Source organism: Bradyrhizobium sp. RD5-C2 (assembly GCF_019972155.1).
Classification (GTDB): domain Bacteria; phylum Pseudomonadota; class Alphaproteobacteria; order Rhizobiales; family Xanthobacteraceae; genus Bradyrhizobium.
Genome location: NZ_BOVL01000022.1, coordinates 343,331 through 457,011, shown reverse-complemented (window position 1 = coordinate 457,011; position 113,681 = coordinate 343,331). Strand labels below are relative to the sequence as shown.

At 64.9% G+C, this 113,681-nt stretch carries 100 protein-coding genes (2 of these 100 running past the window's edge); 54 read left to right on the top strand and 46 right to left on the bottom strand.

Features of this window, described 5'->3' with window-relative positions; translation table 11 throughout:
* Nucleotides 1-305: the 5' portion of an OmpA family protein gene (locus BraRD5C2_RS30870; RefSeq protein ID WP_223974947.1), read on the bottom strand. 1,090 nt of this gene lie to the left of the window's left edge; the window shows 305 of its 1,395 coding nt (coding positions 1-305); it begins with the start codon at nt 303-305; its stop codon lies beyond the left edge, outside the window.
* Between the two features lie 181 nt (nt 306-486).
* On the opposite strand from BraRD5C2_RS30870, the gene BraRD5C2_RS30865 reads away from it, so the two are divergent.
* Nucleotides 487-1,545: a polysaccharide deacetylase family protein gene (locus BraRD5C2_RS30865; RefSeq protein WP_223974945.1), complete on the top strand. Its 1,059-nt coding sequence runs from the start codon at nt 487-489 to the stop codon at nt 1,543-1,545.
* Between the two features lie 12 nt (nt 1,546-1,557).
* Here BraRD5C2_RS30865 and BraRD5C2_RS30860 read toward each other — a convergent pair whose 3' ends face one another.
* The 3 genes from BraRD5C2_RS30860 to BraRD5C2_RS30850 are packed head-to-tail and all read right to left on the bottom strand — an operon-like array spanning nt 1,558 to nt 2,729.
* Nucleotides 1,558-2,283 (bottom strand): sulfite exporter TauE/SafE family protein, encoded by a 726-nt coding sequence (locus BraRD5C2_RS30860; RefSeq protein WP_223974944.1) that lies wholly within the window; start codon nt 2,281-2,283, stop codon nt 1,558-1,560.
* A gap of 49 nt (nt 2,284-2,332) precedes the next feature.
* Nucleotides 2,333-2,524: a hypothetical protein gene (locus BraRD5C2_RS30855; RefSeq protein WP_223974943.1), complete on the bottom strand. Its 192-nt coding sequence runs from the start codon at nt 2,522-2,524 to the stop codon at nt 2,333-2,335.
* The gene (locus tag BraRD5C2_RS30850; protein ID WP_223974942.1) at nt 2,511-2,729 is read right to left on the bottom strand and encodes a hypothetical protein; all 219 of its coding nucleotides are present in this window, start codon (nt 2,727-2,729) and stop codon (nt 2,511-2,513) included. The genes BraRD5C2_RS30855 and BraRD5C2_RS30850 overlap by 14 nt, the downstream gene beginning before the upstream one ends.
* A gap of 237 nt (nt 2,730-2,966) precedes the next feature.
* Between BraRD5C2_RS30850 and BraRD5C2_RS30845 the strand changes: the two genes are divergently transcribed.
* Nucleotides 2,967-3,767, top strand: a complete 801-nt coding sequence (locus BraRD5C2_RS30845; RefSeq protein ID WP_223974941.1) for an SDR family NAD(P)-dependent oxidoreductase — start codon at nt 2,967-2,969, stop codon at nt 3,765-3,767.
* 151 nt (nt 3,768-3,918) lie between these two features.
* Here the strand turns inward: BraRD5C2_RS30845 and BraRD5C2_RS30840 are convergent, their stop codons facing one another.
* The 5 genes from BraRD5C2_RS30840 to BraRD5C2_RS30820 form a co-directional block, all read right to left on the bottom strand.
* Entirely contained in the window at nt 3,919-4,758 is an 840-nt protein-coding gene (locus BraRD5C2_RS30840) for an alpha/beta fold hydrolase (protein WP_223974940.1), read from the bottom strand.
* A 229-nt stretch (nt 4,759-4,987) separates the two neighbouring features.
* Entirely contained in the window at nt 4,988-6,424 is a 1,437-nt protein-coding gene (gene boxB, locus BraRD5C2_RS30835; RefSeq protein WP_223974999.1) for a benzoyl-CoA 2,3-epoxidase subunit BoxB, read from the bottom strand.
* A gap of 21 nt (nt 6,425-6,445) precedes the next feature.
* Entirely contained in the window at nt 6,446-8,134 is a 1,689-nt protein-coding gene (boxC, locus tag BraRD5C2_RS30830; RefSeq protein ID WP_223974939.1) for a 2,3-epoxybenzoyl-CoA dihydrolase, read from the bottom strand.
* Nucleotides 8,135-8,299: 165 nt separating this feature from the next.
* Complete coding sequence (locus tag BraRD5C2_RS30825) at nt 8,300-9,109, bottom strand: alpha/beta fold hydrolase (protein ID WP_223974938.1); 810 nt, start codon at nt 9,107-9,109, stop codon at nt 8,300-8,302.
* A gap of 152 nt (nt 9,110-9,261) precedes the next feature.
* Entirely contained in the window at nt 9,262-10,800 is a 1,539-nt protein-coding gene (locus tag BraRD5C2_RS30820; protein WP_223974936.1) for a benzoate-CoA ligase family protein, read from the bottom strand.
* A 159-nt stretch (nt 10,801-10,959) separates the two neighbouring features.
* Between BraRD5C2_RS30820 and BraRD5C2_RS30815 the strand changes: the two genes are divergently transcribed.
* Nucleotides 10,960-11,877: a helix-turn-helix transcriptional regulator gene (locus tag BraRD5C2_RS30815; RefSeq protein ID WP_308444454.1), complete on the top strand. Its 918-nt coding sequence runs from the start codon at nt 10,960-10,962 to the stop codon at nt 11,875-11,877.
* Between the two features lie 6 nt (nt 11,878-11,883).
* Here BraRD5C2_RS30815 and BraRD5C2_RS30810 read toward each other — a convergent pair whose 3' ends face one another.
* Nucleotides 11,884-12,669: an IclR family transcriptional regulator domain-containing protein gene (locus tag BraRD5C2_RS30810; protein WP_223974934.1), complete on the bottom strand. Its 786-nt coding sequence runs from the start codon at nt 12,667-12,669 to the stop codon at nt 11,884-11,886.
* A 114-nt stretch (nt 12,670-12,783) separates the two neighbouring features.
* Between BraRD5C2_RS30810 and BraRD5C2_RS30805 the strand changes: the two genes are divergently transcribed.
* Complete coding sequence (locus BraRD5C2_RS30805) at nt 12,784-14,142, top strand: aromatic ring-hydroxylating dioxygenase subunit alpha (protein ID WP_223974932.1); 1,359 nt, start codon at nt 12,784-12,786, stop codon at nt 14,140-14,142.
* Between the two features lie 115 nt (nt 14,143-14,257).
* A complete protein-coding gene (locus tag BraRD5C2_RS30800) occupies nt 14,258-15,694 on the top strand; it encodes a glutamine synthetase family protein (protein WP_223974931.1) in 1,437 nt (478 codons plus the stop codon).
* Between the two features lie 153 nt (nt 15,695-15,847).
* Here the strand turns inward: BraRD5C2_RS30800 and BraRD5C2_RS30795 are convergent, their stop codons facing one another.
* The 5 genes from BraRD5C2_RS30795 to BraRD5C2_RS30775 all read right to left on the bottom strand — a co-directional run bounded on the left by BraRD5C2_RS30795 (nt 15,848) and on the right by BraRD5C2_RS30775 (nt 20,663).
* Nucleotides 15,848-16,576: an ABC transporter ATP-binding protein gene (locus BraRD5C2_RS30795; RefSeq protein ID WP_223974930.1), complete on the bottom strand. Its 729-nt coding sequence runs from the start codon at nt 16,574-16,576 to the stop codon at nt 15,848-15,850.
* The gene (locus BraRD5C2_RS30790) at nt 16,569-17,336 is read right to left on the bottom strand and encodes an ABC transporter ATP-binding protein (RefSeq protein ID WP_223974997.1); all 768 of its coding nucleotides are present in this window, start codon (nt 17,334-17,336) and stop codon (nt 16,569-16,571) included. Before BraRD5C2_RS30790 ends, BraRD5C2_RS30795 begins: the two co-directional genes overlap by 8 nt.
* Nucleotides 17,337-17,340: 4 nt before the next feature.
* Complete coding sequence (locus BraRD5C2_RS30785; protein ID WP_223974929.1) at nt 17,341-18,288, bottom strand: branched-chain amino acid ABC transporter permease; 948 nt, start codon at nt 18,286-18,288, stop codon at nt 17,341-17,343.
* Nucleotides 18,285-19,202 carry a branched-chain amino acid ABC transporter permease gene (locus BraRD5C2_RS30780; RefSeq protein WP_223974928.1) on the bottom strand — a complete coding sequence of 306 codons (918 nt, stop codon included), beginning with the start codon at nt 19,200-19,202 and terminating at the stop codon, nt 18,285-18,287. The genes BraRD5C2_RS30785 and BraRD5C2_RS30780 overlap by 4 nt, the downstream gene beginning before the upstream one ends.
* A 288-nt stretch (nt 19,203-19,490) precedes the next feature.
* Nucleotides 19,491-20,663, bottom strand: a complete 1,173-nt coding sequence (locus BraRD5C2_RS30775) for an ABC transporter substrate-binding protein (RefSeq protein ID WP_223974927.1) — start codon at nt 20,661-20,663, stop codon at nt 19,491-19,493.
* Nucleotides 20,664-21,056: 393 nt separating this feature from the next.
* On the opposite strand from BraRD5C2_RS30775, the gene BraRD5C2_RS30770 reads away from it, so the two are divergent.
* A complete protein-coding gene (locus tag BraRD5C2_RS30770; protein ID WP_223974926.1) occupies nt 21,057-21,602 on the top strand; it encodes a hypothetical protein in 546 nt (181 codons plus the stop codon).
* Nucleotides 21,603-21,796: 194 nt separating this feature from the next.
* On the opposite strand, the gene BraRD5C2_RS30765 is transcribed toward BraRD5C2_RS30770, so the two are convergent.
* Together BraRD5C2_RS30765 and BraRD5C2_RS30760 are read right to left on the bottom strand one after the other, a co-directional pair.
* Nucleotides 21,797-22,687 (bottom strand): sigma-70 family RNA polymerase sigma factor, encoded by an 891-nt coding sequence (locus tag BraRD5C2_RS30765; RefSeq protein ID WP_223974925.1) that lies wholly within the window; start codon nt 22,685-22,687, stop codon nt 21,797-21,799.
* Nucleotides 22,688-22,737: 50 nt separating this feature from the next.
* Nucleotides 22,738-23,046 carry a hypothetical protein gene (locus tag BraRD5C2_RS30760; protein ID WP_223974922.1) on the bottom strand — a complete coding sequence of 103 codons (309 nt, stop codon included), beginning with the start codon at nt 23,044-23,046 and terminating at the stop codon, nt 22,738-22,740.
* A 182-nt stretch (nt 23,047-23,228) separates the two neighbouring features.
* Here BraRD5C2_RS30760 and BraRD5C2_RS30755 point away from each other — a divergent pair, with 182 nt between their 5' ends.
* The 3 genes from BraRD5C2_RS30755 (at nt 23,229) to BraRD5C2_RS30745 (ending at nt 27,944) form a co-directional block, all read left to right on the top strand.
* The gene (locus BraRD5C2_RS30755) at nt 23,229-24,635 is read left to right on the top strand and encodes an MFS transporter (RefSeq protein WP_223974920.1); all 1,407 of its coding nucleotides are present in this window, start codon (nt 23,229-23,231) and stop codon (nt 24,633-24,635) included.
* Between the two features lie 115 nt (nt 24,636-24,750).
* Nucleotides 24,751-26,025: an NAD(P)/FAD-dependent oxidoreductase gene (locus BraRD5C2_RS30750; RefSeq protein ID WP_223974918.1), complete on the top strand. Its 1,275-nt coding sequence runs from the start codon at nt 24,751-24,753 to the stop codon at nt 26,023-26,025.
* Nucleotides 26,026-26,330: 305 nt separating this feature from the next.
* Complete coding sequence (locus BraRD5C2_RS30745) at nt 26,331-27,944, top strand: tannase/feruloyl esterase family alpha/beta hydrolase (RefSeq protein WP_223974995.1); 1,614 nt, start codon at nt 26,331-26,333, stop codon at nt 27,942-27,944.
* Between the two features lie 18 nt (nt 27,945-27,962).
* Here BraRD5C2_RS30745 and BraRD5C2_RS30740 read toward each other — a convergent pair whose 3' ends face one another.
* Nucleotides 27,963-28,913 carry an AraC-like ligand-binding domain-containing protein gene (locus tag BraRD5C2_RS30740; protein ID WP_223974917.1) on the bottom strand — a complete coding sequence of 317 codons (951 nt, stop codon included), beginning with the start codon at nt 28,911-28,913 and terminating at the stop codon, nt 27,963-27,965.
* 147 nt (nt 28,914-29,060) lie between these two features.
* On the opposite strand from BraRD5C2_RS30740, the gene BraRD5C2_RS30735 reads away from it, so the two are divergent.
* Nucleotides 29,061-29,720 carry an isochorismatase family protein gene (locus BraRD5C2_RS30735; protein ID WP_223974916.1) on the top strand — a complete coding sequence of 220 codons (660 nt, stop codon included), beginning with the start codon at nt 29,061-29,063 and terminating at the stop codon, nt 29,718-29,720.
* 317 nt (nt 29,721-30,037) lie between these two features.
* On the opposite strand, the gene BraRD5C2_RS30730 is transcribed toward BraRD5C2_RS30735, so the two are convergent.
* Both BraRD5C2_RS30730 and BraRD5C2_RS30725 read right to left on the bottom strand, forming a co-directional pair.
* Nucleotides 30,038-31,264 (bottom strand): ABC transporter substrate-binding protein, encoded by a 1,227-nt coding sequence (locus BraRD5C2_RS30730; protein ID WP_223974915.1) that lies wholly within the window; start codon nt 31,262-31,264, stop codon nt 30,038-30,040.
* 53 nt (nt 31,265-31,317) lie between these two features.
* Nucleotides 31,318-32,520 carry a cytochrome P450 gene (locus BraRD5C2_RS30725; RefSeq protein WP_223974914.1) on the bottom strand — a complete coding sequence of 401 codons (1,203 nt, stop codon included), beginning with the start codon at nt 32,518-32,520 and terminating at the stop codon, nt 31,318-31,320.
* Between the two features lie 82 nt (nt 32,521-32,602).
* Here BraRD5C2_RS30725 and BraRD5C2_RS30720 point away from each other — a divergent pair, with 82 nt between their 5' ends.
* Nucleotides 32,603-33,127, top strand: a complete 525-nt coding sequence (locus BraRD5C2_RS30720) for a MarR family winged helix-turn-helix transcriptional regulator (RefSeq protein WP_223974993.1) — start codon at nt 32,603-32,605, stop codon at nt 33,125-33,127.
* Between the two features lie 427 nt (nt 33,128-33,554).
* Here BraRD5C2_RS30720 and BraRD5C2_RS30715 read toward each other — a convergent pair whose 3' ends face one another.
* Nucleotides 33,555-35,420, bottom strand: coding sequence for a feruloyl-CoA synthase (locus BraRD5C2_RS30715; RefSeq protein WP_223974913.1), 1,866 nt, complete (start codon nt 35,418-35,420; stop codon nt 33,555-33,557).
* A 155-nt stretch (nt 35,421-35,575) separates the two neighbouring features.
* On the opposite strand from BraRD5C2_RS30715, the gene BraRD5C2_RS30710 reads away from it, so the two are divergent.
* Both BraRD5C2_RS30710 and atzF read left to right on the top strand, forming a co-directional pair.
* Entirely contained in the window at nt 35,576-36,103 is a 528-nt protein-coding gene (locus BraRD5C2_RS30710; protein ID WP_223974912.1) for a MarR family winged helix-turn-helix transcriptional regulator, read from the top strand.
* 237 nt (nt 36,104-36,340) lie between these two features.
* Nucleotides 36,341-38,128 carry an allophanate hydrolase gene (gene atzF, locus BraRD5C2_RS30705; RefSeq protein WP_463671637.1) on the top strand — a complete coding sequence of 596 codons (1,788 nt, stop codon included), beginning with the start codon at nt 36,341-36,343 and terminating at the stop codon, nt 38,126-38,128.
* Nucleotides 38,129-38,162: 34 nt separating this feature from the next.
* Here atzF and BraRD5C2_RS30700 read toward each other — a convergent pair whose 3' ends face one another.
* From BraRD5C2_RS30700 to ugpB, 10 genes are all read right to left on the bottom strand, one after another.
* On the bottom strand, nt 38,163-38,900 hold the full coding sequence (locus BraRD5C2_RS30700) for a GntR family transcriptional regulator (RefSeq protein ID WP_223974908.1): 738 nt from the start codon (nt 38,898-38,900) through the stop codon (nt 38,163-38,165).
* A gap of 29 nt (nt 38,901-38,929) precedes the next feature.
* The gene (gene hpxZ, locus BraRD5C2_RS30695; protein WP_223974906.1) at nt 38,930-39,322 is read right to left on the bottom strand and encodes an oxalurate catabolism protein HpxZ; all 393 of its coding nucleotides are present in this window, start codon (nt 39,320-39,322) and stop codon (nt 38,930-38,932) included.
* A 1-nt stretch (nt 39,323) separates the two neighbouring features.
* A complete protein-coding gene (locus tag BraRD5C2_RS30690; RefSeq protein WP_223974905.1) occupies nt 39,324-40,721 on the bottom strand; it encodes an AtzE family amidohydrolase in 1,398 nt (465 codons plus the stop codon).
* Between the two features lie 7 nt (nt 40,722-40,728).
* On the bottom strand, nt 40,729-40,908 hold the full coding sequence (locus tag BraRD5C2_RS30685) for a DUF4089 domain-containing protein (RefSeq protein ID WP_223974904.1): 180 nt from the start codon (nt 40,906-40,908) through the stop codon (nt 40,729-40,731).
* A gap of 20 nt (nt 40,909-40,928) precedes the next feature.
* Nucleotides 40,929-42,740, bottom strand: coding sequence for a dipeptide ABC transporter ATP-binding protein (locus tag BraRD5C2_RS30680; RefSeq protein WP_223974903.1), 1,812 nt, complete (start codon nt 42,738-42,740; stop codon nt 40,929-40,931).
* 97 nt (nt 42,741-42,837) lie between these two features.
* Nucleotides 42,838-43,737 carry an ABC transporter permease gene (locus BraRD5C2_RS30675; protein ID WP_223974902.1) on the bottom strand — a complete coding sequence of 300 codons (900 nt, stop codon included), beginning with the start codon at nt 43,735-43,737 and terminating at the stop codon, nt 42,838-42,840.
* Between the two features lie 4 nt (nt 43,738-43,741).
* Nucleotides 43,742-44,755: an ABC transporter permease gene (locus tag BraRD5C2_RS30670; RefSeq protein WP_223974901.1), complete on the bottom strand. Its 1,014-nt coding sequence runs from the start codon at nt 44,753-44,755 to the stop codon at nt 43,742-43,744.
* 300 nt (nt 44,756-45,055) lie between these two features.
* Nucleotides 45,056-46,678, bottom strand: coding sequence for an ABC transporter substrate-binding protein (locus BraRD5C2_RS30665; RefSeq protein ID WP_223974900.1), 1,623 nt, complete (start codon nt 46,676-46,678; stop codon nt 45,056-45,058).
* 231 nt (nt 46,679-46,909) lie between these two features.
* A complete protein-coding gene (locus BraRD5C2_RS30660) occupies nt 46,910-47,860 on the bottom strand; it encodes an aminoglycoside phosphotransferase family protein (RefSeq protein ID WP_223974898.1) in 951 nt (316 codons plus the stop codon).
* Nucleotides 47,861-48,024: 164 nt separating this feature from the next.
* Entirely contained in the window at nt 48,025-49,344 is a 1,320-nt protein-coding gene (gene ugpB / locus BraRD5C2_RS30655; protein WP_223974897.1) for a sn-glycerol-3-phosphate ABC transporter substrate-binding protein UgpB, read from the bottom strand.
* Nucleotides 49,345-49,526: 182 nt separating this feature from the next.
* On the opposite strand from ugpB, the gene BraRD5C2_RS30650 reads away from it, so the two are divergent.
* From BraRD5C2_RS30650 to BraRD5C2_RS30625, 6 genes are all read left to right on the top strand, one after another.
* Nucleotides 49,527-50,516 (top strand): TRAP transporter substrate-binding protein, encoded by a 990-nt coding sequence (locus BraRD5C2_RS30650; protein ID WP_223974896.1) that lies wholly within the window; start codon nt 49,527-49,529, stop codon nt 50,514-50,516.
* Between the two features lie 97 nt (nt 50,517-50,613).
* On the top strand, nt 50,614-52,605 hold the full coding sequence (locus tag BraRD5C2_RS30645) for a sensor histidine kinase (RefSeq protein ID WP_223974991.1): 1,992 nt from the start codon (nt 50,614-50,616) through the stop codon (nt 52,603-52,605).
* Nucleotides 52,575-54,323, top strand: coding sequence for an ATP-binding response regulator (locus BraRD5C2_RS30640; protein ID WP_223974895.1), 1,749 nt, complete (start codon nt 52,575-52,577; stop codon nt 54,321-54,323). Before BraRD5C2_RS30645 ends, BraRD5C2_RS30640 begins: the two co-directional genes overlap by 31 nt.
* A complete protein-coding gene (locus BraRD5C2_RS30635) occupies nt 54,320-55,057 on the top strand; it encodes a response regulator (RefSeq protein WP_050425909.1) in 738 nt (245 codons plus the stop codon). The genes BraRD5C2_RS30640 and BraRD5C2_RS30635 overlap by 4 nt, the downstream gene beginning before the upstream one ends.
* A 269-nt stretch (nt 55,058-55,326) precedes the next feature.
* The gene (polA, locus tag BraRD5C2_RS30630; RefSeq protein WP_223974894.1) at nt 55,327-58,365 is read left to right on the top strand and encodes a DNA polymerase I; all 3,039 of its coding nucleotides are present in this window, start codon (nt 55,327-55,329) and stop codon (nt 58,363-58,365) included.
* A gap of 210 nt (nt 58,366-58,575) precedes the next feature.
* Nucleotides 58,576-59,211 carry a LysE family translocator gene (locus BraRD5C2_RS30625; RefSeq protein ID WP_223974893.1) on the top strand — a complete coding sequence of 212 codons (636 nt, stop codon included), beginning with the start codon at nt 58,576-58,578 and terminating at the stop codon, nt 59,209-59,211.
* A 122-nt stretch (nt 59,212-59,333) separates the two neighbouring features.
* Here the strand turns inward: BraRD5C2_RS30625 and BraRD5C2_RS30620 are convergent, their stop codons facing one another.
* A complete protein-coding gene (locus BraRD5C2_RS30620; RefSeq protein ID WP_223974892.1) occupies nt 59,334-59,960 on the bottom strand; it encodes a glutathione S-transferase family protein in 627 nt (208 codons plus the stop codon).
* A gap of 202 nt (nt 59,961-60,162) precedes the next feature.
* On the opposite strand from BraRD5C2_RS30620, the gene pyrE reads away from it, so the two are divergent.
* Both pyrE and BraRD5C2_RS30610 read left to right on the top strand, forming a co-directional pair.
* Nucleotides 60,163-60,726, top strand: a complete 564-nt coding sequence (gene pyrE / locus BraRD5C2_RS30615) for an orotate phosphoribosyltransferase (protein ID WP_092122894.1) — start codon at nt 60,163-60,165, stop codon at nt 60,724-60,726.
* Between the two features lie 149 nt (nt 60,727-60,875).
* Nucleotides 60,876-61,673, top strand: a complete 798-nt coding sequence (locus BraRD5C2_RS30610; RefSeq protein ID WP_223974891.1) for a DUF2865 domain-containing protein — start codon at nt 60,876-60,878, stop codon at nt 61,671-61,673.
* Nucleotides 61,674-61,778: 105 nt separating this feature from the next.
* Here the strand turns inward: BraRD5C2_RS30610 and BraRD5C2_RS30605 are convergent, their stop codons facing one another.
* Nucleotides 61,779-62,210 (bottom strand): hypothetical protein, encoded by a 432-nt coding sequence (locus BraRD5C2_RS30605; RefSeq protein ID WP_223974889.1) that lies wholly within the window; start codon nt 62,208-62,210, stop codon nt 61,779-61,781.
* Nucleotides 62,211-62,405: 195 nt separating this feature from the next.
* Here BraRD5C2_RS30605 and BraRD5C2_RS30600 point away from each other — a divergent pair, with 195 nt between their 5' ends.
* A complete protein-coding gene (locus tag BraRD5C2_RS30600) occupies nt 62,406-62,699 on the top strand; it encodes a GIY-YIG nuclease family protein (protein WP_223974887.1) in 294 nt (97 codons plus the stop codon).
* A gap of 275 nt (nt 62,700-62,974) precedes the next feature.
* On the opposite strand, the gene BraRD5C2_RS30595 is transcribed toward BraRD5C2_RS30600, so the two are convergent.
* Nucleotides 62,975-63,208, bottom strand: a complete 234-nt coding sequence (locus tag BraRD5C2_RS30595) for a hypothetical protein (protein WP_223974885.1) — start codon at nt 63,206-63,208, stop codon at nt 62,975-62,977.
* A gap of 244 nt (nt 63,209-63,452) precedes the next feature.
* Here BraRD5C2_RS30595 and BraRD5C2_RS30590 point away from each other — a divergent pair, with 244 nt between their 5' ends.
* The 3 genes from BraRD5C2_RS30590 (at nt 63,453) to rocF (ending at nt 67,993) form a co-directional block, all read left to right on the top strand.
* Nucleotides 63,453-65,963: a glycogen/starch/alpha-glucan phosphorylase gene (locus BraRD5C2_RS30590; RefSeq protein WP_223974883.1), complete on the top strand. Its 2,511-nt coding sequence runs from the start codon at nt 63,453-63,455 to the stop codon at nt 65,961-65,963.
* Between the two features lie 125 nt (nt 65,964-66,088).
* The gene (locus tag BraRD5C2_RS30585; protein WP_223974881.1) at nt 66,089-66,907 is read left to right on the top strand and encodes an acyl-CoA thioesterase; all 819 of its coding nucleotides are present in this window, start codon (nt 66,089-66,091) and stop codon (nt 66,905-66,907) included.
* 108 nt (nt 66,908-67,015) lie between these two features.
* Nucleotides 67,016-67,993 carry an arginase gene (gene rocF / locus BraRD5C2_RS30580; protein ID WP_223974879.1) on the top strand — a complete coding sequence of 326 codons (978 nt, stop codon included), beginning with the start codon at nt 67,016-67,018 and terminating at the stop codon, nt 67,991-67,993.
* 234 nt (nt 67,994-68,227) lie between these two features.
* Here rocF and BraRD5C2_RS30575 read toward each other — a convergent pair whose 3' ends face one another.
* The 4 genes from BraRD5C2_RS30575 to BraRD5C2_RS30560 all read right to left on the bottom strand — a co-directional run bounded on the left by BraRD5C2_RS30575 (nt 68,228) and on the right by BraRD5C2_RS30560 (nt 71,467).
* Nucleotides 68,228-69,844, bottom strand: coding sequence for a phosphoenolpyruvate carboxykinase (locus BraRD5C2_RS30575; RefSeq protein WP_223974877.1), 1,617 nt, complete (start codon nt 69,842-69,844; stop codon nt 68,228-68,230).
* Nucleotides 69,845-70,024: 180 nt separating this feature from the next.
* Nucleotides 70,025-70,381, bottom strand: coding sequence for a hypothetical protein (locus BraRD5C2_RS30570; protein ID WP_223974876.1), 357 nt, complete (start codon nt 70,379-70,381; stop codon nt 70,025-70,027).
* A gap of 1 nt (nt 70,382) precedes the next feature.
* Nucleotides 70,383-70,541: a hypothetical protein gene (locus tag BraRD5C2_RS30565; protein ID WP_223974875.1), complete on the bottom strand. Its 159-nt coding sequence runs from the start codon at nt 70,539-70,541 to the stop codon at nt 70,383-70,385.
* 191 nt (nt 70,542-70,732) lie between these two features.
* Nucleotides 70,733-71,467 (bottom strand): HugZ family pyridoxamine 5'-phosphate oxidase, encoded by a 735-nt coding sequence (locus tag BraRD5C2_RS30560; protein ID WP_223974874.1) that lies wholly within the window; start codon nt 71,465-71,467, stop codon nt 70,733-70,735.
* Between the two features lie 238 nt (nt 71,468-71,705).
* Here BraRD5C2_RS30560 and BraRD5C2_RS30555 point away from each other — a divergent pair, with 238 nt between their 5' ends.
* The 5 genes from BraRD5C2_RS30555 (at nt 71,706) to BraRD5C2_RS30535 (ending at nt 75,702) form a co-directional block, all read left to right on the top strand.
* Nucleotides 71,706-72,407, top strand: coding sequence for a response regulator transcription factor (locus BraRD5C2_RS30555; protein ID WP_016843287.1), 702 nt, complete (start codon nt 71,706-71,708; stop codon nt 72,405-72,407).
* Between the two features lie 110 nt (nt 72,408-72,517).
* Nucleotides 72,518-74,326: a sensor histidine kinase gene (locus BraRD5C2_RS30550; RefSeq protein WP_223974873.1), complete on the top strand. Its 1,809-nt coding sequence runs from the start codon at nt 72,518-72,520 to the stop codon at nt 74,324-74,326.
* A complete protein-coding gene (locus BraRD5C2_RS30545) occupies nt 74,323-74,763 on the top strand; it encodes an HPr kinase/phosphorylase (RefSeq protein ID WP_223974872.1) in 441 nt (146 codons plus the stop codon). The genes BraRD5C2_RS30550 and BraRD5C2_RS30545 overlap by 4 nt, the downstream gene beginning before the upstream one ends.
* A 214-nt stretch (nt 74,764-74,977) precedes the next feature.
* On the top strand, nt 74,978-75,379 hold the full coding sequence (locus tag BraRD5C2_RS30540) for a PTS sugar transporter subunit IIA (RefSeq protein ID WP_021076632.1): 402 nt from the start codon (nt 74,978-74,980) through the stop codon (nt 75,377-75,379).
* On the top strand, nt 75,376-75,702 hold the full coding sequence (locus tag BraRD5C2_RS30535; RefSeq protein WP_223974871.1) for an HPr family phosphocarrier protein: 327 nt from the start codon (nt 75,376-75,378) through the stop codon (nt 75,700-75,702). Before BraRD5C2_RS30540 ends, BraRD5C2_RS30535 begins: the two co-directional genes overlap by 4 nt.
* Nucleotides 75,703-75,867: 165 nt before the next feature.
* Here BraRD5C2_RS30535 and BraRD5C2_RS30530 read toward each other — a convergent pair whose 3' ends face one another.
* Complete coding sequence (locus BraRD5C2_RS30530; protein WP_223974869.1) at nt 75,868-77,481, bottom strand: glycosyltransferase family 39 protein; 1,614 nt, start codon at nt 77,479-77,481, stop codon at nt 75,868-75,870.
* 174 nt (nt 77,482-77,655) lie between these two features.
* Entirely contained in the window at nt 77,656-78,501 is an 846-nt protein-coding gene (locus BraRD5C2_RS30525; protein ID WP_223974867.1) for a M15 family metallopeptidase, read from the bottom strand.
* A 190-nt stretch (nt 78,502-78,691) separates the two neighbouring features.
* Here BraRD5C2_RS30525 and lepA point away from each other — a divergent pair, with 190 nt between their 5' ends.
* The 4 genes from lepA (at nt 78,692) to BraRD5C2_RS30505 (ending at nt 83,625) form a co-directional block, all read left to right on the top strand.
* A complete protein-coding gene (gene lepA, locus BraRD5C2_RS30520) occupies nt 78,692-80,503 on the top strand; it encodes a translation elongation factor 4 (protein ID WP_223974865.1) in 1,812 nt (603 codons plus the stop codon).
* 100 nt (nt 80,504-80,603) lie between these two features.
* Nucleotides 80,604-80,939: a hypothetical protein gene (locus BraRD5C2_RS30515; protein ID WP_223974863.1), complete on the top strand. Its 336-nt coding sequence runs from the start codon at nt 80,604-80,606 to the stop codon at nt 80,937-80,939.
* A 149-nt stretch (nt 80,940-81,088) separates the two neighbouring features.
* On the top strand, nt 81,089-82,315 hold the full coding sequence (locus BraRD5C2_RS30510; protein WP_223974861.1) for an MFS transporter: 1,227 nt from the start codon (nt 81,089-81,091) through the stop codon (nt 82,313-82,315).
* Nucleotides 82,316-82,452: 137 nt separating this feature from the next.
* Complete coding sequence (locus tag BraRD5C2_RS30505) at nt 82,453-83,625, top strand: acyl-CoA dehydrogenase family protein (RefSeq protein WP_223974859.1); 1,173 nt, start codon at nt 82,453-82,455, stop codon at nt 83,623-83,625.
* A gap of 56 nt (nt 83,626-83,681) precedes the next feature.
* Here BraRD5C2_RS30505 and BraRD5C2_RS30500 read toward each other — a convergent pair whose 3' ends face one another.
* A complete protein-coding gene (locus tag BraRD5C2_RS30500; RefSeq protein WP_223974857.1) occupies nt 83,682-84,206 on the bottom strand; it encodes a DUF2867 domain-containing protein in 525 nt (174 codons plus the stop codon).
* Between the two features lie 393 nt (nt 84,207-84,599).
* Between BraRD5C2_RS30500 and BraRD5C2_RS30495 the strand changes: the two genes are divergently transcribed.
* The 6 genes from BraRD5C2_RS30495 to BraRD5C2_RS30470 all read left to right on the top strand — a co-directional run bounded on the left by BraRD5C2_RS30495 (nt 84,600) and on the right by BraRD5C2_RS30470 (nt 89,668).
* Complete coding sequence (locus BraRD5C2_RS30495) at nt 84,600-86,567, top strand: methyl-accepting chemotaxis protein (protein WP_223974855.1); 1,968 nt, start codon at nt 84,600-84,602, stop codon at nt 86,565-86,567.
* A 70-nt stretch (nt 86,568-86,637) separates the two neighbouring features.
* Nucleotides 86,638-87,093 (top strand): DUF1801 domain-containing protein, encoded by a 456-nt coding sequence (locus BraRD5C2_RS30490; protein ID WP_223974853.1) that lies wholly within the window; start codon nt 86,638-86,640, stop codon nt 87,091-87,093.
* Between the two features lie 359 nt (nt 87,094-87,452).
* Nucleotides 87,453-87,833, top strand: a complete 381-nt coding sequence (locus tag BraRD5C2_RS30485) for a hypothetical protein (RefSeq protein WP_223974851.1) — start codon at nt 87,453-87,455, stop codon at nt 87,831-87,833.
* A 277-nt stretch (nt 87,834-88,110) separates the two neighbouring features.
* Nucleotides 88,111-88,767 carry a DUF2865 domain-containing protein gene (locus BraRD5C2_RS30480; protein ID WP_223974849.1) on the top strand — a complete coding sequence of 219 codons (657 nt, stop codon included), beginning with the start codon at nt 88,111-88,113 and terminating at the stop codon, nt 88,765-88,767.
* 297 nt (nt 88,768-89,064) lie between these two features.
* Entirely contained in the window at nt 89,065-89,349 is a 285-nt protein-coding gene (locus BraRD5C2_RS30475) for an HdeA/HdeB family chaperone (protein WP_223974847.1), read from the top strand.
* Nucleotides 89,350-89,374: 25 nt separating this feature from the next.
* Nucleotides 89,375-89,668, top strand: a complete 294-nt coding sequence (locus tag BraRD5C2_RS30470; protein WP_223974846.1) for an HdeA/HdeB family chaperone — start codon at nt 89,375-89,377, stop codon at nt 89,666-89,668.
* Nucleotides 89,669-90,011: 343 nt separating this feature from the next.
* On the opposite strand, the gene BraRD5C2_RS30465 is transcribed toward BraRD5C2_RS30470, so the two are convergent.
* Nucleotides 90,012-92,201 carry a putative bifunctional diguanylate cyclase/phosphodiesterase gene (locus tag BraRD5C2_RS30465; RefSeq protein ID WP_223974989.1) on the bottom strand — a complete coding sequence of 730 codons (2,190 nt, stop codon included), beginning with the start codon at nt 92,199-92,201 and terminating at the stop codon, nt 90,012-90,014.
* 352 nt (nt 92,202-92,553) lie between these two features.
* Complete coding sequence (locus tag BraRD5C2_RS30460) at nt 92,554-93,033, bottom strand: GNAT family N-acetyltransferase (RefSeq protein WP_223974845.1); 480 nt, start codon at nt 93,031-93,033, stop codon at nt 92,554-92,556.
* Between the two features lie 196 nt (nt 93,034-93,229).
* Here BraRD5C2_RS30460 and mepA point away from each other — a divergent pair, with 196 nt between their 5' ends.
* From mepA to BraRD5C2_RS30430, 6 genes are all read left to right on the top strand, one after another.
* The gene (mepA, locus tag BraRD5C2_RS30455) at nt 93,230-94,177 is read left to right on the top strand and encodes a penicillin-insensitive murein endopeptidase (RefSeq protein ID WP_223974844.1); all 948 of its coding nucleotides are present in this window, start codon (nt 93,230-93,232) and stop codon (nt 94,175-94,177) included.
* A gap of 203 nt (nt 94,178-94,380) precedes the next feature.
* The gene (locus tag BraRD5C2_RS30450; RefSeq protein ID WP_223974843.1) at nt 94,381-94,890 is read left to right on the top strand and encodes a hypothetical protein; all 510 of its coding nucleotides are present in this window, start codon (nt 94,381-94,383) and stop codon (nt 94,888-94,890) included.
* A gap of 206 nt (nt 94,891-95,096) precedes the next feature.
* Nucleotides 95,097-95,882: a molybdate ABC transporter substrate-binding protein gene (gene modA / locus BraRD5C2_RS30445; protein WP_223974987.1), complete on the top strand. Its 786-nt coding sequence runs from the start codon at nt 95,097-95,099 to the stop codon at nt 95,880-95,882.
* Nucleotides 95,883-95,884: 2 nt separating this feature from the next.
* Entirely contained in the window at nt 95,885-96,580 is a 696-nt protein-coding gene (modB, locus tag BraRD5C2_RS30440; protein WP_223974842.1) for a molybdate ABC transporter permease subunit, read from the top strand.
* Between the two features lie 2 nt (nt 96,581-96,582).
* A complete protein-coding gene (modC, locus tag BraRD5C2_RS30435; RefSeq protein WP_223974841.1) occupies nt 96,583-97,254 on the top strand; it encodes a molybdenum ABC transporter ATP-binding protein in 672 nt (223 codons plus the stop codon).
* A 93-nt stretch (nt 97,255-97,347) separates the two neighbouring features.
* The gene (locus BraRD5C2_RS30430) at nt 97,348-98,481 is read left to right on the top strand and encodes a hypothetical protein (RefSeq protein WP_223974839.1); all 1,134 of its coding nucleotides are present in this window, start codon (nt 97,348-97,350) and stop codon (nt 98,479-98,481) included.
* A 167-nt stretch (nt 98,482-98,648) separates the two neighbouring features.
* On the opposite strand, the gene BraRD5C2_RS30425 is transcribed toward BraRD5C2_RS30430, so the two are convergent.
* The gene (locus BraRD5C2_RS30425) at nt 98,649-100,442 is read right to left on the bottom strand and encodes a potassium/proton antiporter (RefSeq protein WP_223974838.1); all 1,794 of its coding nucleotides are present in this window, start codon (nt 100,440-100,442) and stop codon (nt 98,649-98,651) included.
* Between the two features lie 343 nt (nt 100,443-100,785).
* On the opposite strand from BraRD5C2_RS30425, the gene BraRD5C2_RS30420 reads away from it, so the two are divergent.
* Nucleotides 100,786-102,102 carry a mechanosensitive ion channel family protein gene (locus BraRD5C2_RS30420; protein ID WP_223974837.1) on the top strand — a complete coding sequence of 439 codons (1,317 nt, stop codon included), beginning with the start codon at nt 100,786-100,788 and terminating at the stop codon, nt 102,100-102,102.
* Between the two features lie 168 nt (nt 102,103-102,270).
* Nucleotides 102,271-103,095 carry a type I methionyl aminopeptidase gene (gene map, locus BraRD5C2_RS30415; RefSeq protein WP_092122802.1) on the top strand — a complete coding sequence of 275 codons (825 nt, stop codon included), beginning with the start codon at nt 102,271-102,273 and terminating at the stop codon, nt 103,093-103,095.
* A 15-nt stretch (nt 103,096-103,110) separates the two neighbouring features.
* Here the strand turns inward: map and BraRD5C2_RS30410 are convergent, their stop codons facing one another.
* Nucleotides 103,111-103,830 carry a DNA-3-methyladenine glycosylase I gene (locus BraRD5C2_RS30410; RefSeq protein WP_223974836.1) on the bottom strand — a complete coding sequence of 240 codons (720 nt, stop codon included), beginning with the start codon at nt 103,828-103,830 and terminating at the stop codon, nt 103,111-103,113.
* A 119-nt stretch (nt 103,831-103,949) separates the two neighbouring features.
* Here BraRD5C2_RS30410 and radC point away from each other — a divergent pair, with 119 nt between their 5' ends.
* From radC to glgX, 3 genes are all read left to right on the top strand, one after another.
* Complete coding sequence (radC, locus tag BraRD5C2_RS30405; protein ID WP_223974835.1) at nt 103,950-104,663, top strand: RadC family protein; 714 nt, start codon at nt 103,950-103,952, stop codon at nt 104,661-104,663.
* Between the two features lie 65 nt (nt 104,664-104,728).
* Nucleotides 104,729-106,090 carry a prenyltransferase gene (locus BraRD5C2_RS30400; RefSeq protein WP_223974834.1) on the top strand — a complete coding sequence of 454 codons (1,362 nt, stop codon included), beginning with the start codon at nt 104,729-104,731 and terminating at the stop codon, nt 106,088-106,090.
* Between the two features lie 365 nt (nt 106,091-106,455).
* Nucleotides 106,456-108,570, top strand: a complete 2,115-nt coding sequence (gene glgX, locus BraRD5C2_RS30395; protein ID WP_223974833.1) for a glycogen debranching protein GlgX — start codon at nt 106,456-106,458, stop codon at nt 108,568-108,570.
* 186 nt (nt 108,571-108,756) lie between these two features.
* Here glgX and BraRD5C2_RS30390 read toward each other — a convergent pair whose 3' ends face one another.
* Nucleotides 108,757-109,644 carry a LysR family transcriptional regulator gene (locus tag BraRD5C2_RS30390; protein ID WP_223974832.1) on the bottom strand — a complete coding sequence of 296 codons (888 nt, stop codon included), beginning with the start codon at nt 109,642-109,644 and terminating at the stop codon, nt 108,757-108,759.
* A gap of 109 nt (nt 109,645-109,753) precedes the next feature.
* Here BraRD5C2_RS30390 and BraRD5C2_RS30385 point away from each other — a divergent pair, with 109 nt between their 5' ends.
* The 3 genes from BraRD5C2_RS30385 to BraRD5C2_RS30375 all read left to right on the top strand — a co-directional run.
* Nucleotides 109,754-110,782, top strand: coding sequence for a DUF1254 domain-containing protein (locus BraRD5C2_RS30385; protein WP_223974830.1), 1,029 nt, complete (start codon nt 109,754-109,756; stop codon nt 110,780-110,782).
* Nucleotides 110,783-110,897: 115 nt separating this feature from the next.
* Nucleotides 110,898-112,763, top strand: a complete 1,866-nt coding sequence (locus BraRD5C2_RS30380) for a sigma-54-dependent Fis family transcriptional regulator (protein WP_223974829.1) — start codon at nt 110,898-110,900, stop codon at nt 112,761-112,763.
* Nucleotides 112,764-112,844: 81 nt separating this feature from the next.
* Nucleotides 112,845-113,681: the 5' portion of a tetratricopeptide repeat protein gene (locus BraRD5C2_RS30375; protein ID WP_223974828.1), read on the top strand. The gene runs 747 nt beyond the window's last position; 837 of the gene's 1,584 nt are visible here — the first part of the coding sequence; it begins with the start codon at nt 112,845-112,847; its stop codon lies beyond the right edge, outside the window.

Sequence of the window (113,681 nt, the reverse complement as noted above, 5' to 3'; positions counted from 1 at the left end):
GGCTTGGCTTCGGCAACGAGCCGGGTCTCGTCGTTGACCAGCCGCACGCCCGGCACGGCCTCGACCGACGCCACCGCGCTGAGACGGCCGTCCTCGGAGAAGGCATTGGCCGCAAAGGTCACGTCACGGCCATCGACGCTGATGCGGCGCTTGTCGAGCACGGTGTCCTTGAGTGCGGCATTAGAGCGCGCAGCAAGGTCGGCTTCGACCGTTCCCGTTGAGGTCCAGGCCGCGATGCCCCACAGGACGACCAGTGGAATCACCCCCGGCCACCACTTGCTACTCCACTTGAAAAGTCCGTGCATTCAGCGTCCTGCGGGTCTGGAACCAGAGAGAAAACAAACCCTTGGCTGCCTGTCAAACCCCAAATCAAAGGCCGAATCAAAGACCATGGCGGGGGTGCCATATTGGATCGGGATAACAGTTTCTTCAGTGGTGTTTCGCTAAGTTTCCGGCGGAATGCAAATCGGCCAGCCCGTGCCCCCCATGAAACAACTCCGCAACACCGTGATCCGTGCCGGGATGGAGGCGTTGTATTTCTCGGGTGCGCATATCCTGCTGCGGCCGATCTTCGCCGGCGTCGGCGCCATCTTCATGCTGCACCACGTCCGCCCGCGCCGCGCCGACGCGTTCCAGCCCAACCATCATCTCGAGGTCACGCCCGACTTCCTGCGCGCGATGCTGACGCATCTGCGCGCGCTCGACGTCGACGTCGTCAGCATGGACGAGGCGCATCGCCGCCTCACCGAACGGAATTTCGCGCGTCGCTTCGCCTGCTTCACCTGCGACGACGGCTACCGCGACAACCGTGACTTCGCGCTGCCTGTGATGCGCGAGTTCAGCGCGCCGTTCACGGTGTTCGTCGCGAGCGATTTCGCCGAGGGCTGCGGCAAATTGTGGTGGATCGCGCTGGAGCGGATCATCGCGGCGGCATCGGCCATCGAGGTGCCGATCGCCGGCGTCATGACGCGGATCGACACCGCGACGCCGCAAGCCAAGCGCACGGCCTTCGGCCGCATGCACGACTGGCTGCGTTCACTGCCGGGCGAGACGGAGATGCAGGCGGAGATTTCCGCGCTGTGCGTCCGCCACGGCGTCGACGAGGCCGGCATCGCGCGCGAGCTCTGCATGTCCTGGGACGAGTTGCGCGGCTTCGCCGACGATCCGCTGGTCACCATCGGCGCGCACACCATCACCCATTGCAATCTCGCCAAGCAGAGCGAGACCGTCGCATCGTTCGAGCTCGCTACCAGCCGGGCACGGATCGAGGATGCGCTGCAGCGGCAGGTCGCGCATCTCGCCTATCCCTATGGCGACCGGATCGCCGCCGGGCAGCGCGAATTCGCGCTCGCCCGGTCGATCGGCTTTCGGACAGCGGTGACGACGCGGCCGGGCATGCTGTTTCCCGAAAGCGCCGAGCATCTGACCGCATTGCAGCGGGTCTCGCTGAACGGCAATTACCAGGACGCGCGGCTCTTGCCGGTGCTGACCTCAGGCGCCGCCACCGCGGTGTGGAACGGTTTTCGCCGCATCGACGCGGCGTAATCAAGCAACGTCCTAAACCACCAGCAGCAGTCCCGACACCAGCAACAGGCCGAGGATCACCCGCCTGAAGTTGGCCTCGTCGATGTTGCGAAAGGCAAAGATGCCGAGCCACGAACCGGCAAGCAGCGCCGGAGCGCCAAGCACGACGTCATAGGCGACCTTCATCGAGAGGTCGCGATGCAGCAGCATCATCACGAGCGCCGAAATCTGCATCGCGGCGATGAAGGGTTGCACGAGGCCGCGCTGTTGCTGCTTCGGCACGCCATGCATATCGCACCAGATGGTCGGCAGCGCGCCCGGCATCGCCGTCAGCCCGCCGATCAGGCCGCCGCCAAATCCGACAAGCGCGTTGCGCCCCTCCGGCAACCGGCCGTAGCCGATCGCAGGCCTGAACAGCATGTAGCCGGCATAGAATGCGACCAAGAGTCCGAAGCCTTCACGAAAGGTCCGGCTGTCTGTGTTGTGCAATAGCCAAAGCGCGAGCGGCACGCCGAGCAGCCCACCGGCGATCAGGGACAGGCTCTGCTTCCACTGGATGTTGTGCCGAAGCGCCCACAGATTGGCTGCCTGCACACCGACGCTGCATGCCATCATCAGCGGCACCGCCTCGGTCGGCGACATCGCATGCAGCAGGATCGCGCCGGCGATTGCGGAAAAGGCAAAGCCGGCGAGACCGGACACGAAGGCGCCGCAAAACACCGCAGCGCTGAGCACAAGAAATGACGTGACGTCGGCCACAGCGTGGACCTCCGTTGATGACGGCGATGATGGATGGATCGGGAAGGCGCTAGTCGGTGTGAACCGCCCTCGCCTCTTGCGGCGCGGCCGCATCGGCCGTGGCCGCTGGCATCAGCAACGTCGCAGTCAGGAAGTGCAGCACAAGAAATCCGATTGCGATGGCAACAAGCAGCGTGATCTCGCTGACCTCCGGAAGCCGGATGACCGATTTGCGCGTCGACGACCGTTCAGTAACGGACATTGCGGCCGCCCTCCAAATTGGTGCAATGCCGGTCGGCGCGGTCGATCAGATGCTGATATTGCTTGAGAACGCGTCGCGCCTGAACCCGCCGCGAATAGTGAATTGCGCCGACGATCGCTGCGAACAGTCCTTTCCGCCTGCGGCGAAATTGAATGGGGGTGACAGGCATCACACCGGCCACCGGCAATGAAATGTGCTTCATCATTGGAACTCCTTGATCTGGAATTCCACCCCGCGCGCATGATGCGGCAAAACCGGCTGACCAGTTTGTGCACTGCATCACATCTCAAGAAAGCTTGATCGATTCGAAGCCCGCCCTTCGCGGGTAAACTGATCAGAACATCGCCGGAGGTCGAGCAGGCTGCGCGTTCGCCGGCGGCGGCGGTTCCTTGACTAGCTCCATCAACCCGGCCAGAACGCTAGGCATAGCTAAGGAGGCAACATGTTCAAGGATCTGTTCTCACTGAAGGGCCGCGTCGCACTGGTGACCGGAGGATCGCGCGGCATCGGCAAGATGATCGCGGCCGGCTTCCTCGCGCAGGGCGCTGCGAAGGTCTATATAACCGCACGCAAGGCCGGTCCCTGCGAGGCCACCGCCCAGGAACTCACCGCCGCGTATGACGGCGAATGCATCGCGCTGCCGATCGACATCTCGACCGTCGAGGGCTGCGAGAAGCTCGCGGGCGAGATCATCAAGCGCGAGCCGAAGCTCGATATCCTGGTCAACAATGCCGGCGCGGCATGGGGCGCGGACTTCGACGAATTCCCGGAGAGCGGCTGGGACAAGGTGATGAACCTCAACGTCAAGTCGATCTTCTTCCTGACCAAGGCGCTGGCCAAGCCGCTGCGCGCCGCGGCGACGCAGGACAAACCGGGCAAGGTGATCAACATCGCCTCGATCGACGGCATCTTCGTCAATCCAATGGAGACCTATTCCTATGCCGCCAGCAAGGCCGCGGTGATCCATCTGACGCGACGGATGGCGACGCGCCTGGTCAAGGACAACATCAACGTGACCGCGATCGCACCCGGCGCCTTCAAGTCGGACATGAACCGCGCCGCGCGCGACCACGCCGACGAAGTTGCACAGCGCGTTCCGTCGCGGCGCGTGGGCAGCGACGAGGACATGGCGGGCACCGCGATCTATCTCGCCTCGCGCGCCGGCGACTATGTCGTGGGCAACACCATCGCGGTCGATGGCGGCGTGGTCTACGCGACCGCGGGGCTGGAGATCGCGGGGTAGCACGGTATCGCGACGATCGGCCGTGGGCGCCATTCTACCGCTGTCATGCCCCGGCTAGACCGGGGCATCCAGTACGCGGCGGCCTCTCAATCCTGCTCTGCTGCCTCTGGAATACTGGATCACCCGCTTTCGCGGGTGATGACAGGTCAGCTCAAAGACTCGATGCAAACGCGTCGACGAGCCGGTCGAACGCGTCGGCCCTTTCCCACTGCGTGGCGTGGCCGGCACCGTCGACCACCTGAACCTGGCCGCGCCATAGCGTCGGCGCGGGCAGCCGTTGCAGATAACCGAGATCGACCATCTGCTCCTCGCTGCCATGCACGATCGCCAGCGGAATCCTGAGGCCGCGCACGATCTCGACCTCGTCGGCGAAGCGGCCGGCCTGCACGCTGGCGCCGAGGTAGCCGCGCGCATTGCCATCGGTGCGGCGGAAATCGGCATCGACGAACGCGGGCAACGGCGCATAATCCGGCGCGAAGACCGTTTTCAGCCAGGCCGCGATCTCGGCGTCGCTGGGCGCCGGCGTGAACGTTGTGGCCGACAGCCCCTTGAACCCGGAGAACCCGTCCGGCGTCTTGGCGATCGGCGGCGTACCGAAAATCATCAGCCCGGCCGCCATCGGCAAAGACGGGGCTGCGTTGAGCACGGCGTGTCCACCGAGGCTCCAGCCCACCACCACCGCGTCCTTCAGGCCGAGCTCCTTTGCGGCCGCGGCAATGCAGCCGGCATAGCCTGCACCCGAATAACCGTGTTCCGGATCGGGCGCAGGCGACGAGCCGCCATGACCGGGAAGATCGATCGAGACCAGGCGGTACTTGGCGCCAAGCGGCCCCTGGAGTTGCTTCTGCCAGATCTGCGATGACGACGAATTGCCATGGATCAGCAAGATGTCGCGGCCGGTACCCGCGCTCTCGAAGCCCGCGATCGTCTGCTCACCGAATTGGAGCTTGAGCGGACGCAGGGTCGGCCCCTGAAAAATCTCTTCACTCATGATGACCCCGCCGTATTCCTGATCCGCGACAACCAGCTCAAGCGGTCATTGCAGTTCATGTTGAAGCTGCGTGATTTCCGCGCGAAGGCGTCTCGCTTGTCAAGCCGGGAAGCTCCAAGGCTTCATCGCGCACGCGAACGCACGTCTCAAAAGAAAAGGGGCAAGCCAGGACCTTCTCGGCTTACCCCTTTTCGGCCCCTCCGGGAGGAGAGGAACTACCAGCTGAAACTCAGCTCTCGATTCTCACATATTCGAAGTCGCCGGGCTTGTTGTCGATGCCGACCTTGGGCGCCGAAATCCACGAGGCGAACTCGCCGGGTTCAGTCACAGGCTTCATCAGCGAGGCGATGAAGTCGCCATCCGCAGTCGACGGCAGCCAGTCGTTCTTGCGCTTGGCCCAGGTGGCATCGTCGATCAAGAGGCCATCGGGCGTCGCGTGGATGTCCTTGAACTCGCCGATCTGGCGGTGGAAGGCGGTGTTCGGCACTGTGAGCTTGTAGTCGATGCCTGCGGTGGAGATCACCTTGTTCCAGCGCAGCATGCCCTTGACGCAATCCTGCGTGTAGTCGTCGCGCAGCCGCATGTTGAGCGCGGTCAGCGCCGGCTCGTCGACCATCTTGATCTGGCCGTCCACCATCTTCATGACCGGATAGGTCGAGCTCTTGAGCTGGTGATCGTCCTCGATCGTGGTTTCCTTGTAGCGGCCCTTGATGCCGGCGTTGAAAGCGTTGGCCGCATTGGTCGAGACTTCGGAGCCGAACAGATCGAGCGACAGCGAATAGTGCAGGTTCAGCTTCTTCTGGATGGTCGGAAGATCGATGACGCCGAGCGCGCGAATTTTTGCGATGTCGTTCGGATCGGTGATGCCGGCTTCCGTCATCGCATCGCAGGTGCGCTGCACGACGCGGGTGATGCCGGTCTCCCCGACGAACATGTGATGGGCTTCCTCAGTCAGCATGAAGCGGCAGGTGCGCGACAGCGGATCGAAGCCCGACTGCGCCAGCGAGTGCAGCTGCATCTTGCCGTCGCGGTCGGTGAAGTAGGTGAACATGAAGAACGACAGCCAGTCCGGCGTCGCCTCGTTGAAGGCCCCGAGCATGCGTGGGCTATCCGCATCGCCCGAGCGGCGGCGCAACAAATCGTCGGCCTCCTCGCGGCCGTCGCGGCCGAAATACTTCTGCAAGAGGTAGACCATCGCCCAGAGATGGCGGCCTTCCTCGACATTGACCTGGAACAGGTTGCGCATGTCGTAAAGCGAGGGCGCGGTCTTGCCGAGATGACGCTGCTGCTCGACCGAGGCCGGCTCGGTGTCGCCCTGGATCACGATCAGGCGGCGCAGCATCGCGCGATGCTCGCCGGGGACTTCCTGCCAGGCCGGCTTGCCGTAGTCTTCGCCGAACGGGATGACGCGGTTCTCTTCCTGCGGCGCAAGCAGGATGCCCCAGCGATATTCGGGCATCCGCACGTAGTCGAACTTGGCCCAGCCGCGCGGATCGACCGAGTAGGCGGTGCGCAGATAGACTAGCGACTCCTGGAAGCCGTCCGGCCCCATGTCCTTCCACCAGTCCATGTAGCCGGGGTGCCAGCCCTCCAGCGCCTTGAGCACCTGGCGGTCTTCGGCGAGATTCACGTTGTTTGGAATCTTGGTCGAGTAATCGACGTTCATGATGTTCATGGCCGTGCTCCCTTAAACTCGTGTCATGTCGAATTGCGCCTTCTGGCCGGTGCCGTAACGGCGCAGCGCGCCGTCCTCGCCGACCGCATTGGGCCGCTGGAAGATCCAGTTCTGCCACGCCGTGAGGCGCGAGAAGATCTTCGATTCCATCGTCTCCGGACCGACGAAGCGCAGATTGGCTTCCATGCCGGTGAGGCCATCGGGAGAGAACGAGGTACGCTCCTCGAAGAACACGCGGACCTCGTCGTCCCAGTCGATGTCGTCGAGCGCGAAGGTCACGAGGCCGAGCTCCTCGGCCTCTTCCGCGTCGAGCGCCTTGCCGATCGAGCCTTGTGCGCGCTCAATATCCATTGGGTCGGCCTGGAAGCGCGATTGCAACCGGGTCAGGCCATGGCTCATCGGATACGGCCCGAAATTCATCGCCGTCAGCTCGATCGCCGGCGGCGGGCGGTTGTCGCCCTGCTTCTGGCCGATCAGCATGTAGGAGCGGTCGGCGGCGAACACGAGCTCGGCCAGGGTGCCGACGAAGCAGGAGCCGGGCTCGACCAGCGTCACCAGCGTGCGCGAGGTGACGTCGATGCGCTTGAGCACGCGCTTCCAGTAGTGCCTGACCTCGTTGACCAGCCAGTGCGCCTTGTTGGTTTCCAGGAACGCGTCGTAGGACACGACATTGGCGCGGTCGCCATGGCTCTTGAACACCAGCATCGCGGTCTCGAGCTCGTTGATGCGCAGATGCAGGATCGCATCGTCGAGCTCGCGGGCGACCTGCAGCGGCCAGAACGAAGCACCCTGCGCGATCATGCCGTCGATATCGACGGGCGCGGCAGCTTCCGGCGCCTTGATCGAGATGGTGGCGATGCGCGCGGCGCGATCGATATCGACGCTGACAAAGCCATAGCGGATCGCGCTGTCGTCGATGGTGCGCGTGAGCGGCGCCAGCGCGATGCCACGGCCCTCGCCGTTGCGCTTCGACCTGGCGGCGAATTCCTTGACGCGCTCGGCAAGCTTGCCCTCGAGCTTGGAGTTCGGCGCGATCTCGTCGACCAGCCGCCACTGCACCGCGCGCTTGCCCTTGATGCCTTCCTCGATGGTGCAGAAGAAGTCGGCGTGGTCGCGGCGCACCTTGCGCTTGTCGACCACACGCGTGAGGCCGCCGGTTCCCGGCAGCACCGCGAGCAGCGGCACTTCCGGCAGCGCGACGGCGGCCGCGCCGTCGTCGGCCATCATGATGTGATCGGTCGCGAGCGCCAGCTCATAGCCGCCGCCGGCCGCGGTACCGTTGACGACCGTGATGAAGCTCTGGCCGGAATTCTCGCTGGAATCCTCCAGCCCGTTGCGGGTCTCGTTGGTGAATTTGCAGAAGTTGACCTTGTGGGCGTGGGTCGAGCCCGCCAGCATCCGGATGTTGGCACCGGCGCAGAACACGCGGTTCTTGCCCGAGCGCATCACCACGACCTTCACCTCGGGATGCTCGAAGCGCAGCCGCTGCACGGCGTCCGCGAGTTCGATGTCGACGCCGAGGTCGTACGAATTGAGCTTGAGCTGATAGCCCTCGAACAGGCCAGCGTTCTCGTCGACGTCCATGGTCAGCGTCGCGACGTCGCCCGCGACATCGAGCTTCCAGTGCCGGTAGCGCGACGGGTTGGTCTGGAAGTCGATGTACTTCGCCCCGCCTGCAAGGACGCGATCGTCACCAGCCATGGGCCACCCTTATCTGTTGTTCGTTTGAAGGTTCGTCGTCGAGGTCTTCATGCACAATAATGCATGTTTTTAGTTTCGTCTAGTTCAAAACGCCAAAACATGCATTTTGTTTCATGTTTGGGAAATTCGCCCGCTAGGCCAATGGCCTGGCACCGGCACCAAAAGTCAGGCCGCCAGTGCCGGATCGTCGCGCAGCGCCGCTTTGGCGAATTCGGTGACCGCGTCCAGCGTCACCGCGGGTGCCTCGCGGTGCGGCGAGTGGCCGGCGCCGCCGATCGCGGCGACGTCGACCGGGCAGTAGCATTCGTCCTGGGCGATCTCGACCTGGCGCATCGTGCCGTATTGATCATCCGCGCCCTGCACGATCAGCACCGGCACGCGGACATAGGCGAGATATTCGGAGATATCCCAGTCGCGGAATGCCGGATCGAGCCAGGCGTCGTTCCAGCCGCGGAAGGTGTTGTCGACATCCTTGTGCCAGCGCGCCAGCTTCTCTTTCAGATTGGTGGTCTCATACGCCGTCTTGATCTCGGCGATCGACTGCACCGAAATGTCCTCGACGACGAAGTGCGGCGCGAGCAACGCGAGGCCGTGCAGGCGATGATCCTGATGCGCGCCGGCATAGATCGCCGCGATCGACGCGCCGTCGGAATGGCCGACCAAGAGGCCGCGGCGGAAGCCGATCCGATCGAGCAGCTTCGGCAGCACGTCGAGCGCTTCGCGATGCATGTAGTCGACCGGACGCGGCAGCTTCGCCGGCGACGATGCGCCATAGCCCGCGCGCGAATAGGCAAACACGCCGGCGCCGGTCGCCGCCTGCAGCTTGTCGGGAAAGTCACCCCACAGCCCGACGCAGCCGAGACCTTCATGCAGCATCACGAGGGTCGGCGCGGTCTCGGGTGACGGACCGATCATGCGGTATTCGAGCTCGGCGCCGTCGATGGTGAGGAAGCCTGTGGGGTTCAAGTTCGTCATGATGGGCCTTCCTCATCGTCGTCCCGGCGAAGGCCGGGACCCATAACCACAGGCGTCAGTTGTTGCGCAAAAGCCGTTGAACAGCGTCTTTCAAAAACGAAGGCCGCGGCGTATGGGTCCCGGCGTTCGCCGGGACGACGCAAGTGGAAACGCTAGTGCGCGCCGTCGCCGTCCCGCAACTTGAACCGCTGGATCTTGCCGGTTGCCGTCTTCGGCAGATTGTCGACCACATCGATCCAGCGCGGATATTTCCACGGCCCGATCTTCTGCTTGACGTGTTCCTTCAGCGCTTCATGCAAACCATCGGCCGAACTCTCGGGCCGCAGCACCACATAGGCCTTCGGCTTCAGCAGCCCTTCCGGATCGGCTTCCGGCACCACGGCGGCTTCCAGCACCGCGGGATGGGTGATCAGCGCGCTCTCGACCTCGAACGGCGAGACCCAGATGCCCGAAACCTTGAACATGTCGTCGGCGCGGCCGCAGAAGGTGTAACGGCCCTCGGCATCGCGCGTGTATTTGTCGCCGGTGCGGGTCCACGCGCCCTCGAAAGTGGCGCGGCTCTTGGCGCGCTGGTTCCAGTAGCTCTCGCCGGCCGAGGGCGCATCGACCAGCAGTTCGCCGACCTCGCCATCGGCGACATCGGCCCCGAGCTCGTTGACCAGCCGCACCTTGTAGCCGGGCACCGGACGCCCCGAGGAGCCGTATTTGATGTCGCCGGGCGCATTCGACAGGAAGATGTGCAAGAGCTCGGTCGAGCCGACGCCGTCGAGGATGTCGACGCCGAACCGCGCGCGCCACGCGTTGCCGACCGATTCCGGCAACGCCTCGCCGGCCGAGGTACAGACCCGCAGGCGATTGCCCGCGGTTTGCGCCTTCGTAGCCTCGTCGTTCAGCATCGCCGCGAACAGGGTCGGCACGCCGAAGAAGATGCTAGGATGATATTTGTTCATCAGCGCGAACATCACCGCCGGCGTCGGACGCTCCGAATTCAGGATGGTCGTTGCGCCGACCGACATCGGGAAGGTCAGCGCATTGCCGAGCCCATAGGCGAAGAACAGCTTTGCCGCCGACAGGCCGACATCGTCCTCGCGGATGCCAAGCACCTGCCGGGCATAGGTCTCTGCGGTCGCCGCGAGATTGGAATGCAGATGGCGCACGCCCTTCGGCATGCCGGTCGAGCCCGACGAATAGAGCCAGAACGCCGGCTCGTCGGCATGCGTCGGCGCCGTCGCGAACACGTCGCCCTCGCGCGAGATCTCATCCGACAGCTTCTTGTGGCCGTGCGCGTCCTTGCCGGAGACCACGACATGCTCGAGGTCTGGCATGCGCGCGATGATGTCCTTCACCACCGGCAGCAGCGCCTCGGACACGAACAGCACGCGCGCGCGGCAGTCGCCGAGGATGTAGGCGTATTGCTCCGATGTCAGCAGCGTGTTGAGCGGCACCGGCACCACGCCGGCGCGGATCGCCCCAAGAAACACGATCGGGAAATCGACCGTATCCAACATGATCATGGCGACCCGCTCTTCGCGGCGGACACCGAGCCGGCGCAGCATATTGCCGACGCGCCGGGTCTGCTGCTGCAACTCGCCATAGGTGATTTGCGAGACCGTATCGTCGAACACGACCTTGGCGCCGCGGCCCTCATCGACATTGCGGTCGAGCAGCCAGGTGACTGCATTGTAGGTCATGGCCCGCTCCTCAGGCACAGGCGCGCCGCGCCTGTCCTCTCCCGTCAAGATTTAAGAATTATAATTCATACAAAGCCACCACATTGGCTTGCTGTCAATCCTCATCGGCATTATGTTTCCTAGACCATTGGACCTGATTCAGTCAGGACCGCGCGTCGCATGGGGATCATGACCGAAGCCAACGATCCGGAAACCGACTTCCTCGAACAGCTCGGCCAGCGTGTGCGCACCATGCGCGCGCTCCGCGGCATGTCGCGCAAGGTGCTCGCCAAGGTCTCCGGCATTTCCGAACGCTACATCGCCCAGCTCGAAAGCGGCAAAGGCAATGTCTCGATCGTGCTGCTGCGCCGTGTCGCAGGCGCGATGGGCGCGCATCTCGAGGACCTGATCCCCTCGAGCGAACCCATTCCGGACTGGGCCGTGATCCGCGATCTGCTGCGCAAGGCGTCGCCGAGCCAGATCGCGCAGGCCAAGGACATGCTCGCCGGCAGCAGCCCGCTGGCGCCGCGCGGCGCCTCGTTCTCCGGCATCGCGCTGATCGGCCTGCGCGGCGCCGGCAAGACCACGCTGGGGCGGATGCTGGCGAAGAAGATCGGCTGGAGCTTCGTCGAGCTCAACAAGGAGATCGAGGCACAGAACGGCCTGTCGGTTGCCGAGATCATCGCGCTGTACGGCCAGGAAGGCTTTCGCCGCATGGAGCAGGCGGCGCTGACGCAGTTGCTGGCGCGCAAGGAATTGATGGTGCTGGCGACCGGCGGCGGCATCGTCTCCGAGGCGCTGACGTTCGACCTGATCCTGTCGTCGTTCTACACGATCTGGCTGAAGGCCGAGCCGGAAGAGCACATGGCCCGCGTCCGCCGCCAGGGCGATCTGCGCCCGATGGCCGACGATCGCTCGGCGATGGCCGAATTGCGCAATATTCTGGTCAGCCGCGAACCGCTCTACGCTCGCGCATCCGCGGTGGTCGACACCGCCGGGCTCTCGGTCGATGCCGCGGCCGCGCGATTGATCGATTCGGTGCGGCCGGTGCTACAGAACGAGGCGCGGAGCTTCGGCTTGCGCAGCGTGGCGCTTTAACGGCCTTTACAACAACCTGCTCTTCACATCATCCGCACCGTCGCGCAGCAGCGGCAGGAAGCGGTCGATCAATTCCTTGGCCGGCACGCGATCGACGTGCGCGCCCATGTTGATGGCGGCGACGATGGTGCCGTCATAGCGATGCACCGGCACCGAGATCGAGCGGAAATGCGGCTCGGCCTCGCGGTCGACCAGCGAGTAGCCCTGCGCGCGATCGGCGACGATGATGGCGAGCAGTTTCTTCGGATCGGTCGTGGTCTGCGGCGTCACGGGATCGCGGCGCATTGCCTTCAGGCGTGCCGCGAGCTCGGCATCGCCGAGTCGGCCGAGCATCGCGCGGCCCACTGACGTGCAGAACGCCGGCAGCCGGTAGCCGATATCGAGACCGGCGGAGAACACCCGCGTCGGGCTCGAGCGCGCGACGAACACCACGTCGTCGCCATCGAGCAGCGCGAGCGAGGCGATCTCCTGTGCAGCGGTCGCGATGCGATCGAGCACCGGCTGCAGCACCGTCACCACCTGGTTGGATTGCAGGAAGGAGCCCGCGAGCGTCAGCACATGCGGCGTCAGCGTGAACAGCTTGCCGTCGGTTGCGACGAAGCCGCCATGCGCTAGCGTGAACAGGATGCGGCGCGCGGTGGCGCGCGGCAGGTCGGCGGCGCGCGCCAGGTCGCTCAAGGTCGCAGGACCCGAGACGGTGCCGAACACCTGCAACAGGCGCAGGCCGCGATCGAGCGCCTCGACGAAGTCGGTGGCGCGCTCGTCCTGATCGGTCCGCTTCAGCTTGGGCATGGAGGCTCGCGGATTTGAACGGTTCAAAAATTGCGCTTGCGGTTGGAATGAGACATGGCATAATTCGCACATTCGTTCAATAGGCGAACAAATCCAAATTCGGGAGACGCCGCCATGATGAGCCAGGAAGCGAACGATCTGATCACCCGCACCGGGCGCAAGCACCCTTGCGGAAAGCTGATGCGGATGTACTGGCAGCCGGCGGCGCTGGTGGATGAACTGGAAGGGCCGCGCCCGGTTCGGCCAGTGCGGCTGCTTGGTGAAAACCTGGTGCTGTTCCGCGGTGAGGACGGCAGCTACGGCCTAATCGATCGCCACTGCGCGCACCGCGGCGCCGACCTCGCCTTCGGCCGGCTCGAGAATGGCGGGCTGCGCTGCGCCTTCCACGGCTGGCTGTTCGACAGATCAGGCCAGTGCATCGAGACGCCGGCCGAACCTGTTGGATCGCAACTGTGCAAGGGTATCAAGCAGCGCTCCTATCCCGTGGTGGAGAAGAGCGGCATCCTGTGGGCCTATCTCGGCGAAGGCGCCCCGCCGGCATTTCCGGAGCTCGACTGCTTCGTCGCGCCTGACAGCCATACCTTCGCGTTCAAGGGACACATGAACTGCAACTGGCTGCAGGCGCTCGAGGTCGGCATCGATCCGGCGCACGCCTCCTTTCTGCATCGCTTCTTCGAGGACGAAGACACCTCGGCGGCCTACGGCAAGCAGTTCCGCGGCGCCTCCGCCGGCAGCGACATGCCGATGACCAAGATCCTGCGCGAATATGACCGCCCGATCATCAATGTCGAGCACACCGAATACGGCCTGCGCCTGATCGCGCTGCGCGAGCTCGACGAGGAGCGCACGCATGTGCGCGTCACCAACCAGCTGTTCCCACACGGCTTCGTCATCCCGATGTCGACCGAGATGACGATCACGCAGTGGCACGTGCCGGTCGATGACGAGAACTGCTACTGGTACGCGATTTTCACCAGCTACGCGGCGCCGGTCGACAAGCAGAAGATGCGCGACCAGCGGCTCGAGCTCTATACGCTGCCCGACTACAAGTCGCGCAAGAACCGCAGCAACGATTACGGCTTCGATCCGCACGAGCAGGCGACCGAGACCTATACCGGCATGGGCACCGACATCAACGTCCACGACCAATGGGCGGTGGAATCGATGGGGGCGATCCAGGATCGCACCAACGAGCATCTCGGCCAAAGCGACAAGGCGATCGTGCAGTACCGCCGCCTACTGCGGCAGGAGATCGAAAAGGTTTCCGGCGGCGAGAAACCGATGCTGTTCCTCGACGAAGCCTCCGCGCGTAGCATCCAGGGTCCGGCGACGATGGACGGCATCGGACCGACGCTGGGTTGGGAGCTCTACTGGATGGAGGTCGACGTCAAGCGCCGCCGCGGCGCGCCGTGGGCCGCGCCCGTGCCGCGCGAGATCGCCGGCAAGGTGCATCACCTGACGGCGGCGGAGTAGCTATGTCCTTCCGTCATTGCGAGCGAAGCGAAGCAATCCATCGCGCCGCTTGTCGAGATGTGGATTGCTTCGTCGCTTTGCTCCTCGCAATGACGGCTGAGAGAGGAGCAACGCGGTGAGCTTCGTCGAGCGTCACGGCCTGTGGTCGGATGAGCAGAAGGAGGCCGCGACCCGCCTCCGCCGCATCGTCGAGGAGAAGAACCTCGAAGTCATCCGCCTCTCGTTCCCCGACCAGCACGGTATCCTGCGCGGCAAGACCTTGATCGCAAGCGAAGCGGTGCGCTCGCTGGAGGGCGGCTGCTCTATCACCACGACGATGCTCGCCAAGGACACCTCGCACAAGACGGTGTTTCCGGTGTTCACCGCAGGCGGCGGCTTCGGCATGAAGGAGATGGAGGGCGCGGCCGACGTGGTGATGGTCGCTGACCCCACCACGTTCCGCGTGCTGCCCTGGGCGGAGAACACCGGCTGGCTGCTCTGCGACCTCTATTTCAGCGACGGACGACCGGTGCCGTTCGCGACCCGCAACCTCTATCGCAAGGTGCTCGATCAGCTCGGAAGCCGCGGCTACGATTTCGTCGCCGGCCTCGAGGTCGAATTCCATCTGTTCAAACTCGACGACGCCCACATGGCGCCGGAGGATGCCGGCCAGCCCGGCCGGCCGCCGTCGGTCAGCCTGCTGTCGCACGGCTATCAGTACCTCACCGAGCAGCGCTACGATCAGATGGAGCCGGCGCTCGAGATCATCCGTCGCGACATCATCGCGCTCGATTTGCCTTTGCGCACGGTCGAGGTCGAGTTCGGCCCGAGCCAATGCGAATTCACCTTCGCGCCGACCGTGGGGCTTGCACCCGCCGACATCATGGTGCTGTTTCGTTCGGCCGTGAAGCAGATCGCGCGCCGCCACGGCTATCACGCCACCTTCATGTGCCGACCGAAGCTGCCGAACGTGTTCGCCTCGGGCTGGCACCTGCATCAGTCGCTGGTGTCACGCGCGGGCGGCGAGAACGTCTTCATGGCCAAGGAGACCGGCGAGCCGCTGAGCCCGCTCGGCCGCGCCTGGCTGGCCGGCCTGATCGAGCACGCACGCGCCTCGACCGTGTTCACGACGCCGACCATCAACGGCTACAAGCGCTACCGCTCCTATTCGCTGGCGCCCGACCGGGCGATCTGGGGCCGCGACAACCGCGGCGTGATGATCCGCGTGCTCGGTGGCACGAATGATCCGGCAACGCGGCTGGAGAACCGGATCGGCGAGCCCGCCGCCAATCCCTATCTCTACATGGCCTCGCAAATTCTTTCCGGCCTCGACGGCGTCGACCGCAAGCTCGATCCCGGCCCATCCGCCGACACGCCCTACGAGACCAAGGCCGCGCTGTTGCCGAAATCGCTGCGCGAAGCCGTGTTCGCGCTTCAAGACGATCCGTTCTTCCGTCAGGCGCTGGGACCTGAGTTCGTCGACTATTACGTCTTCATCAAGAACGCAGAGATCGAGCGCTTCCAGGCCGAGGTGTCGGACTGGGAGCAGCGCGAATATTTCGAGATGTTTTGACCTCACCGCGGCACAACCACCTGACCCGTCACCCTGAGGAGCGCGAAGCGTCTCGAAGGGTCGACGGCCACCAGCCGGGCCGTGCATCCTTCGAGACGCGCGAAGACGCGCTCCTCAGGATGACGGGGATGGAGTGAGCGCACCTGCTCCGCCTCAAATCCCCAGATACTTGTGCTGCAGATCGGGCTCCGCGATCAGCTGCTCGCTCGTCCCGCTCCACACCGTCTTGCCGCGCTCGATGATGTAGTGGCGGTCGGCGATGCGGGTGAGGTTGCCGACGTTCTTGTCGATCACCAGCACCGACTGCCCGCGTCCCTTCAGCATCGACAGGCAGCTCCAGATCTCGTCGCGGATCAAAGGCGCCAGGCCTTCGGTCGCCTCATCGAGGATCAGGAGCTTCGGGTTGGTCATCAGCGCGCGGCCGATCGCCAGCATCTGCTGCTCGCCGCCGGACAGCGTGACGCCCATATTGCTGGTTCGTTCGGCCAGCCGCGGGAACAGCGCATGGATTTTTTCCAGCGTCCACGGATCGGAGGCATTCAGCCTATTGCCTGATGCCGCGACGAGATTTTCGCGCACCGTCAAGTTCGGAAAGATCTGGCGTCCTTCCGGCACGAGGCCGATGCCGAGCTTGGCGATCCTGTAGGACGGCAGGCCGCGCACCGCCTCGCCGGCGAAGCGGATCGCGCCCGACCGCGCCGGCGTCAGGCCCATGATCGAGCGGATGGTCGTGGTCTTGCCCATGCCGTTGCGGCCCATCAGCGCGACCATCTCGCCCGACTTGATCTTGAGCGACAGGCCGAACAGCACCTGGCTCAACCCGTAGCAGGTCTCGATTGCGTCAACTTCGAGTAAGGTATCGGCGGTGTTTGCTTCAGCCATGATGCGTCACCGCATGCTGCTCGCCGAGATAGGCGCGCTTGACCTCTTCGTCCTTGCGGATCGCATCCGGCACGCCGCAGGCGATGACGCGGCCATAGACCAAGACCGTGATGCGGTCGGCGAGCGCGAACACCGCTTCCATGTCGTGCTCGACCAGCACGATGGTGACTTCCTTACGCAGCTCCTTCAGCAACGCGACCATCCGCGCCGACTCCGTGACACCGAGCCCGGCCATCGGCTCGTCGAGCAGCAGAAGCTGCGGCTTGGTGGCGAGCGCGACCGCGAGCTCGAGTTCGCGCTGCTCGCCATGGCTCAATTGCGACACCACGATATCGGCGCGCTTGCCGAGGCCGACGCGTTCCAGCGCCGCGCGGGCGGTGTCGCGCAGCTGCCGCTCCTTGCGCGCATTGCCCCAGAAGCGGAACGAATGGCCGTCATGCGCCTGCGCGGCGAGCGCGACATTGTCGATCGCGGAAAAATCCTTCAGCAGCGAGGTGATCTGGAACGAGCGCGCCAGCCCGAGCCTGGAGCGCTTGTAGGACGGCAGGCTCGTGACGTCGCGGCCGGCGAAGTAAATGGTGCCGGAATTGGGCATAACCTGCCCGGTGAGCTGGCTGATCAGCGTGGTCTTGCCGGCGCCGTTGGGCCCGATGATGGCGTGCAACTCGCCCGGAATGACCTCCATCGAGAGGTTGTCGGTCGCGGTGATGCCGCCATAGCGGCGCACCAGATTGTCGACGCGGAGCAAGGGATTTGGCAAGGGATCAACCACGACTCATCCTCCCGAGCAGGCCCATGATGCCGCCGCGCGCGAACAGCACGATCAACAGCAGCACCGGTCCCAGGATCAGTCCCGAATATTCGGTGAACTGCGACAGCAGTTCCTCGAGCAGGAGATAGACGATCGCTCCGACGACAGGGCCGAACAGCGAGCCCATGCCGCCGAGGATCACCATCACCATCAGGTCGCCGGAGCGGGTCCAGTACATCACGGCGGGGCTGACGAAGTCGGTGTTGTTGGCAAGCAGCGCGCCGGCCAGGCCGCAGATCGTGCCCGCGATGACGAAACAGACCAGGCGATAGCGGTTGGCGTGGAAGCCGATCGCCTGCATGCGCTGCTCGTTGGAGCGGACACCCTGCACCACGAGGCCGAAGCGCGAATTGACGATGCGCCAGATCAGATAGAGGCCGCCGAACAGGCAGCCGAGGCAGAGATAATAGAACTGCGTGCGGTCGGACAGATTGATCAGGCCGGCGAAATCGCTGCGCTTGTAGACGGTGAGCCCGTCGTCGCCGCCGTAGCGCGACAAAGCGGAGGCGACGTAATAGGCCATCTGCGCAAAGGCCAGCGTGATCATGATGAAATAGACGCCACGGGTGCGCAGTGAGAGCGCGCCGATCAACAGCGCGAACAGTGCCGAGACCGCAAGCGCCACCGGCCACTGGATGAAGCCGGAACCGATGCCCTCGGCAGCGAGAATGCCGACCGCATAGCCGCCGATGCCGAGATAGGCGGCATGGCCAAAACTCATCATGCCGCCATAGCCCATGATCAGGTTGAGGCTCGCAGCCGCCAGCGCATAGATCGCGATGCGGGTGAACAACGTCAGGATGAAGATATTGCCAGTGACGGCCGAATAGACCGGCAGCAGGACCAAGGCGGCGCACAGCAGCGCCGCGACCGCATTGGAGGCGTTGAGCTTGGGCGTCATCGTTTGGCCGCCGGGAACAGCCCCTCGGGCCGCAGCACAAGGATGATCGCCATCAGGAGATAGATCAGCATCGAGGACAGCGCCGGCGCCGCGGTCGAGGCCGCCGCCCCGCTCAGCACCTTGCGCAGCAGGTCGGGCAGGAAGGCGCGGCCCATCGTGTCGATGATGCCGACGAAGACCGCCGCCATGAAGGCGCCGCGGATCGAGCCGATGCCGCCGATCACGATGATGACGAAGGCGAGGATCAGGATGTTCTCGCCCATGCCGATCTGCACGGTGAGGATCGGCGCCTGCATCAGCCCGGCGAGACCGGCGAGCGCGGCCCCCAGGCCGAACACCAGCGTGAACAGCAGCTTGATGTTGATGCCGAGCGCCCCGATCATCTCGCGGTTCGAGGCGCCGGCGCGGATCAGCATGCCGACGCGGGTGCGCATCACGACGAGATAGAGCATCGCGGCAACCGCCAGCGCGACCAGGATGATCATCAGCCGGTAAGCCGGATAGTACACGCCGGGAATGATCTGCACCGGCACGGTGAGCCAGGCCGGCAGCGGCAGCGCGAGGCCGGCCGGGCCCCAGATCAGCCGGACGGCGTCGTTGAAGAACAGGATCAGGCCGAACGTCGCCAGCACCTGGTCGAGATGGTCGCGGCCGTAGAGATGCCGGAGCGCGACATATTCGAGCACTATGCCGAGCAAGAGCGTCGCGCCCAGCGCCAGCAGCGCACCGAGCACGAAGCTTCCGGTCCAGGCCACGAAGGTCGCCGCGAAATAGGCGCCCATCATGTAGAGCGAGCCGTGCGCCAGATTGACGAAATCCATGATGCCGAACACCAGCGTCAGTCCGGCTGCCAGCAGGAACAGCAGCAGGCCGAATTGCAGGCCGTTCAGCAGTTGTTCGACGACGAGATACATCGTGAGGCTACATCATCCCTAAAAAAACAGCGGCAGTGCATGCCCACCGCCGCATTGCTCGCTGCGTGTTCTCCCTCGCCCCGCTCTTGCGGGGAGAGGGTTGGGGTGAGGGGCTGCCTCCGCAGACCGGACCTGTGGAGAGTCCCCCTCACCCAATCGCTTCGCGCATAGCCGAAGCTGCGCTTCGGCGTCGTTCGTCAAGAACGGCCGCCGGAGGCGGCCTATGCTCTCCCCGCAAGAGCGGGGCGAGGTGAAGAAAGCAAGCCGCGCGCCAAAAGGCGCCCGACCTCACTTCATCGAACACTTGTCGTGAAACTTGTCCTGGTCGTCCTTGACGATGGTCGCGACCGTCTTCAGCGAGAGCTGGCCGTCGGCGTCCTTGACCACGTCCTGCAGATAGAAATTCTGGATCGGGATGTGGTTGTTGCCATACTTGAACGGGCCGCGCAGCGACTTGAAGTTGGCCTTCTCCATCTCCGCCTTCATCGCGTCCTTCTTGGTGAGGTCGCCCTTCACCGCGACGACCGCGCTGTTGATCAGCTGGGCGGCGTCATAGGCCTGAGCGCCGTAATAGGTCGGGCGCAGGCCGGGATACTTCTTGCGATAGTCCTCGACGAACTTCTTGTTCTCGGCGTTCGGCAGGTCGTTGACCCATTCCTGTGCGCCGGGAATGCCGATCGCGTTGTCCTTCTGCAGCGGCAGCGACAATTCGTCGACGGTGAAGGCGGTATAGAGCGGGATCTGCGCCTTGATGCCGGCCTGGGCGTACTGGTTCAGGAACTGGACGCCGGCGGCGCCGGGATAGAACACGAAGATCGACTCGGCCTTGGAGTTGCGCGCCTTGGTCAGCTCGGCGGAGAAGTCGAGCTGGCTCGGCCACACCGTGTATTCCTCGCCGACTACCTCACCCTTGAAGGTGCTCTTCACGCCCGCGAGCATGTCCTTGCCGGCGGCGTAGTTCGGGCCGATCAGGAACACCGACTTGACGCCCTTCTGGTTCATGTAGAGGCCCATCGCGGCAGGCGTCTGGTCGTTCTGCCACGAGGTCGAGAACACGTAAGGCGAGCACAGATCGCCGGCGAGCTGCGACGGACCGGCATTGGCCGAGATCAGGAAGGTTTTCGAATCGACCGCGGTCTTCAGCGACGCCAGCAGCACGTTCGACCAGATGTAGCCGACGATGAAGTCGACCTTGTCGGACTGCACCAGCTTCTCGGTCTTCTGCTTGCCCACATCGGGCTTCTGCTGGTCGTCCTCGTAGATCACCTCGACCGGCTTGCCGTCGATCTTGCGGCCGAGATGGTCGAGCGCGAGCTCGAACGAATTGCGCATGTCGTTGCCGATCACGGCGGTCGGACCGCTGAAGGTCGAGACAAAGCCGATCTTGACGCTGTCAGCCGCCGTCGCAGGCTGCGCGAGCGCCAGAGCCATGGCGCCTGCCAGCCAGAATGCCTTTTTCATATTCACTCCCCTCCTCAACCAAAGATCCCGCCAGGCATCACGAGGCCCCGGGGGTCACGCTTTGCGCGCGCCGTTCTGTGACGTGTTTTGTGCGCGATATCGCAAGTGTGCAGCAAGCATGAACCGACGGCACCCAATTAGAACCTTCGGCGCATACCCCCGCACCTTGCATCATAATTCGTCCAAATCGACCATTGCAAGAAATATAATGCCGGTTGCGTAGGCAACGATTGTCGCAGGGCCCGGCGCAATGCCAGCGACCGGCGCCCGCCCACAGCCGCAGGCTCTAACGATCCGGTAAAGCACCCGGAAACCACGGGCCGGCAAGGGCTCGCGGGCTTCATGGTCTTGAAAGCATCACCGGGCGAGGCTGGGCCCAAAGGGGTGCGTCACATGCTGAATTACATCTTCGGCTTCAATGCCCGGATGGGCCGGTTGGCCTTTTTCTTCTGCACCCTCGTCGTGGGCCTTGGCTTTCTGATGCTGGTCTACGGGATCACGGGCAATGTGCCGCGCGGCAGGACGGACGTGCTGCTGGCGCAGGCGTCGAACAGCCCCGCGCTGATCTTTTCCTTCTACGGCATGCTCGTCGTCTGCTTCATGCTGCAGTCGATGCGGGTGCGTGACATCGGATGGGATCCGGTCTGCGTGATGGCGGCATGGATCGCCCTCATGGTGCTCGACAGGGCCATTGCCGGACGATTTCCCGAATACGCACTGACCTATCAGCACACCGCAACGGTGGTCGGCACGGCCGTCAATGGCGTGATGAACCTGGTCCTGACGTTCTGGCCGGGCAACGGTCATGTCGATGAAGCGTCGCCCCTGCCGCGCGAGAGCGGCGGCGATGGCATGTTTGAAAGAAGCGGCGCACCGGCCGCGGCCGGCAGCCGGGTCGCGCGCATCGCCAAAGGCGAGTTCGGCGGCAAGACGCGGTAGCGGCCTCTCTCCACCGTCGTCCCGGCGCAGGCCGGGACCCATAACCACAGGCTTGAGTTGTCGAAGCAGGCTGTGGCCCCAGCATCGCAAACCAATGACCATTCGTGGTTATGGGTCCCGGATCGCGCTTCGCTTGTCCGGGACGACACCGAGCTTGTGGCATGGCATCGAGCCACAGCGTAAGCAGCAATCAGTCACCCCTGATCCACCGCCCATTCGGCGCCGTCGATCGCATAGGGCGCGTGGCGGAAGTCCCGGATCGTCGCGACCTTGTCGGCCGACCAGTCGAGCAGCATGAACGATCGCGGCGGCCCACTCTGCGCATTCGGATCGAACACCAGGATCGCGGGACGTCCCTCGACCTGTCCGGTCACCAGGCGCCAGTCGTCGATCTTCGCATAATTGCCGAAGTAGCGTGACACCTCGGCCTTGCCGTTCAGCCGCGTCTTGTTGACGAGCTCGAGCCTGATGTCATCGGCGATCATGGCGCGGATGGCATCGAAGTCGTGAGCGTTGAAGCGGCCGACATAGACGTTCAGCCGGCTGCGATCAGCCGGCGACAGGCCGGGCCGCGGCGCATCGTCCGGCTCGCGCGCGAACGCACGCAGTTGCGTACGTCCGCGGTACAGCGCGGCCTTCACCGCGGGCAGGCTGAAATCCATGATGCCGCAGACCTCCTGCAACGAGCAGCCGAGCACATCCATCAGGATCACGCTGGAGCGCTGCGCCACCGGCAGCCGCATGAAGGTGCGCAGGCTGCTTGCAGCGATCTCGCGGCGGCTGACGTCGTCAAGCTCTCCGGCCATCATATCCACCTCCTCCGGCGCGTGCAGCGCGTCCTGTCGGTTGCGCCGCCTGAGGAAATCGAGCGCGGTGTTGTGCGCGATCCGGAACAGCCAGGCTTCCGGATGCTGGATCGGGGCTGCGGACGCGACGGCTTCCATCGCCTTGATCAAGGCGTCTTGCAGCACATCCTCGCCGTCGATGACCGATCCGACCATGCGGGCGCAGTAGCGATGCAGCCTCGGCCGCATCGCCGCCAGCAGCGCGTCGACATCGGCCGGCGCCTGGGGTGGTGACGTCATGATGGCTCCGCCAGATCGCTTCAAGGCCAGTCGGTTCAAAGCCGGTCGGTTCACGGCGCATCCAGCATACGATAGTTTCCGACAATCACAGCACTGCGAACCAGCGGCGGCTCGGCGCAACGATCGCGGATGCCGTCCTGGAAGGCCTGGAACGCCGCCAGCTTCGGGATCGGGCTAGAACCGTCGTCGGCCGCGGTCTCGACCATGTGGATGAAGGTGTCGTCCTCCAGCCGCAGGGTCAAATAGCGCACGCCATCGGGGTTTGCCGCCTTCAGCTCGGCGAACACCGCCGCAACCAGCGCGGCATTCTTCTCCGCCATGTCCGGCTTGGTCTTGTACCTGATCAGGGTCCGTCTCATCGCAGCCTCCTTGGCCTCGGTTTTCGGCCTGAACCGGCCGCGTCAGCCCTAAGGACGTTTGCGGACGGCCAAAGGATGCGGTCCGGCAAAAATAATTCTTCGGCCGCATCCTTTGCCTGCTCCGGTTCGTCCTGGCCTGCGAAGCGCGCCGCAACCTTGCGGCGCGCCAATGGAGAACCACCATGCAAACCTCACAGCAGCGCGCCGAGCAGCGCTGGGTGCTCGGCCTCACCGCGCTGGCATCCTTCATGATGGCGCTGGACGCCATGATCATGACCACGGCCTTCGCCACCATCCGCGCCGATTTCGGCAGCCGGGTCGAGACCCTGCAATGGACCGTCAACGCGTTCAATCTGACCTTCGCGGTGCTGCTCCTGACCGGCGCGGCACTCGGCGACCGTTTTGGTCGGCGCAAGATGTTCGCCGCCGGGATCGGCCTGTTCGTCGTGGCGTCGGCGACCTGCGCGCTGGCCGGCAACGCCGCGGCATTGATCGCCGCGCGCGCCCTGCAGGGCGCAGGCGCGGCGCTGGTGATGCCGCTGGCAATGGCGATCCTGAGCGGCGCCTTCGGCCGCGAGGAGCGCGCCCGCGCGCTCGGCATTTTCAGCGGCATCACCGGATGCGCACTGATCATCGGCCCCGCGATCGGCGGCTTCATTACCGAGCATCTCGGCTGGCGCTGGATCTTCTGGATCAATTTGCCGATCGGCCTCATCGCGATCGCCCTCGTGATGGCGCGCCTGCGCGAGAGTTTTGGTCCGACCGCGCCGCTCGACATCACCGGATTGACGCTGGTCGCGCTCGCGGCGCTGGCGCTGGTCTGGGGCCTGTTGCGCGGCAACAGCGCCGGATGGGCCAGCGCGGAAGTGACGGGCGCGCTGATCGCCGGCATCGCGCTGGCGGTGATCTTCGTGCTGTGGGAGCTGCGTGCGACCAGCCCGATGGTGCCGATGCGGCTGTTCGCTGCCAGACCGTTCGCGGCCGGCATCGCCGCAAGCGTGCTGTTCTACGCCGCGATGTATGGCGTGCTGTTCCTGCTGCCGCAATTCCTGCAGATCGCGCTCGGCTTCGACGCCTTCGGTGCCGGGCTGCGGCTGTTGCCATGGACGGCGACGCTGTTCGTCACCGCGCCGATCGCCGGCGCCGTGGTCAACCGGTTCGGCGAACGCACGCTTGTGGTCACCGGACTCCTGATGCAGGCAATCGGGCTCGGCTGGATCGGCGAGATCGTGAGCCCCACGGTGCCCTACTCCGCACTGATCGCGCCGCTGATGCTCGCCGGCGTCGGCGTCTCGATGGCGATGCCGGCCGCGCAGAACGCGGTGCTGAGCGCGGTCGCCGTCAGCGAGATGGGCAAGGCGTCGGGAATCTTCAACATGGGCCGCTTCCTCGGCGGCATGTTCGGCATCGCGGCGCTGGTGGCGAGCTTCACTGCCAATGGCACGGCCGATTCGTCCGGACATTTCACGAGCGGATTCGCTGCGGCGATGAGCCTTGCGGCAACGCTGTCGTTCGCCGGCGCGGTCGCGGGACTGTTCCTGCCGATGCGGCGGCGGGTCGTCGCCACGACTGCGTCGCAGGACGCGTGAGGCGCGCAGCGATTGGGTTTCGCTATCGGGCGATCAGGCATTTCGTGTTGGAATGAGGCTGCGAATGATTACATAATCAGACGACGAAGCCGTTCGAAACCGAGGGCGACATCAAATGACGCAAGCGCCGGCCAAACCTCATCTCGTGGTGATCGTCGGCGCCGGCTTCGGCGGGCTGGAAGCCGCCTTCGGTCTCGCGGGCGCGCCGGTCGAGATCACGCTGATCGACCGCCGCAACCATCATCTGTTCCAGCCGCTGCTCTACCAGGTCGCGACCGCATCGCTTGCCACCAGCGAGATCGCCTGGCCGATCCGCTATCTCCTGCGCGACCGGCCCGAGGTGACGACATTGTTCGCCAATGTCTGCGGCGTCGACGCTGCAGCGAAGAGCGTGCAGCTCGATGACGGCGGCAGCATTCCCTACGACACGCTGGTCCTCGCCACCGGCGCACGCCACGCCTATTTCGGCCATGACGAATGGGAGCCGTTCGCGCCCGGCCTGAAGACGCTGGAGGACGCGACCACGCTCAGGCGGCGTATCCTGGTCGCCTTCGAGCGCGCCGAGCGCGAGACCGATCCCGACAAGCGCGCGGCGCTGCTCACCTTCGTCATCATCGGCGCCGGGCCGACCGGCGTCGAGATGGCCGGCACGATCGCCGACCTCGCCAAGGACACGCTGCCGCAGGACTTCCGTCACATCGACACGCGCAGGGCGCGCGTGGTGTTGATCGAGGCCGGCCCGCGCGTGCTGGCCGGCTTCCCGGACGATCTCTCGGCCTATGCGCAGGCGTCGCTGGAAAAACTCGGCGTCGAGGTGATGCTGGGCGAGCCGGTCACCGAATGCTCGGCCGACGGCGTCGTATTCGGCGGCAACAGGCTGGAGGCGCGCACCATCGTGTGGGCCGCCGGCGTGCGCGCCTCGCGCGCCGCCGAATGGCTGAACGCGCCGGCCGATCGCGCCCATCGGCTGCAGGTCGAGCCCGATCTGACCGTGCCCGGTCATCCCGACATCTTCGCGGTCGGCGACACCGTCACGATCAAGGGCCCCGACGGCAATCCGGTGCCCGGCATCGCGCCGGCCGCCAAGCAGGAAGGACGCTACGTCGCCGCACTGATCAAGGCGCGGCTCGACGGCAAGACGCTGCCGCCATTCCGCTACAAGCATGCCGGCAGCCTCGCGCAGATCGGCAAGAAGAAGGCGGTAATCGATTTCGGCTGGCTCAAGCTGCGCGGCTCGCTGGCATGGTGGATCTGGGGCCTTGCCCACATCTACTTCCTGATCGGCGTGCGGCATCGGATAGCGGTGGCAATGAACTGGCTCTGGATCCACACCCGCGACCAGCGTGCCGCGCGGCTGATCACGCAAGGCAGCAGCAAGGTCGCGCAGTAGGCGCTGCTCGGCGCGGCCCCCATCTCAGACAGTCTGGACCGTCACCCTGAGGTGGCCGTCCCTTCGGCAGCCCTCGAAGGGTCGACGGCCCGGCTGGTGGCCGGTTCATCCTTCGAGGCTCGCTCCGCTCGCACCTCCAGCGACAAAGGCGAAGCCTTTGCGCGGGGATGACGGAACTACGTTCAAACCATTGTGCGGCAAGATAGCGCGTGAAATACTTGCCATAGCAACAATATTTGAATGGGGAGGAAACAATGCGGATCAATGCGCGCACATGGGCGCTCGCGACTTCGCTTGTCACGTTGATGTCGTGCGCTTCGACCGCATTTGCGGCCGGAATGACCGGCGATCCAGCGGCGACCTGCAGCGGCCTTGCCGGTCCCGCCGACGGCGCCGTCAAGATCGACAGTGCCACGCTCCAGGCACCATCGCCGCTCTCGGTCTCCGAGAAGGCGCCGACGCCGGCCGGCCGCATCATCCCGGCCAATCCCGCGTTCTGCAAAGTGCTCGCCCATATCGATCCCGCCGATCCCACGGCGCCGCCGATCAAGTTCGAGGTCAACTTGCCCGTCGAGTGGAACGGCCGCTCATTGCAATATGGCGGCGGCGGCTTTAACGGCGTGCTGATATCAGGCCTTGGCCTGCCGCCGGCCTATCCCTTCGACAAGGCCTCGCCGCTGGCACTCGGCTTTGTGACCGTCGGCACCGACTCCGGCCACGAGCAGAAGCCCGTCGAGCCGCCGCAGCTGTTCGCGCTCAACGACGAGGCGTTCGCGAATTTTTCGCACAAGGCCTACAAGAAAGTGCGCGACGCGGCGCGGGCGCTGACGGTCCGCGCCTACGGCAAGCCGCCGGCGAAGATGTATTTCATGGGATCGTCCGAAGGCGGCCGCGAGGCGCTGACCATGGCGCAGCGCTATCCCGACGATTTTGACGGCATCTTCGCGCGCGTACCTGTCATCAACTGGGTCGGGTTGCAGCATGCCGGCACCCGCTCCGGCCTCGTCACCATGGGCGACGGCTGGATCAGGCCGGCGCAGGTCAAGCTCGTCGCCGACGCCGTGCTCAGGGCTTGCGACACGCAGGACGGCTCCGACGACGCGCTGGTGCAGGATCCCGTCGGCTGCAAGTCCGCGTTCAAGCCGGCGTCGCTGGCATGCGCCGCGGGCCACAGCGGCGACGACTGCCTGACCGACAAGCAGATTGCCGCGATCGAAACGCTGCATGCGCCGTATAAATTCCCGTTCCCGCTCGCCAATGGCCTCGACGACTATCCCGGCTGGGGCGTGTCGGGCGAGAATACGCCGGCGTTCGGCCCGACCGGCGGCTGGAAGGCCTGGTGGCTAGGCAGCGCGGCGCCGGCACAGCCGCCGGCTCCGACCAACGGCATCGCCTGGATCTACGGCGCCGGCGGCATGCAATATGTCTTCGCCCGCGATCCGAAACTCGACGTCACGACCTACAAGCCCGAGGACCACAAGGCGCGCGTGCTGGAAGTCTCCGCGCTGATGGACTCCACCGATCCGGATCTCACGCGCTTCCACGCCCACGGCGGCAAGCTCGTGATCCTCGAACACATGTCCGACTACGCGCAAAGCCCCTATGCCGGCATCCGCTACTTCGAAAATGTCGAGAAGACGCTCGGCAAGGACAAGGTCGCGGAGTTCGCCCGGCTCTACACCGCGCCCGGCGTCGACCATGTCGGCTCCGGCGCACCCGCCAATGTCGACATGCTGACCGTACTGGTCGACTGGGTCGAGAACGGCAAGGCGCCCGGCGATCTGGACGTGCGCGAGCAGAAGACCGAGGCACCGTCCTTCGACACAATCCGCGCACTGCCCCTTTGCCGCTGGCCCGCATGGCCGCATTACAAGGCAGGACCGGTCACCGCGGCCGCGAGTTTCTCCTGCGCGCCGTGACGAGAGGAGACCCCCTCGTCACCCCATCACTTGATGCGGTGAGCGGCCGAACGCGGCCTTGAAGGCGCGGCTGAAATGCGAGACGTCGCTGAAGCCGAAGCTCAACGCCGCATCGGTGACATGGCTGAAGCGCCGTTCGGCCAGCGCCTGGTAGGCGCCGGCGAGGCGCTGCTGCCACAGCCAGCGGATCGGCGTCGTGCCTTCGCGCGCAAACAGGCGATTGAGCGTGCGCGGCGCCATGTTCTGCGCCGTCGCAATCGTATCGAGATCGAGCTTGGGATCGTCGAGATGGGCCAGGATGTAGGCCTTGACCCGCGCCAGCCGTTCGTCACCGCGCTGCGGCACCTCGTCCGTCAGCTCGGTCTGGAGTGTGGTCGCGAAAATATCGAGCGCTGAGGCGCCAAGCCTTATCGCAGCAGGCCCGGCCTCGTCATCGAGCCGCGTCAGCCGGCGGATCAACGATCCCGCCAGCGCGCCCACTTTCGAAGCGTTGCCGACCCGCCGTGCCGTCAACCGCTGCGCATCCGGCAGGCGCGCGAGCAGCAGCGGCCGCGGGATCGACACCATGATCGAACGCGCGCTCGGGGCGAATTCCAGCGTGAACGGCTGCGCCTGGTCATGCAGCATGAGATCGCCCCGGCGCATCCGCACCTCGCGGCCGCCTTGCGCGAAGCTGACCTCGCCGCGCAAGGTGAGCCACAGCATGAAATAGTCGCGCGGGTCCCTTCGGACATCGCTCGCGCTGCGCATCACCCCGATGCGGTCGGCGGCCGGTGTCGACGACCAGATGTCGTTGATCGCGAGCGGGCCAAAATGGCGGATCGAGATCGCTGCCTGAAACGCCGCGTCGGCGACGCGGCGGCACTCGGTCAGCGAGAATTCGCGGCAGGTGACGTGGTGCCAGCGGTCGAAGCTGTCACCCGGCGCGACAAGCGTCTGCGCGACGACTGCGTGATCTGGGGTCTGCATTGGCCTTGCTCCCGCCCAACCCGGCAGCGGGATATTCGGCGTCTACCGCCTGTCTGGCAAGCAGAGTCCAGCGATTGGCCCGCACAGCCAAGAACGGCCGCGGGAACCGGCGTAGAAAATGTTTCCCACCAGGAGAGGAGACATCAAATGGGCTACCAATGCGACATCATCGATCCCGACCGCACCGTCATGATCGTTGTTGACATGCAGAACGATTTCGTGGCCGAAGGCGCCAAGCTGCGTTCGGCGCAGGCCGCCGCCATGGTGCCGCGGCTGGCGCAGACCCTGAAGGCCTGTCGCGACAAGGGCATCCGCGTCATCTACACCGCGCATGTGCATCGCCGCGACGGCAGCGATATGGGGCTCTACGACGATCTCTATTCGCCGATCGCCGACCGCTCGTCGCTGGTCGACGGCACCGCGGGCGTCGAGATATTCAATGACCTCGCGCCGGCGCCGGGCGAGCACGTCATCAAGAAGCACCGCTACAGCGCCTTCTTCGCCACCGATCTCGACCTCATCCTGCGCGAATGGGGCATCACCACGGTGATCATCTCGGGGACGACCACCGAGAACTGCTGCCATGCCACGGCGCGCGACGCCATGTTCCACAATTACAAGGTCGTGTTCCTCTCGGATGCGACCGGCACGTTCGACTATCCCGATGTCGGCCAGGGCGCCCTGTCCGCCGAAGAGGTGCACCGCGCCACGCTGACGATCCTCGCATTCTCAACGGCGCATGTGATGACGGCAGCCGAGATGCTGGGGCGGGTGAAGGCTGCCGACGGGGCGGCGAAGGCTGCGTAGTTTGTTGCGAACAGCGCGCCGCACGTTCTGTCGGCCTCTCCCCTCGTGGGAGAGGCCGGAACGCATGAAGCAGAGCGAAATGCGATCCGGGTGAGGGGCTGCGGTCCTCCACCCGGTACGCCGTGTGTAGAGCACCTCACCCTCCCCTGGAGGGGGAGGGTCGGATCGCAACGAGCGAAGCGACGTGCGATCCGGGGTGGGGTGATCTCTCAACACGGGCACTGCTCGACTGGAGGGACTTTCACCCCACCTCGGTTCGCATTCTCATGCGAACCGATCCTCCCCCTCCAGGGGAGGATGCGCGCGCGTCCGGCGGCTCACTTCACCAAGGCGCACCCGCCGTCGGCGATCGGCCGGAATGCCTGGTCGGCCGGGATGGTCGCGATCAGCTTGTAATAGTCGTAGGGATATTTCGATTCCTCCGGCTTCTTCACCTCGAACAGGTACATCGGGTGGATGACGCGGCCGTCCTGGCGGATCGTGGTGTCGCCGAACAGTTTGTCCTTGCCCTTGAAAGTCTTCATCTGCGGCACCACGACCTTGGCGTCGTCGCTGCCGGTGGCGGCGACGGCGTTGAGATAGGCGAGCGTCGAGGCGTAGACGCCGGCTTGGTTGCCGCTCGGCATCTTGCCGTTCATGCCGGGACGCGCGGCGAAGCGTTTTGCGAACGCACGGGTGTCGTCGTTCATGTCCCAGTAAAAGGCCTCGAGCAGTTGCAGACCCTGCGCGACCTTCAGGCCCATGCCGTGGACGTCGTTCACGAACAGCAGGAACGCCACCATGGTCTGGCCGCCCTCCTGGATGCCGAACTCGGCCGCCTGCTTCACCGCGTTGATGGTATCGCCGCCGGCATTGGCGAGCCCGATCACCTTTGCTTTCGAGTTCTGCGCCTGCAACAGGAAGGACGCGAAGTCCGACGTGCCGAGCGGATGCTTGCTCGATCCCAGCACCTTGCCGCCGTGCTTCTCGATGTAGTTGGTCGCCTCGGCTTCGATGCCTTTGCCGAGCGCATAGTCGACGGTCACGAAATACCAGTCCTTGCCGCCACGCTGCATCATCGCGGCCGCCGTGGTGTTGCCGGTGGCCCAGGCGTCGTTGACCCATTGAATGGTGTTCGGCGAGCAGGCCTTGCCGGTGAGGTCGGAGCTCGCGGTCGACGACGCCAGGAACGTCATCCTGGAGTCGCGCAGCACGGTGTTGATGGCGAGGCCGACCGCCGAGTTCGGCACGTCAACGATGGCGTCGACGCCTTCGACATCGAGCCATTTGCGCGCGATCGCAGAGCCGATGTCGGCCTTGTTCTGGTGATCGGCATAGACGATCTCGACCTTGATGCCCTTGCCGCCGCCGTTGAAATCCTCCGCGGCCATGCGCGCGGCCTCCACCGAACCCATGCCGTTGGTGTCCTGGAAGATGCCGGAAATGTCGTTGAGCACGCCGACACGCACGACGTTGTCGGAAATCTCCGCACGTGCGCTGCCAGCGGCGCAGGCCAATGCCAGCGCAAGTCCGATCCCAAATCGCCCAACCCCGAAGCCCCTCATCGTATCCCCTCCCATGTTTGCTCACCGACCTTTTGGCTGTCTTGAGCGTCTCGTCAGGCCGGCGTGATCTCGACCGGCAGGCTGCTGAGCCCGCGTAGCGTGTTGTTGAACAGCCGCTTTGGCTCGGCTGTGATTTCGATCCTGGCGACACGACGCGCCAGCGCCGCCATCATTACCTCGCCTTCGAGGCGGGCGACCAGTTGGCCGACACACATGTGGATGCCCGATCCGTAGCCGACATGGCCCGAGGTACGACGCGTGATGTCGTAGCTGTCGGGCGCCTCCCAGCGGCGCGGATCACGATTGGCCGCGGCGAGGAACATCAGCACCTTCTCGCCTTCGGGAATGGTGGCCCCGCTGAGCTCGACGTCGCGGGTCGTGGTGCGGAAGAAGGTCTGGACCGGACTTTCGAACCGCACGGCTTCCTCGAAGGCGTTGCGCGCCAGTGTCGGATCGCTACGCAGTTTCTGGAACTGGTCGGGGAAGCGGGCGAGACAATAGACGGCGGCCCCGATGCCGTTGACAGTCGTGTCGAGACCGGCCGACAGCAGCGAGCGCACCAGCAGCGGCGCCTCGGTCGCGGTAATGGCGCCGCTATCGACATGGGCGTGGATGCAGGCGCCGATACCACCCGGGGTGAGATTGTCGCGCTGACACTGTTCGGAAACATAGGCCTGGTGCGGCGCGGAGCGCTCGATCGCCTGCTTGCGCAGTTCGTTCGGCGGCCCGAAAGCGTTGAACACCAGGCTTGCGTATGGCAGCAGATTCTCGCGGCCCTCCGGCCGCAGGCCCAGCGCATCCGGGAAGATCGACAGCGGATAGGCTTCCGCGAGGTCCTCGATCGCATCGAAACGGCGCTTCTCCAGCAGCGCATCGATGCAGGCCTCCGCCGCGGCGGCAAATCGCCCGCGAAGCTGCTTCATCACGGTCGCCGACAGCACGCTGCTCAGCACCGCGCGGGTGCGGGTATGCGCCGGCGGGTCGGCCTCCAGGATCAGGCTCGGCGGCCGCCAGGGCTTTTCCCTGGAGAAGTCGCTGAGGCCCACGCCGCGGCTGGAGCAGAAGGTCGCGGGATCGTTCAGGACCGCATGGACCTCAGCATAGCGCGCTACGCCGTAGACATTCCACTTGTCGAGATAGACCACGGGTGCGGCCTCGCGCAGCCGTTCATGGGTCGGGAACGGGTCGGCGAAGAACTCGAGCGCAAACGGATCGACGTCGAGATGCGGGATGGACGCAGCTTCTGTTGCAGTCATCGGGACCTCCCGAGGTTTGATCTTGTCAATACGGGCCGCATGTCTATTGCTCCCGAGCAGTTTCGCAGCGATGATTTGGGAAATGAGCAGCCAGCCCCTCCCCCGAAAACCCCGCCGGCCCAAACCGGCCGATCCCGCAGATGCCACCGATGGCCCGCTGCTGGACCTCAATCGCTATGTGCCGGCGTTCATCACCTTCATCGGCAACAAGCTGTCGAACAGCGCCACCGCATTTTACCAGAAGAATTTCGGCGTCAACGTCACCGAGTGGCGAATCATCTCGCAACTGGCGATCGAGCCGGGGATTCCTGCCTCCCGCATCTGCCAGGTGATCGGCTTCGACAAGGGGCCGGTCAGCCGCAACCTCGCGGCGCTGCAGAAACGCGGCCTGCTGACGATCCGCACCGCGCCCGACGACGGCCGCACCCATTCGATCACCCTGACCGCGCGCGGCCGCGCCATCCACGACAAGGTGATCGTCGCGGCGCTGGAGCGCGAGCGGCGGCTGCTGTCGTGCCTGAAAAAGGACGAGCGCGAGGTACTGATCGACCTGCTGCGCCGGCTGCACGAGAATCTCGGCGCCGTGACCGGGCAAAGCACGACCTGACCGCACGGCGGGACCGCGGGCGGCGCCCTGCGCCACCGCGATATTCGCCCGGACTTCCATGCGTGCCGCTCGCGCGCTGCTGCGCAACATTGTCCTCCCGAAAGCGCGGCCGTTGACCGGCCCTGTCCCTATGGGTGCGGAAACTCGCACAGCTTAGTTGCTATGGCAACTAAAAACGCGCGCGTGCGGCGCGAGGCCCCAGGGAACCGGTGCCAACGGCTCAAGTGGGGTCCACCAGACGTGCCACAAATTCGGTGTCGCCCCGGCCTCCGAGCCGGGACCCATAACCACCAATGCTGATTATTTCACGCCGGCGGAACGACGACCTTTGTACACAAAGTCGGCCGCAGAGTATGGGTCCCTGCTTTCGCAGGGACGACGGCGATGTGCGTGGCCTCCTCCCAACACCCTACCGGTACAAATCACGTCACGACCCCGCGCAGCGGATCGCCTCACCCGACGCGTCGTCCTCCAGCACTGCCACCGCCGCGGCGCGGCGCGTCAGCACGGCGCGCTGGTTGATGTAACCCTTGTCTGTGATCTCCCCGCCGTCGACCGAAGCGGGCTCGGCGAGCAGCAGCGCCCGGGTGGCATGGCCGGAGGAATGGCCGCCCTGCGCCTTCAATCGTGCCAGCCCCTGCCCGATCGCGGAACGGACCGCCGGATGGCTGATCACCTCCCTCGCGTCGGCGCCCTCGGGCAGTCCCGCCAGCGAACGGCAGGCGGCGAGGTTCGGGAACACCAGGAAGCGGACCTCGTCGCGGCCGTGGCCGGTGACGACGATATCCTGCGCGAGCGGCGCCAGCGCCGCGATGCCGGCGACGCGCAGGGTGCCGACGCTGACCCAGGTGCCGGAATTGAGCTTGAAGTCCTCCGCCACCCGGCCATCGAAGAACAGGCCGAGATCGGGCCGGTCGGGATCGGCGAAGGTGACGGCGTCGCCGATCTTGTAGAAGCCTTCGTCATCGAAGGCCTCTCGGGTGAGTTCGGGCGCCTTCCAGTAGCCCGGCGTGACGTTGGGCCCGCGCACGCGGACCTCGAGCTTGTCACCCGACGGCACGAGTTTCAGCTCGGTGCCGGGAATCGGCACGCCGATATTGCCGGAGCGCTCTGCCAGGAAATGACAATCGGTCGCCAGCGGCGAGGTCTCGGTCGAGCCCCAGGCCGACACCATCGGCAGGCGTCGTCCCACGGTTTGCAGCGACAATTCCTCCAGCGCGTCCCACAGATTCTGCGGCAGCGCCGCGCCGGCATAGAAGGCGAATTTGGTGCCTTCGAAGAACTTGCGGCGCAACTCGTCATCGGTGCGCAGTGCCGCGATCAGCATGTCGAAGCCGCGCGGCACATTGAAATAGACCGTCGGCACCACGCTGCGCAGATTGGCGAGCGAGGCCGCGAACAGGCCGGGCGCCGGCTTGCCGCTGTCGATATAGAGCGTGCCGCCGTTGCGCAGCACCAGATTGAAATTGTGGTTGGCGCCGAAGGTGTGGCTCCAGGGCAGCCAATCTAGGATCACCAACGCCTCGCGGGACTGCTCGAGGAATGTCCAAGTCTGCGCCTTGGCCTGCTGGCTCGAAGTCAGCATGCGCTGGGTGTTGATCACGGCTTTCGGCGTACCGGTCGAGCCCGAGGTGAACAGGAATTTCGCGATCGTGTCCGGCGTCACCGTGGCAAAGGCGATGGCGACATCAGGCGATTCAGGCGTCGCCGCAACAGCGCGGAACGGCAACGCATCGGCATCGTCCGGATTGCCGCTGACGATGGTCGCCCGATGCAGCGGTGCGATCGCGGCAAGCGCCGCCGCGAACGGTTTTGTGCCCACAACATAGATCGCGCCGGGATCGAGCAGGCTGATCATGCTCTTCAGCTTGTCGAAATCTTTCGACATCAGGGAATAGGCCGGCGAGATCGCGGCCGAGGGCACGCCGACATGCTGGGCGGCGAGCGCGAACAACGCGTGATCGATGCCGTTATCGGCGAGAATGACAAGCGGCCGCTCGCTGTTCAGCCCTTGCAGCAGGATCCACGACGCGGCCCGCCGCACGATTCCGAGCGCATCGCGATAGCTGACGGTGCTCCAAGGCACCTCGGCGCTGGCGCGCTCACCGAGGAAGATACGTTCCGGCGCCTGCCGCGCCCAATGCTCGAGCCAGTCGCCGACGCAGCGGGCGCTTGGTTTCAACGGCGTGGTGGAGCGGACCAGGATGCTGTCATCCCCGCGGCTGACGGCAACGATCGCGGGCGTCGCGAACAGGCGGTCCGGATCGTCTCCGCTGGCAGCAGCCGTCGTCATGATTTCCTCCTCGCCCGTATCTTATCAGGTTCGCGCTGCAACATGGTGCGGCGCCGCGGTCCCGGTCGGGCTCTTTGGTCATAATGTTGCGGACATCAATTGTTGTCGTCAACAACAATCTTTCTCTCGCGACGCCGTCGCGCTAGCCTTGAGGCATGGCGATCAAGCAACAGACGTCGCGCAAGGCGGCAGGAACCGGAGCGGCAATCCGCCGCCCCCAGACACGCGCGGCGAATGACCGGACGCTCGGCGATGCCGGCGACGACATCGGCCTCGACGCGTTGGTCGGCCACGCCGGCTATGTGGTGCGGCGCTTTCAGCTCTGGATCTTCCAGGACTTCGTCAAGACGCTGGCGACCGTCGATATCCGTCCGACGCAGTATTCGGTCATGACCGTGATCGGGGCCAATCCGGGCCTCAGCCAGATGGCGGTCGCGAAACGGCTCGGGATCGAGCGCGCGCGGCTGGTGCATCTGCTCGACAGCCTGGAAGAACGCGCCTTCGTCAGCCGGATCCCTTCTGCAACCGACCGCCGCTCCCACGCGCTGCATCTGACCGGGCGCGGCAAGACCGCGCTGGCGCAATTCAAGCGGCTCGCCGCCGAGCACGAGCGGCACGTCGCCGACAAGATCGGCAAGGAAAACCGCGAACAACTGCTGCGGATCCTCGCCTGCTTCACCTGATTGATCGACCGGATTTCGGCCTGGTCACGCCTGCCTTTAAATTGAGCAGGCACGTTCTCGCGCGAATCTGCTTCAGCTCCCAGCGACCATTTCAAGCAACTGATATTGTGCAATAATCCGTCGCGCCGCCGGCGCAGGTAAATTGTACACAATGGCACATTGCTTGCTTCGATCAGGCGGCAATTCCCTCGCGGCAGGCATCCGATGCCTCACCGCGCCAGAGACGAGGCCAACCACGTGACTGAAACTGTCGCCGCGATCGTTGCCGCACACCGCGCCGGGACCATGACGCCGGCGCAAACAGTGGCGCGCAGCTACCAGCGCATCCGCGAGCACAACGACCCCGCCATCTTCATCAGCCTGCGCGAAGAGAAGGACGCGCTCGCCGAGGCCGCGCGGCTTGCTGACCCGACGCTGCCGCTCTACGGCGTGCCGGTCGCAGTGAAGGATAATATCGACGTCGCGGGGCTGCCGACCACCGCCGCCTGCCCGGCGTTCTCCTACCTGCCGGCACAGGATTCCACAGCGGTGGCAAAACTGCGCGCGGCCGGCGCCATCATCATTGGCAAGACCAATCTCGACCAGTTCGCCACCGGCCTGGTCGGCGTGCGCTCGCCCTACGGCATTCCCAAAAATCCCGTACGCGGCGATCTCGTGCCGGGTGGATCGAGCTCGGGCTCCGCAGTCGCGGTCTCGGCGGGCCTCGTGCCGCTGTCGCTCGGCACCGACACCGCGGGCAGCGGCCGCGTACCGGCGATGCTCAACAACATCGTCGGACTCAAGCCGAGCCTCGGGCTGATCTCCAACGCGGGGCTGGTGCCGGCCTGCCGCACGCTCGACTGCATCTCGGTGTTCTCGCTCACCGTCGACGATGCGCTGGCCGCGCTCGCGGTGATGGCGGGGCCGGATGACGCCGATCCGTTCTCGCGCGACCGGCCGCTGGCAGCGATCACACCGTTTCCGGCCAAGCTGAAGCTCGGCATTCCGAAGAGCGTCCAATTGATCTTCTTCGGCGACCGCGAGGCCGAGAAGGCCTATGGCGAAGCCTGCAAGCGTTGGCGGGCGCTCGGCGCCGAACTCGTCGAATTCGATCTCGAGCCTTTCTACGAAACGGCGCGGCTGCTCTATGAAGGCCCGTGGGTTGCCGAGCGCTATCTCGTGATCCGCGACCTCCTGGCGTCGTCGCCGGACGCGATCCACCCGGTGACACGCGAGATCACGATCGGCGGCGCGCGGCCCACCGCGGCGGATACCTTCTCCGCGTTCTATCGCCTGCAGGCGCTGCGCCGCGTTGCCGCGCGCACCTTCGCGCAGTGCGACGCGATCGTGCTGCCGACCGCGCCGACGGTCTATTCCACGACTGACGTGCTCGCCAACCCGATCGAGCTCAACTCGCGGCTCAGCGCCTACACCAATTTCGTCAATCTGCTCGATCTGTGCGGCCTGGCGCTGCCGGCGGCGATGCGGCCCGACGGCGCGCCGTTCGGCATCACGCTGCTCGCTCCAGCCGGCCGCGACGCCGAGCTTGCCGGTATCGGCCGTGTCTTCCACGCCGACACCGGGCTCGCTGTCGGCGCCAAGGCGGTGCCGCAGCCGCCGCTTGCCGCGGTCCCGGCGCAGGCCGGCGCCGATGAGATCACGATCGCGGTGGTCGGCGCGCATCTCTCCGGCATGGCGCTGAATCATGAACTGACCACGCTCGACGCGCGCCTGCTGGAGGAGACGCTCACCGCAGCGGACTACAAACTCTACGCGCTCGACACCACGCCATCGAAACCCGGCATGCTGCGCATCGAGCCGGGTGCGGGTCATGCGATCAAGCTCGAGCTGTGGGCGATGTCGCCGGCCGCGTTCGGCACATTCGTCGCCGCGATCCCGCCGCCGATGGCGATCGGCACGCTCCGGCTCGCCGACGGACGGTACGTCAAGGGCTTTATCGTGGAGCCCGCCGCGATCGCCGGCGCGAAGGACATTTCGGCCTATGGCGGCTGGCGGGCGTTCATGGCGGAGAAGGCGAAGGGATAACCGACTTTCCTGCCGTCATTCCGGGGCGCGCGACCTACACCGACACCGCGTAGGTCTCGTACTCCCCGCGCACCTGCTCGATATGGGCGCGCATCGCAGCCGCAGCACCTGGCTTGTCGCCGCGCATGATAGCTTCGACGACGCGGTCGTGCTCGGCGTGGGATTTCGCCAGCCGCCCGAGGTTGCGGAACTGGGCGCGGCGGAACGGCTGCACGCGCACCCGCGTCGCGAGCGTGATCTCGGCAATATAGGCGTTCTGCGAGCCGGCATAGATCGCGTTGTGAAAGCGCTCGTTGACCTCGTGGAAGCGGTCGGGATTGCCGGTGTAGCTCAACACCCGCAGTTCCTCATGGACCGCCTCGAGCGCGTGGCGCTCCGCTGCAGACATCCGCTCGGCGGCAAGGCCGGCGCACATCGCCTCGAGCTCGGCCATCGCCTCGAACATGCCGGTGAGCCGCTCGAGCGAGGGCCGCGCGACCACCGCGCCGCGGTGCGCGCGCGCGTCGATCAGCCCGCTGGCGGCGAGCTGTCGCAGCGCCTCGCGCACCGGTGTGCGCGACACCTTGAAGCGGCGCGCCAGATCGGTTTCATCGAGCCCGGCGCCCGGCGGCAGCGTGCCGCGCACGATCTCGTCGGCGAGTTGCAGCCGCAATTCTTCGGCGCGGGTGGTCTTGTCGACCAGAGACGACGCGCGATCGACACGCCGCACCAGCGGCTCCGGCTCGGTGCCCTGCGGCTGCGGAGCGCGGGTCGGAAGATCGTCCAGGCTCATGGCTGAAACGCCCTTTCAATCACCCTGGTTCAAGCCCCCTTTGGTTCATCGATGACGCTGACATGGGCGGCGACGATTCTCCAGCCCTCAGGGAAGCGAATCCATGTCTGCATCTGCCGCCCCACTCGGCCCGGCGTGCTGTCCCGATAGAACAGCGTCGAGGCGATCGCGGTGTCGCGGCCATAAGTCGTGATCACGGTGCGGTCGATCTTGCGCATCAGCCCGGCCGCCGGCCGCCCCGCGCGAAACGCCGCGATCTCGCCGTAGCCATAAAGGTTCTCGCCGATGCCATAGCGCAGCGTCCGGCTATCGTTACGGAATAGCTCGTCGAGCACGGCGACATCGTTCGAGACCAGCGCCTTCTCGTAACGCTCGAACTGCGCGGTGACCTCGGCGAGCACGTCGGGAAGATCGATTTCCATTTTAGAGTCCTCTTGGCGCGGGAGCCGCCACGACACCCATCTGTTCCAGCGCGTAGGCGACCCGCAGCGCAATGTCCTCGCGCCATGGCGCCGCAATGATCTGCACGGCGATCGGCATCGGTTCAAGCGGGACCGGCACGGCGGCCACCGGCAGGCCGATGAAGGAGATCGGCTGGGTGTGGATACCGATATTGGGACGCACCGGAAGCTCGACCCCGTCGAGCGTGAAGGTGGCCTGACCGATCTTCGGCGCGGTGCACGGCGTTGCCGGCGCCAAGATCACGTCGACCGACTGGAACAGCTCCAGCACCCTAGCGCGGTACCAGCGGCGGAATTTCTGCGCCTTGTCGACATAGACTGCCGGGATCATCGCGCCCGCAAACAAGCGGTCGCGCACCGGCGGATCAAAGTCGTTTGGACGCTTGCGCAGCCGATCGAGATGCAGCGCGGCGCCCTCGGTGGTGGTCATGATGAAGGCGGCCGCGCGGGCGCGCGCCGCTTCCGGCAGCTCCACTGTCCGCGTCGCACCGAGCGCCTTTGCCACGCGCGCGACCGCTTCGACGGCCTCCGGCAGCAGATTCTGCTGGAAATAGCCGCCGGCGATCGCTACGCGCAGCCGGCTGACATCATTGGCAAGCAGCGGCACGGTCGGCTCGACCGACTGCACACTGCAGGCGGGATCATCGGCATCAGGCCCCTGCATGACGTCATAGGCGAGCGCGAGATCCTTCACGTTGCGCGCAAACGGACCGAGGTGATCGAGGCTGGCGACGAACGGAAAGGAGCGCGCGCGCGACAACCGGCCATAGGTCGGCTTCAGGCCGAACGTGCCGCAGAATGACGACGGCACCCGGATCGAGCCGTTGGTATCGGAGCCGAGCGCGATCGGCACCAGCGCGCCGCCAACGGCGCTGCCGGAGCCGCCCGAGGAGCCGCCGGCCATCCGCGTCGGATCATGCGGATTGCGCGACGGACCGTCATGCGCGTTCTCGCCGGTGAAGTCGTAGGCGTATTCGCCCATGTTGAGTGCGCCGACCAGCACGGCGCCGGCTGCTTCCATCCGCTCGATCAACGTGGCATCACGCGGCGACGGAGGCAGGTCGCGATTGATCTTCGAGCCGGCGCGGGTCGAGAGGCCCTGCACGTCGAACAGGTTCTTCACCGCGAACGGCACGCCGGCAAGCGGGCCGGCCGGTTGGCCCGCCGCGATCGCGGCATCGACCGCCTTGGCCCGGGTGCGCGCGCGATCGGCGGTGACGTCGGTGAAGGCATTGAGGATCTTGTCGTGCACAGCGATCCGGGCGAGCGCAGCCTCGGTCGCAGCAAGCGCCGTGATCTTGCGGCTCGATACGGCCTGCGCGATTTCGGCGGCGGACATAGCAGCGGGAGTTTCGGACATCGCGATCTCAGGTCGAATAGACGGCGGCCGACGCGACGTCGTCAGGCAGCGGGAAGTCATCGACCAGCCGCGCCAGCCGCAGCGCGACCTCGAGATTTGCGCGCACCGCCGGACGCCAGGCGTCTTCCAGCGGCAACGCCATCGTCCGGGCGACGGCGGTCATGTAATCGTCGAGATGATCGTCCATTTCGCTCCCAGTACGTTTTTTCAGGCTACCGGCAACGGCGGATGCGGGATCGCCGTCAGCAGCTCCCTTGTATAGGCATCCTGCGGATTGCCCAAGACGTCATCGGATGCGCCCTGCTCGACGATGCGGCCGCTGCGCATCACGATGACGCGATCACACAGCAGGCGCACCACGTTGAGATCGTGCGATACGAACAGATAGCTCATGCCCATCGACTGCTTGAGGTCCTGCAGCAGATTGAGCACAACCGCCTGCACCGAGACGTCGAGCGCCGCGGTCGGCTCGTCGAGGATGACGAGCTTCGGGTGCAGCGCGATCGCGCGCGCGATGCCGACACGGGCCTTCTGGCCGCCGGAGAGCTGGTGCGGAAAACGATCCAGCAGATTGACCGGCAGACCGACCAGCCGAGCGAGTTCCTCGCAGCGATCGCGGAGCGCGTCGCGCCCCCTGATATCGCCGAGCTGCATGATCGGGTCCACGATGGCGCGCGCCGCGGTGAAGCGCGGGTTGAGGCTGTCGGTCGGATCCTGGAACACCATCTGGATCTGGCTGCGCCGCGGCAACCGCGCGAAGGATTGCGGCATGATGCCGCCGATGTCTTCGCCGTCGAACATGATGCGGCCGGAGGTCTGGTCCAGCAGCCGCATCACCATCATCGACGTCGTCGACTTGCCGCAGCCGGATTCGCCGACCAGCCCGACACTCTCGCCATGGTCAATCGAGAAGCTGATGCCGTCGACGGCACGGAAGATGTCCTCCTCGACCGGCGGCTTGCGGCCGAACAGTTTTGCGAGCACCGAGCCCGCGCCCTGGCGAGGGTATTCCTTGACGAGCTTTTCGACTGACAGGAGGGGTTCTCTCTTCTCGTCACCCCCGGGCTTGACCCGGGGGTCCATCGAGGAAGGAGCATCCCGCGAAGATTGATGGATGGCCGGGCATAGGCGAGCGGAAGCGACGCCGTCCTTCGGACGGCTATGCCCGGCCATGACGGGCGGAGATGTTGGCGCCTCCTCCGGCAGCAGATCGCGCAACGACACCCCGATCCGCGGCGTCGCGCGCATCAGCTTCTTCGTATAATCGTGCTGGGGCGCGGCGAAGATGTCGGCCGACTTCGCGGTTTCGACCACGCGGCCCTTCTCCATCACGATGACGCGGTCGCAGTAGGCGGCGGCGAGGCCGAGATCATGCGTGATCAGGATCGTCGACATCGACCGGCGCCGGGTCAGTTCGACGATCAGGTCCATCACCGCCTTCTGGGTGGTAACGTCGAGGCCGGTGGTCGGCTCGTCCGCGATCAGAAGCTGCGGATTGCAGGCCAGCGCCAGCGCGATGACGACGCGCTGGCACATGCCGCCGGACAGCTCGAACGGATAGGTATGATAGCGCTCGCGCGGACGCGCGATCTTGACCTGCTCCAGCGCCTCGATCGCCTTCTCGCCGCGATCGGTGACCTGTGCCTGCTGCACATGCTGGCGCAGCACGTCCTCGATCTGGTGCCCGACCTTGCGGATCGGATTGAGCGCGGCGCGCGGATTCTGGAAGATCATCGAGACTTCGCGGCCGCGCAGATCGCGCATCTGGCTCTCGGTCGCCGCCTTCACATCAATGCCGGAGAACATCACCGAGCCGTCGGCGATCCGGCCGGCGCGGTCGAGGATGCGCATTACGGCATATGACGTCACCGACTTGCCGGAGCCGGACTCGCCGACGATGCCGACGGTCTCGCCCTTGCCGACGGAGATGTTGACGTGCTGCACCGCCTTGACGATGCCGCGACGCGTCGTGAACTCGACCGTGAGGTCGCTGACGTCGAGCAGGGGCTGGGCGGTCATGCGCGGCTCCCCTCATGCGAGGGGGCATCCAAAAATCCGCAAAACAACCCCATGCAAAGTAGCGAAACGGTAGCGCAACACCGCGTTGAGACAGCCATCACGTCCTCCGCTGCGGGTCGACGATGTCGCGCAGGCCGTCGCCGAGCAGGTTGAAGCAGAACACCGCGATCATCAGCGCAAGGCCCGGAAACAGCGCGATCCACCACTCGCCTGAGACCATGAAGCCCGCGCCCTCGGCGACCATGATGCCCCACTCCGCGGTCGGCGGCCGCACGCCGAGGCCGATGAACGAGAGTCCCGCGGCATTGAGGATCGCATAGCCCATGGTGAGCGACATCTGCACGATCATGATCGGCATGATGTTGGGCAGGATGTGTCCGAGCAGGATGCGATATTCTCCGTTGCCGGACAGCCGCGCCGCCTGCACGAAGCCGGCGTTGCGGCGGACGTTGGCTTCGGCGCGTGCGACGCGGGCGTAGAGCGGAAAGTTCACGATCGCGGTGGCGATGATGATGTTCTGCACGGTGTTGCCGAGCGCCGCGACGATGCCCATCGCCAGCACGAACAGCGGAAACGCCATGATGGTGTCGGCGATGCGGCCGACGATGCGATCGGTCCAGCCGCCGAAATAACCGGCGGCGATGCCGGCCAGCCCGCCCATCAGGAACACCAGCACGACGGAAGCCACCGCGATGAAGGTGTCGAGCCGCGTCGCCACGATGACGCGGCTGAAGATGTCGCGGCCGAGCTGGTCGGTGCCGAACCAGTGCGCGGCGGACGGCGGCTTCAGTGCGGCCGCTGTGTTCGAGGCAAGCGGGTCATACGGCACCACGTAGGGCCCGAACAGCGCGGCGAACATGATCAGGATCAGCAGCGCGAAGGCAAAGCCGGTGACCTTGTTTTCGCTCAGGACATAGCGGGTCTGCTCGATGATTGCGGCGAGCCCGGATGTCCGCGCAGGACCGACAGGCTCGACCGTTGGCGCAACGGAGCTCATGGTTTCAACCCTCCAGCCGCACGCGTGGATCGATCACGCCATAGAGGATGTCGATCAGGAGATTCAGCAGCACGTACATGACCGCCATGGTGAGGACAAAACCCTGCACCGGTGCGAAATCGGACGCGATCAGCGCCTCGACCGCGTAGGAGCCGATGCCGGGCCAGGCGAACACCTTCTCCACCAGCACATTGGCCCCGAGCAGGAAGGAGAACACCATGCTGAGCGTGGTGATGACCGGCAGCATCGCGTTGCGGAAGGCGTAGGTCACGATCACCTTGCCGGGCGACAGGCCGCTGGCGCGCGCGGTGCGGACGAAATCGGACGCCAGCACCGCCAGCATCGAGGCGCGCGTCATGCGCGCGATCGGCGCCAGCGAAAAGATCGCGAGCGTCACCGCCGGCAGGATCAATTGGCTGAACGCCGAACGGAACGCCTCGAAGTCGCGCGCGATGAGTGTGTCGATGAGATAGAAGCCGGTGACGGTCGGCGGCGTACTGTAGAACACGTCGAGCCGGCCGAGCGGCGCCGGCGACCAGCCGAGCCGGAAGTAGAACACGTAAACCAGCACCAGCCCGGTGAAGAACACCGGCAGCGACACGCCGGCCGTCGTGGTGACGCGGCAGAGATGATCTATCCAGGAGCCCGGCCGCGTCGCCGCCAGCACGCCGAGCGGGATCGCGATCACGATCGAGACAACGAGGCCGAGCAGCGTGAGTTCGGCCGATGCCGGCAGGCGGTTGCGCAGCTCGGCGGCCACCGGCTGCCCCGTGGTGAGCGACGTGCCGAGATCGCCATGGGCGAGATCGTTGGTGTAGCGGACGAACTGCTCGATCAGCGGCTTGTCGAAGCCGAGCTTCTTCCTGATCTGGTCGACCGCTTCCTTGGTTGCCGCTGGCCCAGCGAAATACGCCGCCGGATCGCCCGGCAGCGCGCGGGTCAGCAGGAACGTCACAATCACCACCCCGATCAGCGACGGGATCGCAAACAGCAGCCGCTTGCCGATGAGGGTCAGCATGGCGTGCTCCTGATGGCATCAGGCAAAGCCACAACGGGACTGTCAGGGCTCCCTCCCCCCTTGTGGGGGAGGGTTGGGGAGAGGGGTGCCGCTTGCTCCGATGCCAAACAGAACGCTCCGCTGATCCGCGCGTGATGCTGCGAATGGTTGGGCACGATCTCGGTCGATGTCGTTCTTTCGAGTATGCGGCTTACCCCTCTCCCCACCCTCCCCCACAAGGGGGGAGGGAGCCTGAGAGATGTGGCCACCTCACTACGAGGCAAACACGCGAGATCGTCGCGGACTGCGCGCATCACACCCTCACCCCTTCGCCATCGCGCGATAGTCGAGGCGGCGGTGGAACCAGTATTGGTAGCCCGAGATGTTCTTCTGCATCGCGACGTTGACGAACGGCTGATAGAGCGGGATGCGCGGAATGTCGGTGTAGGCGAGATCGACGAAACCCTTGACGTCGGCGTCGTAGGCCGCGGTGTCGCCGTTGGCGGCGGCGATGCGCGCGCCGTCGATGAGTTTGTCCATCTCCGGCGACTTGTAGCTCATCGTGTTGAAGATCGAATTGTTGCCGTGATAGCACCAGTAGAAGAAGTACTCGGGGTAATCGAGCCAGCCCGAGAACACGTTGGTGAACAGCGGCATTTCCTTCTTGGTGAGCTCGGTGCGCCAGTTGGCGCCGGGCACCTTGTTGATGGTGGTCTTGATGCCGAGCTGCGCGAGGCTCTCCTGCACCAGCACGCAGAGCGGCTCGTTGACTCCTGCGAAGTTCAGGTCGAACGAGATCGTGGTCTCGAAGCCGTTGGCGTAGCCGGCCTCGGCTAACAGCGCCTTGGCCTTTTCCATGTCGGTGTTGTATTTGGTCGGCTGCGGCCAGGCGACCTCGGTCGGCTTGTCCTTCGGTGCGCCGAACATCGGGTTGGCGAGACCGAACAGCACCGCATCCATGATCTTCTGGTACGGCATTGCATAGGCCATCGCCTGCCGCACCTTCGGATTGTCGAACGGCGGCTTGGTCACGTTCATGCCGATGTACTGGATGCCGTTGGAGAACGGCAGCGAGACCACGTTGAGCTTGCCGTTCGTCTTCATCTCCTGGAAATCCTTGAACGGCAGTTCGTAGGAGATATCGGCATCGCCGCGTTCGAGCAGCGCGCGGCGGTTGCCGGCCTGCGGCACCATGCGCCAGATCACGCGCTTGATCTTGGGCATCGGGCCGGAGACCCAGTCGTCGTTGCGCTCCATGACCACTTCGGTGCCCGCGGTCCATTTGGTCACCTTGTAGGCGCCGGAGCCCGCAGTCTGCTGCTTGGTGAATTCGAGGCCCCACGGATCCTTCTCGCTGGCGTTCTTCTTCACCAGCTCGGAGTTGACGACGCAGGGCACGATGACAGCGAGGTCGGGGATCGTGAGCTTGTCTTTCTTGAGGAAGTCGACGCGCACGGTGTGGTCATCGACGACGACGAACTGCTCGGGCTTGGTCAGCGAGCCCGCGCTCATCTGGAAGGTCGGGAAGCCGCCGACGCTGACGGCACGGTCGAGCGACCATTTGACGTCCTTCGCCGTCACCGGCGTGCCGTCGTGGAATTTGGCGTTCTTGCGCAGCTTGAAGGTGACCGACATGTCGCCGATGTTGAAGTCCTCGGCGAGCTCGGGCTTGAACTTGTCGCGGTCGTAATAGGGCACGCCGCCCGGACCGCTCTTCATCTCGTGGCTGATCAGCCGGTCGTAGCAATTCCACGACACCTCATAGCCGGGCACGTTGGTGCCGACGCCGTGGATATCGAGATTGTTGGGACCGCCTTCGGAGACGATCAGCAGCGTCTCGGAGCGCGCGTCGGCCTTGGCCGGCGACCAGATCGCGGGCGCGGTCGGCGCCAGCGCCCCCGCTGCCAGTCCAGACACCGATTTGAGGAAATCGCGACGCTTCATGTGATGCTCCAACGCCCTTGAGAACGGCCTTGGAACTCAGATCGCAAGGATTGTGCCAACCCTTAACGAAACCTTATGAGGCGATAACACACTGGAGATATAGGAGAAATTGCCGAAGGTATCTTGTTCTGACGTCAATTAGGACGGCAAGCATTGCATACAAAGAAGAGCTATCTGCTCAATAGATAGGCGCACCATAGATATTGCTCGCTTTCTGACCGGCGACCGACGTCAGTCGGGCCAAACCAACTCCTGCAACTGCACGAGATCGTCGACCCGGTCCGGCCAGCCCGCGATGCAGATGTGCCGGAGCGGATCGCTGGCCGAGTGCAGCATCATGAGCGCCAGCAGCCGCCGCTTCAGCGTGAAAGTCACCTCGCTGCGCGGGATGCCGTAGCCATCGAACAGGCTGCGCACGCGGCGCGGATGACCGGCGGCCATGAAGGCGCTGGGACCGAGCAGATCGTACTCGCCCCACCCCGTCCGAACGTCGCCGAAGTCGAAAAGGCCGGCGACGTGCCAGCCGTCGGGGCGGCGGCCGAGCAGGAAATTCTCCGGAATGTACTCGCCGGTCAGGATCACCGGCGGCGCGTGCATCGGGATCAACTCAGTGGCGTCACGCAGGAGATCGTCGAGCGAGGTGAGGAATTTCGCCGGCAGGCCGAGCCGCTCATGCCGCGCCCGGCACTGCGCGATCTGTCCGCGCATGAAGGCCTCCCAGCGCGGCTCGATCGCAAGCAGGCTGCCGGGCGGCACGCGCTGCACTTCGGCAATCACGGCGCCGATCTCGCCGAGCACGCGCTCGCGCTCGGCTTCCGGCAGCGACGGCCACACCTCCGAGCCGACGGTGCCGGCGAGGCGCGTGATGACGAGATAGGGCCAGCCGTCGCGCTCGCCCTCCGCAACGAGATCCGGGATCGGAATGCCGAGCCGTCCGCGCAGCTCGGCAAGCGCGCCGCGCTCGGACGCGAATTGCGGGCGCAGAAACGGCGGAAACAATTTCAGGATCAGCTCACCGTCGAGCCCGACGACGAGGTTGGTGCCGGTCGAGAACACATGCGGCGTGCCACAGGACAGCCCGTGGCTGTCGGCGATATCGCGCGCGACCGGCAGCCAGCGCGACGTGTCACCGCGCCAGGCGCGGTAGGTGTCGTAGTCGGTGATGGGCGGAAGGGATATCATTTCAAGGAATCTCGTAGCGGAATCTATCTCCCGTCATCCTGAGGTGCGAGCGGAGCGAGCCTCGAAGGATGCACGGCCCGACTGGTGGCCGTCGACCCTTCGAGACGCCGCTTCGCGGCTCCTCAGGGTGACGGAAAAGAAAGCGAGCGGACTGGATGTGCCCCTCACCGGTCCGGGTTGGCGCGCTCGAACTGGCGCAGCAGGCGGTTGCCGCGCTCGACGGCGTTGTCCATCGCTGCCTGCGCCGAACGCTTGCCGGCGAACACCTGCTCGAGCTCCTCCTCGATCACGTCGCGGATCAGGACGAACGAGCCGAGCCGAATGCCCTTGGAATTGTCGGTCGGCGGCTTCAGCGTGACCTCCTCGATCGAGATCGAGGCACCTGGATTGCGCTCGTAGAATCCCTGCGTACGACTGAGATCGAATGCGGCGCGGGTGATCGGCAAATAGCCGGTGTTCTGGTGCCAGGCGGCCTGCACCTCCGGCCGCGACAGATAGGCGAAGAATTTTGCCACCCCCGCATATTCGGCGCGCGGCCGGTCGCGCAGCACCCACAGCGTCGCACCGCCGATGATCGAATTCTGCGGCGCGCCCTGCACGTCAGGCTCATACGGCATCATGCCGTAGCCGACCTCGAATTTCGAATTGGCCTGGATGTCGGCGCGCGTGCCTGACGAGCCGATGAAGATCCCGCATTCGCCCTTTTGAAAACGCGGCTCGGCCGCCTGCCCGCGGCCGCTGTAATCGAAGGTCTTGTCGGCCTGCCATTGCGCCAGCTGCGCGATGTGGCGCAGCACGATCGGGTTGTTGAAGACCAGCTGCGCGTCGAGCCCGGCAAAGCCGTTGGACCTGGTCGCGATCGGCAAATTGTGAAAGGCGGAGAAGTTCTCGACATTGATCCAGGACGGCCATGACGTGGTCACGCCGCACATCGCACCCGCGGCACGCAGTCGTTTGGCGGCGACGCCGAGCTCGGGCCAGGTCTTCGGAGGCACGCTCGGATCGAGCCCGGCGGAGCGGAACATATCCTTGTTGTAATACAGGATCGGCGTCGAGGCGTTGAACGGGAACGACAGCATGTTGCCGTCGACATCGGCATAGTAGCCGGCCACCGCGGGCAGATAGGCCGACGGCGCGAACGCCGCCGACTGATCGCGCATCAGCTCGAACACCGGATAGATCGCGCCGCGCGCCGCCATCATGGTTGCGGTGGCAATCTCGTTGACCTGAACGATCGCCGGCTGGCTGCGCGAGCGGAACGCGAAGATCGCCGCGGTGACGGTCTCGGTGTAGTTGCCCTTGTAGGCCGGCACGATCCGGTAGTCGGATTGCGCGGCGTTGAAGTCGGCGGCGAGTTTTTCGAGCTGCTTGCCGAGCTCGCCCGACATCGCGTGCCACCACATGATCTCGGTCGCCGCTTGCGCTGGTGCCACAAGCAGAAGGGTCGCGACGGCGAGATACAACAGCTTCAAGGCGAACTTCACAACGAGTCGTTCCCGGATGCCAACACGCGGTCATACGGCGCTACAACCGTAAATTCAATCGACACCGCAGGTTGCAGCGCCGTTCTAGCGTTTGGCCGATGGGCGAACCACTGCCATTCTGCTAAAAGCGTTGAACCTTTTGCTCCCGCCCTGGACACAAATCACAAGGGGAATTGTAACCAGTGTACCGCCGCGCCGGCCTTTCGCGGACAATAACGCTTGCCGTCGCGCTGTTATGCACAGCGGTCTCGACGAGCGCTTTTGCGCGCGAATTCCGCACCGCCGATACCCAGAATGAGGACTATCCGACGGTCCAGGCGCTGAATTACATGGACCGGCTGATCGCCGAACGCACCGGCGGCCGGCACCACATCGTGGTCTTCCATTCCCGCCAACTCGGCGAGGAAAAGGAGACGCTGGAGCAGACCCGGGCCGGCGCCATCGATCTGAACCGGACCAATGTCGCGCTGATCGGAACCATGGTGCCTTCCGTGAACGTGCTGGCGATGCCGTTCCTGTTTCGATCCCTTGAGCACCTGCAGCATGTGCTGGATGGACCGATCGGCAACGACATCCTGAACAGCCTCGAGGCCCACGGCTTCGTCGGGCTGACCTTCTACGATTCCGGCGCCCGCTCGATCTACAACAGCGTCCACCCGGTGCGTTCGCTCGACGATCTCAAGGGGCTGCGGCTGCGGGTGCAGCAATCCGAGCAGATGTCGGACATGATCCACGCGCTTGGTGCCCAGCCGATCCAGATGGCCTACGGCCAGGTGCTGACCGGGCTCGCCAACCGGCTGATCGACGGCGCGGAGAACAACTGGCCGTCCTTCGTCACCACCGGCCACTACAAATACGCCGGCTACTACACCCTGACCCAGCACACCGTGAGCCCCGAAGTGCTGGTGATGTCGCGCAAGGCCTGGGCCAGCCTCACGCCGGATGAACAGATCATCTTCCGCGAAGCCGCGCAGCGCTCCAGCCTCTACATGCGCGAGAAGTGGCGGGAGCTCGAGGAGCGCTCGCGCAAGCAGGCGGAGCTGGCGGGCGTCAAGGTCGTGACCGATTTCGACCGCAAGCCGTTCGAGGCAGCGGTGGCCGGCATCTATGCCAAGGCGGAGCGCGATCCGGCGATATCAGCGCTGATCGAACGCATCCGCAATATGGAGTGACCGGATCTTGGACGCGCCCAAACAGGACGGGACGAAGCGACGGCGGGCGGCCTTTGGGCCGCAGGGCCGTTTCCGCATCGTCCAGCTCCTGCGTGCGGTGCCTATCCGCTGGCGCATTCTTTCGATCGCGCTGCTCAATTCCGCGGTCGTGATCGTGCTCGCGGTGCTGATCTGGAACGGCGCGAAGGTGCTCGGCTCAGCCTGGGACGATGTCCGCCAGGTCCGTGAATCCGACAAGATCCTGGCCAAGCTCGAAAGCGAGACCAGCCGTCTGCAGAACCTGATCCATCGCTACATCAACCAGCCGAGCCCGGACCTGTTCGCGGAAATCCTGCTGCTGCGCGAAGCCGTGCTCGGCACGCTGACCAACCGGGCCTCGACCGACCCGATGCTGTCGGGCTCGGTCGAGCAGCTCGAGCGCGTCACCAGCCGCTTCCTCGACGGCTTCGGTGAATTGCGCACCGTGCAGACCAAGATCTCCAAGACCTATGACGAAGAGGTGCTGACGCCGACCAGGGACATGGCCGGGCTCTATTCGATCATCGAGGGCGCCACCGGCCATCGCGACGCGCTGATCTGGCCCGCGCTCGGCAAGTCGCGCGAAGCCTTCACCTCGCTTTTGGTCGCCGCCAACGCCTACTATCTCTCGCTGGCCTCCTCGTCGGCCGAGGAAGCCCGCCGCAACATCGATACGATCGAGAAGACGATCCCCGTCATGACCGATATGGCCGAGAACGATCTGCAGCGCATGGCGTTGGCGCGGCTCAAGGTCAAGACCGCCGAGCTGCGCGACGGGCTCGGCAAGCTCAGCGAACAGCTCACCAACCGCACCGATCTGTTGCGCAACTCGATCGACGCCAGCCAGGCCGACGCGATCGGCGCGATCGACGATCTCTCGGTGAAGATGCGCCAGCGCGAACAGAAGGCGCAGGAGACCTTCGACAGGACGCTGACGTCGATCTCGCGCCGGGTGCTGTCGATCGCCGTGATCTTCCTCGGCGTCATCATGTCGGCCGGCGTCATGATCGCATTGTCGATCCGGCTGCCGCTGGCGCAGATCATGGCCGCGATGCGCACCATCACCTCGGGCGACCTCGACCGGCCGGTGCAGGGCACCTCGGCCAAGGACGAGGTCGGCGCCATGGCGCGTGCGGTCGAGGTGTTCCGCGAAAACGCCATCGCCAAGCGCAAGACCGAGGACGAGCTGCGCACCGCCAAGGAGAAGGCCGAGAGCGCGCTGCTCGAGCTCAACGCCGCCCAGCAAAACCTGATCGATGCCGAGCGCCTCGCTGCGCTCGGCGGCCTCGTCGCGGGCGTCGCCCACGAGGTCAACAATCCGATCGGCATCAGCCTGACGGTCGCCTCGAGCTTTGCCCGCCGCAGCGAGATGTTCGAGAACGATCTGAAGACCGAGCCGCTGCGCCGCTCCAAGCTCGACGAATTCGTGCGCGCCTCGCGTGACGCATCGCAACAACTGGTCTCCAACCTGCAGCGCGCCGGCGAACTGATCCAGTCGTTCAAGCAGGTCGCGGTCGATCGATCGCATGCCGAACGCCGCCAGTTTGCCTTGAGCGAAGCGACCGACCAGATCGTGGCGAGCCTGCGGCCGGTGCTGAAGAAGGCCGCCATCGCGCTGTCCGTCGATGTGCCCGACGGGCTCCTGATCGACGGCTATCCCGGCGCCTATGGGCAGATCTTAACCAATCTTTTCCTCAACGCTGTCAATCATGCCTTCGCCAACGGCCGCTCCGGCAACATCGCGATCTCGGCGCGTGGCCGCGGCGCTGACGACGTCGAGATCATCTTCGCGGACGACGGGGCTGGCATGACGCCGGACGTGCAGCGGCAGGCGTTCGACCCGTTCTTTACGACGCGCCGCAACGAAGGTGGTACGGGCCTCGGCCTCCATATCGTCTATAACCTCGTCACCCAGCAACTCGGCGGACGCATGATGCTGGAGTCAAGGGTAGGACAAGGCACCACTTTTCGCATTATCATGCCCAGGATCGCCAAGGGTGAGCCCACGATCACTGACGCAGCAGCCGACGGAACCAGTCAATGGCCGAACAGGACGATGTCCTCCAACTGATCGACGACACCGAGAGCCCCCCGGAGGACTCGCCGGTACGGAAATGGAAGATCGCCGTGATCGACGACGATCACGCTGTCCACGAAGGCACCCGTTTTGCGCTCAGCGACTACAATCTGAACGGCGCGACGCTGGAGATCCTGTCGGCCTACTCTGCGGCTGAAGGCCGCACGGTGATGCGGGACAACCCCGACATCGCAGCCGTGCTGCTCGACGTCATCATGGAGACCGACGTCGCCGGCCTCGAGCTCGTCGAATACATCCGCAACGAGATCAAGAACGAGACCGTCCGCATCATCCTGCGCACCGGCCAGCCCGGCCAGGCGCCGGAGCGGCGTGTCATCGTGCAATACGACATCAACGACTACAAGGCGAAGACCGAGCTCACCGCCGACAAGCTGTTCACCTCGCTGACCGCGGCGCTGCGCAGCTACCAGCAGCTCGAGCGCATGGTGCAGACCAGGCGCGGCCTCGAGATCATCATCGACGCGGCTTCGACGCTGTACGACTTCAAGTCGATGCAGCGGCTGGCCGAGGGCGTGCTGACGCAACTCGCCTCGCTGCTCAATGTCGATTGCGCCGGCATTCTGGTGCTGCGCGACGACGGCAATTCGGCCGCCGCCGATTTCTCTGTGCTGGCCTGCTCGGGCTGCTACAGCCGCTTCATCGGCACGACGTCCTCGAAGGCGCTCGATCCCGACCTGCGGCACATGGTGGAAGAAGCCTTCCAGCGCCGCAAGAACGAGTTCGCCGACCACCGCAGCGTGCTCTATTCGCGCACCGGCAGCGGCCGCGAGGTCGTGGTGCTGCTGCAGGCCGAGCGCCAACTCTCCGACACCGACCGCGCGCTGGTCGAGATCTTCTCGAGCCGGCTGTCGATCGCGTTCGACAACGTGATCCTCTACCAGCAGCTTCACGAGGCCAACAGCCAGCTCGAGGACCGCGTCGCGCAGCGCACCCGCGCACTGATGCAGGCCAACCGGCGGCTGTCGGCGCAATGGCTGCGGCTGCAGCGCGCCAACGGCTTCAAGAACGAAATCCTCGGCACCGTCGCCCACGATCTGAAGAATCCGCTCGGCGTGATCCTCGGCCGTACCGAGATGCTGACCGAATTGATCGGCGCCGGCTCGCCGAAGGAAAGCGTCACCTCCCAGGTCGAGCACATCAGGGACGCCACCAAGCGGCTGACCTCGATGGTCGACCATTTGATCTCGGATGCGATGGCCGACGCCTTCGACATCACCATCCGCCGCGAGCCGGTCGACATCGCGGCCCTCGTCAACGAGGTCACCGAGGCCAATTTGCCCTCGGCCGTCAACAAGCAGCAGAGCATCTCCGTCTCAGGACCGCAGCACTTCGTCACGATGTGCGACTCCGACCGGATTCGCGAGGCGATCGACAATTTGGTCAGCAACGCCATCAAGTACTCGCCGATCGGCGGCAAGATCACGGTCACGGTCAGCCATGAGGGCGAAGACACCGTGATCCGGATCGCCGACCAGGGCCCCGGCCTCAGCCCCGAGGATCTCGGCCGGCTGTTCGGCCGGTTCCAGCGGCTGTCGGCCAAGCCGACCGCGGGCGAGAGCTCGACCGGGCTCGGCCTTTCCATCGTCAAGCGCATCATCGACATGCATGGCGGCCATGTGACCGCACAGAGCCCGGGCCCCGGACAGGGGTCGACCTTTACGGTTACACTGCCGGCGACAGAGACATCATGAACCAGAACCCGCATATCTTCATCGTCGACGATGAGGCGCCGGCCCGCGAGATGGTCGGCGATTACCTCAAGATGCACGGTTTCGGCGTGACGCTGTGCGATGGCGGCAAGAGCCTGCGCAAGGAGATCGAGAGCAGCACGCCCGATCTCGTGGTGCTGGACCTCAATATGCCCGAGGAAGATGGCCTGTCGATCATTCGCGACCTCAAGAGCAAGATCAACGTCCCCGTCATCATGCTGACAGCTACTGCCAGCCCGATCGACCGTGTCGTCGGGCTCGAGCTCGGCGCCGACGATTACGTGGCCAAACCCTGCGAACTGCGCGAGCTGATGGCGCGCATCCGCTCGGTGCTGCGGCGGAGCGGCCCCGCGAAATCAGCTGCACCGGAACCGGCGAGCGCCAAGGCCGAAAAGGAGCAGCTGGTGCGGTTCGGCACCAAATGGCTCGATCTCGAGGCCCAGGCGCTGCGCGACGACGAGGGCAATGAGCACCCGCTGACCGCCTCCGAATTCGGCCTGCTCAAGGTGTTCGCGGCCAATCCGAAGCGCGTGCTGTCGCGCGAGCGGCTGCTGGAACTCGCCAATGCGCGCGACGCGGAAGCCTTCGACCGCGCCGTCGACCTGCGCATCATGCGCATCCGCCGCAAGATCGAATTCGACCCGACCAAGCCGTCGGTGATCCGGACCATCCGCGGCGGTGGCTACCTGTTCTCGCCGACCGGGGATAAGGCGTAGCCTTCTCGGCGTCGTCCTGGCGCTGTTCCCGTCGTCCCCGCGCAAAGGCTTCGCCTTTGTCGCTGGAGGAGCCGCGCAGCGGCGTCTCGAAGGATGCACGGCCCGGTGGTGGCCGTCGATCCTTCGAGACGCCTGCTTCGCAGGCTCCTCAGGATGACGGGACTATGCTCTGCATATCATCCTCGAATTTATCGATTTGGCTGTGCGGCACACCCGGAATCCACACATGTAAGGCTGTCAATCCGCGCAAAAATCCCTAAGTTTCGGCCATGCCGAAAACAGCCTCCCAAGACCCCGCCAAATCAGCCCCGAAGACCGCAGCCAAGCCCGTCGCCGCCAAGCCTGCGGCGAAGGGCGACCACGTCTTCCTGGTCGATGGTTCGGGCTACATCTTCCGCGCCTATCACGCGCTGCCGCCGCTGAACCGCAAGTCCGACGGGCTGCAGGTCAATGCCGTGCTCGGCTTCTGCAACATGCTGTGGAAACTGTTGCGCGACATGCCGGAGGACCACCGGCCGACCCATCTGGCGATCATCTTCGACAAGTCGGAAATCACGTTCCGCAACAAGCTCTATCCCGATTACAAGGCGCACCGGCCGCCGGCGCCCGACGATCTGATCCCGCAATTCGCGCTGATCCGCGAGGCGGTGCGCGCCTTCGAGCTGCCCTGCCTCGAGCAGGCCGGCTTCGAGGCCGACGATCTGATCGCGACCTATGCGCGGCTCGCTACCGAGCGCGGCGCGACCACGACGATCGTGTCATCGGACAAGGATCTGATGCAGCTCGTCAACGACAAGGTCGTGATGTACGACACGATGAAGGATCGCCGCATCGGCCGCGACGAGGTGATCGAGAAATTCGGCGTGCCGCCGGAGAAGGTGGTCGAGGTGCAGGCCTTGGCCGGCGATTCCACCGACAACGTGCCCGGTGTGCCCGGCATCGGCATCAAGACCGCAGCCCAGCTGATCATCGAGTATGGCGATCTCGATCAGCTCTTGTTCCGCGCCGGCGAGATCAAGCAGCCGAAGCGGCGCGAGGCGCTGCTGGAGAACGCCGAGAAGGCGCGCATCTCGCGCCAGCTCGTGCTGCTCGACGACAAGGTCGATCTCGAGGTGCCGCTCGACGACCTCGCGGTGCACGAGCCCGACTCGCGCCGGCTGGTCGCCTTCCTCAAAGCGATGGAGTTCTCCACCCTCACCCGCCGCGTCGCCGACTATGCGCAGATCGACCCGGCCAATGTCGATGCCGATCCCGGCAACAAGAGCGGCGCCAGCGTGTTCTCGCCGCTGCCGCCGTCGGACGTGACGCCGGCACCGGGAGACGCTCCGACATCGGCCGCGGCACCACCTGCGAAGGCCAAGCCGACCGGTGCACGCGACGACAAGAACTCCAGCCTGAAGGGCACGCCGGCAGCGCTGGCCGAGGCCCGCGGCGAAGCGATCCGCAAGACCGGCTTCGATCGCAAGGCCTACCAGGCGATCGGCAGTCTCGATCAGCTCAACGCCTTTATCGCGCGCGCACACGACACCGGCTACATCGCGATCGAGGCGATGTCGGAATCGATCGATCCGATGCAGGCCGAGCTGTCGGGACTGGCGCTCGCCGTGGCGCCGAACGATGCCTGCTACATCCCGCTCAGCCACCGAGAGCCTGGCGGCGGCGCCGGGCTGTTCGATGCCGGCCTCGCACCCGGCCAGATCAAGACCGCCGATGCACTGAAGGCCTTGAAGCCGCTGCTGGAGTCCGCCGGCATCCAGAAGGTCGGCTTCAACGTCAAGTTCACCTCGGTGACCTTGGCGCAGCACGGCGTCACGCTGCGCAACATCGATGACGCGCAGCTGATGTCCTACGCGCTCGATGCGGGCCGCGGCTCGCACGCGCTGGAGGCGCTCGCCGAGCGCTGGTTCGGGCATGCCGTCGTCAGCTACGGCGGCCTCGTCGGCAGCGGCAAGGGCAAGCTGACTTTCGATCAGGTCACGATCGACAAGGCCACCGAATATGCGGCCGAAAGCGCCGACCTGATCCTGCGGCTGTGGCGGGTGCTGAAGCCGCGCCTCGTCGCCGAGCGGATGACGACGGTCTACGAGACGCTGGAGCGGCCGCTGGTCTCGGTGCTGGCGCGGATGGAGCGTCGCGGCATCTCGATCGACCGCCAGGTGCTGTCGCGGCTGTCGGGCGATTTTGCCCAGACCGCGGCGCGCGTCGAGGCCGAGATCCAGGAGATCGCCGGCGAGCCGGTCAATGTCGGCAGCCCGAAGCAGATCGGCGACATCATCTTCGGCAAGATGGGATTGCCCGGCGGCACCAAGACCAAGACCGGTGCCTGGTCGACCACCGCGCAGGTGCTCGACGATCTCGCCGAGCAGGGCCACGACTTCCCGAAGAAGATCCTGGAATGGCGCCAGGTCTCGAAGCTGAAATCGACCTACACCGACGCGCTGCCGAACTACGTCAACCCGCAGACCCACCGCGTGCATACGACTTACGCACTCGCTGCGACCACGACGGGCCGGTTGTCGTCGAACGAGCCGAACCTGCAGAACATCCCGGTTCGTACCGAGGACGGCCGCAAGATTCGCCGCGCCTTCATTGCAACACCGGGCCACAAGCTGGTGTCGGCCGATTATTCGCAGATCGAACTGCGGCTGCTCGCCGAGATCGCCGACGTGCCGGTGCTGCGCCAGGCGTTTCGCGACGGGCTCGACATTCACGCCATGACGGCCTCCGAAATGTTCGGCGTGCCGATCAAGGACATGCCGAGCGAGGTGCGCCGCCGCGCCAAGGCGATCAATTTCGGCATCATCTACGGCATCTCGGCGTTCGGCCTCGCCAACCAGCTCGGCATCGCGCGCGAGGAAGCCTCGGCCTACATCAAGAAGTATTTCGAGCGCTTCCCGGGCATCCGCGCCTACATGGACGAGACCAAGGACTCTTGCCGCCGCAACGGCTATGTGACGACACTGTTCGGCCGCAAGATGTACTACCCGGATATCAAGGCGTCCAACGCCTCGGTGCGCGCCTTCAACGAACGCGCCTCGATCAACGCGCGCCTGCAGGGCACCGCGGCCGACATCATCCGCCGCGCCATGATCCGGGTCGAGGACGCGCTCGCCGAGAAGAAGCTCTCGGCGCAGATGTTGCTGCAGGTGCATGACGAGCTGATCTTCGAGGTACCCGACAACGAGGTCGCAGCGACGCTGCCCGTGGTGCAGAAGGTGATGCAGGACGCGCCGTTCCCGGCCGTGATCCTGTCGCTGCCACTGCAGGTCGACGCCCGCGCCGCAAACAATTGGGACGAGGCACATTAGCTTTCTTCGCCTCTCCCGCTTGCGGCGGGTGGGGGCTCTATCCGCTCAAAGATTCTACGTGGAGACACCCCCACCCCGCCCTCCCCCGCGAGCGGGAGAGGGAGCCCTCGCATCTCGCTCGCTGTCGACATTGCTCCGAGAGCAATTCCAACATGGCCGCGCGGCGGATGACACGCTAGAAGTGCGTGTATCCCCCTCGCGAGACCCATCATGCCCCACACATCCGCGTTGCTCGGCTTTGCGCTCGTCTGCCTCGGCATGGTGCTGACACCCGGGCCGAACATGATGTACCTGATCTCGCGCTCGATCACGCAGGGTCCGGCAGCCGGCATCGTCTCGCTTGGCGGCGTCGCGCTCGGCTTCGTGTTCTATATGCTGTGCGCAGCGTTCGGCATCACCGCGCTGCTGTTTGCGATTCCCTACGCCTATGACGCGCTGCGCTTTGCCGGCGCCGCCTATCTGCTCTGGCTGGCGTGGCAGGCGCTGAAGCCGGGCGGCCGCTCGCCGTTCCAGGTCAAGGCGCTGAAGGTCGACGGCCCGCGCAAATTGTTCGCGATGGGCTTCATCACCAACCTGCTCAACCCGAAGATCGCGATGCTTTATCTCGCGCTGCTGCCGCAGTTCATCGATCCTGCCGGCGGCAGCGTGCTGACGCAGTCGCTCGCGCTCGGCTCGATCCAGATCGTGATCAGCGTCAGCGTCAATGCAATGATCGCGCTCGCCGCCGGCTCGATCGCGGTGTTCCTCGGCACCCGCCCGACCTGGCTGCTGGTGCAGCGCTGGCTGATGGGCACGGTGCTCGCGGGGCTTGCGATGAAGATGGCGCTCGAGGCAAGGCGAGCGTGAGCCTAACTCGTCATGCGCGGGCTTGACCCGCGCATCCATCGCCCGCTCAAGCGGGCGGCAACTAAAGCGTTCTTGCGGAAAAGGATGGATTGCCGGGTCAAGCCCGGCAATGACACACCCAATCAATCCAGCTTCGCGTCCATGCCCCGCTTCGTCGCGGGGCGGGCCATCAGCGCATCGTACCAGCGCTTGACGTTGGGGAAGTCTGATAGCTCGACCTTGTGGCGCGGATGGCGCCAGGCCCAGCCGAGGATGGCGAAATCGGCCACCGACAGATCGCCGGCGACGAAATCGCGGCCATCCAGCCGGCGGTCCAGCACGCCATAGAGCCGCCGCGTCTCGGCCATGTAGCGCTTAAGGCCATAGGCGCGGTCCTGCTCGTTCTCCAGCGCGATGAAATGGTGCACCTGGCCCGGCATCGGGCCGAAACCGCCCATCTGCCACATCAGCCACTCATAGACCGGGATCCGCTCCGCCAGCGGTTTCGGCAGGAACTTGCCGGTCTTCTCGCCGAGGTAGAGCAGGATCGCGCCGGACTCGAAGATGCTGACCGGCTTGCCGCCGGGACCATCGGGATCGACGATCGCCGGGATCTTGTTGTTCGGGCTGATTGCGAGGAAGGCGGGCGCCATCTGCTCGCCCTTGCCGATATTCACCGGGATCACCTTGTAGGGCAGCCCCATTTCCTCCAGCGCCACCGAGATCTTGCGGCCATTCGGCGTGTTCCAGGTGTGCAGCTCGATGGTCATTTCCGCTTCCCTCGCAAGTGTTTGGCGCCTGCTTTAGGGGGATTGGAACGGGCACACAACCCGCGCTTTCCGCACGCGGCTGCGCTGAAATGGCGGCGCGGGCACTGTTGACGGCGGGATTTACCCGCTGGAATGTGCGCCAGACCGCCGATAGATTGCCGGCCGCCTGAAAGCCCCAAAGAACCCCCAAGGGAAAAAGCCTTTGTCCAAATCAGCCTCCCGCGCCCGCCTCGCCGAGATCATCCGCAAGCGCTCGTTCGGCCGCGGCGAGATCACCTTGGCGTCGGGCCGCAAGAGCGATTTCTATTTCAACCTGAAGCCGACGATGCTCGATCCCGAGGGCGCGGCGCTGCTCGCCGAGCTCACCTATGAGGCGCTGAAGGACGACCGGCTCGATTTCGTCGGCGGGCTCGAAATGGGCGCGGTGCCGCTCGCCGGCGCCATCGCGCAGCTGTCCTGGCTGAAGGGTCATCCGATCGCGGCGTTCTTCGTGCGCAAGAAGCCGAAGGAGCACGGCGCGCGGCTCGCCGTCGAAGGGCTCGCCAAGGGCGAGAGCCTGGCGGGCAAGCGCATCGTGATCGTCGAGGACGTCACCACGACAGGCGGCTCGGCGCTGAAGGCAGTGGAAGCCGTGCGCGAGGCCGGCGGCGAGATCGCGCTGGTCTTCACCATGGTCGACCGCGAGGAAGGCGCGACCGAGACGTTCGCCGAAGCCGGGCTGCCGTTCCGCGCGCTGTACAAGGCCGGCGAGTTCCTGAAGGACTGACGGTCTCTCTCCTTCTTGTGACGCAGTCACGCGCAATCAATCGCTCGTTTACCATCCCGCCTTAAGGTGAATCCGCCGGGGCACCTTGTCGCCGCGGCGAGGCGCGTCGGGTGGAGTTGGCGTTGCGTACAGAGTTGAGTGATCGGCGCATGCGGCGCCGCGTGATGCTTGCCGCCGCTGCCTTTGCGGGTTCCGTCCTGGTCGTTCCCGCTCCCGTCTCGGCCGAAGGGCTGTTCGACTTCTTCTTCGGCGGTTCCCAGAAGCAGCAGGGCCGGCAGGCCCCGCCGCAGGCCAATTTTTTCGCCGATCCGTTCGGCCTCAACCAGCAGCCAGAACGGCAGACGTCCGCACCGGTCTCGGGGACGCGCGTGGCCGGTTCCGGGCCGGCGTATTGCGTGCGCAGCTGCGACGGCAAGTATTTTCCGCTGACGATGCGCGGCAACGCGACGCCGGCGCAACTCTGCCAGGCGTTCTGCCCGGCGAGCGCGACCAAGGTCTATTACGGCGGCCATATCGACAGCTCCGCCTCGGCCACGGGTGAGCGCTACGCCGACAGCGAGAACGCCTTCGCCTATCGCAAGGCGCTGCGCGCCGACTGCACCTGCAACGGCCGCGACCCGGCCGGGCTCGCGCCGGTCGACCTCGCGCTCGATGCCTCGCTGAAGGCCGGCGACGTGATCGCAACCACCGACGGCCTCGTCGCTTACACCGGCGTCCGCGTCGGCAACGAGCAGTCGTTCGACTTCACGCCGATCGCCTCCTATCCCGGATTGACCGCGGCGGTCCGCGCGCGGCTCGGCGAAATGAAGGTCGCGCCCGTCAGCGCCGAGATCGCCAGCGACGCGCCGCTGCCGGAAACCAGCCGCGATGTCGCGCCCTCGACACCGACGTCTGTTGTGCCGAAGGGCCATGCCGCAAAGCCCGCCAAGCGGGCCGAGGCGAACTGACGGCTTGCTTTCGTCATTGCGAGGAGCGATAGCGACGAAGCAATCCACACTTGGGTTGCGGGACGGTGGATTGCTTCGCTGGCGCTCGCAATGACAGAGAGATAGCTAGCGCGCCACGATCACGCCGATCACATTCGGCGCGGCCATGTATTTCTCCTCGATCGCGGCCCGCGCGGCCGCGCGGTTCTCCGAGTTGAGGAGACCGCGCTTCTCGGCGAGGATCATCCAGCAATAGCCCCACCAGTCGGTCAGCATGCCGTGATCGTCGACGAGATCGTAGCCCTGCTCACCGGCGAAGATCCGCGCATGCGCCTCATCGAGCGAGTCAAGCCAGGCGTGATCCTCGTTCGAGAACAGCTCGTCGCTGAAATCATCCGTGGTGTAGCCCCAGATCGACATGCAGACCGCGTTGAACTCGCGGTCGAGCTGGTCATCGTCGATCGGCTGGCGCCGCGAGGCCTGGTGCAGCCGCGACAGCGACCGCGCGAAATCGGCAATCCGGGTCAGAGCGAATTGATCAAAGGCGATGGTGGACATGTAGTCCTCGCGGAGACTGAGAGACCATAGATATTGTGTCGGCGCAGGCGCCGAATCACAATGATATATCAAAGACTTGCTAAAGTGTTCTTAATTCGTTCTGTTTGGTTTATAGATCGCCCACAGACGTCGTCCTGGCGAAAGCCAGGACCCATTACCCCGGCTGGTCGACCCATTGCGAGCTTGGGCCAAACCATGAGCGCTGCAAGCAGCTACTACGTCTACGTCCTCGCGAGCCGCCATCACGGAACGCTTTACATCGGCGTCAGCAACGACATTCGCGCTCGGCTCGAACTGCATCGTTCGGGGCGAGGCTCCAAGTTTGTCTACAAATACGAGATATCCCGTCTCGTTCATCTCGAGGAATTCGCCACACCGCAGGAGGCGATCGCGCGCGAGAAGCAGCTGAAGTTCTGGAAGTGCGATTGGAAGATCAAGCTGATTGAAGCTGAAAACCCGGATTGGAACGACCTGTCGGGCCTCATCTGAGGATTGGGGTAATGGGTCCTGGCTTTCGCCAGGACGACGATGTGGCGCGAGCGAGCATCATCGCTCTGTCACGGATATGCCTGCCCGCAAAGCAATTCGGGCCGCTGACTAAGTCAGCGGCCCGTTGAAAAATTGCTTCGGAATGAAATGCGTCGGAGCTGAAAATGTGCCCGCCCCATGCGCGACAGGTGTGTTTGTAAAGAACTCGTTAAGCCTTGGAAATCCGTATCACTCCGGTGTTCACGATCGCGCGTGAAAGCGCGTTGTGCGGCGGTCTAATTCGCTGCGGACAACAGCTTGTCACCGCAGGCATTGGCGTAGAACTTGCCGCCGCATTGCCGCTTGATGGCGGCGCAGCGCGCGGCAGGCGTTGCGTTCTGCGTCACGCTGAAGCTACAAGTCAGACCGTCGGCGCTGCGGCCCGGTTTGCCCGCTGCGTAGGCCGCGCTGGTCGCCGTGATACACACCATGAGCAACGCCGCGGCCGCGATCTCGATCAGGAGTCTCATCACGCATCCTCCGCCAGATTGCCGCAAGATCCCGGCTTTCACGGCCGATCGTAGCACCGGCAATGACGGTTCCGAAGGCCCCCAAATCGGCCCGGTCCTTGCATAAAATATCGGCAGCGCCATGCACGGCAACGTTCCCCGCGGTTTCGGTTGCCATGCAACGCGCGTATCATCGACTTGGGGCATGATCCGGACACTATGATCGCATCATGATCCGGAAATCTGAACGGCAGGATTGGGCGCTTTGCACGAACAAACAAACTACCCGGCATTGAACCAGCCGATCGACGAGCTGGCGCTGACCGAGATCAAGGGCGCGATCCTCGCCAAGCTCCGGCTCGCGATCGGCAAGGACGCCGGCATGGCGACCAGGCGCGACTGGTACAAGGCGGCGGCGCTGGCGCTGCGCGACCGCATCGTGCACCACTGGCTGACGGCCGAGAAGCAGACCTACGACGCCGGCTCCAAGCGCGTCTATTATCTCTCGCTCGAATTCCTGATCGGCCGCCTGTTCACCGACGCGCTGAACAATATGGGATTGCTGCCGCTGTTCGAGGCGGCACTCGGCGACCTCGGCGTCGATCTCTCGGACCTGCGCAAATGCGAGCCGGACGCGGCGCTCGGCAATGGCGGTCTCGGCCGGCTCGCGGCCTGCTTCATGGAGAGCATGGCGACGCTGGCGATCCCCGCGACCGGTTACGGCATCCGCTACGATTTCGGCCTGTTCCGCCAGATCATGAACCAGGGCTGGCAGCAGGAATATCCCGATGAATGGCTCGCCTTCGGCAACCCCTGGGAATTCCAGCGCCCGGAGGTGGTCTACAACGTCCATTTCGGCGGCCATGTCGAGCATGTCGACGAGCGCGGCCGCGACCGCGCGACCTGGCACCCCGCGGAAACCGTCGAGGCGATGGCCTACGACACGCCGATCGTCGGCTGGCGCGGCCAGCACGTCAACGCGCTTCGGCTGTGGTCGGCGCACGCGCCCGATCCGCTCAAGCTCGACGTCTTCAACACCGGCGACTACGTCTCGGCCAGCGCCGAGCAGGCGCGCGCGGAAGCGATCTGCAAATTCCTCTATCCGAACGACGAGAGCGCGGCGGGCCGCGAGCTGCGGCTGCGCCAGGAATATTTCTTCGTCTCGGCCTCGTTGCAGGATCTCGTGAACCGGCATCTCGCCTCCGACGGCGGCCTGCGCAACCTCGCGCAGAAGGCGGCGGTGCAGCTCAACGACACCCATCCGAGCCTTGCGGTCACCGAGCTGATGCGCATCCTGGTCGACCTGCACAGTTTCCGCTGGGACGAGGCCTGGAAGATCACGGTCGCGACGCTGTCCTACACCAATCACACCCTGCTGCCGGAAGCGCTCGAGACCTGGCCGGTCGAACTGTTCGAGCGGCTGCTGCCGCGGCATCTCGAGATCATCTACCGCATCAACGTGGCGCATCTCGCGCTCGCCGAAGAGCGTTTCCCCGGCGACATCGAATACCGCGCCTCGGTCTCGCTGATCGACGAGCGCAGCGGCCGCCGGGTGCGGATGGGCCAGCTCGCCTTTGTCGGCTCGCATCGCATCAACGGCGTCTCCGCGATGCATTCCGACCTGATGAAGGAGACCGTGTTCCACGACCTGCATCATCTCTATCCCCAGCGCATCACCAACAAGACCAACGGCATCACCTTCCGCCGCTGGCTGATGCTGGCCAATCCACGGCTGACCGCGCTGCTGCGCGAGACCTGCGGCGAGGCCGTGCTCGACGACTTCTCGCTGCTCGAACGGCTCGAGACCCATTCGAGCGACCTGGAATTCCAGAAGCGCTTCCGCGACGTCAAGCATCACAACAAGCTGGCGCTGGCGCGGCTGATCGGCGAGCGCAACCACATCAAGGTCGACCCGTCGGCGCTGTTCGACGTGCAGATCAAGCGTATCCACGAGTACAAGCGGCAGCTGCTCAACATCCTGGAGACGATCGCGCTGTACCACGCGATGAAGGATAATCCAGGTGCGAACTGGGTGCCGCGGGTAAAAATCTTCGCCGGCAAGGCGGCGGCGAGCTACCGCTACGCCAAGCTGATCATCAAGCTGATCAGCGACGTCGCCGAAATCGTCAACAACGACGCTTCGCTCGGCGGCAGGCTGAAGGTCGTCTTCCTCGCAGACTACAATGTCAGCCTCGCCGAGGTGATCATCCCCGCCGCCGATCTCTCCGAGCAGATCTCGACCGCCGGCATGGAGGCCTCCGGCACCGGCAACATGAAGCTCGCGCTGAACGGCGCGCTGACCATCGGCACGCTCGACGGCGCCAATATCGAGATCCGCGACAATGTCGGCGAGGAGAACATCGCGATCTTCGGCCTCGAAGCCGGCGACGTCATGGTCCGCCGCAAGCAGGGGCTCGATGCCAGCGACATCATCCGCAAATCGCCGCGGCTCGAGCGCGCGATCCGCGCCATCGAGAGCGGCGAGTTCTCGCCGGGCGATGCCGCGCGCTTTGCCTCGATCGGGCACGCGCTGCGCTACCTCGACCACTACATGGTCTCCGCCGATTTCGATTCATACTACGACGCGCAGCGCGGCATCGACGCGCGCTGGCAGGTGGTGCCGGCCTGGACCCGCGCCTCGATCCTCAACGTGGCGCGCATGGCGTGGTTCTCCTCCGACCGCACCATCCGCGAATATGCCGAGGACATCTGGCACGTGCCGGTGCATCCGAGCGCCTCGCCGCAACTCGGCAACCAGCGCGAGGCGAAGGGGTAATCCCGGGACGCGGAAATCGATTACGTCCGACATCATTGAATTCGTCATGCTTGCCGGGCTATTGCATGTCGAGCGTCATTGCTCCCAGCGATGACGGAAGTGCTAGCCAATATTGAAAGATCTGCATGCTCACCAAGGCTCCGCACCTTTTCGATGAAGCCACCACAGTGACTGCCGGCGACAGCCGCTGGCAGGGACGGACCAGCCCGGATTACTGGGCGTTCGTCGGCCCGTTCGGCGGCTGCACCGCCGCGACGATCCTGCGCGCGCTGATGCAGCACCCGCAGCGCGCCGGCGATCCGCTGGCGCTGACGGTCAACTACTGCGCGCCGGTCGCCGAGGGCGTGTTCGATCTCGATGTCCGCCTGGTGAGAAGCAACCGCTCGAGCCAGCATTGGTCGGTCGAGATGACGCAAGGTGGCGGCGAGGTCGCGACCTTGGCGACGGCGGTGTTTGCCGAGCGCCGCCCGTCCTGGTCGCACCAGCCCGCCGAGTTTCCCGACGCGACCCCGTTCGAAGAGCTGCGGCCCTATCCGAAGCTCGCGATGACCTGGGCCAACCAGTATGATTTCCGCTTCGTCGAGGGCGAACCGAAGTTCGGCGGCGGCGCCGCGAAGCAGCCGTCGAGCCCTTACTCCAAGCTGTGGATCGCCGACCGCGTGCCGCGCAAGCTCGATGCGCTGTCGCTGATGTCGATGTCGGACGCGTTCTTCGGCCGTGTGTTCCACGCGCGCCACGAGCTGGTGCCGTTCGGCACGGTGTCGCTGACCACCTATTTCCACGTCGACGCTGCCGACATGGATGCGGAGGACACCACCCGCGTGCTCGCCACCGCCGACGCCAAGACCTTCCACAAGAGCTACGGCGACCAGCACGGCGAATTGTGGTCGCCGTCCGGCCGCCTGCTCGCCACCACGACGCAGATCGCCTATTTCAAGGCGTAAGCACCACCTGACTATCCACATGGCCCGATTGGACCGGGTTGCCTATTTCAAGGGTTGAGGGAACAGTGGCGCGTCGCTTCTGTTCCACGCCTTTGGGAGCCCTGCCGCATGTCCGAAGCCGACAATTCCAAGCCCTCGCGCATCGCCCTGCTTGGCGTTCCCATCGAGATCGGCGCCTCGCAACCCGGCCCGCTGATGGGCCCGGACGCGCTGCGCACCGCGGGCATCGCGCGGCTGCTCGAGCAGCTCGACTTCCACGTCGACGATCACGGCAACCTTGCGATCCCGGCTGTGGTCGCCGACGGCCCGGCGCCGGCGAACACCAGATTCTACGACGAGGTGAAGACCTGGACCCGCGCCCTCTCCGAGCGCGCCTACTGGCTGGCGCATTCCGGCGCGATCCCGATCTTCATGGGCGGCGATCACTCATTGTCGATGGGGTCGATCAACGGCGTCGCGCGCTACTGGCAGGAAAAGGGCCGGCCGTTGTTCGCGCTGTGGGTCGATGCGCATGCCGACTACAACACGCCGGCTACCACCATCACCGGCAACATGCACGGCATGTCGGCGGCCTTCCTGTGCGGCGAGCCGGGCCTCGACGATTTGCTCGGCGGACTGCCGCGCGCCTCGATCCCGCCGGATCAACTCGACCTGATCGGCACGCGCTCGGTCGATCCGCTGGAGCGCAAGCTTTTGCGGCAACGCAACGTCTCGATATCAGACATGCGCCAGATCGACGAGTTCGGCGTCGCCGTGCTCATCCGCCGCATCATCGAGCGCGTCAGGGCCAAGAACGGCGTGCTGCATGTCTCGTTCGACGTCGACTTCCTCGATCCGGAAGTCGCGCCCGGCGTCGGCACCACCGTGCCGGGCGGCGCGACGTATCGGGAAGCCCATCTGATCATGGAGCTGCTGCACGATTCCGGACTGGTGCGCTCGCTCGATATCGTCGAGCTCAATCCGTTCCTCGACGAGCGCGGCCGCACCGCGCGCGTTGCCGTCGAATTGATCGGCAGCCTGTTCGGCCTGCAGATCACGGACAGGCAGACGCCGAGCAATGCGGTGTTGCCGGAGATAGGGGAGTAGCGGAGCAGCCAGTGCGTTGTGCGCACCGCGCCAATCCCGTAATCCTGAGGAGCGCCGCAGGCGCGTCTCGAAGGATGCACGGCCCGGCTGGTGCCCGTCGACCCTTCGAGACGCGCTTCGCGCTCCTCAGGGTGACGGATTGAGGAAGTGTCGCGCGGATAGAGAAAGACAACTGCAAATAAAAAGGCGGCCACGCGGGCCGCCTTTTCAAATCGCGAGATCAGCGCGAGCGGTCTACTCCGCCGCGAGCTTCACTTCCGGCGCGGCGGCGCGGACTTCGGCGTCGACCTGCGCTTCGAACTTGGCGAAGTTCTTCTGGAACATGCCGACCAGCGCACGCGCGGTCTTGTCGAAGTCGACCTTGTCGGCCCAGGTCTTGATCGGGTCGAGGATGTGCGGCTCGACGCCCGGCAGCGAGGTCGGCACCGCGAAGCCGAAATACTTGTCGGTGCGGAAGTCGGCATTGCGGAGCGAGCCGTTCAGCGCCGCGGTGAGCAGTGCGCGGGTCACCTTGATCGGCATGCGACGGCCGGTGCCGTACTTGCCACCGGTCCAGCCGGTGTTGACCAGCCAGCAATCGACATTGTGCTTGGCGATCAATTCGCGCAGCAGATTGCCGTAGACCGACGGATCGCGCGGCAGGAACGGCGAACCGAAGCAGGTCGAGAATTCCGGCTGCGGCTCGTTGCCGAGACCACGCTCGGTGCCGGCAACCTTCGCGGTGTAGCCGGACAGGAAGTGATACATCGCCTGCGCCGGCGTCAGCTTGGCGATCGGCGGCATCACGCCGAAAGCGTCGGCGGCGAGCATCACCACATTCTTCGGATGCGGCGCGCGGCCGGTGCGCGAGGCGTTCGGAATGAAATCGAGCGGATAGGCCGAGCGGGTGTTCTCGGTCTTCGAGCCGTCGTCGAAATCCGGCACGCGATCGTTCGCGCCGAGCACGACGTTCTCCAGCACCGCGCCGAAACGCTTGCTGGCGGCATAGATTTCCGGCTCGGCTTCGCCTGACAGCTTGATGCACTTGGCGTAGCAGCCGCCTTCGAAGTTGAAGACGCCGTCATCGCTCCAGCCATGCTCGTCGTCGCCGATCAGCGTGCGCTTGGGATCGGCCGAGAGCGTGGTCTTGCCGGTGCCGGACAAGCCGAAGAAGATCGCGGTGTCGCCGTCGGGGCCGACATTGGCCGAGCAATGCATCGGCATCACGCCCTTCTCAGGCAGATAAAAGTTCAGCGTGGTGAACACGCTCTTCTTCATTTCGCCGGCATAATAAGACCCGCCGATCAGGACGATCTTGCGGGCGAAATCGATCGCGACGACGTTCTCCGATTTGCAGCCGTGACGTTTCGGATCGGCGCGGAAGCTCGGCAGATCGATGATCGTGAGTTCGGGCACGAAGCTCGCGAGCTCCGACGTCTCCGGGCGGATGAGTAGCGTGCGGATGAACAGCGAGTGCCAGGCGAGCTCGGTGAAGACGCGCGTCTTGATCCGATGCGTCGGGTCGGCGCCGCCGTAGAGATCCTGCGCGAACAGCGTCATGCCTTCGGCATGCTTGAGGAAGTCGGCATGCAGCGTCGCGAACTGCTCCGAGGTGATCGACTGGTTGCCAGCCCACCACATGCTCTTGTCGGTCAGCCCGTCGCGGACCGTGAACTTGTCCTTCGGGCTGCGGCCGGTGAACTCACCGGTATCCGCGCAAAGCGCGCCATCGGCCGAGAGCACCGCTTCGCCATTGCGCAACGAGTGCTCGTAGAGCTGCGGCGCACCATAGTTCCAATGCACGCCCTTGAGATTTTTTAAGCCGAATTTGTCGGCACCGAAGGCACCGTTATGCACGCCCGTCTCTTGCACGAAGAACCTCCTCGAACCCGCGTATCCTTGTTCGCGCGAATGTCGCTAGTCGCGCCCCGTCGCGGTGATGACCGTCAACAGAATATAGCCTCTCGGCCCCGGTCCGGCGACCTAATAGTGGGGATCGCCGGGCTTGCCAAGCCAGTCGAACGGCTTTTGGTTTATTCCAAGGCCAGCACATCATTGGGTGCAAATACCGCAGCGCGAAACCCTTTCGCTTTGCTTTCGCTTTCCCGTTGTTTTCGCGGCGATCGGGCGAGGTTTCGTCGCCTTTCCCGCCGCCAGCAAGGCGTTGCGATGCACAAAGAGTGCCAGCGATTGGCGTATGTCCGCGCCGCGCAACGCAGCAGGCACGGCGAATGCCCGGTATGCGTTTCGCGCTGAGGATGTGTCGTTGAGATCAACCGCCGCGAGTTGACGCTGCGCTGCCGTGCCAGGCATGTCGTGCACCATCGTGTTGCACGCGGATGGCACCACTGGGTCGGCATTGAGCTGCATGCGATTGAGCTCAACGCTCCGTCGTCCAAGCTGGATCATTTCAATCCCCGGCGACGACGAATGTTCCGCAACGCGCACTGCGTTCGGCGGCAACAAGATCACTGACCGCAACGATCGATGGTAACGCAATCACCGCGTTGGACGTGCATTCAGCGCGGTTGAACTTCGCAATCCGAACGATTTTCCAGCGCAGCAGCACCGGAAATTTTCTCGTAACCCGGATCGCGCCCTCCGGCGATCATGTCAGCGCCGCTACGAAAATGATCGCGCTGTCAGAAACGCTGCACCCGGCCTCGGCAACTGCGCGCGGAGCCGCACCGTGCGACACCATGTCTCGTCGCGCCAGCACCGCCGCTCGGAGCGAGCCGGTCGTGCCCCGCCATCCCTTGCCTATCCCTTGGCGCGCGCTTCGCCGGCGAGCCGCACCAGCATCTTGCGCAGCTCGGTGCCGTTGCTGACCCGCTCGGGGAAATCAAGCCGCAGCGTGTTGCGGCCGGCCTGCATGTCCATGCCCTCGGGGTCGCAGCCGGTGCACAGCCAGTCAGCACTTTCCGCGCCAAGCAGCCGCATAGCGTAGAGGTTCATGGCCTCGCGGTGATCCTCGTTCATATGCGCCACCGCGCCCGCCTCGGCCTCCAGCAGCGCTTCGGCACCACCGAGGTCGGTCAGAAACTGTGCAGGCTTGAGGTCGACGATCCGGCCGAACCCGGCGACCAGATGGGCGCCGCTCGGCCGGATCGCGAAAAACGAGAAATCCTTAAACTCTACAAAGGCTTCCGCCGATGGATGAGCGCCAAGGTAGCGCCGGCGAACGAGCTCCTGCTCGGCCTCCGCGACCTCCTCCGCCCGGCCGGCCAGCATGATCCGGGCGCCCTCCAGCGGATCGCCCTCGGCACGCTCGTCCAGCATCAGCGACACCCTGCTGTCGGCCAGGATGTTCTTCGTATGCAGCGCCAGCCGGGAAATCAGCAGGATCGGCGAGCCGTCGGGGTGGCTGGCCAGATTGACCAGCGAGCAATAGGGATCGCCGGTACCGGCCATCAGCGTGGCGAGCGCGCCCTGGCGGCTGCGGCGGAGCAGCGAGCGGGCAAGATCGGCGGGGTCAAAGTCGGCGGTCGGTTGCATGGGCCTATCGGGTCATTTTGAGGGCGAATCGAGCCGGTTCCCGTTGAAAAAATAGCCTTTTCTCACGGTCTCAGGGTGCTATATGGGGGTCCAACGCGTGGGTCGCAGAGCGTTTTGCGGAACTCGGTCACACTTCAGCCCAGCTTGCATTGCTCGTTGACCGCGTTCGAAGCCCATTTTCTACGGCGAGTCGCCAGAGTGCCCGCCGTCTAAACCACTCTCATTGTGAAAGCAGCTCATGCCCACAATCGCCTTGGTCGACGACGACCGCAACATTCTCACGTCGGTCTCGATCGCGCTCGAAGCCGAAGGCTATCGCATCATGACCTACACGGACGGTGCGTCGGCGCTGGATGGGTTTCGCACGTCGCCGCCCGATCTCGCGATCCTGGATATCAAGATGCCGCGCATGGACGGCATGGAAACGCTGCGCCGGCTGCGCCAGAAATCCGACCTGCCGGTGATCTTCCTCACCTCGAAGGATGAAGAGATCGACGAATTGTTCGGTCTGAAAATGGGCGCCGACGACTTCATCCGGAAGCCGTTCTCCCAGCGCCTCTTGGTCGAACGCGTCAAGGCGGTGCTGCGCCGCGGCCAGCCGAAGGATCCGACCGCGGCGCCGAAGGAGCCGGACGCCCGCGCGCTCGACCGCGGCCTGCTGCGGATGGATCCGGAGCGCCACACCTGCACCTGGAAGAACGAGCCGGTGACGCTCACCGTGACCGAATTCCTGATCCTGCAGGCGCTCGCCACCCGCCCCGGCGTCGTGAAGAGCCGCAACGCGCTGATGGACGCGGCCTATGACGACCAGGTCTATGTCGACGACCGCACCATCGACAGCCACATCAAGCGGCTGCGCAAGAAGTTCAAGGTGGTCGACGACGATTTCGAGATGATCGAGACGCTGTACGGCGTCGGCTATCGCTTCAAGGAAGCCTGATCTGCGCTTCAGGAGCGGCTTGTTAACTGACAGGCTCCGCACGGCTGGGGTAAGCTCGGGCGACTGTCTGCTTCGCGGGACGACATCCATACCAACCGGCAGCTTTGCCAGTGCTTGATCGAACGCAGCTCGAGCAGGGACTGAACCCCGAGGACGGCTCACAGCTCCTCGATCAAGAGGCCGTGGCCGACGATCTGGTGCGGGACAAAGGCTGGCGCCGTCCGCTCGGCTGGGTGCGCCGCGCCGGTCAGTTCTTCTTCGCGCTGTCGTTCTCGAGCCTGACGCGCCGCATCGTCTCGCTCAACCTTGCCGGCCTCGTCGCGCTGGTCGCCAGCATCCTTTATCTCTCGCAATTCCGCGCCGGCCTGATCGAGGCGCGCACGCAGAGCCTTCTGGTCTATGCCGAGATCATTTCGGAGGCGATCGCGGCGTCTGCGACCGTCGAAGGCAACACCGTCACCATCGATCCCGACCGGCTGCTCGACCTCAAGCCCGGCGAGAGTTTTGGCCAGCCGGATGAATCGGCGGATTTTCCGATCAATCCCGAGCGCGTCGCGCCGACGCTGCGCCGCCTGATCGCGCCGACCAAGACGCGGGCCCGCATCTTCGACCGCGACGGCGGCCTGATCCTCGACAGCCGCAACCTGTTCGCGCGCGGCGACGTGCTGCGCATGGAGCTGCCGCCGCCGTCGGAGAAGCCGTCGCTGTATGAGAAGACCAAGGCCACGATCAAGACCTGGCTCAACCGCGGCGACCTGCCGATCTACCGCGAGCTCGGCCCCGAAGGCGGCAAGGGCTATTCCGAAGTCGCGCAATCGCTCGAGGGCATGAAGGGCAGCGCGGTGCGCGTCACCGATCGCGGCGCGATCATCGTCTCGGTTGCCGTTCCGGTGCAGCATTTCCGCGCCGTGCGCGGCGCATTGATGCTGACCACCCAGGGCGACGACATCGACCAGCTGGTGATGTCGGAGCGCCTCGCCATCCTCAAGATCGGCGGGGTCGCATCCACCGTCATGATCATGCTGTCGCTGCTGCTGGCGAGCACGATCGCGGGCCCGGTGCGACGGCTCGCCGAAAGCGCCGAGCGCGTCCGCAACCGCATCCAGACCCGCGTCGAGATTCCCGACTTCACCGGACGGCGCGACGAGATCGGCCATCTCTCGGGCGCGCTGCGCGACATGACCAACGCGCTCTACAGCCGCATCGAGGCGATCGAGATGTTCGCCGCCGATGTCGCCCATGAGCTGAAGAACCCGCTGACCTCGCTGCGCTCCGCGGTCGAGACGCTGCCTTTGGCGCGCAACGAGAACAGCCGCGCGCGGCTGCTCGCCGTGATCGAGCATGACGTCAGGCGGCTCGACCGCCTGATCTCCGACATTTCAGACGCGAGCCGGCTCGACGCCGAATTGCAGCGCCAGGATATGGCGCCCGTCGATCTGCGCCGGCTGCTGACCACGTTGACCAGCGTCGCCAACGAGACCCGGCTCGGCCACGACGTCGCCGTCGAAGCCCGCTTCGAGGGCCGCGGACCGACCGACACGCTCTCGGTGCCGGGCCATGATTCCCGGCTCGGCCAGGTGATCTCGAACCTGCTCTCGAACGCGCAATCGTTCTCCAAGCCGGGCGACAAGGTGCGCATCGTCTGCCGCCGCACCCGCGGCGAGATCGAGATCGTGGTCGACGATGACGGGCCCGGCATCGGCGAGGATGCGCTGGAGCGGATCTTCGAGCGCTTCTACACCGACCGGCCGCACCAAGGTTTTGGCCAGAACTCCGGCCTTGGGCTGTCGATCTCCAAGCAGATCATCGAAGCGCACGGCGGACGCATCTGGGCCGAGAACCGCACGGGCCCTGCGGACGAAGACGGCAAGCCCACCGTCGCCGGCGCTCGTTTCGTGGTCAGGCTGCCGACACTATGAGCGACAATTCAAGCGTGCACGCATCCGCCGTTCTGGTCGGCGAGCGTGCGGTGCTGATCCGCGGCCCGTCGGGCGCGGGCAAGTCGCGCCTGGCCTTCGATCTGATTCTCGCCGGACGCACCGGAGCGCTTCCGCCGGCCATTTTGGTGGGGGATGACCGTGTCCATCTCGACACAGCCGGCGAACAATTGTGGGTTCGGCCGGCACAGCAATTGGCCGGTCTGATCGAGATCCGAGGCCTCGGAATCCGCCATTGTCCGTTCGCAAGCGAGGCCGTGGTCGGCTTGATCGTCGACCTCGCCGCCGACGACGCCGAGCGGCTGCCGCCGCCCGAGGCGCTCAAGATCAGCCTTAATGGTGTTTCAATACCGCGAATTCCCGTGCCGGCCGGCTTCCAACCCCTGCCGCTGGTTGTCGCTGCGCTGACGACAACCTGAAAGTTCATCCTCCCGTAATCTTGCGGCCAATTGTGAGAAGGGAATTGGTAACCATATCACATCCACTATCGCGTCGGATTTTGCCGGCGCAGCCTCCCCTCTCTACCGCCAGGAACCGGGAGACTAGCCAAGATGCCCTCTTGCGCAGGGCCTCTGGATGGTCAAAGTGGCGCGTTCGTGCGGTGCACCAAAGGGCGCCCGCGAGGAGTTTCCGATGATTGGTCTAGTGCTGGTGACCCATGGGCGCCTTGCCGACGAGTTCCGAGCCGCGCTCGAACACGTCATGGGTCCGCAGAAACAAATTGAAGCAATTACGATCGGGGCCGAGGACGATTCCGATCTCTGTCGAAGCGACATCATCGAGGCGGTGAACCGCGTCGATAGCGGCGACGGCGTTGCGATCCTCACCGACATGTTCGGCGGCACGCCGTCGAACCTTGCGATCTCCTGCATGAGCCGCCCGAAGGTGGAAGTGCTCGCGGGCATCAATCTTCCCATGCTGGTCAAGCTCGCCAAGGTTCGCGAGGAGCGCTCGCTGCCCGACGCGATCGCGATGGCGCAGGAAGCCGGCCGCAAATACGTCACCATCGCCAGCCGCGTTCTCGCAGGCAAATGAGCGGCGCGGCCCCGGGCGAAAATCATGTCGGCCCGGGCGTGCCGGCGGGCGCCATTTCGCGCGAACTCCTGATCGTCAACAAGCGCGGCCTGCATGCGCGGGCATCGGCCAAGTTCGTCCAGCTGGTCGAGCGCTTCAACGCCGAGATCTGGGTGACGCGCGGCGGCGAGACCGTCGGCGGCACCTCGATCATGGGCCTGATGATGCTGGCCGCAGGGCCCGGCACCACGGTCGTTGTCTCCGCGAAAGGCGACGAGGCGCAGCAAGCGCTCGACGCCATCGCCGAGCTCGTCGCCGGCAAGTTCAACGAAGAAGGCACGTAGGGCGCGCTCGTCCGCTACGCCAGGCCATCACCGTCCCCCTGAGGAGCGCGCATCGCGCGCGTCTCGAAGGGTCGACGGCCCGACTGTGCCCGTGCATCCTTCGAGGCTCGCAAGGGCTCGCACCTCAGGATGACGGAACGGCACGGCACTGATGCGCGGCAATAGCTACTTCGCCGGCGGCACCAGATAGACCTTCCACATTGTCGACGGACCGGGATGGCCGTTGAAGAAGCGCATGGTGTTCATCACCATCGGCTCGGCATTCTTGGCATGCTCCGCCATCCATGCCTCACATGGCTGCAAGAACACCGGATCGGTGGTGTCGCAGACGCCGATGAAGCCGAGACGCTTGGCTTCGTCGAGCGACGTCAGCCCCGACGACCACGCTTCACCCGGCACCAGCGAGGCCGGATGATCCGGACTGTAGAACGTCATCGGCTCGCCGATGTCGGAACGTGCGACCACCACCGCCCAGCGCGAATGGAATCGGTCCTGCCAGGTCTGGGTCAGCTCGCGCGCCAATTCGGAGCGCGCGGCGTAGGTCGAACCGCCGACACGGTTGGACGCGATCTCCTGCGTCGCGATGCTGGGCGCGGCGATCAGCGTGGCGATCGTGGCCACGAACCACACCGCCGTGATCGAGAACAGCGCCATGCGGGGGAAACGCAGCGAGGGGATCGCAACCAGTGCAAGCGGCACCAGGAAGAACAGCGGGATGCCCCAATCGGTCTTGATGTAGACGGTGAACGCCAGCGCGCCGAGCGGCGGCCCGATCGCGACGATCGACTGGATGATCCAGACGTTGAGCGCCTGCGGAAGATTGACGGCCGGATTGGGTCCGCGCGACCAGATCCGCGCCAGCACGTCCGACGGTCGCCACGGCACCGACCCGAGCAGCAACGCCACCAGGCCCAGCACGGTCGGAATCGCGAGCAGCCCGAGATTGTGCACGATGTAGCCGATCACGAGCTGGACGTTGAGCTCGCGGCTCGACAGCGCGTAGACGTCGCCGGCATAGGTGAACGGCACGAAGTTCACCTCCTCCAGCCACACCAGATGCGGGATCATCGTCACGATCATCGTGCCGATCGCAACCCATGGCGCCGGCGAGCGCAGGAATTGCATCCGCTGCGGATGGATCAGCGCGGCAAGCCCGACGGCGCCAATCATCGTCACCACCCAGTACTTGGTCATCAGCGCCAGCATGCCGGCAAAGCCGAGCCAGAGCCCCGATTTGAAGCTCCGCTTCTCGAACGCGTTCAGATAGGCCAGCACCAGCAGCGGCAACGGCACCAGCTGCGCGAGGTCGGCGTTGTATTTGAAGCCCTTGAAATTGAAGATCGGGTAGAGCGCGAGCATCACCACCATGAAGAACGCACGGCGGCGATCGACGACGCGCAGCGCGATCAGCCAGCACACCACAAGCGCGAAGCTGACGGTTGCCATCGCGAGCGCGTAGGTCGACCAGTTGGTGACGGGAAAGATCCTGAACCAGACCCCGGCGATCCAGCCCGACAGCGGCGGATGCTTGCCATAGCCGAGCAGGAAGCGCTGGCCCCAGGCATAGGCCTCTGCGACATCCATATGGACGTCCTGCGCAGCCTTGAGCCTGACCAGGATCATCGTCCACAGCACCGCGTGAACCAATGCGAAGCCGATCACGAACCACAGGCTGGTCCTGGGATCGACGGCGCGCGAGGCAATCCAGGCGGCAATCCGCCGGATCGTCAGTCTGCGGGTGGTGCGCCTTGCGGCAGGGAGAGCGGTGGCGGTCGACATGGCCTGTGCCTGAGGCATGACCCGGAAACGTGGAAAGCGGTTTCCCGGAAGGATCATGCCGAATGGAAGCGGAAGGAGCGATGAGTGATTGCTCACCAGCATTTCATGGCGCTTTAGCGCGTTTTTGTGGCCAGTGTAATCAGCTTGGCGTGAGAATGCCTCAAGCCGGCCTGTTCACTTTGCGAGAAGCTCCGGCCGGTACTCGAAATGCATGGTGTCGTAGTGGTACCACTTGCCGCCCCAGATGAAGCCATGGCGCTCGAAGATGTCGACGATCTCGCGCGGCATCCGGTTTTTATAGGGGATGGTCCCGCTGCCCTTGCCCGCCCACAGCCAGTAATCCGAGACCTTCAGGTTGAGGTCGATCGCGGCCGCATAACCATGCATGCTCATCCGCCCGGTATCGGCGACGGCGCGACAAGATAGCACACCCGCGATCGGGAAGGCCGCGGCGCGCAGCGCCGGATCGAGCGCGTCGATCTCGGCGGAGACCTGCTTCAGGCGCTCGGCGACGCCGTTGACCCGCGTGACCTGAACCGGCTTGCCCCAGGACCGCGGCAGCCAGGTGATCGTCACCAGGTTCCGCCTGACCTCGACCGTGTTGCAGTCGCCATACATCTTCTTGAAGAAAGCCTCGTTGCGGAAGCGGCCAGGATCGACATTCGCGGCCGGTGGCGCCGCCGGCCCGGACAGATAAGGCTGCCGCATCTGGTCGAGGATCGAGGCATTGCGCAGCATCTGATCGAACGGCTTGCCGGAGACGCCGTCGTCGACCGGCATCACCGTGCCGTCGCGCCAGGTGATCGTGGTGTCGTCGTGGGCGGACAGCGCATCGGGATAGGCGCGCACCAGGCGGTCGAGCAGTTCGCGTCTGTCTTGGGCATGCGCAGGTGGCGGCATCAGTGCGAGCAAGAGCGTCAGTGCGAGCAAGACATCGGCGCACGCCACCCAGCGCACAGCCGTTCGGCGTTTCACGGCCTGATCGAACCGCGCAACATTGGCCTCTTCGATCGCGTTCATCCTCGGATTCCAGCTGTTCGGCGCATGCCAGGAGAAGCGAGGGTTTTGGGCCGAAACACCTAGCAGAAACATGCCCGAAAATCGATCACGGCAGATCTGACTGAAACACGGTCGTGATTCGCCGTCACATCCCTGCAAAATACCGCAATATGGTTGCCCGTGCGGGGGTGCGGATGCTATCCCGCGCCCCATGACAACTGCCCCGATTTCGAACATCCGCAACTTCTCCATCGTCGCCCATATCGACCATGGCAAATCGACCCTTGCCGACCGCCTGATCCAGATGACGGGCGGCCTGACGGATCGCGAAATGGCGGGCAAGGAGCAGGTGCTCGATTCGATGGATATCGAGCGCGAGCGCGGCATCACCATCAAGGCGCAGACCGTCCGGCTGAACTACCGCGCCAAGGACGGCAAGGATTACATCTTCAATTTGATGGACACGCCCGGCCACGTCGACTTCGCCTACGAGGTCTCGCGGTCGCTGGCGGCCTGCGAGGGTTCCCTGCTCGTGGTCGACGCCAGCCAGGGCGTCGAGGCGCAGACGCTCGCCAACGTCTACCATGCGCTCGACGCCGGTCACGAGATCGTGCCGGTCCTGAACAAGGTCGACCTGCCCGCGGCCGAGCCCGAGAAGGTCAAGCAGCAGATCGAGGACGTGATCGGCATCGACGCCTCCGACGCCGTGATGATCTCGGCCAAGACCGGCCTCGGCGTGCCCGACGTGCTGGAAGCCGTCGTCACCCGCCTGCCGCCGCCGAAGGGCGACCGCGACGCGACCTTGAAGGCGCTGCTGGTCGACAGCTGGTACGACGTCTATCTCGGCGTGGTCGTGCTGATCCGTGTCGTCGACGGCGTGATGAAGAAGGGCAGCCGCATCCGCATGATGGGCACCGGCGCGGCCTATGACATCGAGCGCGTCGGCTTCTTCACGCCGAAGATGCAGCAGGTCGATGAGCTCGGCCCCGGCGAGATCGGCTTCATCACCGCGGCGATCAAGGAAGTCGCCGACACGCGCGTCGGCGACACCATCACCGACGACAAGAAGCCGGTCACGGAAATGCTGCCGGGCTTCAAGCCGGCGATCCCGGTCGTGTTCTGCGGCCTGTTCCCGGTCGACGCCGACGATTTCGAGACGCTGCGCGCGGCGATGGGCAAGCTGCGCTTGAACGACGCCAGCTTCTCCTTCGAGATGGAAACCTCCGCCGCGCTCGGCTTCGGCTTCCGCTGCGGCTTCCTCGGGCTGCTGCATCTGGAGATCATCCAGGAGCGGCTGTCGCGCGAGTTCGATCTCAATCTGATCGCGACCGCGCCGAGCGTCATCTACAAGATGAAGCTGACCGACGGCACCGAGCTCGAGATCCACAACCCGGTCGACATGCCCGACGTGGTCAAGATCGCCGAGATCGAGGAGCCGTGGATCGAGGCCACCATCCTGACGCCGGACGAATATCTCGGCAGCGTGCTGAAGCTGTGCCAGGACCGCCGCGGCGCGCAGAAGGAGCTCACTTACGTCGGCTCCCGCGCGATGGTGAAATACGATCTGCCGCTCAACGAGGTGGTGTTCGATTTCTACGATCGCCTGAAGTCGGTCTCGAAGGGCTATGCCTCGTTCGACTACCATCTGACCGACTACAAGCCGGCCGACCTGGTCAAGATGCAGATCCTGGTCAACGCCGAGCCAGTCGACGCGCTGTCGATGCTGGTGCATCGGACCCGCGCCGAGGGCCGCGGCCGCGCCATGGTCGAGAAGATGAAGGAGCTGATCCCGCCGCACATGTTCCAGATCCCGATCCAGGCGGCGATCGGCGGCAAGGTGATCGCGCGCGAAACCGTGCGCGCGCTGCGCAAGGACGTCACCGCGAAGTGCTACGGCGGCGACATCACGCGCAAGCGCAAGCTTCTGGAGAAGCAGAAGGAAGGCAAGAAGAAGATGCGGCAGTTCGGCAAGGTCGACATCCCGCAGGAAGCCTTCATCGCCGCGCTCAAGGTGGATAGCTGAGGCGGTGCTGCCGGCGCGCCTGTTGCCGATTCTTGTCCCAGCAACAAAACGCACCATGATTTGAATCGCCACGGCGCGGCGTGCCGACTAAGCTCCGGCCATGTTACGCATCCTGTCTCTCTCGATCGTCATCCTCGCACTGCTGCAGCCGGACCTGAGCGCAGCCGCCTCCTCGAAGAAGCGGCACGGCAGCACCCGCTGGCATGGCTACGGCTTCCTGCCCGGCTACCGCCAGCCGCCCAACGAGACCATTCCGGTGCTCGGCCCGCGCGGCGCCGCCCGCGGCTATCCGGATTTTTCGCCGGAATATTACTATGGCGGCGATTGGCACTATTTCGGCCGACCCGGCTTCCATGGCGGCGGACGCTATAATGGCGGCAGCTACGGCCCGTGCTGGAGCTGGACGCCGATCGGGCGGGCCTGGAACTGCGGCTAGCCGCGTCGCTGCGACATCCTGCGCATGCAACGCACAATCCGCTGATCCCGGAATGAGAGGCATGTTACCCGTCATATTGCCCCCGGACCTCGGATAGGCCACCATCCTCCCTGCGCGCACGACAACAAACAACAGCGCCGGGGAAACGCATGAGCAAGGCCGCTCGGTTCGACTATGGCTGGGTCGTCGTCGGCGCGGGCGCGCTGATGACCTGCGTCGGCTTCGGCACCATGCTGTCGCTCGCGGTGTTCCTGCAGCCGATCTCGGATGCGATGGGCTGGTCGCGCGCCGGCGTCTCGGCGGCCGCGACGCTGGATTTCCTCTGCATGGGTTTTGCGGCGTTCGCCTGGGGCGCGCTGTCCGACCGCTTCGGCACCCGCATCGTGGTGCTGGCGGGCAGCCTGCTGCTCGGGCTTGGCCTCGTGACGGCAAGCCAGGCGCAGACCCTATGGCAGTTCCAGCTCTGCTTCGGCGTGCTGATCGGGATCGCCGCCGGCAGCTTCTATGCACCGATGATGGCGCTTGCGAGCGCCTGGATCGACAAGCATCGCAGCCTCGCCGTCGCACTGGTGTCGGCCGGCATGGGCGTATCACCGGTGACGGTCGCACCATCCGCGAGCTGGCTGATCACGGCCTATGACTGGCGCTTCGCGATGCTCGTGATCGGCATCGCCGCATGGGCGCTGCTGATCCCCGCATCGTTCCTGGTGCGCCCGGCGCCGCAGGGAACGAACGTCGCGATCCCAACGGCGGGCACTGCGCCGCAAGCGGAATGGACCGTGGCGCAGGCGCTGCGCACGCCGCAATTCATCACGCTGGCACTGGCGCATTTCGCCTGCTGCGCCGCGCATTCCGGCCCGATCTTCCACATGGTGTCCTACGCCATGGTATGCGGCATCGCGCCACTCACCGCGGTCACGGTCTACAGCCTCGCCGGCTTCTCCGGGCTCGGCGGTCGGCTGCTGCTCGGCGTGCTGGCCGACCGGCTCGGCGCCAAGCCGGTTCTGGTCGGCGGCCTGCTGGTGCAGGCCCTGTCGATCGCGACTTATCTTGCGGTGGCGCAGCTCGGCGAGTTCTACGCGCTGTCTGTCGTGTTCGGCCTCGCCTATGGCGGTGTGATGCCGCTCTATGCCGTGCTGGTGCGCGAGTTCTTCGGCGCGCGCACCATGGGCACGGTGTTCGGCGCGGTGTCGGCCTTCGCGAGCCTCGGCATGGCGCTCGGGCCGTGGGCCGGCGGTTACGTGTTCGACACGTTCCACGGCTATACGTGGCTGCACGCCGGTTCCTTCGCGATCGGCCTTGCCGCGGTCGCGGTGGCGCTGAGTTTCTCCACCAAGCGTCAGCCGTCGCTCGATCTCGGCCGCGCCGCCGCCTGAGCGCGGATGCATGCATCGATCGCGCGGCGGATAGCTGATCTGCGCCGGCGCCGCCCCGCCTTGCCCTCGTTTGCCGGATGGGCCACCATCGCCTGCCCCGCCCAACAACAACGTCAGAAGGGGCGCCGAGGACACGCATGAACAAGCCGCAGGGAGTAGACCTTGTCGAGCGGGCGCGCGCGCTGGCGCCGCTGATCATGAGCGAAGCCGACGAAATTGAACGGACGCGGCGGCTGACGCCTGCCGTCACCGCGGCCCTCGTCGAGAACGGGCTCTATCGCGCGCTGCTGCCGAAGCGTTTCGGCGGCGCCGAGGCAACGCTGGACGCCTTCATGCAGATGCAGGAGGAGATCGCCAAGGCCGATGCCTCGACCGCCTGGTGCCTCGGCCAGTGCAGCGTCTGCGCCATGACCGCGGCCTATCTCGAGCCCGACGCAGCAAACGAAATCTTCAACACCGCGCCCGGCATCCTGGCCTGGGGCGCGATCGCCCATGAGGTGCGCGCCGAGCCCGGCGGCTACCGCGCCAATGCGCGCTGGGATTTCGCCTCGGGCTCACGACAGGCGAGCTGGCTCGGCGCCCATGTCCGCGTCGTCGAGGCGGACGGCTCGCCGCGCAAGAAGGCCGACGGTTCGGCGGAGATCCGCACCATCCTGTTTCCGGTGTCGCAGGCTGTGATGTACGACGTCTGGGACGTGATCGGCCTGAAGGGCACCGGCACCGATTCCTATTCGGTCGACAATCTCTTCATCCCGGACAAATTCGCCGCGCTGCGCGACGATCCCGCCGCGTGCCGCGAGGGCGGCCCACTCTACAAGCTCTCCACCAACATGGTGTTCAGCATGGGCTTTGCCGCCACCTCGCTCGGCGTCGCGCGCGCCATGCTGGATGCGGCGACCGAGCTTGCCCGCGGCAAGACCCCGCAGGGCCTCAAGGCGATGCGCGACAACAACGCCGTGCAGGGCCAGATCGGGCGCACCGAGGCAAGCCTGCGCGCCGCGCGCGCCTATCTGTATGCGACGGCGAACGAGGTCTGGAGCGATCTCGCCCGCGGCGATCCGATCAGCGAGGCGCATCGCATCGCGATCCGCATCGCCTCGACCTGGACCATCCACCAGTCGGCCGCCGTGGTCGACATCGCCTATCACATGTCGGGGGCAACGGCGGTGTTCGCGAAGAATCCGTTCGAGCGACGGTTTCGCGACATGCACGCGATCGCGCAGCAGATCCAGGCGCGCGACACCCAGTATGAGGACGCCGGCAAGGCGATCCTGTCGGGCAATCTCGGCGCTCCGCCGACGACGCGCTGAAGCATGATGAAGTCAGATTGAACCAGGGCGGGCACTCATCAATCCGCCATGCAGCTCTACTGCAATTGTGTTTGTGCACAACGTGCCAGGTTGGCCCTGACCACGAGGTGATGAAAAGGCCTGATCGCGTTGAGATAGGTGAAGCCCAGGGCATTGTGGGTATGCACAACGGTTGTCGCGATGAGCAACGCGCCTGTTGGAGAATGGCGTCGGAGCAGAGATAGCCGGAAGTCCAGGTGTCGGTCATCCGTACCGAGCACAATTTCGTCCTTGCCCTCCCAGTGCACCGGGAAGAAGTCCACCCGTTCATGGCTGTCCGGGGTCGTCCTGACCGTATCGGAGGTTTTGATGCCAAAGGGCGTCACCATGGCGTCGCGCAGCGCGATCAACGCCTTTTGCCACGCGGGTGGATTGACGAGCGTCCGCGTCGCCAGCTCGCGCATGCTCGACTGTTCCGATGCACCCAAGTCGATGCTGTAGCTGTCGAGTAAACTGGCGTTCTCGTACCAGCTCGCAACGACACTTTCCGACGGCGGCGTCGTCCGGCGTACCTGCGGCTTGTGGTCTAAACCCATGCTCATGACGATGTCACCTATTCAACGGGCCGATCGGAAGAGCCATTCTCAGTTTCAGACGCGAGTAGTTTCCCGACGCTGAGCTCGCAACTTGTCGCTGGTCTGCAGGTCTTCAACTTTACGGCGATTGGCGCGGGGTCTCAAGCGGGGAGAGCCGGGTTTGGGGGTATCGCCGCTATTCCCATCGTGGAGAGCCCCCACCCGCCGCAAGCGGGAGAGGGGAAACGAGTCTGCGGCCCGACTGATTCAGCTCACCTCATCTCGATTTGGCCGCATGGTACGAAAGTAGGCACCGGCGATAATGGTCACGGTACGAATTTTCGGCGGTGCAACACCCGGTTGTTAAGCTTTTTCTGAGACTTTCCGGCTGGCGCTAATGCCTGGAGTTCCGCTGGTACCATGTTCAAGCTTCGATCGATTGCCGCCCGCCTGATCCTGGCGATTTCACTGACCGTTGCAATCGCCTGCGCCATCCTCGGCAGCTTCTGCATCAGCCAGCAGCGCACGCTGACGCGGCTCGCGCTCGATCAGCAGCTCAAGCTGCAATATGACAGCGTGATTGCAGCGATCGAATACGAAGGCCGCGCCGCGCTGGCGGTCTCGGCCGTGATCGCCGCCCTGCCGCCGGTCGAAGACGCGATCGCCAAAGGCGACCGCGAGGGCCTCGGCAAGCTGCTCAATGCCCCCTGGGCCGAGATGAAGGCGCAAGGCATCCCGCTGATCTCGTTCTGGCAGGCGCCGGCGACGAGCTTCTACCGGGTCCACGCGCCAAAACTGTTCGGCGACGACGCCTCCACGCGGCGGACGACGGTGGTGGAATCGATCAGGGCCGGCAAGCCGATCGTCGGCGTCGAGCCCGGCCGCGAAGCGCTTTCGATCTTCGGCATGACCCCGGTCATGCATGACGGCAAGACGCTGGCCAATGTCGACGTCGGCGCCGCCTTCGGCAAGGAGTTCGTCGACCGCGCCAAGAAGCGCTTCGGCATCGACCTCGCCGTGCATTCCTTCGACGGCCAGAGCTTCAAGCGGCTGTCCTCGACCTTCGGCGACAATGTGGTCGCGACCCAGGACGAGCTCAAGGGCGTGATGAACGGCGCAGCCCTGCTGCGCGACGCCAAGCTCGATGGCCATGCGGTGGAGCTCTATCTCGGGCAGATCAAGAACTATGCCGGCGAGCCGGTCGCCGTGCTCGAGATCATCAAGGACACCAGCGATTATGAGGCCGCCGCGGCGAGCGCGCAGCGCAATCTGATCCTCGGCACGGTCGCGATCCTGGCCGCGGCCGTGTTGCTCGCGTTCCTGCTCGGCCGCGGCCTGTCACGGCCGCTCACCGCGATCACCGCGGTCATGAACCGCCTGTCCAGCGGCGACACCAGCGTCACCATCCCCGGCAGCGAGCGCCGCGACGAACTCGGCACGATGGCCAAGGCCGTCGACGTGTTCCGCCGCGGCATGCTCGAAACCTCTTCGCTGCGCGATGCGCAGGAGGCCGACAAGGTGAAGGCTGCCGCCGACAAGCAGGCGCTGCAGCGGCAGATGGCCGACCGCTTCGAATCCGACGTCAAGGGCATGGTCGCCGCCGTCGCGCAATCGTCGAGCGCCATGCAGCGCGTCGCGGGCGAGATCACCACCAGCGTCAACGGCACCTCCGAACGCACCGCGGCGGCCGCCGCCGCGTCCGAGGAGGCGTCGGCCAGCGTCAATGCGGTCGCAGCCGCCACCGAAGAGCTGGCGTCCTCGATCACCGAGATCGGCCGCCAGGTCACCCATTCCAGCCGCGTCGCCGACAATGCCGTGGCCAAGGCGATGGAGACCACCGAGATGGTGACGAGCCTCGCCGCATCCGCCGAGAAGATCGGCGACGTGCTGCGCCTGATCAGCGCGATCGCCAGCCAGACCAATCTGCTGGCGCTCAACGCCACCATCGAGGCGGCGCGCGCCGGCGAGGCCGGCCGCGGCTTTGCCGTGGTCGCCGCCGAGGTGAAGGGGCTGGCAAGCCAGACCGCGAAGGCGACCGAGGAGATCGCCGGCCAGGTCGGCGCGATCCAGTCCGCCACCGGCAATTGCGTCAGCGCGATCGGCGACATCAGCGGCACCATCCGCGAGATCTCGGGTATCGCGACCGCGATCGCGGCCGCCGTCGAGCAGCAGGACTCGGCGACGCGCGAGATCGCCCGCAGCGTGCAGCAGGCGTCCTCCGGGACGGTCGAGGTCTCCGCCAATATCGCGGGCGCGAGCGAGGCCGCCGGCCAGTCCCGGGCCCTCACCGGCAATGTGCTGGATACGTCCGGCCAGCTCGGCGATCACGCCTCCGCGCTGTCGCACAGCGTCGACACCTTCCTCGCCGGCCTGCGCAACGCGGCCTGAGCGGCGGGCCATGTGACGTTCAAGGCGCTATGGTAGACAGAAGCGACACATTCTCCTCGCGGAGCCCACCATGCGCAAGCCGGCAAGAGCGACCAGCAAGGCGACACGACCGTCTACAAAATCGACCGACGCGCTGTTCGACGCATATCCTGCCCCCGTCAAGGCCAAGCTGCTGGCGCTGCGGCGCCTGATCTTTGAGACCGCGAAGGCAACCAGGGGCGTCGGCTCGCTGGAAGAGACGCTCAAATGGGGGCAGCCGAGCTATCTCACGCCGGAGACCGGCAGCGGCAGCACGGTCCGGATCGATCAGGTGAAGCCCGCCACCGACCAGGTCGCGGTCTACTTCCACTGCCAGACCAATCTGGTCGAGACCTTCCGCGAGCTCTATCCCGAGCTCAGCTACAGCGGCAACCGCGCGATCCTGCTCGATGTCGCGGCCAAGCTTCCGGAGCCCGCGCTGCGCCACTGCGTGGCGCTGGCGCTGACCTATCATTTGAAGAAACAGACGACAGATAGCAGGGCCTAGCTCCACGTCATTGCGGGCAGCCGAGCGACGAAGCAATCCATCTCACCGCGCGTGAGGCTAGGGCGCGTATTCATCATTCCGGGATGTCCGCTTTCGAGGGGTAAGCGGACATGCGGTCCAGACCGCGGGGTGTCGCCTTGTGACCCGTTGCTGACCTCAGCCAACGATCGCCGCTCTGAAGTAGCCGCCACCGAACAGTGTTCGGGGGGGACGAAACAAAATCTTCCGGGATGAAACCATTTTCCGGCCTTCACGAAGGCATGCTGAAACAGTCGGACGTTTAAAAATAGCGTTGGAAGCGATGAGCAAAGTGGAACTGCATAAAGAACAACGATCGCCGTGGGGCGGGGAGCGGGGCCATGTCACAGATTCGCAAAGCTTTTTTAGGCGCTCTCGCGACCGCATTGACGATCGGCGCCGTGCAATTCGCTTCAGGTCACGACCTCGGAGACCGCTGGCAGGCGGCCTCTGAACAGCCAAGGCACATCGTCAATCGCGTCGGCAAGGCAGATCATCTTGCTGCCCCCAAGCCGTTCGCAGTCCAGACGAAAACGGTTTCTCTGCGCTTGGACGATCAAGCCGATACCTCGGTCCTAATCCGTATTCCATTTGCGCAAGTCCGCATCACCAAGACGCCGCTGTGGAATCAGAGCCGTAAGCCGACAGTCGCCTGCGAGCCCATGGTGAGCGCGCTCACGGAAGTCGCAAGGCTCCTGCAGCCCGGCCGTTGCGTGACCTGATCAACTCAATCCGCTTTCCGGGGTGAGGCGGATAGGTCTGTGAAGCGCTTTGATGTCGTGCTTTGACCCGAACCGGAATTCGGTCGGTTTCAATGCGCCGCGAACTCCGGGGGACCACGGCTCCGACGGCGTCCCATAACGGCCGAAATGTGGCGCTTGCCATGCTCACTCGCCTATTTCTTTCCCCTCCTTCGCCCAGCTTAGAGCGCGTTTCGTATCCACGATTGCCACGAGCACACTTAGTGCAGAGAGTTCGTTGCGTCCGGTGGAGCAAGCGATGCATACCGAACTGTCCTTTCAGCGCAAGCTGCGCCGCATGTTTGTTGCTGTCGCCATCGTTGGCCCCGTGGCGCTGGCGCCGGAAATGAGTGCCGCTGAAGGCTTGCTTGATTTCTTTTTCGGTGGCGGCCAGAAGCAACAGCAGCAGACCTCGTCTTTCAACAACAATCCGCAATCACCACCGCCGCGGCCGGTCGTCGTAAGCGCGGGACCTGCCTTCTGCGTGCGCAGTTGCGACGGCAAATATTTTCCGCTGATGCGCGGCGCGGCCTCGCCGGCGCAGATGTGCCAAGCCTTCTGCCCGGCAAGCCCGACCAAGGTTTTCTTTGGCTCCAGCATCGACAGAGCCTATGCCGCAACTGGCGAACGATACGCCGATAGCGAAAACGCCTTTGCCTATCGGAAGGCGCTGCGCGCCGATTGCACCTGCAACGGCCACAATCCCGCCGGTCTTGCGTCAATCGATCTCGCGATGGACGGGTCGTTACGCTCGGGCGACGCGGTCGCTACCGCTGACGGGCTCGTTGCCTATTCCGGCATACGGGTCGGCAACGACCAGAACCCGGATTTCACGCCGTTAGCGTCTTCCGAGTTGACTCGCACGCCACTTCCGGCAGCGACCATCACGCCGAAGCCGGTGCCCGCACGCGACTAGCGCGTAGATGCGGATTGATGTTGCAGTCACTGTCCGACGATCACATCTTGCGAAGCTTCTTCCGGTGTTGGCCCAAGGCCGAAGTTTTACCCGTCCGTCAGCACGTCAGCTAATTTGGGCAGAGCGGATGCCGCCCGGCTTGATCGCCATGGGCCGCCTTTGACCCCAAGCGGACTTCTGTTGACCTAGATCAACATGAGCGGGCACGAGACTCCACTTCCTTGCGTCCATGTGGCCGCGGCCCTCTCCACGATCCCGGGTAGATCAGCATCAAGGACGACCCCGATGAGATGTAGATTGATCAGTCTGACGTTTGCTGTCTCGATAGTTCCAATCGTTGCGAATGCGCAGGTAACCATTGATATGGGCAAGATCATATGTAGCCAATATCTCGCTATGCCGCAGTCACAGTCGGATAAATTTTCTGCCTGGATGAGCGGCTGGTTCAGTTATCAGAACAGCAGGACTTTTGTGGATCTTGCTTTGCATCAACAAAATATCGCCAACGTAAAGGCATGGTGCCAATACCATCCGGCGGAAAGCGTTATGTATGGCTTGCAACAATCGGTAGGCAAAAATTGACGGCCCGGGAGTTTGGAGGATCGTTATGAGATGCAGGACTCTTGTCGCTTCTGCGATTTTGATAGGCGCGGCCTCAGCGCCGGCCTCGGCTCAGATCAAGCTGGACATGAACAAGATCACTTGTGGAAATTGGCTAGGATACGGTTCAGCAGACCAGGATTTCGTAAGGTATTTCATGAGCGGCTACTATAGCGCGGCCGCAAAAAATAATGTCTTGGACTACGACCGCTTGCAAAAGAATTCGGAAAAAGTTGCCGCCTATTGCAAAAAGCACAAATCCGACACGCTGCCGACCGCCATTCAAAAAAGCGCCAGCTAGATTTTGGACCCCGACGGGCGCCGCCGCCGGAGCCTTCGCCGGCGACATTGCCACGCCTCGACCGAGAGTTGAACGGACCACCGGAAACTGCGCAACCGCCTCCTTATCGTTGCGCGCATAACCGTGCGTCGGTTCAGTACGTCTCCTTTTGGCCCTTTGCGGACATTCACTCGCGCATCGTCGATGTCTGCTTTTGAGGCAACCAGGACCTCGCCATTCCCGCGCTCGCGCGTACCGGCTTTTATGAGTACACGCCCTGGATGGATTGCGTCGCGGAGCCTGTCATCCGGCGGCGCTTCGCGCCGACCGGGTGGCTCGCAATGACGCGGTGAAGGCGGCTTCGCTACGCCGCCGTGGCCACGCGCTGCGCCTTCAGCAGGCTGATCACCTCGGCGTTCGGCCGCGCGCGGCTGAACAGAAAGCCCTGGCCTTCGTGGCAGCCCTCGGCGCGCAGGCAGCTCAGCTCCGCCTCGGTCTCGACACCCTCGGCGGTGATGGTGACGCCGAGCCCCACGCCGAGGCTGACGATCGAACGCACGATCGCCTGCGCGTCCGGGTTCGCGCCGAGGTCGCGCACGAACGACTGGTCGATCTTGATCTTGTCGAACGGAAAGCTGCGCAGATAGCTCAGGCTCGAATAGCCGGTCCCGAAATCGTCCATCGACATCCGCACCCCGAGCGCGCGCAGCGCATGCAGCGTCGCCAGCACCTGGCTGCTCTTCTCGAGCAGCAGCGTCTCGGTGATCTCGAGCTCGAGCCGCCGCGCCGGCAGGCCGGATTGCCGCAAGGCGTCGGTGATCAGCGCCAGCAGATTGCCGGTGCGGAATTGCAGCGGCGACAGATTGACCGCAACGCGGACGTCGTCGGGCCATTGCGCCGCGTCCATGCAGGCGCGATGCAGCATCAGGGAGCCGAGCGGATTGATCAGGCCGGTCTCCTCGGCCACCGGGATGAACTCGCCGGGCGAGATCATGCCGCGCTCCGGATGCGGCCAGCGCACCAAGGCCTCGAAGCCCGTGATGCGTCCGCTGGTGAGATCGACCAACGGCTGGTAGTAGGGCCGCAGGCCCTCATTCTGGATTGCATCGCGCAGATCGATCTCGATCTTGCGGCGGCTCTGCGCCCGCGCATCCATCTCGGCTTCGAAGAAGGAAAAGGTGCCGCGGAATTCGCTCTTGGCGCGCGACAATGCCATGTCGGCGCTCTTCAAGAGCTTTTCGGAATCCTCGCCGTCGCCGGGCGACATCGCGATCCCGATGCTGGCGCCGACCACCACCGAATGGCCATCGAGCAGATAGGGCTCGCCGATCGCATCCAGGATCCGCCGCGCCAGCAGCACCGCATCCTCGGGCCGCATCACGCCGCCCTGCACGATGGTGAATTCGTCGGAGTTGAGCCGGGCCAGCGCGTCTTCCTCGCGCAGCGTCGAGCGCAGGCGTTTGGCGACCCCGCGCAACAGCTTGTCGCCGATGCCGTGGCCGAGCGTGTCATTGACCGCCTTGAAATTGTCGAGCCCGAGCATCAGCACTGCGACCTTGTCGGTCGAGCGGCGGGTGTGCTGCAGCATGTCTTCCATCTGCTGGCGCAGCAGATTGCGGTTCGGCAGGCCGGTCAGGCTGTCGTGCTGGGCCATGAAGGCCAGCCGCGCCTCGGCGCGCTTGCGTTCGGTGATGTCCATCAGCGCGAGCAGCATCGCCGGCTGGTCGCCATGCATCAGCTGGCGCGAATAGATCGCAAGGTCGATCAGCGTGCCGTCGGCGCGCACATGCTTCCAGGTCCGCGCCGCTTGCTCGTCGCTGCTGCGGCCTGCGGCCCAGGGCAGCTCGGCATCGAACGCCTGCAGGCTCTTGATCGTCATCCTCTCGAATTCGGCACGGACATAGCCGTAATGCGCGATCGCGGCATCGTTGACCGCGAGAATTTTCTCTCCGTCGAGCGCGCACAGGATCATCGGCACCGGGTTGCCGTCGAACAGCAGGCGGAACGACGCCTCGCGCTGCTTCAGTTCGGTGATGTCGACACGCAGGCCGACGATGCCGCCATCCGAGGTCAGCCGCTCCTCGATCAGCACCACGCGGCCATCGGCCAGCACCTGCTCGTGCCGCTCGCCCGGCTGATACATCCTCTCGAGCCGCTCGGCGATCCACTCTTCCTCGCGCCCGGCGGCCTCGGGATAATCGCCGCGCGCGACGCCGATGCGGATGGTGTCTTCCAGGCGCGCGCCGTGCTCGAATAGGTCGGAACTGCGCTTGTAGATTTCCGAGTATTTCTTGTTCCAGAGGGTGTAGCGGCCCTCGGGGTCCAGGAACACGATGCCTTGCGGCAGGATGTCGATCGCCTCGCGCAGCCGCGCATTGGACCTGCGGGCCTCGACGATCGCGGCATCGGCCTGCGCGCGCTGGCGCACCAGTTCGCCGATCTCGACGGCGGTGCGGCGCGAACTGCCGCACACCTTCGGCATCGGCCTCACCCGGCGGCCCCCTGGGCCTGACAGTTTGGCCTGCTTCGGCTTCTTGATCTTCTTCGGCCGCATCATCGCTATCGCACGCCCCACGCGCATTCCAGTTCGGTGACATTTCTGCGATAAGTGTCTGAAAAATTGGTATCTCTCGGCGAATAGCTGCGCTGCCTGAGAAAGCCGTAGCTGCCCGCTTTGCAGGCGAGCTCACGCCGGATGCGAGTAGCTTGCGGTGCGCACGCGGCGAACAGCGCAGATTTGCGGCGTGGACCCGCCGGAGCGTGGTGAAGAAAGCGTAAATCGGCGCACCACTGCACAATGAACGCGCCGGATGCGGCTCAAGCGCACGAATGTTTGTCAGCGCGTGACAGGGTTATCGCAGGGTTAAGGCAGCACGTGCAATGACGAGAGGACTTCCGATTGCGGGTTATAGCGGCTTGACCATGCGGATCGTCTCCGAACGAAAACCACCGCGCTCATAAAAATCAACCGCGCGTCGATTGTCGGCGAACACATCGAGACTGAGAAACCGATACAGCATTTCGCGTGCCCAATCCTCGGCATGGCTCATCAGCAATTTGGCGATGCCCTGCCCCTCGGCCTGTTCGGTAAGGGCTAGGATCGCGACATAGCCACATACCTCGTCGGTTACGCCATCCTTTCCGGGCTGCATATGGATGTAGCCCAACCGCACATCATCGTCCGACACGGCGATGAGTGTCCGGGAGTGTTCGACGGCCTGATTCACGGTGGCGGCCGTGTACCGGTCTTGAAACTGTTCCATCGCTTCCAAGCCATGCCACGCGGGACCGGGGACGCCTGAGAGACGAGGAGACAATGCGAGAAGAAAGTCGCGGTCCGATTGGGTTGCCTCTCGCACTCGAACCGAACCTGTGCCAATCGGCATTACATTCTCCCACTATGGCGCTAGCGAAAGCCAGAGGAGTTACAACAGATCGGTCCGTCAGGCCACCGATACGCATTGCTGCAAGGCGCGCGTCTTGCAAGCTCGATCCGCCTTGTGGGCGATCAAGCAAATGGGATGAAAGCGCGGTTCGCCTGCGTCGAATCCATGTTAGCCTTGCGCAGACAGAGTGATCCGAATGACACCCCGCCTGCGTCTGATCCCGCTCCTGATCTCCACCCTCCTCGCCTGCACCATCTCCGCGCGTGCGCAGGACAAGGGTTCGCTCAATCCGCAGCCATTGCCGCCGCTCGCTAACCCTAACGATCCAACGATCGGGGCGAAGCAGCTGTTCGCGCGCAAGGTGCTGCCGGCGGCAATGCCGACCCAATCGATCGGCGGCTATACCAAGGGCTGTCTCGCCGGCGCCGCGCAGATGCCGCTGAACGGCGACACCTGGCAGGTGATGCGCCTGTCGCGCAACCGCTATTGGGGCCACCCCGACATGATCGCGCTGCTGAAGCGGCTTGCGGCCGGCGCGCACAAGGACGCCGGCTGGCCCGGCATCCTGGTCGGCGACATCGGCCAGCCGCGCGGCGGCCCCGCGCTCTCCGGTCACGCCAGCCACCAGATCGGGCTCGACGCCGACATCTGGCTGACGCCGATGCCGGATCGCAAATTGTCGCGGGAGGATCGCGAGGAGATGTCAGCGGTGATGATGGTGCGCGACGACCGGCTCGATATCGATCCGCGCGTGTTCACGCCCAGTCATGTGCTGGTCATCCGCGACGCGGCGCGCGAGCCTGCCGTGCAGCGCATCTTCGTCAATCCTGCGATCAAGAAAGCGCTATGCCGCCAGGCCAAGGGCGACCGCAGCTGGCTGTCGAAGATCCGGCCGTGGTGGGGCCACGACTACCACTTCCACATCCGCATGCGGTGTCCGTCCGGCAGCCCCGCATGCGAGGGGCAGAAGCCGCAATCGGAGGGCGAAGGCTGCAAGCCGTCCGACCTTGCCTACTGGTTCAAGGACTCGGTGCTGCATCCGAAGCCTCCGCCGAAACCGCCGAAACCGCGTCCACCGATGACGCTGGCGCAGATGCCGGCGGAGTGCAAAACGGTGCTGAACGCAGCCGACGCCAAGCAATAAGCATGATCCGGAAAAGTGCGAAGCGGTTTTCCGAAAAGATCATGCGAAAGCAAGAGGCCAACGCAATAACATCTTTGTCAGGCGGCTTTTCCAGCCGGCTCGAACTGCGTTATGATCCCGCGTCGTCGCGCCGTAAGCGCGTTCGAGCGATGGATCGGGGCCGCTGATCTCTTTTCATCCGTCACAAATGCATTGGACCAGTCATGCGCAAATCGCTCCTCGCCGCATCGCTCCTGTTTGTCTCAGTTCCCGCCTTCGCGGCGGAAGAGCCGAGCGGCTGCGACAAGTTCAAATGGTCGATCGACCGCGCACGCGCCGCGCTCAGCGCGCCCGATCGCGCCAAGCTGGCCTCGGGCAGTGAGCAGACGGCAGTACCGTCGACCGCGATCACACTGGCGCTGGTGGCCCCCGCCGACGCCAAACTGCCGAGCCCGCCCGAGCGCGCACCGAAGGACGGCACCTTTGCCGGCTTCACCAGCTTCAAGGCGGCACCGAAAGCCGGGCTCTATACCGTCAGCCTGTCGGCCGGCGCCTGGGTCGACCTGGTGCAGGACGGGCACTTCCTGAAGCCGAAGGCCTTCAGCGGCGCCACCGATTGCGACGGTATCCGCAAGACCATGAAATATGACCTCGCTGCCAGCCCCTTCGTGCTGCAGGTCAGCGGCTCCAAAGAGAACTCGCTGTCGATCGCGATCCAGCCGTCGGATGAATAGCGCGACCAGTTAGACAAACGGTCGCCTTTACCGTAAGTCCCAGCCTGCTATGTTTGCAGTGCGATATCCCTGAGGACCGTAAGTCCTTCGGGAAGCAGCGGAACAGCGCTTCCGTCCGTCGCGCCCAGAACCCACCCAACGCCTGGTTTGCGCGCGCCCGTTCGTGCGCGAGCTCGCACGGAGCGCTTTCCATGTCACGACTTTCGATTTCAAGGCTTGCCGGACTTTTCACTGCCTTCGTCATCCTGCTCGGCGCGATCCATTCGCCCGCGCGCGCCGAAGACAAGACGCTCACCGTCTTTGCCGCCGCCTCGATGAAGAACGCGCTCGACGAGATCGATGCGGCCTATACCGCCAAGACCGGCGTCAAGATCAGCGCCAGCTATGCCGCGAGTTCGGCATTGGCAAAGCAGATCGAGCAGGGCGCGCCGGCCGACGTGTTCGTCTCCGCCGACACCGACTGGATGGACTACGCGATCAAGCAGAAGAACATCAATGAGCCGACGCGGGTGAACCTGCTCGGCAATTCGATCGTGCTGATCGCGCCGAGGGATTCCATGATCAGCAATGTCAACATCGGTCCCGGCTTCGATCTCGCCAAGCTCGCCGGGGACGGCAAGATCGCCACCGGCGACGTCAAGGCGGTGCCGGTCGGCAAATACGCCAAGGCCGCGCTCGAGAAGCTCGGCGCCTGGCAGGCGGCGGAGCCGAAATTCGCGATGGCCGAGAGCGTGCGCGCGGCATTGACGCTGGTGGCGCGCGGCGAAGCCGTGCTCGGCATCGTCTATTCGACCGACGCCAAGGTCGAGCCGGGCGTCAAAATCGTCGGCACCTTCCCCGCCGACACCCATCCCGCGATCATCTACCCGGTTGCGGCGACCACGACCGCCAAGCCCGAGACCGCTGACTATCTCGCCTTCCTGCGCTCGTCGGCGGCGAAGACGATCCTCGAGAAATACGGCTTCAAGTTCCTGATCAGCCCGACGACCTGAGCGTGTTTGATATCTCGCCGACCGAATGGACGGCGATCCTGCTGTCGCTGCGGGTCGCCGTCATCGCAACGCTGGTGGCGACCCCGTTCGGGATCGCGCTCGCCTGGCTGCTGGCGCGACGCGATTTCTGGGGCAAGTCGCTGCTCGATGCTGCCGTGCATCTGCCGCTGGTGCTGCCGCCCGTCGTCACCGGCTATCTGCTGCTGCTGACCTTCGGCAAGCGCGGACTGGTCGGCGGCTGGCTGGCCGATCACCTCGGCATCGTGTTCGCATTCCGCTGGACCGGCGCGGCACTCGCCTGCGGCGTAATGTCGTTTCCGCTTCTGGTGCGCCCGATCCGGCTTTCGATCGAGGCGGTCGACCGCCGCCTCGAGCAGGCCGCCGAGACGCTCGGCGCCGCGCCCTGGCGGGTGTTTGCAACCGTGACGCTGCCGCTCGCGCTGCCGGGCGTGCTGGCCGGCATGGTACTCGGCTTTGCCAAGGCGATCGGCGAGTTCGGCGCGACCATCACCTTCGTCTCCAATATCCCCGGCGAGACCCAGACCATTTCGTCGGCGATCTACTCGCTGATCCAGACGCCTGACGGCGACAGCGCCGCGGCGCGGCTCGTGATCATCTCGGTCGTGCTCGCGGTCGGTGCGCTGGTCGCCGCCGAAGTATTCGCGCGCCGCGCCACCGCGCGCCTGCACGGACAATAGCGATGCTGCGCGTCGACATCACCAAGCAGCTCGGAGAGTTCTCACTCACGGCCGCGTTCACCAGCGAGGGCCGCGTCACCGGCCTGTTCGGCGCGTCCGGCTCCGGCAAGACGTCGCTGATCAACACCATCGCCGGGCTGGTGCGTCCCGATCGCGGCACCATCGTGATCGACGGCGAGACGGTCGACGACACCGCGGCCGGCATTCACATCCCGACATATCGCCGCCGCATCGGCTACGTGTTCCAGGATGCGCGGCTGTTTCCGCATCTCGATATCAGGCAGAACCTCGATTACGGCCGCCGCATGAACGGCCTCACGGAAGATCCTGCGCAACACAAACGCGTCGTCGATCTGCTCGACATCGGCGCGCTGCTCGACCGCCGCCCCGGGAAGCTCTCCGGCGGCGAGCGGCAGCGCGTCGCGCTCGGCCGGGCGCTGCTTTCCAAGCCGCGGCTGTTGCTGCTGGACGAGCCGCTGGGCGCGCTCGACGAGAGCCGCAAGCTAGAGATCCTGCCCTATCTGGTGCGGCTGCGCGACGAGGCCGGCGTCCCGATGGTCTATGTCAGCCACGACGCGGCCGAGCTTCGCCAGCTCGCCACCCAGATCGTGATGCTGCGCCACGGCCAGGTCACCGCGTTCGGCGGTGTTAAGGTGTTGACGGGCGGCGCGTAGCTGGCCGTTTTTCCGAAAGTCGGCATAAGATAGCCCATCTTGTCTGCTAGGCCCGGATCGGGACATCCGATCGGGCATGGGGAAAGGTGCACTTTGCGACTGACTGGCTGGGTATTGCTGCTGATCGGCGGGCTGTTGTGCGCCACGATTTCGTGGGCCGCGCTGGGCTTCCTGCTGATGGGCGTCGGCCTGATCTCGCTGCAGGTCGCCGAGCGCCGCCGACGCCCCGGTGATGACGCCGTCCCGGCCGGGGCTGGAGGATTTACCCCGCCGCGTCTCAGTGCCGGGCTACAGCCGCCGACCCTCGACCCCGTCACTGGCCAAGACACTGGCCAGGACACCGGACCGCAGCGCCAGCCGCGCCGGGTGGCCTGGCCCGAGAGGAACGGTGATGCGCCCTATGACCGGCAGTATGACCGGCAGGCTTGGTGCCGGCTGGTCGAAAGCGATCCCGATCTCGCCCAGCTTGCCAAGGTGCTGGCCGATTACGGCCCGCAATATGTCGATGAGCTCGCGGCCAGCTATCTCGCCGCCCCCGACAAGAGCCGCTTGGGCGCGATCGTCGACGGCATCATCGCGCGCGCCCGCGACGGCCAGCCGGCCCCGCCGCCCGCGACGGTCGAAGCATCGCAGCCACCGCCGCTGCCGTTCCGGCCGGAGCCAAGGCAGGTGGCCGGCCCTGCCGCCAGGCCGGCGACTGCGCCGAGCAATCCCGCCGATGCGCTGGAAGCGTCCCTGCTCGCCACGGTCGAGGAGGCTTCCGCCAGGGTCGCCGCCGAACGCGCGGGTCTCTTCAAGCCTGCCAAGGGGCCGGGCAAGGAGCCTGGCAAGGCCACCGACAGCCGGCCGTCGACAGCGAGCCAGCGGGAGCCGCTGTTCGGCCGCGCCCCCCGGGACGCAAAGCCCGCCGCGCCGCCGCCGTTGCCGGCAGAGACGCCCGCCGACCTCGAAGCATCGTTGATCACCGCCATCAGCGAGGCCGCCGCCAGACGGGCGGACGCATCCAAGCCGGAGCCAACACCGCCGCCTGCGAAGACACCGCCAGCAAAGACACCGGCCGACAATCTCGACGAGACGCTGCTTGCGGCGCTGGCCGAGATATCCGGCCAGAAGTTCAAGGACGAGCCCACGACGGACGCTGCGTCCAAGGGCCCGCCGGCCGACGACGGCCTGTCCGACATGATCAAGAAGTTCGCCCCGGATTCGAGCTTCCTGCGCAAGCAGTGACGGCGCCGGTCTTATTCCGACGCGTTTTCTTCACGCGAGCCGGCATTCACTTCGCTCGAAAACGCGCTAAAGCGCGATGAGATTAGGTTGAATCGTCATCGCGCTTTAGCTCCTTGTTTGAGCATGATCTTTTCGGAAAACCGCTTCGCACTTTTCCGGATCATGCTTCAGACGCCGGCGACCGACGCCCAGATATCGGCGAGCTTGCGGCGAACGGTCTGCATCCGCGTCTGCGGTGCGACCTCCTCCTCTTCCTCCGGCAGGCGCAGGCCGACGACATTGACGCGGCCGCCGCTGATGCTGCGCGCCACCAGCACGATCTCGTCGAGCGCAAGCTCGGCGCCTTCCTTCGGCGCACGGTCGAGATTGACGTCGAAAAAATCCGCCAGCGTCAGCTTGGCCTGGTGCTCGTCGACCTTGACGCCGTAGATCTCGGCGAGCTCGCCGAGCGTATGCTCGCCCGACACCATGAAGTCGCCGAGCAGATGCGGATCGGGCGCGCTCGACGGCGCCATGTCGACGAAGAAGCGGTCGAGCGCCTCGGCGCGCTCCGGCGGCGCCAGCAGGTAGATGTAGTCGCCGGGCGCGACCGGATCGGCCTCGACCGGCGTCAGGATCCGCTCGTCGCGGATCACCAGCGTCGGCTTCGACCACGACGGGATCAGGCCGCGGCGGAAATACAGGCTCTTCGGCCGCACCGGATAGCCGACCAGCTGCTGCTCGAGCTGGCCGGGTAGATCCAGTTCGACGCGGCGCGGGCCGCGTTCGGCGCGCGGCAGCGCGACGTGCAGCCGCCGCGCCGCCGGCCCCAGCGTCCAGCCCTGCAGCAGCAGCGAGATGATGACGACGACGAAGGCGACGTCGAAATACAGATAGGCCTTCGACAGGCCGACCAGCATCGGGATCGAGGCCAGGAAGATCGCGACCGCGCCGCGCAAGCCGGTCCAGGCGATGAAGACCTTCTCCCGCCAGTTGAACTTGAACGGCGCAAGACAGATCAGGACCGCCAGCGGCCGTGCCACCAGCATCAGCGCAAACGCCACCAGCACCGCGCCGCCGGCGCTGGAGAGCAGCCGATGCGGCGACACCAGCAAGCCGAGCAGCACGAACATCACGATCTGGGCCAGCCAGGTCGCGGCGTCGAGGAAGGTCACTACCGAATTATGCGCGCGGGTCGGCCGGTTGCCGATGATGATACCGGCGAGATAGACTGCAAGGAATCCCGAGGCATGCACGATCTGGGAGCCGCCGAAGATCACCAGCGCCGCGGTCGTGACGAACGGCGCATGCAGGCCCTGCGGTAGCGCGACGCGATTCAGCGCGATCACCACCAGCCGGCCGCCGATCACCCCGATGATGGCGCCGAGCACGGCTTCCTGGATGAACTCCATCGCGATGTGCGCGGCCGAGCTCTGGCCGATCGAGATGAACTCGACCAGCATCAAGGTGAGGAAGATCGCGAACGGGTCGTTGGTGCCGGACTCCGCCTCCAGCGTCGCGCCGACGCGCGGGCGCAGGCGCAGGCCCTGGGTGTGCACCAGGAGGAACACCGCGGCAGCGTCGGTCGAGGCCACGACGGCGCCGACCAGAAGCGACTCGGTCCAGTTGAGGTCGAGCACATAGCGGGCGACCGGCGCCGTGATCAGCGCGGTCAGCAGCACGCCCGCGGTCGCCAGCATCATCGAGGGTGCCAGCACCGTGCGGATGCTGGCAAACCGCGTCTTCAATCCACCGTCGAACAGGATCAGCGCCAGCGCCACCGAGCCGACCAAATAGGTGGTGCGGACGTCGTCGAACTGCAGCCGGCCAGGGCCGGAATCGCCCGCCAGCATGCCGACCAGCAAGAACACCAGCAGCAAGGGGGCGCCGAACCGCAGCGCCAGCAGGCTGGACAGGATGCCGGCCATCACCAGCACCGCACCGAGCAGGATCGCTATACTGACGGAGTCGAGGGATGCCATGCGCCTTTGGAGGTCTCAAGGACTTGGGAGGTCTCAAATACTTGCAATTGCATCCTTATCGTCGCCACACTGGGACGCCAACCGATTTCTGTCCTAAGCGGCAATGTGCCCGGTCCCGTGAGCCCCGAGAACCTTTTTTCGTTCCGACAAGATCGGAACGGGGCTCTCGATTCTTGTTTTGACGCGTTTTCTTCACGCGAACCGGTGACCACTTCGCTCGAAAACGCTCTAACTCGCCCCGACACTGTGGTGTATCGATGGTCGCGTGCGCGCCATTGTGGGATTCTGGCTGCACCTTCGAATCACATTCGCCTGACCCGCGCTTCGAGTTGAGATTTTGCCGATGGACATGAGCTGGAAGGACGTCCTGGAATCGATCCAAATGGCGGCGCGCTCGGTCGGTGCCGAGATCGCTTCGCCCTGGTTCTATCTGCAGTTCGGCATCATCCTCGCCGCCGCGGGCGTCGCCTACGCCGCCGATACCGCCATTCATGCGCGGGTCAACATGTCGTCGCTGGCGAGCCGCTGGCCGCTGCCGCTCCGGCACTTTGCCCGCGTGATGGTATCGAGCGCCTCCACCGCAGTGTTCGCGGTGTTGATGGTGATCTCGCGCATCGTGATGTGGCACGCGACCTGGCCGAGCCGCAGCTATTTGATCGCGGTCTCCGCCAAGCTGGCGCTGGCCTGGCTCGTGATCCGCCTCGTGACCTCGGTGATCGACAACGCCTTCATCGTCAAACTGGTCTCGATCGCGGCCTGGGTGGTCGCCGCCCTCAGCATCATCGGCCAGCTCGACTGGGCGGCCGATACGCTGGATTCGTTCGCGGTCATCGTGGGCGGTCTGCGGCTGAGCCCGCTGCTGCTGATCAAGGCCGGCGCGGTGCTGATCCTGGCGCTGTGGCTGAGCAATATCGCCAGCAATTTCATCGATGGCCAGATCACCCGCTCGACCGACCTGACCCCGTCGATCCAGGTGTTGCTGGTCAAGATCATTCGCATCGGCCTGATGGTGATCGCGGTCGCGATTGCCCTGAGCGCGGTCGGGATCAACCTGTCGGCGCTCGCGGTGCTGTCCGGCGCCGTCGGCGTCGGCATCGGTTTCGGCCTGCAGAAGATCGTCGCCAACTTCATCTCGGGCATCATCCTGCTGGTCGACAAGTCGGTGAAGCCGGGCGACCTCGTCACCATCGGCGACAGCCAGGGCCGCATCAGCGCGATGAAGACCCGCTACATCTCGGTCGCCGCCGGCGACGGCCGCGAGTTCCTGATCCCGAACGAGGACCTGGTGACGCAGAAGGTCACCAACTGGACCTACACCGACAAGAACACGTTGGTGAAGATCGCCTTCGCCGCCAATTACGATGCCGATCCGAGGCTGGTCTGCAAGCTCGCGATCAATACCGCCACCGCCCACGCCCGCGCGCTCAAGGGCAAGCCGCCGAACTGCATCCTGACCGAATTCGCCGAACTCGGCATGAAGTTCTCGCTGACCTTCTGGATCGCCGATCCCGACGGCATGGACGGCGTGAAGAGCGACGTCATGCTGTCGCTGTGGGACGCCTTCAAGCAGGACGGCATCAAGGTGCCTTACCCGGTGCGGGAACTCCGCATCCGCGGCGGCGCGCTGCCTGTCGAGAGCGTGGTCGAGGTCTCCAGCTGACGCCTCCGCACGGCTTTTTCGGGCAAGCGGCCGCCGCTGTTCTGGATTTGGCCGAAAAATCAAGCCGTTTGAGCATTGTCCCCATGCCCAAGCTTGGCTTGCGCCGGGCGCGCCGATCATTAAATTAGGGCCTGAAATCAGCCCCTTGCCCGAAGAAACATCCCGCCCATGAGCTATATCGACGCCACCGACACCTCGCTTCGCAAGACCGGCCAGATCAAGCTGCACGGACCGAGCGGCTTTGCCGGCATGCGCAAGGCAGGCGCCCTGGTGTCGAAATGCCTCGATGCGCTCACCGACATCGTCAAGCCGGGCGTCCCGACCTCGGTCATCGACGACTTCGTCCGCAAGTTCGCCTTCGACCACGGCGCCTATCCGGCGACGCTGATGTATCGCGGCTATCGCTACTCGACCTGCACCTCGATCAATCACGTGGTCTGCCACGGCATGCCGGGCGACCGCCCGCTGAAGGAAGGCGACATCGTCAATGTCGACGTCACCTTCATCGTCGACGGCTGGTACGGCGATTCCAGCCGCATGTATGCGATCGGCGCCATCGCGCGGAAGGCCGAGCGGCTGATCGAGGTGACGTATGAGGCGATGATGCGCGGCATTGCCGCCGTCAAGCCCGGCGCCACCACCGGCGATATCGGCCACGCCATCCAGAGCTTCGTCGAGCCGCAAGGCATGAGCGTGGTGCGCGACTTCTGCGGCCACGGCCTCGGTCGCCTGTTTCACGACGAGCCGAACATCATCCATATCGGCCGCCCCGGCGAAGGCGCGCCGCTGAAGCCCGGCATGTTCTTCACCATCGAGCCGATGATCAATCTCGGCAAGCCGCATGTGAAGATCCTGTCCGATGGCTGGACCGCGGTGACCCGCGACCGTTCGCTGTCGGCACAGTTCGAGCACTCGGTCGGCGTCACCGCCGACGGCGTCGAGATCTTCACGCTGTCCGAGCGCCACGGCGAGAAGCCGTGGGTTCAGGTGTAAGCGCCCTCGACAAGGTCAATAGTCGCTCCGCGTCCGCTCGACGATCTCCTCGGGCGTGTGGTTCTCGCCGATCGACATCGCGCAGATCCGCGACAGATGCAGATAGGATAGCCCGGTCTCCTCTGCCCAGGCGTTGAACTGCGCCTGCACCTTGGCGAGATCGCGCTTCGACTTGACCTCCTCGGCTATGTCGAGCCCGGCATCACGCAGGCAGGCGACGACGTCGCGCGAGGTGACGAAGCCGTCCCAGCCGAGAAAGCGCAGCAGCATCTGCCCGGTGTTGCCGCCGAGCCGGCTGCCGCGCTTGCTCAGCAGATCGAGCAGCCCGATCTCGTCCGCTGACGGCCAGGCGCTAAGGAATTTGCCGAAGCTGCCGTGCTCGCGCGCGATCTCCTGCACGAAGCGGCCATTGTCGCGCACCGACATGATCTTGGCGCCGTTACGCACGATCCTGGTGTCGCTGACGAGCTTCTCCCAATATTCGTCCGGCTTGAACGCGAGCTTTGCCGGCTGGAAGCCGAGGAACGCGTCCTCGAAGCCCTCCCATTTGGCGTCGATCACGCTCCAGGCAAAACCCGCGCAGAACACGCGCCTGGTCATTTCGGCCAGCACGCGGTCGTCGCCGAGCTTTGCCAGTGCCTTGGCGCCCACCGGCGGCCGCAGCAGTTTCTCGAGCGCCTTCGGCCCGCCCTTGCGCTTCTCGGCACGCGAGCGGATTACCTTGAATGACGTCACGCCGCCCTCCCCTTTTCGATCTCGTTGCAGGCAACGGTAATTCGCCCGTCGCGTCGTGGCAAACCGGGACGCTGCATCGGCCCTTGCAAAACGCGGCAGGCACGGCATGGTTGTGGCCGATGCCCGCCAGACCCGACGCCAGCAACGACGACACCGACGAGACGCCGCATTATCACGGCCATCGCGAACGGCTGCGCGAGCGCTTCTACGCCGCCGGGCCGGACGCGCTGACCGACTATGAGCTCCTCGAGATGGCGCTGTTCGCCGCGATCCCGCGCCGCGACACCAAGCCGTTGGCGAAGGCGCTGTTGAAGAAGTTCGGTTCGTTCGCCGAGGTCGTGCACGCGTCGCCGGCGCGGCTGCGCGAGGTCGAAGGCGTTAAGGACGCCTCGATCAACCAGCTCAAGCTGCTCGCCGCGGCCGCGGACCGGATCGCCAAGGGCGAGATCAAGCGTAGCATCGCGCTGTCGTCCTGGAACGACGTCATCGACTATTGCCGCAGCGGCATGGCGTTCGCCGACAAGGAGCAATTCCGCCTGCTGTTCCTCGACAAGCGCAACCAGCTGATCGCCGACGAGGTGCAGCAGACCGGCACCGTCGATCACACCCCGGTCTATCCCCGCGAGGTGATCAAGCGCGCGCTGGAATTGTCCGCCACCGCGCTGATCCTGGTGCACAATCATCCTTCCGGCGACCCGACCCCGTCGCAGGCCGACATCCAGATGACGAAAGCCATCGTCGACATCGCAAAGCCGCTCGGGATCGCCGTGCATGATCACATCATCGTCGGCAAGAACGGGCATACGAGCTTGAAGGGGATGAAATTGATGTAGTCTCGCTGCATTGAGACCATCGCCATTCCCCTTTCAACCGAAGCGTCGACACGGAGAAGCCGATCATGTCGAATGGTCCCAGCGCAGTTCTCCCTTTCGACGAGATCGACGCGATTGCACGTGACGCCGTTGCAGAAGGACGGGCGGACCGCAAGCAGGCTGCATCGCAGAAGATCCAACCGCTCCGAAAGGCCCAGCGCCACCAGCCTGAGGCGGCGATGGCGTTGTTATGGATTGTCGACGAACGAAGCCTCACGAGGGAGGAGGCGGCCGACATTCTTGCAGAGATCGCCGACGCCCACGATGACGACATAGCTATCCTCTCAAGGCTCGGCATGTGCCTCGAAGCCGTCCGCGACATCGACGATCTGAATGCGCCGCCGCCGGAGCACCCGATATTTCAGACGATGGTCGCAAAGCTGGACCGCTTGTCGAAACTCAGTGAAGGGCGGCCTGAACAGGAGCAGATCCTGCGCGGGCTCGCCACGTCGGCGCGAATGACGGCGCGCCAGCACGATGCGATCGCCGAGGCCAGTCTTCGAAGACTGATCGACATCGATCCGCAAAGGAGCGCACATCACTATAATCTGGGGCTGTTCTACAAGACGCGCGGCAGGTTCGCCGAAGGCGTGGCGGCGGACCGGGCCGCTGCAAGCCTGTCAGAAGAGGCTGTCGACAGCACCGAATGGAATCTCGGCATCTGCGCCACGGGCGCTCGGGATGCCGAGACCGCGTTGGGCGTGTGGAAGCGCATGGAGCAGAAAATCGAGCATGGACGCTTTGGGTTGCCGGAGGGTGGATATCCGGGTTGCAAGGTGAGGCTTGCCGCGCGTCCGCTCGCCGAGCGGACGGCAGATCGTGATGACCCAGGCGAGGAGGAAACGGTCTGGATCGAACGGTTGTCTCCGTGCCATGGCATTATCCGCAGCGTGCTGTACGGCGATCTCGGCGTCGACTATGGCGATGTCATCCTCATGGACGGCGCCCCGATTACGCATCACACTTATGGCGAGCAGCAGATACCGGTTTTCCCGCATCTGGCAACGCTGCTGCGCCGGAATTACCAGTTCTTCGCTTTCGCAGGCACGCAGGAGACGGCACGGCAGTTGGCCGACATCAGCGAAGAGTTGGACGGGGACGCCGTGATCTATTCGCACTCGGAGAGCTTCAAGATCATGTGCGCAAATTGCTGGCGCAACCCCGATCTCGATCACGCTGAGCACGAGACAATGGAAAAGCACGTCGTCGCCGGCCGCATTGCCGCGTCCCCCGACATCGCGCCTTCGCAGCTTCTGGAGATGATCGACAAGGCGACCGCAGAACGCGGAAGCTGCCAGCTTTATGCACCCGACCTTTGCGCCGCAGCGGGACAATCGGCGCGCGAGCGGATCGACCGACGGCGGTTTGCAATGCTGACGGGCAATTAGTGCGATGGTCTTGGCAAGAATGGGCATGCGGGTTTGACGGGGATGCGGTTGCTGTAAGCCGCGCCGTCGTCCTGGCGAAAGCCAGGACCCATTGCCACCGCATTCGGTGACGGAGCAGATCGTGGCCCCGGCGTCGTGCAACAAATGAGATTTGGGGTAATGGGTCCTGGCCTTCGCCAGGACGACACCGAGTGTGTCGAATGGCCTGTGGATCAAACATCGGCATTCTCGCGACATGACGCGCTCGGCCTGCCCGGACGTCATACGAACCACCGGCAACTGCCGCTAAACTAGCCTATGCAACGTTTTCCGCGCGGCGGCGTTTGTTGCTGGTTGATTTGTCAGTTCCAGGCTTGGGGGACACGATGTCCGATTTTTTGATCGAGGAAGGGCTGCCCTATCCGCTCGGTGCCCATTGGAGCGGCCACGGCACCAACTTCGCGGTGTTTTCCGCCAACGCCACCAAGGTCGAAGTCTGCCTGTTCGACGGCGAGCGCGAGACGCATCGCTTCGAGCTGCCCGAATATACCGACCAGGTGTTTCACGGCTTCATCAACGGCGTGCAGCCCGGCACGTTCTACGGCTATCGCGTCTACGGCCCCTACCAGCCCGATGGCGGGCACCGATTCAATCCGAACAAGCTGCTGCTCGATCCCTATGCCTGCGCCCATGCCGGCAGCCTCACCTGGAATCCGGCGGTGTTCGGCTACAAGATGGAATCGGGCGACGATCTGACCTTCGACGAGCGCGACAGCGCGCCGTTCATGCCGAAATGCGTGGTGGTCGATCCCAACTTCGACTGGGTCCAGGAGGCGCAGCGGCAGGACGTGCACTGGGACGAGACGGTGGTCTACGAGACCCACGTCAAGGGTTTTACCAAACAGCATCCGGGCGTCCCTGAGAACCTGCGGGGCACCTATGCCGGCTTCGGGTCGAACGCAGCGATCGATCATCTGAAGGCGCTCGGCATCACTTCGGTCGAGCTATTGCCGGTGCATTCCTTCATCAACGACAGCAACCTGCTGGACAAGCACCTCGTCAACTACTGGGGCTACAACACGATCGGCTTCTTCGCGCCGGATCCGCGCTACGCCGCCGACGTGCCGAACAGCCTGCGCGAATTCAAGGAGATGGTGTCGCGGCTGCATGGCACCGGGCTCGAAGTCATTCTGGACGTCGTCTACAACCACACCGCCGAGGGCAATGAGCGCGGCCCGACGCTGTCGTTCAAGGGCATCGACAATGCAAGCTATTATCGCCTCTTGCCTGACAAGCGGCGCTACTACATCAACGACACCGGCACCGGCAACACGGTGAACCTGTCGCATCCCCGCGTGATCCAGATGGTGATGGACAGCCTGCGCTACTGGGCCGGCCACATGCATGTCGACGGCTTCCGCTTCGATCTCGGCACCATCCTGGCGCGCGAGGTCTACGGCTTCGACGAGCAGTCCGGCTTCCTGAAGGCAATGAACCAGGACCCGTTGCTCGCGACCGTCAAGCTGATCGCCGAGCCGTGGGACTGCGGCCCCGGCGGCTACCAGGTCGGCGGCTTCCCGCCGGGCTGGGCGGAATGGAACGACAAGTACCGCAACATTGTGCGAGATTTCTGGCGCGGCGAGGCGGCGCCGGGCAGCCTGGCGCCGCGGCTGCTCGGCTCGCACGATGTGTTCAACCGCGAGGGACGCCGCACCTGGGCCAGCGTCAATTTCATCACCGCCCATGACGGGTTCACGCTGAACGACTGGGCGAGCTACAACAACAAGCACAACGAGGCCAACGGCGAGAACAACAACGACGGCTCGTCCGACAACCACTCCTGGAATTGCGGCGCCGAGGGCCCGACCGACAATCCCGAGATCCGCACTTTGCGCGAACGCCAGAAGCGCAACATGCTGGCGACGCTATTGGCCTCGCAGGGTACGCCGATGCTGCTCGGCGGCGACGAGTTCGGCCGCACCCAGCGCGGCAACAACAACGCCTACTGCCAGGACAACGACATCTCCTGGTTCGACTGGAATTTCTCAGATGACGCCGAGAAGCTGCTCGCCTTCACCAAACGGATGATCAAGCTGCGGCGCGACTATCCGATCCTGCGCCGCAGCCGCTTCCTCTCCGGCGATCGCGATCCCCAGCTCGAGATCCGCGACGTGGTCTGGATCAGCACCTCAGGCGTGGAGATGACGGCGGCCGACTGGACCACCGGCTGGATCAAATGTTTCGGCGTCGTGCTCGACGGCCGCGCGCGCAAAACCGCGATCGCCCGCGCGGGTGAGGACGACACCGTGATCGTGATCCTCAACAGCTACGAGGGCGAGGTCGACTTCAAGCTGCCGGCAACGTCCGCCGGGCCACAGTGGTCGCTGCTCATGGATACCAATGCGCCGGAGGAGCCGGCAGGTGCGCAGTTTGCGTTCGACAGCACGTACAAGACGGCCGGGCGTTCGTTCGTGCTGCTCACGGCCGGTGACGTGAAGTAGTCTCGATAGGGCGGACTAGCGAAGCATATCGACGGGATGTAGTTCCCTCCGTCGTCATTCCGGGGCGTGCGAAGCACGAGCCCGGAATCCATTGGGCCGCACATCCTGCGGATGAATGGATTCCGGGCTCGACGCTATCGCGTCGCCCCGGAATGACGAGGAGAGAGACACGGTGCATCGACCCACTCACACCGTGCAGGCCTGAACGATCTTCGGCAGATAGCCCTGGCAGAAATCCAGATAGGTTCGCACGATGGTCGATTGGTGACGGTGCTGCGGATAGAGCAGGTTGAGCGACCACTCGGGCAACGGATGCTGCGGCAGCAACCGGATCAGACGTTTCTCACGGATCGCCGCCGCCGCCAGGAAGGGCGGCAGCTCCGTGACCACGTCGCCGCGCAGCGCGCGGGTGCACAGATGATGATAGTCGTTGGTCGACAACACGGCGTTGGGCTCGACCATTTTCCCGCCGAGGTCCCAGCGCACCTGGGTATCGATCCGCGATGCCCATACCCCGCACGGCAGGTGGCGTAGCGCGTCCGGGTGCTTCGGCAGCCCGAAGCGCTTGACCAATCGCGAGCTGGCCACGAGCACATTGCGGAACGACAGCACGCGGCGCGCCACCATCGCCTCGTGCACGATCGCGCCGACCCGAAGCGCGACATCGATGCCGTCCTCGACCAGGTCGACGCGACGCTCGGTCGAGTAGAGGTGAATTTGGATGTCCGGATAGCGCTGCTGGAAAGCGGCCAGCAGCTCCCACCACGGCTCGAATGTTTGCGGCAGCGACAGCCGCAAACGCCCCTTCAACTGCATCTGGTCGTTGACGACCACCTGCTCGGCTTCCAGCAGTTGCTCGATACCCTGGACGGCGCGCTCGTGCAGCCGCGCGCCGGCATCCGTCAGCTTCGCGCCGCGCGCCGATCGCTCCAGCAGCTGCACCTTCAGCTGCCGTTCCAGATCCCGGATCCGGCGGCTCAGTGTCGGCAGCGGAATGTCGAGTCGCGCGGCTCCCGCCGAGAGGCTGCCGGCCTGAACGACCGCGACGAACATCCTGACCGCGTTGAGATCCATGCTGGCAGCCTATCATATCCGGAAAGCTTGTTGCCAATCCTAGGCATTCATTTTCATATTTGGCTGTCCTACCTCTCCGGCCATGAGGGACCTCACCTCCGGAGAGCCTATGAAAACGAGCATCCTGACAGCCATGACATTCGCGCTCGCCAGTTCCGCCGCATCGGCACAAACACCGGCGCCACCGCCGCAACCCGTCACCGTCGCGAACTACGCGCGGGCACAAACCGACGTCTATTTCGCCGGCGTGGTCAAAGCCGGCGGCTTTGGAAAATTCCGTCATGGCCGCGAGCTTGCGCCACCGGTACAGCAAGGCATCGTCCGCCCCAACCGCGATACGCTGTATTCGTTTGCGATCTTCGATCTCGATGCCGGACCGGTGACAATCACGCTGCCGGACGGCGCCAAGCGCTTCATGGCGATGCAAATCGTCAATGAGGATCAATACACCAGAGGTATCTATTACGGCGCGGGCAGCCACACCCTGACGCGCGAGGCGATCGGCACGCGCTACGCCATTGCGGTGGCCCGCTTCCTGGTCGATTTCTCCGACAGCGAAGAGATCGGGCAGGTTCACGCGCTGCAGGACGCGATCACATCGAACCAGCAACGCCCCGGCACGTTCGACATGCCGAACTGGGATGAAGCCAGCCTCAACAAGGTGAAGGCAGCGCTGCTGCAGCTCGGCACCACGGTCTCCGATACGCGGCGCATGTTCGGCGCCGACGCGCATCAGGTCGATCCGGTGAAGCATTTGATCGGCAGCGCCATGCTGTGGGGCGGCAATCCCGAGAAGGACGCGCTGTATCTGCCGATCACCCCGATGCGCAACGACGGCAGCACCGTCCACACGCTGACGGTGAAGAATGTTCCCGTCGACGGCTTCTGGTCGCTCACCGTTTACAACAGTGAGGGCTATTTGCAGCCGAACCCGACCGGCAGCTACGCGGTGAACAGCGTGACCGCCAGGAAGTCCGCCGATGGCGCGGTTACCATCCAGTTCGGCGGCTGCGACGGCAAGGTCGCCAACTGCCTGCCGATCACGCAGGGGTGGAATTACACCGTGCGGCTGTTTCAACCGCGGCCCGACGTTGTCGATGGCAGCTGGACATTTCCCGAGGCGCGGCCTGCAGATTGAGCCACGTCCGAGGTAATGATCCCTCCAAGGTCCCCTCCCCGCGACCCCGGCGGCCAATTGACATTCGGCCATTGGCTGCCAGACTTCGCGGAAAATTCGGGGTGGAGACCTCTGGATGGCCAATCTTTCGGCCTCAAATCACGTCGCCCGTGTTTTATCGGCGGCCAATCAGGTGGCTGGCGTCGACACCGAGGCGCGGATTGCCGCCTCCTGGCGGCGCTGCGTGGTCAATCACAACCTCGATCCGGCCCGGCGCGGGCCGCCGCAGACCCTGACCGAAGCCGAGGTCCGGCACATCGCCGAACCGATGGAGGATTTGATCCAGGTCGCGGTCCCGGAACTCGAGGATCTTGCCCGCGTGCTCCACGACTCCGGCTACTGCGTCAACCTCGCCGATCCCAACGCGACGATGCTGGTGAGCCGGCTGCCTGGGGGCGATTACGCGCGGATGTTCCTGGAGTGGAAGATCTACACCGGCTCGAACTTCGCCGAGACTTTTGAGGGCACCAATGGGCTCGGCACCGCGCTCGCCGAGCAGCGGCCGATCATCGTGCATGGTGACGAGCATTTCCGCGAGCAGTGGCACATGTTCACCTGCGCGGTGTCGCCGCTGTTCGATCATGCCGGGCGGCTCGCCGGCGCCGTCAACATCTCCTCCTGCCGCAGCGATCTCGGCCGCAGCGCGCATGAACTGGCGCTCGCCGTCACCGCGGAGGCGACGCGGCGGATCGAGCAGTCGTTCTTCCGCCGGCGCTACCGTGCCTCATGGATCGCGACATTGCCCGGCGACGGCCACGGCATGCTCGCCTATGACGACGACCGCCGCGTGGTCGGCGCCTGCCGCACCGCGCGCGGCGTATTCGGCCTGACGGATGCGATGATCGACGACGGCATCGACCTGTCGCGCCTGATCCAACTGGACGATCGCGCGACTCGTTCCGCGGACGAGCCGGTCACATTGCGCCGGGCCGACGGCACGCCATGGGGCCGTGGCCGCGTGGCGCCGCCGGCGCGCGCGCGTGTCTCCCGTCCGCCGCCGGCACCGTCGCGCGAGGCGCCGGCCGGACAGTTTTCCGGCCTGCACCGGCTCGCGGGCCGCGATCCCGTGCTGATCAAGGGCGTGAAGCGGCTGATGACGGTCGGCAATCTCGATCTGCCGATCCTGCTGCGTGGCGAGACCGGCGCCGGCAAGGACGTGTTCGCGCGCGCCATTCACGCGGCGAGCAATCGCGCCGGCCGCAACTATGTCGCGCTGAACTGCGCCGCGATGCCGGAGAGCCTGATCGACGCCGAGCTGTTCGGCTACGAGGCCGGCGCCTTCACCGGCGCCCGGCGCGAGGGATCGAAGGGGCTGATCGTGCAGGCCTCTGGCGGCACCCTGTTCCTCGACGAGATCGGTGACATGCCGCTGTCGCTGCAAACGCGGCTGCTTCGCGTGCTGGAAAATCGCGAAGTCTGGCCGCTCGGCGCGCTGAAGCCGGTCGCCGTCGACATCCGCCTGATCAGCGCCACCCATCGCGACCTGGCAGCGATGGCGGAGGACGGCAGCTTTCGCTCCGATCTGTATTACCGGCTGCGCGGCATGGAGATCCGGCTGCCCGCGTTGCGCGAACGCGCCGACCGCAAGGACATCATCACGCAGATCGCCGACGAGGAAGCGCCGCACTGCCGCATCTCGGCGGACGCCTGGGCGCAACTGATGGCCTATCCCTTCCCCGGCAACATGCGCCAGCTTCGCCACGTGCTGCGGCTCGCGGGCGCCACCGCCGAGGGCGGCGTCATCACCGAGGCCGATCTCGATCTGCCGCCGTTCGGCGCGCGCCATGTGGAAGCCGATCATGCGGCGGCCGAGCGCGCAGCGATCGTCGAAGCATTGCGTGCCAATGACGGAAGAGTGACGGACGCCGCCAAGGCGCTCGGGCTCAGCCGCGCGACGTTGTACCGGAAGATCAAGGCGTTAGGGATCGAGTTGGACAGCTAGACCAGAAGCGCACCTGTTGTTCCGGCCGCGCGGGAACGGTGCTATCCTACGCCTTTCATTCAACGCCACGGAGCGGGCCCCATGACACGGTTTCCCCTCGCTGTGGTCGTTGGCCTCATTGCCGCGACCATTTCGCAGCCTGCCGCCTCGGATTCTACTGAACAACGATTGGGCAAAGTGCATTTTGCGACATCCTGCAAACCGGAGGCGCAGGAGCTGTTCGATCGCGCCATGCTGTATCAGCATTCGTTCTGGTACAGCGCATCGCGGCGCACCTTCGAGGAGGTGCTCGAGGCCGACCCGCAATGCGCCATCGCCTATTGGGGGATCGGGCTCAGCTATCTCTACAATCCGCACGGGCCGCCGCCGCCCGAGAACCTTCCGCTCGGCCTCGAAGCCGCCAGGAAAGGCCAGGCGCTAGGTGCGCAGACCCCGCGCGAGCGCGAATACATCGATGCCATCGCCGCGATGTATGTCGACTATGACAAGGTCGATCACCGCACCCGCGTGCAGAGATTCCTCGCGGCCGAAGAGCAGGTCGCGACGCACTATGCCGACGATGACGAGGCGCAGATCGCCTATGCGATCACGCTGAACGTCGCAGCGTCCCCGAGCGACAAGACCTACGCCAACCAGCTCAAGGGCGCGGCGCTGCTCGAGCCGATCTTCAAGCGGCAGCCCGAGCATCCGGGCATCGCCCACTATCTGATCCATCTCTACGATTACCCGGCGCTCGCGGAGAAGGGCCTCCCCGCCGCGATGCGCTATGCCAAGATCGCCGAACGCGCGCCGCACGCCCAGCACATGCCGTCGCACATCTTCACGCGCGTCGGCTACTGGAAGGAGTCGATCGCCTCGAACAAGGAATCCGCGCGCATCGCCAAGGAAGATGGCGAACAGCAGGATCAGGCGCACGCG

Excerpts from the sequence above, each read along its gene's own strand:
- BraRD5C2_RS30425 (WP_223974838.1), bottom strand. The coding sequence starts at position 100,442 with ATGGCATCCCTCGACTCCGTCAGTATAGCGATCCTGCTCGGTGCGGTG.
- BraRD5C2_RS30510 (WP_223974861.1), top strand. The coding sequence starts at position 81,089 with ATGAGCAAGGCCGCTCGGTTCGACTATGGCTGGGTCGTCGTCGGCGCG.
- BraRD5C2_RS30660 (WP_223974898.1), bottom strand. The coding sequence starts at position 47,860 with ATGATATCCCTTCCGCCCATCACCGACTACGACACCTACCGCGCCTGG.
- BraRD5C2_RS30515 (WP_223974863.1), top strand. The coding sequence starts at position 80,604 with ATGTTACGCATCCTGTCTCTCTCGATCGTCATCCTCGCACTGCTGCAG.
- BraRD5C2_RS30495 (WP_223974855.1), top strand. The coding sequence starts at position 84,600 with ATGTTCAAGCTTCGATCGATTGCCGCCCGCCTGATCCTGGCGATTTCA.
- BraRD5C2_RS30525 (WP_223974867.1), bottom strand. The coding sequence starts at position 78,501 with ATGAACGCGATCGAAGAGGCCAATGTTGCGCGGTTCGATCAGGCCGTG.
- BraRD5C2_RS30710 (WP_223974912.1), top strand. The coding sequence starts at position 35,576 with ATGGCGATCAAGCAACAGACGTCGCGCAAGGCGGCAGGAACCGGAGCG.
- BraRD5C2_RS30700 (WP_223974908.1), bottom strand. The coding sequence starts at position 38,900 with ATGAGCCTGGACGATCTTCCGACCCGCGCTCCGCAGCCGCAGGGCACC.
- polA (WP_223974894.1), top strand. The coding sequence starts at position 55,327 with ATGCCGAAAACAGCCTCCCAAGACCCCGCCAAATCAGCCCCGAAGACC.
- glgX (WP_223974833.1), top strand. The coding sequence starts at position 106,456 with ATGTCCGATTTTTTGATCGAGGAAGGGCTGCCCTATCCGCTCGGTGCC.
- BraRD5C2_RS30480 (WP_223974849.1), top strand. The coding sequence starts at position 88,111 with ATGCATACCGAACTGTCCTTTCAGCGCAAGCTGCGCCGCATGTTTGTT.
- BraRD5C2_RS30420 (WP_223974837.1), top strand. The coding sequence starts at position 100,786 with ATGGACATGAGCTGGAAGGACGTCCTGGAATCGATCCAAATGGCGGCG.
- BraRD5C2_RS30825 (WP_223974938.1), bottom strand. The coding sequence starts at position 9,109 with ATGACGAACTTGAACCCCACAGGCTTCCTCACCATCGACGGCGCCGAG.
- mepA (WP_223974844.1), top strand. The coding sequence starts at position 93,230 with ATGACACCCCGCCTGCGTCTGATCCCGCTCCTGATCTCCACCCTCCTC.
- BraRD5C2_RS30850 (WP_223974942.1), bottom strand. The coding sequence starts at position 2,729 with ATGATGAAGCACATTTCATTGCCGGTGGCCGGTGTGATGCCTGTCACC.
- BraRD5C2_RS30785 (WP_223974929.1), bottom strand. The coding sequence starts at position 18,288 with ATGACGCCCAAGCTCAACGCCTCCAATGCGGTCGCGGCGCTGCTGTGC.
- BraRD5C2_RS30620 (WP_223974892.1), bottom strand. The coding sequence starts at position 59,960 with ATGACCATCGAGCTGCACACCTGGAACACGCCGAATGGCCGCAAGATC.
- BraRD5C2_RS30380 (WP_223974829.1), top strand. The coding sequence starts at position 110,898 with ATGGCCAATCTTTCGGCCTCAAATCACGTCGCCCGTGTTTTATCGGCG.
- BraRD5C2_RS30755 (WP_223974920.1), top strand. The coding sequence starts at position 23,229 with ATGCAAACCTCACAGCAGCGCGCCGAGCAGCGCTGGGTGCTCGGCCTC.
- BraRD5C2_RS30530 (WP_223974869.1), bottom strand. The coding sequence starts at position 77,481 with ATGTCGACCGCCACCGCTCTCCCTGCCGCAAGGCGCACCACCCGCAGA.
- BraRD5C2_RS30775 (WP_223974927.1), bottom strand. The coding sequence starts at position 20,663 with ATGAAAAAGGCATTCTGGCTGGCAGGCGCCATGGCTCTGGCGCTCGCG.
- map (WP_092122802.1), top strand. The coding sequence starts at position 102,271 with ATGAGCTATATCGACGCCACCGACACCTCGCTTCGCAAGACCGGCCAG.
- BraRD5C2_RS30675 (WP_223974902.1), bottom strand. The coding sequence starts at position 43,737 with ATGAGCTCCGTTGCGCCAACGGTCGAGCCTGTCGGTCCTGCGCGGACA.
- BraRD5C2_RS30595 (WP_223974885.1), bottom strand. The coding sequence starts at position 63,208 with ATGAGACTCCTGATCGAGATCGCGGCCGCGGCGTTGCTCATGGTGTGT.
- BraRD5C2_RS30855 (WP_223974943.1), bottom strand. The coding sequence starts at position 2,524 with ATGTCCGTTACTGAACGGTCGTCGACGCGCAAATCGGTCATCCGGCTT.
- BraRD5C2_RS30500 (WP_223974857.1), bottom strand. The coding sequence starts at position 84,206 with ATGAGCATGGGTTTAGACCACAAGCCGCAGGTACGCCGGACGACGCCG.
- lepA (WP_223974865.1), top strand. The coding sequence starts at position 78,692 with ATGACAACTGCCCCGATTTCGAACATCCGCAACTTCTCCATCGTCGCC.
- BraRD5C2_RS30865 (WP_223974945.1), top strand. The coding sequence starts at position 487 with ATGAAACAACTCCGCAACACCGTGATCCGTGCCGGGATGGAGGCGTTG.
- BraRD5C2_RS30735 (WP_223974916.1), top strand. The coding sequence starts at position 29,061 with ATGGGCTACCAATGCGACATCATCGATCCCGACCGCACCGTCATGATC.
- BraRD5C2_RS30765 (WP_223974925.1), bottom strand. The coding sequence starts at position 22,687 with ATGACGTCACCACCCCAGGCGCCGGCCGATGTCGACGCGCTGCTGGCG.
- modC (WP_223974841.1), top strand. The coding sequence starts at position 96,583 with ATGCTGCGCGTCGACATCACCAAGCAGCTCGGAGAGTTCTCACTCACG.
- BraRD5C2_RS30605 (WP_223974889.1), bottom strand. The coding sequence starts at position 62,210 with ATGTCCACCATCGCCTTTGATCAATTCGCTCTGACCCGGATTGCCGAT.
- BraRD5C2_RS30490 (WP_223974853.1), top strand. The coding sequence starts at position 86,638 with ATGCGCAAGCCGGCAAGAGCGACCAGCAAGGCGACACGACCGTCTACA.
- BraRD5C2_RS30820 (WP_223974936.1), bottom strand. The coding sequence starts at position 10,800 with ATGACCTACAATGCAGTCACCTGGCTGCTCGACCGCAATGTCGATGAG.
- BraRD5C2_RS30625 (WP_223974893.1), top strand. The coding sequence starts at position 58,576 with ATGCCCCACACATCCGCGTTGCTCGGCTTTGCGCTCGTCTGCCTCGGC.
- BraRD5C2_RS30780 (WP_223974928.1), bottom strand. The coding sequence starts at position 19,202 with ATGTATCTCGTCGTCGAACAACTGCTGAACGGCCTGCAATTCGGCCTG.
- BraRD5C2_RS30635 (WP_050425909.1), top strand. The coding sequence starts at position 54,320 with ATGAACCAGAACCCGCATATCTTCATCGTCGACGATGAGGCGCCGGCC.
- BraRD5C2_RS30750 (WP_223974918.1), top strand. The coding sequence starts at position 24,751 with ATGACGCAAGCGCCGGCCAAACCTCATCTCGTGGTGATCGTCGGCGCC.
- BraRD5C2_RS30720 (WP_223974993.1), top strand. The coding sequence starts at position 32,603 with ATGAGCAGCCAGCCCCTCCCCCGAAAACCCCGCCGGCCCAAACCGGCC.
- BraRD5C2_RS30545 (WP_223974872.1), top strand. The coding sequence starts at position 74,323 with ATGAGCGACAATTCAAGCGTGCACGCATCCGCCGTTCTGGTCGGCGAG.
- BraRD5C2_RS30460 (WP_223974845.1), bottom strand. The coding sequence starts at position 93,033 with ATGCCGATTGGCACAGGTTCGGTTCGAGTGCGAGAGGCAACCCAATCG.
- BraRD5C2_RS30450 (WP_223974843.1), top strand. The coding sequence starts at position 94,381 with ATGCGCAAATCGCTCCTCGCCGCATCGCTCCTGTTTGTCTCAGTTCCC.
- BraRD5C2_RS30505 (WP_223974859.1), top strand. The coding sequence starts at position 82,453 with ATGAACAAGCCGCAGGGAGTAGACCTTGTCGAGCGGGCGCGCGCGCTG.
- BraRD5C2_RS30795 (WP_223974930.1), bottom strand. The coding sequence starts at position 16,576 with ATGGCTGAAGCAAACACCGCCGATACCTTACTCGAAGTTGACGCAATC.
- BraRD5C2_RS30810 (WP_223974934.1), bottom strand. The coding sequence starts at position 12,669 with ATGCCCAAGCTGAAGCGGACCGATCAGGACGAGCGCGCCACCGACTTC.
- BraRD5C2_RS30385 (WP_223974830.1), top strand. The coding sequence starts at position 109,754 with ATGAAAACGAGCATCCTGACAGCCATGACATTCGCGCTCGCCAGTTCC.
- BraRD5C2_RS30715 (WP_223974913.1), bottom strand. The coding sequence starts at position 35,420 with ATGACGACGGCTGCTGCCAGCGGAGACGATCCGGACCGCCTGTTCGCG.
- BraRD5C2_RS30670 (WP_223974901.1), bottom strand. The coding sequence starts at position 44,755 with ATGCTGACCCTCATCGGCAAGCGGCTGCTGTTTGCGATCCCGTCGCTG.
- BraRD5C2_RS30760 (WP_223974922.1), bottom strand. The coding sequence starts at position 23,046 with ATGAGACGGACCCTGATCAGGTACAAGACCAAGCCGGACATGGCGGAG.
- BraRD5C2_RS30665 (WP_223974900.1), bottom strand. The coding sequence starts at position 46,678 with ATGAAGCGTCGCGATTTCCTCAAATCGGTGTCTGGACTGGCAGCGGGG.
- BraRD5C2_RS30690 (WP_223974905.1), bottom strand. The coding sequence starts at position 40,721 with ATGTCCGAAACTCCCGCTGCTATGTCCGCCGCCGAAATCGCGCAGGCC.
- BraRD5C2_RS30770 (WP_223974926.1), top strand. The coding sequence starts at position 21,057 with ATGCTGAATTACATCTTCGGCTTCAATGCCCGGATGGGCCGGTTGGCC.
- BraRD5C2_RS30845 (WP_223974941.1), top strand. The coding sequence starts at position 2,967 with ATGTTCAAGGATCTGTTCTCACTGAAGGGCCGCGTCGCACTGGTGACC.
- BraRD5C2_RS30570 (WP_223974876.1), bottom strand. The coding sequence starts at position 70,381 with ATGATCCAGCTTGGACGACGGAGCGTTGAGCTCAATCGCATGCAGCTC.
- BraRD5C2_RS30610 (WP_223974891.1), top strand. The coding sequence starts at position 60,876 with ATGCGGCGCCGCGTGATGCTTGCCGCCGCTGCCTTTGCGGGTTCCGTC.
- BraRD5C2_RS30540 (WP_021076632.1), top strand. The coding sequence starts at position 74,978 with ATGATTGGTCTAGTGCTGGTGACCCATGGGCGCCTTGCCGACGAGTTC.
- BraRD5C2_RS30560 (WP_223974874.1), bottom strand. The coding sequence starts at position 71,467 with ATGCAACCGACCGCCGACTTTGACCCCGCCGATCTTGCCCGCTCGCTG.
- hpxZ (WP_223974906.1), bottom strand. The coding sequence starts at position 39,322 with ATGGAAATCGATCTTCCCGACGTGCTCGCCGAGGTCACCGCGCAGTTC.
- BraRD5C2_RS30815 (WP_308444454.1), top strand. The coding sequence starts at position 10,960 with ATGGGGATCATGACCGAAGCCAACGATCCGGAAACCGACTTCCTCGAA.
- BraRD5C2_RS30740 (WP_223974917.1), bottom strand. The coding sequence starts at position 28,913 with ATGCAGACCCCAGATCACGCAGTCGTCGCGCAGACGCTTGTCGCGCCG.
- BraRD5C2_RS30745 (WP_223974995.1), top strand. The coding sequence starts at position 26,331 with ATGTCGTGCGCTTCGACCGCATTTGCGGCCGGAATGACCGGCGATCCA.
- BraRD5C2_RS30600 (WP_223974887.1), top strand. The coding sequence starts at position 62,406 with ATGAGCGCTGCAAGCAGCTACTACGTCTACGTCCTCGCGAGCCGCCAT.
- BraRD5C2_RS30390 (WP_223974832.1), bottom strand. The coding sequence starts at position 109,644 with ATGGATCTCAACGCGGTCAGGATGTTCGTCGCGGTCGTTCAGGCCGGC.
- BraRD5C2_RS30485 (WP_223974851.1), top strand. The coding sequence starts at position 87,453 with ATGTCACAGATTCGCAAAGCTTTTTTAGGCGCTCTCGCGACCGCATTG.
- BraRD5C2_RS30400 (WP_223974834.1), top strand. The coding sequence starts at position 104,729 with ATGTCGAATGGTCCCAGCGCAGTTCTCCCTTTCGACGAGATCGACGCG.
- BraRD5C2_RS30840 (WP_223974940.1), bottom strand. The coding sequence starts at position 4,758 with ATGAGTGAAGAGATTTTTCAGGGGCCGACCCTGCGTCCGCTCAAGCTC.
- BraRD5C2_RS30555 (WP_016843287.1), top strand. The coding sequence starts at position 71,706 with ATGCCCACAATCGCCTTGGTCGACGACGACCGCAACATTCTCACGTCG.
- radC (WP_223974835.1), top strand. The coding sequence starts at position 103,950 with ATGCCCGCCAGACCCGACGCCAGCAACGACGACACCGACGAGACGCCG.
- BraRD5C2_RS30685 (WP_223974904.1), bottom strand. The coding sequence starts at position 40,908 with ATGGACGATCATCTCGACGATTACATGACCGCCGTCGCCCGGACGATG.
- BraRD5C2_RS30730 (WP_223974915.1), bottom strand. The coding sequence starts at position 31,264 with ATGAGGGGCTTCGGGGTTGGGCGATTTGGGATCGGACTTGCGCTGGCA.
- BraRD5C2_RS30805 (WP_223974932.1), top strand. The coding sequence starts at position 12,784 with ATGATGAGCCAGGAAGCGAACGATCTGATCACCCGCACCGGGCGCAAG.
- BraRD5C2_RS30585 (WP_223974881.1), top strand. The coding sequence starts at position 66,089 with ATGCTCACCAAGGCTCCGCACCTTTTCGATGAAGCCACCACAGTGACT.
- BraRD5C2_RS30535 (WP_223974871.1), top strand. The coding sequence starts at position 75,376 with ATGAGCGGCGCGGCCCCGGGCGAAAATCATGTCGGCCCGGGCGTGCCG.
- BraRD5C2_RS30470 (WP_223974846.1), top strand. The coding sequence starts at position 89,375 with ATGAGATGCAGGACTCTTGTCGCTTCTGCGATTTTGATAGGCGCGGCC.
- BraRD5C2_RS30725 (WP_223974914.1), bottom strand. The coding sequence starts at position 32,520 with ATGACTGCAACAGAAGCTGCGTCCATCCCGCATCTCGACGTCGATCCG.
- BraRD5C2_RS30640 (WP_223974895.1), top strand. The coding sequence starts at position 52,575 with ATGGCCGAACAGGACGATGTCCTCCAACTGATCGACGACACCGAGAGC.
- boxB (WP_223974999.1), bottom strand. The coding sequence starts at position 6,424 with ATGAACGTCGATTACTCGACCAAGATTCCAAACAACGTGAATCTCGCC.
- rocF (WP_223974879.1), top strand. The coding sequence starts at position 67,016 with ATGTCCGAAGCCGACAATTCCAAGCCCTCGCGCATCGCCCTGCTTGGC.
- boxC (WP_223974939.1), bottom strand. The coding sequence starts at position 8,134 with ATGGCTGGTGACGATCGCGTCCTTGCAGGCGGGGCGAAGTACATCGAC.
- BraRD5C2_RS30465 (WP_223974989.1), bottom strand. The coding sequence starts at position 92,201 with ATGCGGCCGAAGAAGATCAAGAAGCCGAAGCAGGCCAAACTGTCAGGC.
- BraRD5C2_RS30680 (WP_223974903.1), bottom strand. The coding sequence starts at position 42,740 with ATGACCGCCCAGCCCCTGCTCGACGTCAGCGACCTCACGGTCGAGTTC.